We start from the raw sequence: 85,288 nt of genomic DNA on the forward strand, positions 1-85,288 counted from the left end.
ACCTCCAAGTCACCAGCGAGGCCACCACAGCCAAGCTGGTTGCGCTTGCGCGCAACGCGCCATGCCTGGCGCACGTGTAAAAAAGCCTCGATACCTTGCAGTACCGAGGCCACACGCGTGCGTACGAATGATCTATTTCTTCAGCGAGTCATACGCCTCCAGCGTACGCAACGAATAGATGTAAGCAGCGCCGGCGTTGAGCGAGATTGCGGTCGCTAATGCCGCCGCCACTTCTTCACGACGTGCTCCTGCTTTGATCGCCGCGTCCGCGTGGGCAGCGATGCAACCATCACAGCGGGTGGTGACAGCTACCGCGATCGAAATCAACTCCCGGGTTTTGGCATCCAGCACATCGTTCTCCGCGCAGGCCTCTCCAAGAGCGAGGTAAGCCTTCACCATTTTAGGGTTGCTCTTTCCAAGCCCGCCGAAGGCCTTCTGGATGGTAGGTAGCATTTCGGACCAGTTGTTGAACATCGCATGACTCCTGAGGAAGTTGGTGTAGTGTTTCGACAGGCTTAGTTTTCCCTCCCTGAGAGATGTCAGTTTGTCCGATCCGCTCAATTTTTTATGCGAAGCGCTCAAATGAATTCTATCGATAAGCTCATCAGCCTGGCTAACGTCCGAGGCAGCCTGGATTTGCGGTGTCAGTTTCAGGGCGATTGGGCACGGGATCACGAGCAAGAAATATTAGGCAAAGCGCCCTATCACATTGTGTTGGAGGGAGAGTGTCGGGTTGAGTTTCCGGACGGGCAACGCCTGCCCATGCGAGCAGGGGATATTTTGCTTCTGCCTCGTGGTGCACCGCACGTCATGCGTAGCATTGGAAAAACGGCTGAGTCCAGCACACCAAGGCTGATTTCCAATGCGCCCCTGCCGCTCTATCGGATTGGAGATGTTAGTGCTGATCTAGACATGCTTTGCGGAGGCTTTCACTACAATCGAACGTCGATGTTATTCGCGGCGCTCCCCGAACACCTTGTGATTCCAAGTGCTGCCCTCCCTAAAAGTGCCCCCCTGCCGGCGCTTGTCGAAATGTTGCGAGGTGAAGCAGATAGCGATCAGGTGGGCGCACATTACTTGCTCGATGCTTTGTCCCAAGCGCTGTTCACATTGATCCTGCGTGCACACATTGCGAGCCACGGTCAGCACACCGGCACCTTGGCATTGCTGTCTGATAAACGGCTGGGCCGCGCTTGGCAGTCCATGCTGGCTGATCCTGCGCACGAGTGGACCGTTGACGGTCTCGCTGAAACCGCCAGCATGTCTCGCGCAACGTTTATGCGAGCCTTCGTACGGGTGGCTGGAGTTTCGCCTTGGGTATTATTGACCCAAGTCCGCATGGAGTTAGCGTTCAACCTGCTAAGCCATTCCCATTTGGGGCTGAGCGACATTGCCGCCCAAGTCGGGTATCAATCCCAAGCGGCTTTCAGCAAAAAATTCAAGGAAATATACGGTGAAGCACCTGGGAGAGTGAGGCGCGGAATGACTACCGCGTAGCCGGATGTTCTTTTCCTGCTCTCTCACAAGCGACCCGGTCCGCCTCGGCGTTAGCGCCAAAATCCATAGCTAATTTATCAATCAGACCGCGGACTGAAGGTAGCAGCCCTCTTCGGGACGGGAAGACCGCATGGATGAGCCCGCTACGCAGCACAAACTCAGGTAGTACCTCCACCAATAGCCCATCATGTATGGCGTGCCGCACCATGATTTCGGGTAGTTGTACGACCCCTACCCCTTGTATTGCAGCGCGGTGTAACGCATCAAGATCCGAGGTGACAAATCTGGGCGCGTGAACCACCTCGATTCGATATTCTTTCGTGCCTAAAAAGGTCCACCTGTGCTCACGGTTTGGTGGACCTAGATCCATGCTAGGCAAGCTCGCCAAGTCATTTGGGGTTTCGAGCTTCAACCCTTCTATCAAGGAAGGCCGCGCAACCAGCTTTTGGTGGCTATCGCCTAGTACTCGCATCACAAGGTTGTCGTCTTCCAATGGCGGGAAACGCACTCTCAGCGCGATGTCATACCCCTCACCCAGCACATCAACCCTGCGATTTGTGCTGTCTATGTGCACCTGGACTTTGGGGTGCAGCACCATGAATTCCGCAATAATGTCGCTCACACCCATGGCGCCTAACGCAGGTGGACAACTGATACGCACGATTCCTTGAGGTTCGGAGCGTGAATGCTCGACCACTTGCTCCGCCGCGTCAGCCTCTACGAGCATCGCTACACAATGACGGTAGTAGTCTTGGCCGATCTCTGTGACCGTAAACTTTCTGGTTGACCGCTGGATCAGGCGTACACCAAGCCGCTCCTCCAGAGATGCGATACGCCGGCTTAGCTTCGATTTGGGGATGTCGAGTTTTTTACTCGCGCTGGTGAATCCGTTGTGGTCGACAACCTGGACGAAGAAATACAAATCATTGAAGTCGTACACGGAGTCATTCGCCCGGTGGCTGGGTTCAGAACGCATTATCGCAGGTGATGGTGGGAGTTCCCATTGCTGAGTACCTTGCGGCTTTCCAGCCCTGACCTCTTGCCCTTCTTAGCGTGATAGCCGCTTTGTCAAAAGGAGCGTACGCTTTTGACGATTGCCAGCATGAAAATCGAAATTTCTAATTTGGATCAATCAGTTACGGCATTTATAGTTTTGCCGCTGGTGCAGTTGTTGCCTGACTGGTCATTACTTGGGGGCTGGCTGCAGGCGGTACGCACCTGGATCGATCATCTGGTTGAGTCATTCACCGCCCGCGGGGAGCGCCTGTTATGAGCACTGCACGAATGAGCGAAGCCGCTGTGGCGCAGTTTTGCCTGGCATTGCCGGGTGCCAGGGAAGACTACAAATGGGGTGGCGTGCGGGTTTTTTCGATCGCGGGAAACAAGATGTTTGCGCTGCAGGGACTTCGCGGTAACTCCCTGGCGTTCAAGGTCGACAAAGACCTGTTCCTGGGGCACTGCGACCGCCCTGGCATCCATCCGGCGCCTTATCTGGCTCGGGCCCAATGGATCATCCTGGAGGTGCCTTACCCTCTGGGCGCTGAAGAGCTGCAGGGTTTATTGCAGCGTTCCCACCAGTTGGTGGCGAGCAAGCTGCCCAAACGGACCCAGGTGGGACTGCTGCTCTAGAACAGGGCGAATAGATGGGCGCCGAGGAACAGTTGGTCGATCCAGAACACCTGGTGCAACAGCACGATGGCCCAAAACAGGACCTGATAGGAAACCTTGCGGGTCTTGTGCCGGAACACTTGCTGCGCCACCAAAGCGCCAGGCCAGCCACCGGCCAGTTCCACGGCGTGCAGGACATTCTCCGGGGTACGCCAGCGCTCGGTACGGGCCTTGCGCTTGTCGCTCCAATAAAGGAAGAACGCCAGCACGCTGACGATGCCGTAGGCCGACAGGGGAATCAACGATATCCCCTGCAACCACATCAACATCGAGCCGGCCAACGGCAGCGCACACACCAAGGCGAACACCAGCGACTTGAGTCGTGGATTCTGAATCCTTGCGGGGCGCGCGCTGCGGTCGATCATGGCTTGGCCGCGGTCCAGTCGACCCAGCCGAACTGCCAGGTCGCCAGGATCAGCAGGCCGAAGGCGATGCGGTACCAGGCAAACACGGCATAGCTGTGGTTGGCGATGAACTTGAGCAACCCGCGTACCGCAATCATCGCGAAGATAAACGCCGTGACGAAGCCGACGGCAAATACCGGGAAATCCGCCGGGACGAACAGATCACGGTATTTATAGCCCGAATACACTGCGGCACCGACCATGGTCGGCATGGCCAGGAAGAACGAAAATTCGGTAGCCGTCTTGCGTGACAGGCCGAACAGCAGGCCACCGATGATGGTCGAGCCCGAGCGCGAAGTGCCAGGAATCATCGCCAGGCACTGGGCAAAGCCGACTTTCAAGGCATCTTTCCAGGTGATTTCGTCCACGGTCTCGGCATGCACTTCATGCTCGCGGCGCTCGGCCCACAACATGATGATGCCGCCGATGACCAAGGCGGACGCCACGGTGACTGCGTTGAACAGGTAATGATGGATCAGGTCGGCGAAAATCACCCCCAATACCACCGCCGGCATGAACGCGATCAACAGGTTGACGGTAAAGCGTCGAGCGCTGGGCTGGGTCGGCAAGCCGATGACCACGTCGAGAATCTTGCGGCGAAATTCCCACACCACCGCCAGGATCGCTCCGAGCTGGATGATGATATTGAACGCCATGGCCCGCTCACCACCGAAGTGGAGCAGGTCCGCGACGATAATCTGGTGTCCGGTACTGGAAATGGGCAGAAACTCCGTCAGCCCTTCTACAACGCCTAGTATCAATGCCTGAAAGGCGGTCCAAAGATCCATCAATCCCCCAAGAAGCGATGCGCGCCGGCATGCCCCGTTAATATTTTCAATGCATTTACTGCGGTCAGTCTGGCTGTAGCGCCGCGTGCTGGAACCTCTGGTTAAACCACGACTTGGCGTGGAAAGCTCATGCCGGATTCAGGTTTTCGCGCGCGGGGCCGAAATCCTATCAGACAAGTCCGTTTTACGCTGCCGAGTATTGGGCTTGACTGCAAACCCGTGCCTGCCCTCCGGGGTGAAAATGCTGGCGATCCTATATGACAAGAACAAGAAACCGGAGTAACCGCCTTATGAACAGCTTGCGCACCATGTCGATCAGTCGCCGCCTGTGGCTCATCCTGATTGTGGCCGTCATGATGCTGATGACGCTGGGCGGATTGATGCTCAAGCAGATCCACACAGACCTGTATCAGGCCAAGGCGCAGAAGACCCGGCACGTGGTGCAGACCGCCAGCGGTGTCCTCAACTATTACCATGGCCTGGAGACTACCGGCGTGCTGACCCGCGAAGCGGCGCAGAAGCAGGCGCTGACCGCGGTTCGTGGCCTGCGGTACGACCAGGACGATTACTTCTGGATCAACGACCTGGTACCGGTCATGGTCATGCACCCGGCCAATCCGAAACTCGATGGCCAGAACCTGTCGGCGATCCGCGATCCGGACGGCTTTGCCCTGTTCAACGAGATGGTCGCGGTGGCCAAGAGCAAGGGCGCCGGCATGGTCAACTATCGCTGGCCAAAGCCTGGTGCCAGCGCGCCGGTCGAGAAAACCTCCTACGTCAAGCTGTTCGAGCCGTGGGGCTGGGTAATCGGCTCGGGCGTCTACATAGATGACATGCAAGACGAGTTCTACGCCCAGGTGTGGAAAGCCTCATTGGTGGGCCTGGTGATTGCAGCGATCATGGCCTTGCTCGTGATCCTCATTGCCCGCAGCATTGTGCGTCCCCTGCAGGAAACAGTGAACGCCATGGCCAATATCGCCAGCGGCGAGAGCGACCTGACACGCAGCCTCGATACCCATGGCCGCGATGAAGTGACGCAACTGGCCCAACATTTCAACGCGTTCACAGCCAAATTGCGCATGGTGATCGGCCAATTGCAGGTCTCGGCCAGCGACCTCGGTGAATCGTCCAGCGCCTTGGGCAATGACGCAGCCCAGGCTCAACAACGCAGCCAGCAGCAGTCCCAACAAATGGAACTGGTGGCGACAGCGATCAACGAGGTCACGTACGGGGTGCAGGACGTGGCCAGGAATGCCGAGCATGCCGCCAGTGAAATGCGCGATGCCGAGTCGCAGGCGCAGCAGGGCCAGGTCAACATCGATGGCAGTTTGCAGCAGATCGACAAATTGTCCGGCACCATCGAACAGGCGGTGCAAGTGATCCGCACACTGGCCGCCGAGAGTACGCAGATCGGCACGGTGCTCGAAGTGATCCGTTCGATTGCCGAGCAGACCAATCTGCTGGCCCTCAATGCCGCCATTGAAGCCGCCAGGGCCGGCGAACAGGGCCGCGGTTTTGCGGTAGTGGCCGATGAAGTCAGGCTGCTGGCTCAGCGCACGCAGAAATCCACGGCCGAGATCCAGTCGATGATCGAGCGCTTGCAGAATCATTCGGAAGCGGCGGTCAAGGTCATCGGCGACAGCAGCCGCGCTTCGCAACTGACCATCGAACAGGCAGGGCTGGCCGGCGCGAGCTTGAGTGCCATAGGCCAGGCTTTGCGCAACCTCAACGGCCTCAACGCCTCCATTGCCAGCGCCACCCTGCAGCAGGCGCATGTGGTGGAAGACATTAACCAGAACGTGACCCAGGCGGCAGGCCTGTCCCACAGTACGGCGTTGGCGGCCGAGCAATCGAGCGTAGCCAGTGTGCGGTTGAAGGGGCTGAGTGAGCAGTTGAACGGGTTGCTCAAGCAGTTTCGCGTTTAGCGATTGTAGGAGCGAGCTTGCTCGCGATGGGCGTTAACGTTAACGCGTGCTTGCTGATTAAACGCGGCGCTCTCAGGTCCATCGCGAGCAAGCTCGCTCCTACAGGAGTCTTGCTGGCTCGACAATCTTCTACGTCAGTGTCGAGCCGAAGTTTTTACATCCGCACCCATCCGGTACAATCCGCTCCCCTCCCCACTCTCAAGGAACCTCCATGTCCGGGTTAGAACTGTTTGCCGCCGCCCTCGGTGTGATCGCCGTCTGGTTGACGGTCAAACAGAATCCCTGGTGCTGGCCGATTGGCCTGGTCATGGTATTGCTTTATAGCTGGGTATTTTTCGAGGTGAAGCTCTACTCGGACATGCTGCTTCAGGTGATCTACGCGGCGTTGCAATTGTACGGCTGGTGGCAATGGACGCGTGGAGGTGATGAACGGCTGGGGCGGCAGGTCAGCCAGCTGGCGGTGGCGCCGATTACCTTGAGTCTGTCCCTGGGCGCCATTGGCAGCCTCGCTCTCGGCGCGGCCATGGCGCACTGGACCGACGCCGCGCAACCCTGGCTGGATGCCGCGCTCACCGGTTTCAGCCTGGTGGCCCAGGTGTGGATGGCACAGAAACGCGTGCAATGCTGGCCGCTGTGGATCTTTCTGGACGTGATTTTCGTCGGGCTGTTCGTCTATAAAGGCATGTACCTGACGGCCGGACTTTACGCGCTGTTTACCCTGATCGCGATCCAGGGCTGGCGTGAATGGCGCACAGACCTGGCCTTGCGAACATGAAGGTGCTGGTGCTCACAGGTCCGGAATCCAGCGGCAAAAGCTGGCTTTCCCACGAGATCCAGGCGCATTTTGGTGGGCTGCTGGTCGGCGAGTACGTTCGGCATTTTATCGACAGTGAAGCGCGCGACACCTGCTACCAAGACATCGAGACCATAGCCCACGGCCAACTGGCCTGGGAGGACGAGGCTCGAGCAAAGCAACCGTCACTGTTGATTCTCGACACCCACCTCTTGAGCAACATCCTGTGGAGCAACACATTGTTCGGCGCGTGTCCGGCCTGGATCGAGCAGGCCTTGCTGGCACGCCACTATGACCTGCATGTGCTGCTCAGCCCCGAAGTCGTGGCCTGGCACGATGACGGGCAGCGTTGCCAACCGCAACTGGCGCAACGCCAGGCATTCTTCCAGGCCACCCATCAGTGGCTGGAGCTGCACCACCAGCCTTTCCAGGTCCTGCAAGGAGACTGGCAGCAGCGCAGGGATGCAGCGTTCGAGGCCGTGGCCCGCTTGCTCTTCTCTGCTGAAAGTGTCCATTCCTGAAACACATTGTGCTGCGTAAACCCATGAGCTAAAGCGGCTCAGCGTTCTGCAGGCAAAACTGTTAAGTCACTGAAACAACCTGCCAATACCGCCGGTAGCGAGCACTGCTGCCTGAATGGCGGGGAATATCCCCCAACTTTGTCTCAGTGGCGTTACACCCTTCGACTATTCAGTTCTGAATTTTCATCCAACTAGCTGTTTTTTAAAGAAAATCTAAAAGCGGCACGCCTTCTGCTCTCTCCCTCGCAACGCTGATAAGGGCCAGCGTTCACTAACAGAAGGAATTGCCGCCGTGGGGAAATTTGATAAACGCATCTATGGCCTGTTGGTGATCGGATGCGCACTCGCAATCAGCGCCTCCCTGCCTGCACATGCCGACAATGGCATCATTACGATCAAACGTGATGTGCAAACACGCAACGCGGTCGTTCCTCCGCTGATCCCCGATCCGAATCCCACCACAGTCAACGCCAATCCCTCGCAACAAATTCTCAAACAGACGAATGAGTTGAGCGACGGCGATTTCGCCAACGTTGCCAGTGGTGCAAGCATCTCGCGCATGGTGACCCAGAACACCAACAACCTGGGTGCCAACACGTCCAACCAGACCCAACTGTCGAACCAGCCCGCCGGGCGTTCGGGCAACTCGGGCGGTGGCATTGCCAACATGGTCAATTCGAGTATGACCAAAGGCCTGGGCACTCTGAACATCATAACGGGAGGCCGTTAGGATGAATCGCACACTGCTGGTCATCGCCATGTTTTGCAGTGCATCGACCTTTGCCCAATCTCCAGTGACCAACAACGCTGAGATCGATAATTCGGGCATGCAGTACCAGGGCAACCTCACGGTCAACCAGGCGGCCGGTGATCAACAGCAACAGGTCAACGCCCGGGCCATCGCCATTGGCCATGGAGCCACTGCGACCACGCAAATTCGCCAACGGCTGGGTAGCAGTGGCGACCCGGCAATGGATGCCAGTTCCAGCATCCAGGGCAACTCTTTCAGTCGCGGCAACGGCGCAGTGGGTGTCAACCAGAGCTCCGGTGCCAGCAACCAACAGGCGAACGCACTGCGCATCAGCGTCAGTGACCAGCCGCAAAGTATCGACGACAGCGTCCTCATGCAACAGAACGTGGCGCTGCTCAACAACTCCGATCCAACTGACTCTGCACCAGGCTATCGCCAGGTCACTACCAGTGACCAGGCCTTCACCGGTAGCCGCGGGGTAATTCAGTTGAATCAGAGTGCCGGGGTGGGAAATCGAATGGGAAACACCCTGAGCATACGGGTCGCGGATTGACCCAAACAGGTAATAACAACACTTAACCTAAAATAAGTACGGAGAATCACCATGAAACCTTCGATGGCAATAAAGCCTCTGGTTTTCGCAATTGCTGCGGTCATGGCTGTTGCTGTACAAGCTGGGCAATACGATAACAACGGCCACGACAATGGCCATAACAATGGTCATAACAATGGCCATAATGGCAACAATGGTAACGGCAACGGAGGCCCAAGAACTCCTCCTCCAACCATGATCCCTGTCTTTGCTACTGCCAATGCCATCGACAACCAACGCAGCACCGGCAACAGCATCCGCAATGAAGGGACCGTGAACGAAGCTGAAATGACCAGCTCCGCTACCGGCACCAGCGGCAACGTCGGCGTCAACGTGGCTGCTGGTAACGGCAACCAGCAAGACAACGCGGCCGCAATCGCCAACGCTGCATCGGACTCCAGTCTGGATAACAGCTTCGTGTTCGGCACTGCTTCCGCGAGCTCCACCGTCAACCAGTTCAGCAACAACAACACGGTCAACAACTTCGGCAGCACCTCTTCGGCCGTGATGACCGGTTCGGGTAATGGCGGCAGCGGTAACATGGGTATCAACATTGCTGGTGGCGACCTTAACCAGCAGAAAAACACCATGGCCATTGCTAATGCAAACGCTCCACTGGGCAACGCTACCGCGACTGCTTCCGCCACTCAAAACGGTCCTGGCCTGACAGTGAACAACAACGCTGATCGGACTTATCGCCTGGATACCATCACCGTCACCAATTCGGCCAGCGGCAGTGCTTCTCAAGGCTATGCGTCCGTTGCCAGTGGCAGTCAGAGCGCTTCTTCGAGCTTTGAACTGGCCGGCGCCCAGGCTTCTGCAGCCAGCGGCTCAAGCAGCTGGAATGCCAGTGGCTCTCACAGCAGCGATTCGAGCGGTTCTTCGAATGCTTCTCTGACTGCCACACTAAGCGCCACTCTGGACGCCGCTGCTGAAACGGCCAGGGAATATACCCGTGACTATGGTCGTCATGAGCAAAGTGGCAGCGAGTCTAACAGTTCATCGCTTAACGCTTCGCTCGACGCATCGCTGGACGTCAGCGTAGACAAGTCGTACACCAAATCGCACGACTCTTCGTTCGAAAAATCGTATGACAAGGCCTACGAAAAAGCCCAGGCCTCTGCATACGAAAAATCGGGCAGCAAATCGTCCGAATCTGCGTATGACAAATCCAAAGGCTATGCTGAAAGCAGTGCATTTGACTTGAGTACTACCTACTCCTATCAAGTGCTGACTCCAACTGGCTGGGCCAACCCTGTAACCAACACCGCAACCCTCAGTGGTTCGGTCAACGGCGGCAGCGGCAACCTGGGCGTCAACGTGGCTGCGGGTGTGGGCAACCAACAAAGCAACTCGCTGGCGATTTCCAACCAGTCGTTCTAATCGTTGTCTGTGGAGGCCCCCTTACGGGGGCCTTTTTCAGCGCACCCAGAAGGCGTCCAACCATGCGCATCATCGCCTTGGCATTTTTGCTTGGCATGGCCGGTATGACCGAGGCGGCACAAATGCCGCTGTCCGTGATCCTGCCCGGCGGAGCGGTGGTGTACAAGCCGATCCAGAGCATTCGCGAGCGCAAGTTTGCCGACCTGGTACAACAGAAAACCGACTTCAGTTGCGGCGCAGCTGCGCTGGCGACCGTCTTGCGCCAGGCCTACTGGCTGGACGTGAACGAAGAACAGATCATCGAAGGCATGCTCGCCCAATCCGACCAGGATCTGGTCCGGGTCCAGGGCTTTTCCATGCTGGACATGAAGCGTTACGTAGAAAGTATCGGCATGCGCGCCCGTGGCTACCGTGTAGCACCGGAGACGTTAAGCGAAGTGAAAATCCCGGTAGTGGTTCTGCTGGACATTCGTGGCTACAAACACTTTGTAGTCATGCAAAGAGTTCACGACGGCTGGGTATACATCGGAGATCCGGTACTGGGTCATAAACGATTCAAGGTCGAAGACTTTGTCAAAGGCTGGAACGGCATCATCTTTGCCGTTATCGGTCAGGGCTACGACAAAAACAACGCCTTGCTCGACCCTCCCGTACCACTCACTGCCAAAAACCGTATCAATGCATTCAGCCCGGTGCGAGACGCAGACCTGATGGATTTCGGGTTCATAAAAAGCGACTTCTTCTAATAACAAGGGAGCATGAAGCTCCGGGAGCATCCAATGAACACTCCAACCTGGCTGGCCGTCGTTTGCCTGGCTGCCAGCCTGCCAACCCAGGCACAGACGTTCAAACCCATTGAACTGAAGGATCAGGAGCTGGCGAGCCTGCGAGGCCGCTATGTCATGCCCGGAAGGATCATCAGCTTCGGGGTTGCCATGACCAGCACCTGGGAAAATGCCAAAGGAGAATTGATCGGGGTCACCTCCTCGATGCAGATCCAGAAATCAACGATCAAGCCACAGTTCTATGTGTCGATGATCGATGAAAAAACCCCGGGTGCCAGCAATTCGCAAGGCACCACCAACTCTGCTGCGGGCACAGGCGAGCAAACCGTTGCGGCAACGGGTTCAGGCACCGGCACCGTAACCGGCGGCAGCGGCCTCAACACCACCGAAGGTGTCACTCAAGTCGTGCGTGCGGCCGGTGACAACAACACCGCCTACAACAATGTCGACATCAACGTTACCAAGGCGAACGAGGCGCCAGTCATGCAACCCCAGGGCCAGGCACTGGCCGCAGGCACCACGCTGGTGGGCAGTAATGGCGCGGGTTCCCTGAGCGTTTCCTCATCCGGCACAGGTGTGCAACTCAACATCGTGGCCAACAACAATCAAGGCAGTACGATCCAACGCCTGGCCCAGGGTGGGCTGACGCAGAACACGACTTTGCTGGGAAGTAGCAACCAGGTGCGCAACCTCACATCGTTCAATGTGGTGCTGCGTGACAGTGCGACTACAGGCGGGTCATTGACCGGTAATCTGGACCAGCTTAAAGGTCTTCGCACTGCCGGATTCTGATCTACGCTCAGTCTCATCAGAAGTAGTCAGAAGGGACGGCTAACCCATGCACCGATCGTTAACGCTCAGAGCAATCGTCTGTTTGAGTAGCCTGGCTCCGGTCACACTGCTGTATGCAGCGACAGACCCCCAGGTTGAAGCACTAAAACAAGAACTCATGGAGTTGAAGCAGCGTTACCAAGCTCAACAGAACGCGTTGATGGTACTCGAGCAACGGGTTCGCCAAGTCGAAGAAACCCCGACGGCGCCGCCGCCCAGACGCCTGACCAAATCCCCGGCCGACCCGACCAGGAATGGTCAGGCAGTGGCTGCAGGCGCTCCGGGAACCGCCGGCAGTTCCTATGGCCAGTCGCTCAAGGAAGACGCGGAACCAGCGCCCAGCGTTTCCAACCTGTATGACGAAGCCAGTGGCTTCTTCGGTGGCGGAAAGTTCAGCGTCGAAACCGGCCTGACCTACACCCACTACGACACTCGCGCATTGACGCTCAATGGCTTCCTGGCGCTGGACTCGATCTTTCTCGGCAACATCAACCTGGACCGTATCAAGGCGGATAACTGGACACTGGACTTGACGGCTCGCTACAACCTGGCGCAACGCTGGCAGTTCGATATTAACGTTCCCGTGGTTTATCGAGAGTCGACTTACTCCTCCGGCGGCGCTGGTGGTGCAGGCCCGGTGACGTCGGATGCAACCGTCACCCGCGACCCGACCATTGGCGATGTAAACGTTGGCGTGGCTTACAAATTCCTGGACGAGTCGGTCAACCTCCCCGACGCGGTTGTCACGCTGCGGGTCAAGGCACCCACCGGCAAGGACCCCTACGGCATCAAACTGGTCAGCGACCCCACCAACGATAACCTCTCGGTACCCGAGGACCTGCCAACCGGTAACGGTGTGTGGGCGATCACCCCGGGTATCTCGCTGGTCAAGACGTTTGACCCGGCCGTACTGTTCGGCAGCCTGGCGTACACCTACAACATGCAGGACTCTTTCAGCGACATCAGTCCTCAGGTTGGCTCCAAGGTCAGCGGCGATGTGAAGCTGGGGGACTCCTGGCAGGTGGGCGCGGGTATTGCGTTCGCCTTGAACGAGAAGATGAGTATGTCGTTCTCGTTCACCGACCAGTTCGCTCGCAAAAGCAAGATCAAGCCCGATGGCGGTGATTGGCAGTCCATTAGCAACAGTGATTACAACGCGGCCAACTTCAACATCGGCATGACCCTGGCGGCCACCGACAAGCTGACGATCGTGCCCAACCTGGCTATTGGCCTGACTGACGATTCGCCGGACTTTTCATTCAGCCTGAAATTCCCTTACTACTTCTGAGGTACATAAGACAAAAGATCGCAGTCTCGTTGCATTCGACAGTTCCTACAGAGATTTTCAATTCAATGTAGGAGCTGCCGAGTGCAACGAGGCTGCGATCTTTTGCATTCCTGGATCTAACGAATCTGATGCTTGTGCAACAACCGATAAAATGTCGGCCTCGAGATACCCAGCACCTTCGCTGCAATGCTCAGATTGTCACTGTGACGGTTGAGCACATCGCACAACGCCTGGCGCTCAGCCCGGGTTTTGTAATCCTCCAGCGTGCCCATTGGCGCAACCACGGTATGGTGGCTGATCAGCCCCAGGTCGCGGGCTTCGATCTGCCGACCTTCGGCCAGCACCAGGCCGCGACGAACCCGGTTGGCCAATTCGCGCACATTGCCCGGCCAATCATGCTTGCCCATCGCGATCAGCGCGTCATCGCTGAAGCTGCGTGGCCTGCGGCCGGTTTCATGGCTGTAGAAGTGGGAGAAATGATTGGCCAGCATGGACAAGTCGCCATGCCGTTCACGCAATGGCGCGGTGACGACTTGCAGCACGTTGAGGCGGTAGTACAAATCCTCACGGAAGCGTTTCTTCTCGATCGCCGCTTCCAGGTCGACGTGGGTCGCCGCCAGAACTCGCACATCTACCGGTATCGGCTGGCTGCCGCCAACATGTTCGATATGTTTTTCCTGCAGGAAGCGCAGCAGATTGGCTTGCAGCTCCAGCGGCAGGTCACCAATCTCATCGAGGAACAGTGTGCCGCCGTTCGCCGCTTCGATCCGGCCGACTTTGCGTTGGTGGGCGCCGGTGAAGGCACCCTTCTCGTGGCCAAACAGCTCGGACTGGATCAAGTGTTCGGGAATCGCGCCGCAGTTGATGGCCACGAAGGGTTTGTTGTGCCGCTGGGATTGCCGGTGCAGGGTGCGGGCCACCAGCTCTTTGCCCGTGCCGCTTTCACCGCGGATGAGTACCGGGGACTCGGTAGGTGCCAGCTTGCTCAACAGCCGGCGAAGCTCGCGGATCGGCTTGCTGTCGCCGAGCAGCTCATGTTCTGGCTGGTCAATGTGCACGGTGCCTTTACCGCGCAAACGCGCCATTCCGAACGCGCGCCCCAGGGTTACCTGAACTCTTGAAACATCAAACGGCAGGGTGTGGAAGTCGAAAAACCATTCGCAGACAAAGTCGCCGACATTCTGCAGCCGCAGGACTTCCTGGTTAAGCACGGCGATCCATTCGGTGCCACTGCGGCTAATCAGTTCCTTGACCGCCTCGGGGCGTTCCAGATGAAAGGGTTGTAATCGCAACAGGCCGACATCACAGGTCTTGTCGGCGGCATTTTCCAGTGTGCAGCTTTCGACATCCCAGCCCACAGCTCGCAATCCTGGCAGTAAACGATGGCAATCGTCGCAAGGATCAACCACTAATAGACGTCGTTGGGCAGGCGCTTCGTTCATGACTGTTCCTTGGCGCCAAATTCGATTAAATATTAGTAAAAACAGTCATTTGGCGGACCTGGCTGTAACATTAGCAAGAAATTGACAGTTGCTTGTACCGATTGACTATAAGGCGCTCGCCTAAACAGTTATAAGAGACTACTTGGTTAGTTACCTAATGAACTTCAACCTTTCATTCAGCTTTCAAAACAGCACCGAACAGCGAGTTCTTGCAAGAAAGGTGAAATTTCTTCGATTCCAGTGTGACCCGAGGCCGGGTTGAGGACATCAGTACAAGTACCAGCCGCACGGGAAGCCCGACCGTCGGCCGATCACTTGATTGGGCATATAGAGAGAGAACCCCAATGAACGCCCCGCTCCGTATCAACGAAGCTCTTTTGATTGCAGACCGCGCATTCCAGCCTTTCCAGTGTGTGGCCTGGTCTCTACAAGATGGCAACGGTGAACTCAGCCTGACAGTGATCGACCGCACCAAATGCAGCATTGGTCGCAAACAGATTCCAAGCAGTGCCTATACCGATCCGGCACAACTTGAGCGTGTGCTTAAACAGGCCCGCGAAGAACTCAGCCGTGACGGTTACAACCTTGAATCATGGTCGATGCCACACTGATAGCAGCGCGGATTACCTGGCAGTAATCCGCGCCCTTCCGAGTCTTTCAGTCCGCTGTTCAGTACTGCGAAGGTACTAATTACTTGGCAGGCTTGCCACTGGTTCAAAAAGACACTCTTCTGGCACACTGCGACCCTCCGCCTGTTATTTCTCCCAGTTGTACGGTTGGCCATTCAGGGTTTGAATATCTTCCTTATAGGTCGCCAGGCCAACTTCTGGACGACGACTCGCAAGGAGATGCGTGCATGTCAAGCCAGGTTGCCTTTGCCTCCCCCGCAACACTCAGCCAAGCCGGTCGCCTCGACCCCTCATTTGCCGCCCGCGGAACCACCCAGGTGTATTTCGCCGGCAGCCTCTGCAGCATGACCCATGACGTCGCCATTGATGCCTGCGGGCGCATCCTCGTCGCGGCCAAAGTCGGAATGGCCGAGGGCAGTCGCTTTGGCCTGGCACGCCTCCTGGCCGATGGGTCTGCGGACCTGTCTTTCGGTGATCAAGGCAGCGTCATCGGCCAGTTCGAGAATGGTTTCGAGGCCATGGCCGGCAAACTCGCGGTGCTGCCCAACGGCAACATCCTGCTGGCCGGGCTGCACTATCTCAACGGCCATCGCACGCTCCCGGCCCTGGCGTTGTTTGACCACTGTGGCCAACCGGTCCAGGGCTTCGGCGAGAATGGCCGCTGCGTGGTGCGCTTGCCCGGCAATCTTTCCGTGGGTGTGCGTGATGCCTGGCTTCCACCGGGCGTTCCGGGTGCCGAAGCCTGCGATCTACGGGTGCAGGAGGACGGCAGGATCCTGCTATTGGCCAATCATCATTTCGAACTGGCCGATCATGTCGGCCTGCTCATCTGCCTGAACCGTGACGGCTCACTGGACAGCTCGTTCAATGGCCGCGGATTTGTGATGGTCCGGCACTTGCTGATGAACACCTGGCTCAGCAGTCTCTTGCTGCAAGCAGATGGTCGAATCCTGGTGGGTGGGTCGATCAACTTTCCCGCCGAAGGATTGCTCGCCCGTTACCACGCCAACGGGCAACTGGACACCAGCTTCGCAGTCGACGGTTTCATGAGTTTCGATGGTGCCGGCCGCAGCACTCACGTCAGCCATATCGTCCAGCAGTACAACGAGGACCTGCTGTGCGTAGGCAGCAGCCGGGACCCCATGCATTGCCTGTCCCTGCGGTTGCACAACAACGGGCGTCCCGACAGTCATTGCCATGGCGGTCAGCCGCGACTGCTGGAGATCGGCCGCAGTGGCTGTCAATGGACAGCGGCCCTGGCCTTGCCCGACGGCTGCACCCTGGCCGCTGGTGCGACGCTTGGAGGCTGTGAGGCTGACTTCATACTGGCCCGGTATCTGCCGGATGGGCAACTGGATCACCAGTTCGGTGATGGCCTCGGCTGGGTCCGCACCCGGCTGAGTCGCAGCCTGGACACAGCGACTTCACTGACTGCACAAACAGATGGCGCGATTGTCGTTGGGGGTTATTCGCTCGACGGCAATTACCGGGCGATTGTGGCGCGCTACCTGGGGTGAATGGCGCGCGGAGACTTTTCCTGCACTTGATATTCCGCTGGTCTTACGGCAAGTTGCGCGCTTCTTAAAACAAGGAGCAGCCGATGTCCGGTTCAATGGCCCAGGCGTTCGCGCACAATTTTCTCGGGCACTCTCCCCGCTGGTACAAGGCGAGCATCGTCGGCTTTCTGATTCTCAACGCTGTGGTGTTGTGGACGGTCGGCCCTGTGGTGGCGGGCTGGTTGCTGGTCCTGGAGTTCATTTTTACCCTGGCCATGGCGCTTAAATGCTATCCGCTGATGCCGGGGGGGCTGCTGCTGATTGAAGCGCTGCTGCTGAAGATGACCACACCCCAGGCGTTGTATGACGAACTGGTGCACAACTTTCCGGTAATCCTGCTGCTGATGTTCATGGTGGCAGGTATCTACTTCATGAAAGACTTGCTGCTGTTCCTGTTCTCCCGGCTGCTGCTCGGCGTGCGGTCCAAGGCATTGCTGGCGCTGCTGTTCTGCTTTTTATCGGCGTTTCTGTCGGCCTTTCTAGACGCCCTGACCGTGACCGCCGTGATCATCAGCGCAGCGGTGGGCTTTTATTCGGTGTACCACCGCGTGGCCTCGGGCCATGACCCGCGCCTGGACAGCGCTTTCTCAGACGACCGTCATCTGCCGCAACTGCATCACGATGACCTCGAGCAATTTCGCGCCTTCTTGCGCAGCCTGTTGATGCACGGTGCCGTCGGTACAGCACTGGGCGGTGTTTGCACCTTGGTGGGCGAGCCGCAAAACTTGCTGATTGGCCACGAGATGGGTTGGCACTTCGCCGAGTTCTTCCTCAAAGTGGCCCCGGTTTCCTTGCCGGTGCTGGTCGCGGGCCTGGTGACCTGCGTGTTGCTGGAAAAGCTGCGCTGGTTCGGCTACGGCACGCTGTTGCCGGACAACGTGCGCGCCGTACTGGCCAACTATGCCGCAGAAGATAACGCCGAGCGCACTTCTCGCCAGCGTGCTGCACTGGTCGTCCAGGGCCTGGCGGCGCTGATCCTGATAGGCTGCCTGGCCTTCCATGTGGCCGAGGTGGGGTTGATCGGGTTGATGGTGATTGTGCTGATCACGGCATTCACCGGCATTACCGACGAACATCGCATTGGTAATGCCTTCAAGGACGCCATGCCCTTCACCGCGCTGCTGGTGGTGTTCTTTGCAGTGGTTGCGGTGATCCACGATCAGCAGTTGTTCACGCCGTTGATTCAGTGGGTGCTGGCCCTCCCCGCAGAGCAGCAACCGGGCATGTTGTTCATTGCCAACGGCCTGTTGTCGGCCATCAGCGACAACGTGTTTGTCGCAACCATTTACATCACCGAGGTCAAGCAGGCGTTTGTGTCCGGCCATATGAGCCGTGAGCACTTCGAGGCCCTGGCGATTGCGATCAACACCGGCACCAACCTGCCGAGCGTGGCGACGCCTAATGGCCAGGCGGCATTCCTGTTTCTGCTGACCTCGGCAATCGCGCCGCTGATTCGCCTGTCGTATGGGCGGATGGTGTGGATGGCATTGCCGTACACCGTTGTGATGGGCGTGCTCGGGTGGTATGCGGTCAGCTATTGGTTGTAACCACAGAAACCTGTGCGGCCACGCCACCCCTGCGAGAGTAAGGCTTACTCGAGATGAGGCCGTGAATCTGGCATCAATGGCGCCTGACAGGGCGTCATCGCGAGCAAGCTTTGCTCCTACAGTGCGGCGCGGTGTGGGTGGTTGAGGATGTACTGCTCAATCGCCTGCGCAGCGCCGTCTTCGGTGTTGGCACCAGTGACGACGTCCGCCTGGCGCTTCACCGCCTCTTCCGCCTGCCCCATCGCGATCGACAAACCGGCCTGGTGAAACATCGCCGGGTCGTTGCCGCCATCGCCCAGCGCCGCCGTGTGCTCCAGGGGCACGCCAAGAAACTCGGCCAGTGTCGCCAGTGCCGCGCCCTTGTTGGCCTGCATGGCCGTGACGTCCAGGTAAACCGGTTGCGAACGCGAGACCTGCGCCTGCTCTTGCACCTTGGGCAATAACAGCGCTTCGAGCTCAATCAACAGATCGGTGTTGTTGCTGGTCGCGACGATCTTGTCGATGCGTTCCAGATAGGGTTCGAAGCTGTCGACCACGACGGGCGGGTAACCCAGCCCATGCTGCTCCCTGGGCACCATCGGCCCGTCGGGATCCTTGAGCAGCCAGTCACCACCGCTGAACACCCAGACTTCAACGTCGCTGCGATCGGCAAACAACGCCAATGCCGTCAACGCTGCGGTAGCTGGCAAATAATGGGCAACCAGAATACTCCCGTCAGGATTAACCAGGGTGCCACCGTTGAATGCCGCCGTTGGCAGGTCAACGCCCAGGGCTTCGATCTGCTGCAACATGGCTTTGGGCGGACGCCCGGTGGCCAGGCTGAACAGCACCCCCGCCTCACGCAGTGAGCGAACGGCCTCGATGGTGCGCCGGCTGAGACTGTGGTCGGGCAGCAACAAGGTACCGTCCATGTCGCTGAGCAAAAAGCGGATCGGCGCTCGGGTCAATTCACTCATCCGAGGCTGTGCCAGACGCGACCGTCGCGAGTCAGCAGATCTGCGCCCGCCTGCGGGCCGTCTTCACCGGCGGCATAGCCCTCAACGCTGGCATCTTGCTGCCAGGCGTCGAGGAAGGGTTGCACGGCGCGCCAGCCGTTCTCGATGTTGTCCGCGCGCTGGAACAGCGTCTGGTCGCCGGTCAGGCAGTCGTAGATCAAGGTCTCATAGCCGGTGGACGGCTGCATTTCAAAGTAGTCCTTGTAGGCAAAACCCAGCTCGATATTGGCCATCTTCAGCGCCGGGCCAGGACGTTTGGCCAGCAAGTCAAACCACATGCCTTCGTTGGGCTGGATCTGGATGCGCAGATACGTTGGCTGCAGTTCATCCACTTCGGTATCGCGAAATTGCGCATAGGGGGCCGGCTTGAAGCAGATGACGATTTCCGTGTCGCGCACGCTCATGCGCTTGCCGGTGCGCAAATAGAACGGCACCCCGACCCAGCGCCAGTTGTCGATCATCACCTTGAGCGCGACGTAGGTTTCGGTGGTGCTGTCGGGCGCAACGTTGCCTTCCTGGCGATAACCAGGCAATGCCTTGCCGTCGACTTCGCCGCTGGTGTACTGGCCTCGCACCGAGTTGGCGCGGGCCTCTTCCACCGACCAGGGGCGGATCGCGCCGACGACCTTGGCCTTCTCGCCGCGTACCGCGTCGGCACCAAAAGCGGCCGGCGGCTCCATGGCGACCATCGCCAGTAACTGGAACAGGTGGTTGGGCACCATGTCGCGCAACGCGCCGGTGTGCTCGTAAAAGCTGCCCCGGGTTTCCACGCCGACGGTCTCGGCGGCAGTGATCTGCACATGGTCGATGTAGTGGTTGTTCCAGAACGCTTCGAACAGGCTGTTGGAAAACCGGCTGATCAGAATGTTCTGTACGGTTTCCTTGCCCAGGTAGTGATCGATCCGGTAGATCTGATTTTCCGACATCACCTTGAGCAGGCACGCGTTCAAGGCCTCTGCGGTTTGCAGGTCGGAGCCAAAAGGCTTTTCGATCACGACGCGGCGAAACGCTTCGGGGGTTTCTTCGAGCAGCTTCGCCGCGCCCAGTCGACGCACCACTTCGCTGAAGAAACGTGGCGCGGTGGCCAGGTAGAACACCGCATTGCCGGTGCCGCTGGCGGCGATTTTCGCCGCCAGGGCTGAATAGGTGCTGTCGTCCAGGAAGTCGCCCTGGACGTAGCTGATGCCTTTGGCGAGTGTGGCCCACAACGCCGGGTCAAGGGCGTCATCGCCCTTGCCGACTTTGCTCATCGCTTGCGCCCGAATGAAATCCTCGAGCTTCTGCGCAAAGGCTTCGTCACTGATGGCGTTGTGGTCAACGCCGATGATCCGCAATCCATCCCCCAGCAATCCATCGCGACTCAGGTTGTACAGCGCCGGCATCAGCAGCCGCTTGACCAGGTCACCATGTGCACCGAACAGGAACAGCGTGGTGGGTGGTGCTGGTTCAGCCTTGGATTTATTGCGGATCAGGCCAGTCATTTTTTCGAAGTCTCCACATGGCCGCCGAAGCCGAACCGCTGGGCCGAGAGAATCTTGTCGCCAAAGGTGCCCTGCCCGCGTGAACGGTAGCGAGAGAACAGCGAGTTCGACAGCACGGGAACCGGTACCGACTGTTCCATGGCCGCCTCGATGGTCCAGCGACCTTCACCGCTGTCAGCTACGGAACCCGAGTAACCGTCGAGTTTCGGATCGCTGGCCAAGGCGTCTGCGGTCAGGTCGAGCAACCAGGACGAGACCACGCTGCCACGACGCCAGACTTCGGCGATGTCGGCGACGTTGAGGTCAAAACGCTGGTCTTCAGGCAGGTTTTCGCTGGCCTTGGTCTTGAGAATATCGAAGCCTTCGGCGAAGGCCTGCATCATTCCGTACTCGATGCCGTTGTGGATCATTTTCACGAAATGACCCGAGCCTGCAGGGCCGGCGTGGATGTAACCGCGCTCGGCACGGTCGTCATCGGACTTGCGGTCCTTGGTGCGCGGGATGCCACCGATGCCAGGGGCCAGGCTTTCGAACAGCGGATCCAGGCGTTTGACCACCTCGGCTTCGCCGCCGATCATCATGCAATAACCCCGCTCAAGGCCCCAGACGCCACCGGAGGTGCCCACATCGATGTAGTGCAGACCTTTTTCCGACAAGCTCTTGGCCCGGCGAATGTCGTCCTTATAGAAGGTGTTGCCGCCGTCGATGATGGTGTCACCGGCTTCGAGCAAGGTGCTCAGGGTGTCGATGGTGTCTTCGGTCGGCGCGCCGGCCGGCAGCATGACCCAGACGGCACGTGGCTTGGCCAGGCCAGCCACTAGGGCCGGCAGGTCGATGACGCCCTTGGCGCCTTCTGCGGCCAGGGTGTCGACAAAAGCGGTATTGCGGTCGTAGACAACGGTGGAATGCCCGTTGAGCATCAGGCGCCGCGCAATATTACCGCCCATGCGGCCCAGTCCAATAATCCCGAGTTGCATGTGCTGATGCTCCTTACTGCAAATAATGTGTGTCAAAGGTTATAGCCCAACGCGACCTGTTCAGCTTAGTCAGACAGGTCGCCATGAAGTTTCCGTGCATTGTGCCCGATCCAGACTGATAACGTCGGGAATCGTCGCGAAGACACACCGACCACGAAAAATAAAAAAGTTCCCTTCGCAGGCAAAAGAAATCAAAATTGCAGCCGATAGTTAATCAGCGCCCGACGTCGGGGGCAGGTTCACAGTTGAAACACCATTTGCGAGGTGAGCAATGGGCACAGTACAAGCAGCACGACCAGCACAAACTCTCTACGTCACGATCCGTCGTGATGAACTGGGCCGGCTCAGAGAAGAGAACGACCTGCTGAAGCAGCAGCTTGCGCAATTGCGCCAGCTCAACCAAGGCCACCAGCCACAGGCCCTGCCAGTAACCCACCGCGCCTGACCGCCCTGCAGGAGCGAGCTCGCTCGCGAAAAACGAGAGGCCGCCGCGGGCCATCAGGCACCCAGCGTCATCGTTCACGCCCATGGCGAGCAAGCTCGCTCCTGCAACTCACAAACTTTTCACACCCGTTCATTGATACTCCTGCGCCATTGTGGCCGCTCGGTAGGCGTGCCGCGCCCGTTCGTCCACCAGTGTCCACTGGCGGCGGTCGACGATTATCTAGGCTGGAGCGCTGAATGGCTTTGTTCAAACGCAGCAACACGACTGCGAAAGGGTTCGACTGGGCCGGGCTTGCCTGGCTGTTTGTGTTCTTCTGGTACTTTTCCGGCATCACCCAACTGCTGATCCAGCTGACCGGCACCTCGGGTTTCACCGGCTTCCGCCAAGCCTTCATCATGAGTGCGATCTGGCTCGCGCCCATGCTGCTCTTTCCCCGACAGACCCGTGTGCTTGCCGCCTGTATCGGTGTGGTGCTGTGGGCCTGCTCGATGGCCAGCCTGGGCTACTTCTTCATCTATCAGCAGGAGTTTTCCCAGAGCGTCATCTTCATCATGTTCGAATCGAACATCTCTGAAGCTGGCGAGTACATGACCCAGTATTTCGCCTGGTGGATGGTCGCGGCCTTTCTTGCCCACACGCTGTTTGCCTACTTCCTCTGGACCCGCTTGCGTCCGGTGTACCTGCCTCGCGGGCGGGCCTTCCTGGCAGCAACGGCCATCCTGGTGGCAGTGATCGGTTATCCGCTGGTCAAGCAGACCCTGCGTACCGGCAGCCTGGCAGAAGGCTTCGAGAAATTCGAAACCCGCATCGAACCTGCCGTGCCATGGCAGATGGCCGTGGCTTACCACCGCTACCTCGACACCCTCGCCGGCATGCAGGACATGCTGCACAGCGCGAGCAAGATCGCTCCGCTGAAAAACCTTACCGACTCCGCAGCCAATCAGCCTGCGACCCTGGTACTGGTGATCGGCGAATCGACCAACCGCCAGCGCATGAGCCTGTATGGCTACCCGCGCAATACCACCCCTGAGCTGGACAAGCTCAAGGACCAGTTATCGGTCTTTGACAACGTCATCACCCCGCGCCCCTACACCATTGAAGCGCTGCAGCAGGTGCTGACATTCGCCGACGAAGATAACCCGGCGTTGTATCTGTCGACTCCGTCGCTGGTCAGCATGATGAAACAGGCCGGCTACAAGACCTTCTGGATCACCAACCAGCAGACCATGACCAAGCGCAACACCATGTTGACGACCTTCTCCGAGCAAGCCGACGAGCAGGTGTACCTCAACAACAACCGTAACCAGAACGCCGCCCAGTACGACGGCGATGTCATCGCGCCGTTCAACAAGGCCCTGGCCGACGCGGCACCGCGCAAGCTGATCGTGGTGCACCTGCTGGGCACGCACATGAGTTACCAGTACCGTTACCCCTCGACCTTCGACAAGTTCAAGGATCGCCAGGGTGTACCGGCTGGCGTACGTGACGATCAATTGCCGACCTACAACAGCTACGACAATGCGGTCCTGTATAACGACTTCGTGGTCTCGAGCCTGATCAAGGATTACGCGAAAACGGACCCCAATGGCTTCCTGATGTACCTGTCCGACCATGGAGAAGACGTCTTCGACTCGCCGGGCCATAGCACCTTGGGCCGCAACGAAAACAAGCCAACCGCGCCGATGTACACCATTCCTTTCATGGCCTGGGCCTCGCCGAAATGGCGTGAATCACATGACTGGAACTTCGCTGGCGATCTGAGCCGCCCCTACAGCAGCTCGCACCTGATCCACACCTGGGCGGACATGGCGGGGCTGAATTTCGATGAGCTCGATCGCAGCAAGAGCCTGGTCAGCGACAGCTTCAAGCCGCGCCCATTGCTGATCGGCAATCCCTACGAAAAACAGCAGCGGCCGTTGATCGACTTCAGCCTGATGAAACCCAAACCCGTGGAAGTCGTGCAGCATTAAGGCTGCCAGGCACCCCACAGCAAACACTATAATTATTGTTTACCACTAAATATTCGCCGCCCTCCTTCGTCTTTGAGCAAACGGAATTTTTCCCTCAACGACAAGGAGTCGGCTGCGATGTTCGCGCCTATTACCCGTTCCATGACTTTAACCCTGGGCCTGTGCAGCGTTGCACTGAGCCCGGACCTGCTCGCCGACAGCGAAATTGAAAAGGCTCCGGTCGCCGGCGCCCTCGAGCTGACCGCCACCAGTATCACCGCCCAGGGCTTGGGCAATAACACCGAAAACACCCAGTCCTACACCACCGGCGCCATGAGCAGCGCCACGCGCCTGAACCTGTCGATCAAGGAAACCCCACAGTCGGTTTCAGTGGTCACGCGCCAGCAAATGGACGACTTCAAACTCACTTCGCTGTCCGAAGCCATGCGCCAGACCACCGGCATTGTGGTGCAACACAACGACTCCGACAGGGTCAACTATTCCTCGCGCGGCTACTCGATCAACAACTTCCAGGTTGACGGGATGCTCAACACCTTCAGTTACATGAAGTCCGACTCCGACACCATCATCTACGACCGCATCGAAGTCGTGCGCGGCGCCACCGGCCTGACGACGGGCGCCGGGGATCCGTCCGCGACCATCAACATGGTGCGCAAACGCCCGACTGCGCAATGGGAGGCCAAGACCGGTGTCAGCGCCGGCAGCTACGACAATTACTACACCTACCTGGACGTTGGCGGGCCATTGGCCTTCGATGGGCGCCTGCGCGGCCGCAGCGTGCTGGCATACCGTGACAGCGACTCGTTCCGCGACAAATACCAGCAGCAACGGGAAGTCGGCTACGGCGTGCTCGAAGCCGATCTGACCGATGCCACCACCCTGGCGGTGGGTTACGACTACCAGAACAAACACGTACAGGGCACTTCGTGGGGCACCGTACCTTACTGGAATGCCGACGGCAGCAAGGCCAACCTTGGCCGTTCGACCAACATGGCCACGTCCTGGAGTTCCTGGCCGATCAAGGACCAGACCGCCTTCGCCAACCTGGACCATCAATTGGGTGCAGGCTGGCACCTCAAGGCCGCCTACACCCACCGCGAGAGTGACACCGACGGCAAGATCTACTACGCCGGAGGCGGCTTCCCCGAGCCCGATCGCAGCGGCATGGTGGCCAACGTCAGTCACATGATCGGCACCCAGAAGATGAAAGCCTACGACTTCAACGTGTCCGGTCCCTACTCGCTGCTGGGACGCGAACATGAACTGATGATTGGTTATGGCCAAGCGCAGCGCAGCGATAGAAACCCTTACACCGACGGTCCGATGGCTGATGACTACGCGATCGTGCCGGACTGGAAGTACATGGGCGATATCGGCAAATTCTCCGACACGGTGACCAGCCTCACCGGGTCCACCAGCAGCACCGAGCAGAAAGCCGGTTACCTGGCCACACGCCTGAGCCTGACCGATGAGTTACACGCCGTACTTGGCAGCCGCTATGGCAGCTGGAAATCGTCGAGCACCACCAATAGTTACGACGCCAATCAGGTGTTGAGCGCAGTGGACGATACCAGCCAGAAACACAACGACATGTGGACGCCTTACGCCGGGTTGCTCTACGACATCACACCCGAGTACACCGCCTACGTCAGCTACACCGACATCTTCAAGCCGCAAACCAATCGCGACGCCAACCGCAAGTACCTCGAACCGGTGGTGGGCAGCAACTATGAATTGGGACTCAAGGGCAGCCTGCTTCAGGAGCGCCTCAACCTGGCTACGGCGCTGTTCTGGAGTGATCAGGACAACGTCGCCGAGCTCGACGATTCGGTGCCACCGGATCCGGTCACCGGAGAGGAGTTCTACAAGGCCAATGGCAAGGGCACCAAGGTCCGGGGTTTCGAAGCCGAACTGTCCGGCGAGGTGATGGCCGACTGGAACATGACCGCCGGTTACACCTATACCCACTCGGTCAACGGCGAAAAGAACCGCACCAACACCACCGCGCCCCTGAACATGTTCCGCCTGTCCACGGCCTATCGGCTTCCAGGCAACTGGCATGCGCTGACGGTGGGCGGCGCGCTTAACTGGCAAAGCGAGATCTACCGCGCCGCGAGTCGCCCGGTGGGGCGCAACGCTGCAGGCAATATCATCACCCAGCGCACCAACATCAGCCAGGACGCCTACCGCCTGGTCAACCTGATGTCGCGCTACGAGTTCGACCAGCACCTGTCGGCGTCGCTCAACGTGAACAACCTGCTCGACAAGAAGTACTACGAGAATGTCGGCTTCTATAACGGCAACTACTGGGGCGACCCGCGTACCGTGACCCTGAGCCTCGATTGGAAGATTTAAAAGCTGTTAATTCTCAATTAACGGAATCGGCGGATAATGCCCTTTCAACATTGCTTCATGGAAGAAAGGGCACCCGAAACCTGTAGTGGGAGGCACACCATGAAATCTACAACCCTGATCCTCGCCAGTTTGATGATGCTGGGCACGACAGCCGCCTGGGCGGAAGGCGGCGCTGAACGCATGCGCTATTACTACGAGACCTTGCGATTGAGTCAGCAGGCGAATCAGCAACAGCCAGCGCCGCAAGTGCGGGTTCCGGACGATCAGACCGCACAAATGACGGAGCACTACAAACCATAACGAGCTCAAGGCTGTGGCGAGGGAGCCTGCTCCCCCGCCTCGCCTGGTTCAGGTCTTACAGCGCCTTGGTCCAGAACAGCATGCGACCGTGGGCCGGATCGAACATCCCGGCGGCAAATCCGAATTTTCCATAGGACGCCTGGGCAATGGCGTTACCCTCCAGAACCTCCAGGGTGATCTTGCAGCAGCCACGCTGGCGGGCGATGTCCTCAACCTTTTGCAGCATCTTCTGACTCAACCCCAAACCGCGAAATTTCTTCACGACGGCGACGTCGTGCACATTGACCAGCGGCTTGCAGGCAAACGTCGAAAAACCCTCAAAGCAATTGACCAGACCGGCCGGCTCGCCGTTGACGAAAGCCAGGACGCTGAAGGCGTGTGGCCGCTTCGCCAGTTCGCCCGCAAGGTTTTCCAATACATCGACCGGCAGCGAATGTCCGCCTCCCATCGGGTCTTCTGCATAGTGGTTCAATACCAGGCTGATGGCCTCGGCATGCAGGGCATTGGTGTAGCTGGCCTGAAGTACCAGAATTTCTGCGGATTCCATTTCCATCCTCGATCACACGTGAAGTAACTGCCGCTGAATCTATCAAGCGCGATCACAAATCAACAGCAATGCAGCCCATTTTGCGCCCAAAGCATTGAATACCAGCCTGCCGATCAATGCCCCCAGATCAATCCCTCGGTCCATCCCAGCTCGGCAAAATCCTCAGCCCGTAAGCCCGCCTCCCCCACGCAAAAAAACTCGTCCAGCTGCGGCGGCTGCACCGAGGTTGAGCTGAGCATTGCATGGACCTGCCCGCGATGGTGAATCTGATGTTCGAACAAGTGCGAGAGCATGCGCAATCGGCAGTCATGCTGCGGCGTGTCACGGGCAATGGTCACGATCTTGCCCAGATCGCTATCGCGCATCTGCTCGCAATAAGCGATCAGCCGCCGGTCCACCAGCGCCTGCTCGCGCTGCAGATCGGCAGCCGTGGTACAGGCCTCATCCAGGCTGAAGAACACCTGGCAATCGGGATGCGGATCGTCACCGCGCAACTCGCGCTCCAGCGCGTCCACGTAGAACCAGTCGCAGGTCAGGATGTGATTCAAGGTGGCTGTGAGACTGGGGAAGAAGCTGACCCGTGGTGCCGCCAATTCCACAGGGGCCAAACGCCCCCATGCTTTGGCGAGCCGATGATTGGCCCAGGCGTTCTGATAAGCCATGGTCAGCAGATGATGCGACAGCGTGTGAGACATGGGTTCGCCTCCCGGTTGTCAGACCTCGGCAAAACGTTGCAGCTGCATTTCCTGCAAGCGACTGAGGGTGCGGCGGAACGGAAATTCCAGATATCCCTCAGTGTAAAGCTCGGCCATGGATACCTGGGCCTCAAGGTAGAGCGGCACCTTGCGATCGTAACATTCGTCGACCAGCGCGATGAATCGACGCACGCCGTCATCATGCACCGACAACTGAGGTAACTCGCGATCACCAGCGGCCACTCGCTCGACCCCGTCTTCAGTGCCCCGGGCAATGCGTCCGGTACGCTTTTGCGCGCTGAGGTTCGGCACTTCACTCAACAGGATAGCCTTGAAAGTGTCGCACAGGACCATGAAGTCCATCGCGGCGAAGGGTTGCTCGCACAGGTCGGCGTAACGGCACCAGAGCACGCTTTTGCTGGCCTGTACCACCGGCAGCGAGCGGTGACCGACCGCGATCGGCTCGCTGGAGACCGACTGGCCGAGGGTCAATGTCCGGAACACCTCGTGCAAGGCACTGGGCTGCCCGGGCTCTGCAACCCAGTAGCGCTGCAACCCGGCGCCCGGATGCAGGCGATGGTCTTCAGCGCCGTCCACTGCAATGACCTGCATGTGCTGTTTGATCGCCTCGATGGCGGGCACGAACCGGTCGCGGTTGAAACCGTCGGCATACAGTTGGTCAGGGGGCAGATTGGAAGTGCACACCACAACCACGCCCTGCTCGAACATCACCTGGAACAACCGCCCGAGGATGATCGCATCGCCAATGTCATTGACGAACAGCTCATCGAAGCACAGCACCCGAACTTCTTCGGCGAGTTCCCGGGCCAGGCTTTTAAGCGGGTCTGCGGTACCGGTCAGCTGAAATGACCGCTGGTGCACCCAGCCCATGAAATGATGGAAATGCTGGCGCCGGGCAGGGACTCGCAGGCTTTGATAGAACTGATCCATCAGCCAGGTCTTGCCTCGCCCAACGGGGCCCCACAGATAGACACCGGTCACGCCCGGACGCCCCTCGTGCAGGGCCTCGTAGCATTTCTGCAGGGCCCACACGGCATGTTCCTGGGCTTCGTCCTGGACGAAACCTTTCTGTTCGATGGCCTGCTGCCAGGCGCTTAACGGCGAGTCGATGGTCATGCGCGGCAGTATGCCATGAGCGCTTGGGCGCTAGCCGTCAGCCAGTGGAAAAATACCTTGACGGTTAATATTACGTACGTAATATTAATCGAATATCGCACAACATTCATGTCTAGCCGCACTGCTCGCTCCAGGAGTCACCGCCATGCACTACAAAGTATTCGGCCGTAAAACCGGCTTGCGCGTTTCGGAGCTGGCCCTGGGGGCCGGCAATTTTGGCACGGGCTGGGGTCACGGCGCGGAGCGCGACGAGGCCCTGCGCATTTTCGACGGCTACCTGGAAGCCGGCGGCAACTTCATCGATACCGCCAATGGCTATCAGGCCGGGCAGTCTGAGAGCATGCTCAGCGAGTTCATCGCGCCGGAGCGGGATCGGCTTGTCATCGCCAGCAAATACACCTTGGGTACCACTCCGGCAGACGGCATTTCACACACGGGTAACAATCGCAAGAATATGGTCCGGGCTGTCGAGGAGAGCCTGACCCGCCTCAAAACCGATCGTCTTGACCTGTTCTGGGCGCACATGAGCGACGGCGTCACGCCAATGGAGGAGATTCTGCGAGGTTTTGACGACCTGGTGCGTGCCGGCAAGATTCACTACGCGGGGCTGTCGAATTTCCCGGCGTGGCGCATTGCCCGGGCCGATCTGCTGGCCGAGGTTCGCGGGTTTGCGACGATTGTCGCACTCCAGGTCGAATACAGCCTGGCCGAACGCAGCGCCGAACGTGAGCAGCTGCCAATGGCCGAGGCCCTGGGCCTCGCCGCGACCTTGTGGTCGCCCCTGGGTGGCGGGTTCCTGACGGGCAAGTACCGCAATAGCGACGGGGATAACCGCGCAGCCAAGTTGGGAATGCTGATCCACGCGGAAAAAGGCGCCCGCGAGACCGCCCTGCTCGATACGCTGCTCGCCGTAGCCGGGGAACTGGCTGCCAGCCCGACCCATGTGGCGATCGCATGGCTGCGGGAAAAAGCCCGGCAGTCGACGACCACGTTGATTCCGATCCTGGGTTCGCGTACCCGTGAACAGCTGGACTCGACCCTGGGGGCGCTGGCGGTGGAATTGGATGCCGGGCAAATGGCGCGGCTGGATGAAGTGAGCGACGTGCCCAAGGGCGTGCCGCATGAAACCCTGGCGGGCTCCTTTTCGCGCTTCAGCGGCGACCGGATCCTGGACCTGCCGAAGATTCCGGTCGCCTGACCGAACCACTGCTTGACCGGCTTGCTCGCGAAGCGCTGGTGAACGCACTATCGCCATCGCGGGCAAGCCTTGCTCCTGCAGGGTATTGCTTCAACGGTCGACCTTGTGTCTGGCCGCATACAGGCAAAGCATTTCCATCGCCAAAGTCGCTGCTGCCAGGGAAGTGATCTCGGCGCTGTCGTAGGCCGGAGCAACTTCCACCACGTCCATGCCCACCAGATTGATGCCGCGCAAACCACCCAGGATTTCCAGCGCCTGTACCGTGCTCAAGCCTCCACATACGGGGGTTCCGGTGCCGGGGGCGAATGCCGGATCCAGGCAGTCGATATCGAACGTCAGGTACACCGGATTATCCCCCACCCGGGCGCGGATGGCCTCGACGATCGACTCGCAGCCGCGTCGATGCACCTGGCGTGCATCGAGTATCGCAAAGCCCATGGCATCGTCATTGGTCGTGCGCAAGCCGATCTGCACCGAGCGCGACGGTTCCACCAGGCCCTCGCGTGCGGCGTGCCAGAACATCGTGCCATGGTCGACCCGCTTGCCCGCCTCGTCCGGCCAGGTATCGCTGTGGGCGTCGAAATGGATCAGCGACAGCGGGCCATGTTTACGCGCATGGGCCTTGAGCAGTGGATAGGTGACGAAATGATCGCCACCAAAGGTCAGCATCGCGCTGCCGGCCGCAAGGATATGTTCCGCGTGGGCCTCGATGCTGTGGGGTATCGAGTGCGGCGCGCCATAGTCGAATGTGCAATCACCGAAATCGACCACCGCCAGGTGGTCGAACGGATCGAACGTCCACGGCCAGTGGCGCTCCCAGGCGATCCCGGCCGACGCTGCACGAATGCCCCGTGGACCGAAACGCGCACCGGGACGGTTGCTGGTTGCGGTATCGAACGGCACGCCGCTGACTGCCACGTCGACTCCGCACAGGTCGCGGCTGTAGCGACGACGCATGAAACTGGTGATGCCGGCGTAGGTGCTTTCCGCAGCAGTACCGTAGAGGCTGTCGCGGGTCATGGCTTGATCGTTCAGCATTGGGGCGTCCATCGCATATTCCTTGGTTTGACATCTACGGAGTGACGCCACAATGCGCGGTCGGATACATTGGCAAAATACCAACTTTGTTATCCTGGCATTATCACGGAGTAATGTTTGATGCTTGGCCAACTTCACGACCTGGACCTGCAGCTTCTGCGTTTGTTTGTACGCGTGGTCGAGTGCGGTGGTTTCAGTGCCGCCCAAGGCGAACTTGGCTTGAGCCAGTCGAGCATCAGTCAGCAGATGGCCAAGCTTGAAACCCGGCTCGGCTACCGGTTATGCATTCGTGGCAAAGGCGGATTTAACGTCACGCCCAAGGGCGCGGAACTGCTCGGCGCAATCCGCACCCTGTTCGAGTCCATCGAAACCTTCCGCCATCAATCCAATGGCGTGGCCGGGCGCTTGATAGGTGAAGTGCGAGTCGGGTTGTCCGAAGCGCTCGATCAATCGGTGCTGCAACGGGTGGCCGAGGCGATACGGCGCTTTCGCCAGCGCGACGAGTCGGTGCGCATCGAACTGATCAGCGCGATGCCCGGCGAAATGGAAAGGCTGCTGTTGCAACAACGCCTGGATCTAGCCATCGGCTATTTCTCCCTGGCGCAGCACGCGTTTGACTACCGTGAACTGTTCAGGGAGAGCCAGCAGCTGTACTGCGCCCCGGGCCACCCACTCTTCAGCACCGACGCGCCGCTCGACCAAACGCTGCAGGCCAGTGATCGCGTAGACCACCCCTACCGCTTCCTGCGCCGCGATGACCCCTTTCAAGGGACCCCTTGTTCGGCGCGGTCGGAGCAAGTGGAAGGCACGCTCGCGTTCATTCTGTCGGGCCGGCATATCGGTTATCTACCCTGCCACTACGCCCGAAGCTGGGAGGAAAAAGGCTTGTTACGCGCGGTACAGCATGATGGAACCCGTTTCGAAGTGGCATTCCAGCTCGCCCGCCATCGCGCCCAGTCGCCAGGGGATGCGCAAAAGGCGTTCGAAGAGGATCTGCTGGCAGCTTTCAAGCCCGGCACTTGAGGTTCCTGGCAGCGCCGCAGCAGGATTTCTGTAACCCTTGATTACTGTTTTCCCAGCTTTCTGGCATCCTGCGCCTCCATTTTCTGACCCGGCCCGCCTTTTGGCACGCATATCACCATGACCGCCTCCGAAAAAGCCTCTGCTGCGTGCAACAACGATCTGATCTACGGCCTCAACGATCGCCCTCATCTCACCGCCACCGTCTTCGCCGCCTTGCAGCACGTTCTGGCGAGTTTTGTCGGCATCATCACCCCCACCCTGATCATGGGCAGCGCCTTGGGCCTGCAAAGCGAAGTGCCCTACCTGATCAGCATGGCGCTGTTCGTTTCCGGGCTCGGCACGTTCGTCCAGGCGCGACGCTTCGGGCCGATCGGTTCCGGGTTGTTGTGCCTGCAAGGCACCAGTTTCTCGTTCATCAGCGTGATTCTCAGCGCCGGTTTCATGGTCAAGGCCCGTGGCGGCGGCACCGATGAGATCCTTTCGACGATCTTCGGCGTGTGCTTTTTTGCCGCCTTCATCGAAGTGGTTTTGAGCCAGTTCATCGGCAAACTGCGGATGCTGATCACCCCGGTGGTCACCGGCACCATCATCACGCTCATGGGGCTGTCGCTGATCAAGGTGGCGATGACCGATATCGCTGGCGGCTTCGGCGCCACCGACCTGGGCGGTGCCCATCACCTGGCGCTCGCCGCTCTGGTGCTGGGCACCATCATCGTGCTGAACCGGGTCGACGTGCCATTCCTGCGTCTGGGGGCCATCGTCATCGGCCTGACCCTTGGCTATTTCGTGGCCTGGATGATGGGTGACGTCAGTTTCTCGAACATGCCCGACGTGCCCCTGATGAGCGTGCCGGTGCCGTTCAAATATGGTTTCAATTTCGATTGGGTCGCGTTCGTCCCAGTGGCGGTGATCTTCCTCGTGTCGCCGCTGGAAGCGGCCGGTGACCTCACGGCCAACTCGATGATTTCCCGGCAACCGGTCAAAGGCCCGGTGTACATCCGGCGAATCAAGTCCGGCCTGCTTGCCGATGGCCTCAACTCGGCCATGGCCGCGGTGTTCAACAGCATGCCCATGGTGACCTTCGCCCAGAACAACGGGGTGATTCAGCTCACTGGCGTGGCCAGCCGCTATGTCGCGTTTTTCATTGCCGGCCTCCTGGTAGTGCTCGGATTGTTCCCGATGATCGGCGCGGTGTTGCAGTTAATGCCCAAGCCAGTGCTCGGCGGCGCTGAGTTGGTGATGTTCGGAACCGTGGCGGTGGCCGGTATCAAGATCCTCGCCGAGGCTGGCCTGCACCGGCGCAATATGTTGATCGTGGCGATTTCCCTGGGCATGGGCCTGGGCGTCGCGGCCGTCCCCGAAGTGTTGCGCGAGCTGCCCATGGCGCTGCACAACATCTTCGAATCGCCGATCACTGTCGGCGCGTTGTGCGCTATCGTGCTGAACATCTTCCTGCCGGAAGAATTCATCGAGCTGGAAGAAGACGATTTCGACCCGGAAGCCTCGATCCTCCAGGTCATGGAAAACCCCGATGTTGCGGCCAAGGGTGAACCGGTAACCGTTGCGGCGGTCGCACAGTTGAACCGCTGACACGGCTTGAGGGCTGCGTCGGCAGCGGTTCAGCCCTTTACTTGAAGAGAGCCTGTCATGCGCAGTATCCACGCCGTTATCCTGTCCTTGCTGATGCTCTCCCTGAGCGCCTGCGCGCTCTTTCCCAATCGCGACCCGGTCAACATCAACGTGGTCGGCATCGAGCCCCTGCAGGGCCAGGACATGGAGGTACGGTTTGCGCTGAAGATCCGTGTGCAGAACCCCAATGAGACCCCCATTGATTACAACGGCGTGGCCCTGGACCTCGAGGTCAACGGCCAGCCGCTCGCCTCGGGAGTCAGCGATCAGTCGGGCTCGATCCCGCGCTTTTCGGAAACCGTGCTGACGGTTCCGGTCAGCGTTTCGGCGTTCTCGGTGTTGCGCCAGACCCTGGGACTGAGCCAGACGCAGACCCTCAACAACCTGCCGTACGTACTACGTGGAAAACTCGCCGCAGGCTTGTTCGGCACCATGCGGTTCGTCGATAGTGGCAAGCTCAGTTTGCCGGGGACGACATCCGGCACCTGGTAACGTTGACTCAGGAGCTCGATCAACATGGATGCCGCACCCACCTTCACCTGATCATCCACCGACAGCTCAAACACACCGTGGCGAAGATCGCGGTGTGGAGAAACATGATTCCAACGATCAGAAGTCATCAATATCGACTATACAGTTTCTACCCTTGGATTTTGCGTGGTAGAGCGCGGCATCTGCGCAGACCAGCAACTGCTTGAGAGTGGATCGCGATTCACTCATCGAGGCACAACCAATACTGACAGTGATTTTTATTTCCCCACCGGCGGAGCTTACACTGGATGCTTCAATGCTGCTCCTGAGTCGCTCCGCAACAACTGAAGCCTCGAGGCCATTGCTCTTAGGCAACATAACCGCAAATTCTTCGCCCCCAAACCTGGCGATAGTATCTCCGGGCCGAAGAACGCCCTCAGCAATTTTAACGATAGACTTGAGAACCTCGTCACCCATGGGATGCCCCCAACTATCATTCACTTGTTTGAAGTGATCGGCGTCCAGCATGATGATCGATATTGATTGGCCGTATCGATTTGCCCGAGCAAACTCTTTCTCTGCCAAATTGAAAAAATGAGCGCGATTAACTGCGCCCGTGAGATGGTCTTTGGTGAGTAAATTGGCCAGGTTATCACTCGACACCTTCCGCTCGGTGATATCTCGGCACACAACGGTATAGCCAGAAAACTCGTCATCCTCTTCGCGCAGAACGGCGATCATGGTTTGAGCAAAAAACGTGTGTCCTGATTTGTGTTGGCAAAGATAGTCTCGTGAATGCCAACCTTCTTCGCGCGCGAATGTGAGATGCTCATCAAAGACATCAACATCCACGTCTGGCAAGTTACAGAATCGGCGCAACGTCTCTCCGATAGCCTCGGATTCCGCGTAACCTGTTAAACGCTCTGCCGAAGGGCTCCAGCTATTAATGACTCCCTGTTTAGTCAAACCGAGCACTGCGAAATCATTTACTATGGTATAGATCGCATCCAGCCATGAGTCGGTCTGCCTTAGTCGCCTTTCAGTCGCCACCTGGCAAGAGATATCAGTCAAAACCGTTATCAGAACCTCGTTATTGATCTTCACAATTGTACACGTCAGAACAATACCCCCTTCCGATGCAGGCGACACGTGAATTCTGTGACCTACACATATTGACCCGCACGACTCTCGAAAACTTGTTACCAGGTTACGTAACTCCGGCGCCACGGAAGAAAGCGTTTCAAACAGATTTTCTAGTCCAGTGAGCTTGACCAATGGCATCAACAATTGTGTTGCCATGGGATTAAGCATATCAATGACACCACTGGGATTGGTCCTTACCAATCCGACAGGTGATAGATACATGAATGAGAGTAATGCTTCGTATTCTGACTCGATTGAGTCAGCCCCCGGCTCAATACTATTCATTTTTTTGCCCACTCAATCAGTAGGAAGCGGGTGCTGTTATCCATTTTTTTGAGTAGTCTCATTCGAACGGGGATTGGCCGCATTCTAAGTGCCAGAACGTAAGAAATGATCACGTCCAGTTCAGGTTCATTCTCAAATCTTTGAGCGACCATGGCGTTATTCAAGCATGGAGCAATTTCCAAGAATAAATTTTTACCTAAGACACGTTCCTGGCGCAGGGCCGCGCTTGACGCCTCAAAAGCATTGTAAATCACTACTTTTGCAGCGTCATCAAAGCCAATAATCCCGAAGTTCAGAGTATCCAGTTCATCAGGCGCGTCTAATAATGATCCAATTGAAGCCTCTTCAAACGTCAGATTCATTTCCTACTCACTCGCAAAATTAAATATTAATTTTAAAACGCCTCGGGCGTCCAGCACTTCCTACACAACTGCGTAGCAATAGCGCCCTCCCCTTTGGCATTTAATGAGAACATTTCTCTGACGGCAGATTATTCTTATAAAAAGTGAACACCTCATAAATCAATACTACCCGCCTCTACCACCGCTCAGCATCTAAAGCGCCCCCACCAACCCGCCCTCGCGCACCTCCACAATTGGCTGAAAAGCGAAAGAAAATTCCAGATCCAGTTCTCGAGTGTTTTTGCAACCTTGGCATCCATCTGACAAAGTTGATAAGCCAGGAAAAAATTTCACGTGGGGCTCCAAACATCAACTACCATTTTCATCACAGCTGATCTAACAAACTTTGAGCAGTTGAATAAATACGAGATTAACTTTCGAGAAGGCAAGGACTGCCCAGGAGATTTGATTGTAGCAGTTTATTTGCATAACGGCTCTCCCCTACTGATAACTACACGATTTTCACTCCTGAAAACAATATAACGAAATCAAAAACGTTTATAACTTAGACACTTACCCTTATTTCACGCCGATAAACCTATGTATTTATGGAAACGTCACGCGTGGAATCACGACGCTTCAGTCGTTTGTGGAGTGTCACTGAACGGCGCAGCACTGCGCAGGCGACAAGGCTGCGCCAGTCGCAAGGTATTGCGCCCCAACCCCTTAGCCTCATAAAGCGCCGCATCCGCCCAGGCAAGCAGGCTGGCGGTGGTATCACCGTCTTCTGGCATCACACAGCAAACACCGATACTGATGCGCACCGGAATGCTTGCGTCACCGAACTGCGCTGGTGTCTCGGCCAAAGAGGCACGCAGTTTATCAAGCACAGCAACGGCGCCTTCGGGGCTCGTACCAGGCAGCAGCACCAGGAATTCTTCGCCTCCATAACGACCAATACTGTCGGAATGACGAAGACGCTCGGTCAGATGGTTAACGCAGTGACAAATCACTTCATCACCCGCCAGATGACCATGGACGTCATTGATCTGTTTGAAGTGGTCTATATCGACCATGGCCACAGCAAGATAAGCATTCTCTCGGCGTGAACGTTCCAGGTCTTTGGAAAACTGCTCAAGGATAGCTCGACGATTGAGAATGCCTGTCAGAACGTCCCGCAGCGCCATCTGCTGGAGTAATGACTCACTGCGCTCCTTGGACAGCAGCACAAGCCCGAGAGAGATCATCATCGCGGTGAAAGTACCGATACTGACCGAGATAGTCTGCTTGAGGTTGCTGACATCGTAGCGCATCTCGGCAGCCCCCCCGCCGAGCACAGCCACCACCCGCATGCCCAGGCCAATCAGGCTGATACTCGCCCCAATGATCAACAGCATCCGTGCACGGCCCTGAGCGGGAATGTAGCGGCGAGTCCAGTAGATGATCAATGCGCACTGCACCATCAACACCCCAGTGGCAGCGAGCATTCTCGGCTCCAGGGTTTCGATCAGGCTTGCCATCAACGTCAGCATCAGTACAGCCGGCGCGAAAACCCGCCACCAAGCCACTGGCAACTCGATAATCCGGAACAAGCTGGCACCATAGAAGGCCAGCGCCACCGCGAGTAATGTATTGGCGGCACCATAGGTCAACCATAATGGAGCATGACCGTAGAAGGTGTAGCCAACGTAGGCCAAGGCATGGGCCAATAAACCAAAGCCAATGGTGAGCAGACCGTCACGCTGGTTGAACTGGCCGACCAGAATCAGACAAAACGCCATGATCGTCGCGACTAACGCGACACAGGCAAAAAGCGTGGGGGTATGGGCAATCATGGAGTCTCACAAGGCGCCGCTGGAAATAGCTCTGATCGTGAGTTTAGCTGAGATGGCCGACTGCCAGTATGTGTTTGTCGGACGACGGTGGTCAGCGAGGACGGGCCAGATGTCGCCGAGGGAGGCTCATCTGGCGAAAAGTCTTCGAGCACACATTTCCCAACCCCATCCATCAAGACAAGCTGCATGAAACATTCTTAATACACGAATGAGATTTATTACCATAGCCTTGGCCCTTGTTCGCAGTCCCCGGTTATTGCTACTGGACGAGCCGACTTCTGCGCTGGATCTGGCCAATCAGTTACAGATACTTGATGCTGTCAGCAGCTATACACGCAAACATAACATCGTCACGCTGGCGATTTTCCACGACATGAATTTGGCCAGTCGCTATGCCGACGACACAATGATGCTGCACCAGGGCCATGTGCATTGCAGCGGTTCGACAGGCGCCACGTTGACACCGGAAAACCTTGCGCACGTCTATGGCGTCGATTGCCGCGCATTGAGTGTCGACGCTGGGACATTCACCGCGGTCTATCCAGTATCTGTACTTACGCCTGAACAACGAGCAGCCCATTAAATATCAGATTACAGTTTGCTAGCCAAAGACCCCGCGCAGCATGGAGGGTGCGAGTGATGTCTTCAAACAACAATCACTCGGCCAGCCAAAACGCTAACGTTTCGACACCCAGCGAGCGCCCCTTTAGCGTGCGCGCAGCATGACGGCAGCCCGTACTCGGCGAGAGCCAAACGTGCTCATGCGCATAAACTCCTCGTGACTCACTGGCAGGTGCTGGCAATCGATGATCTGACGGTGGCGGCTGTGATCCACATCCGGATCGTGCAGATACACAAACTCGTCGTCGCAACCTGTTATCAGTACCCAATGAGGGGCCTTCAACCGGGTGAACCGGTAGTTACTGATCAGTACCACGGGTTTGAATCCAGCCACAATTGCTGCGCGGATATCAAAATTGGAAGCCTGCTCCTGTATGACACCCGCGTGCGCCAAATCCTCAGCGAAGCTGTCTTCTACCAGCTTCATGATGGCCTTTTTTTCCGGACTGCGTACGCCCTCCAGAAACAGCGAGCCAAGTTGGCTAACCACCAGACGCACCTCAAAACCGCGCCGACAGGCAGCTAAAGCCAAGCCCTGAGGACTGCAGCCACCGTGTCCTGCGGTCATGAAGATGGTAGTCGCCTCGCGCCAGAGCTGAATTTCCTCCTTGCGGCTCATTGGCCGGCTCGTCTCGATGGCAGCCATAGCCATCAGCAGACAGGCCGCGCCGCATGTGAATTCGGTGGTCTGTTGATAATAGGGTACTTGACGTGTCGGCGACGGAGCTTGATGGAGGATTCGCTTCTCGTAACGCAGCGCTTCGGCATGATCTTCGTAGTAGTCTTCGACGACTGCGAAGCGCTGGTATCCATTGGCCTCATACAGGCTGATGGCCGCGGGATTATCGGCTCTGACCTCCAAACGCAACCATGCGCAGTTCCGGGAAAGCGCACGCGTTTGTGCCTCTTCCAGCAGACTCTGGCCGAGGCCATGGCCTCGCCATGCCTGACTGACAGCGATTGAATAAAGGCGTGCGAGTGATGTGCCACGATGAAAGAGCAACAGGGCATATCCCGCCAGTTCTTCCTGGCATTCGGCGACAATCAAACAACTATTGGCACGGCTGACCATCCAATGAAAATTGCGCTGGCTCAACCGATCAAGCGTAAAACACTCCTGTTCCAACGCGACCAATTCGTCGATATCGTCCGTCGCTGCAACGCGAAAGTTAAAAAGCATGGTGGCACCGTAATGTTTGAGTAACGAACCGGGACAGACCCGGATGTCCGTGATTTATTGAAGCGGCGTGTTCTTCAATAGGGATCGATTACTCATGTCAGCGGTGCAAACCAACGTGAACGAAGTATTGGACAAATCGGAACGTTCCACAATATCTCTCGTCGAGGAGCCTCCCAGCACGGGGCGTTCAGGCAGCCAGTTGCTGATCCTCGTCGAACGCAAGGAAGACTGGGCCAGCTACCTCCCCAGTGAAAGCCTGATGCTTGCCCAGGATTACCTTGAGCACAGCGACGACCTCCCCGGTCGCACGCAGGTGATCAACCTCTGCCGCAACTACAAGTACCTGGGCCAAGGCTACTACTGCTCTTTGCTTGCCGAAGCGCGCGGGCACAAGGTGTTCCCATCGGTGCGCATCATCAGCGAGCTGTCGCGCAAGGCGCTGTACGGGGTGGGTCTGGATGATCTTGAGCGCACCCTGGAGCGGGCGCTGGCCAACCATCCTTATGGCAATACCGAAGCCTTTACCCTGTCATTGTATTTTGGCAAAGCCACCATTGAGTCACTGCAAGAGATCGGCCGTCAGCTCTTTGAGGCGTTCCCCTGCCCTATTTTGCTGGTGGAATTTCGCCGTGGTGAGACGTGGCAGATTGCCGGAATCAAACCCGGTGCATTGCACAAACTGCGTGATGAGCAACAGCATGCTTTTGCCAACGCGTTGGATGCCTTCAATCGGCGCACATGGCGACAACCGGCGTCCAAGCGTATGGCTCGATACGACCTGGCAATATTGCAAGATCCCGCAGAGGCGCTGCCACCTTCCAATTCATTGGCGCTGGAGCGATTTGTTGAAACCGGCAAACAGCTTGGTATCGATGTCGAACTTATCGAGAAAAAAGACTATGCGCGCCTGGCAGAATTCGACGCGTTGTTCATTCGCGAGACTACCCGCGTAGACGACCACACCTACCGTTTTGCCAAAAGAGCCGAGAGTGAAGGTCTGGTGGTCATCGATGATCCATCTTCCATCCTTCGTTGCACCAACAAGGTGTACCTGACTGACCTGCTCAAGCGACGCGGCCTGGGAATGCCAGCGACGGAAATCCTCTACAAGGATCGACCTCAGGAACTGGAGCAGGCAGGCCGTCGGTTGGGCTTTCCTCTTGTACTGAAAATTCCCGACGGCTGCTTCTCGCGGGGTGTCATCAAAGTCGCCGATGCGCAGGCGCTGTCGTCGGCAGCACAGGAATTGTTCGAGCATTCGGTGCTGCTGCTCGCTCAGGAATACTGCTACACGGAGTATGACTGGCGCGTAGGCGTGCTTAACGGCGAAGCCCTTTATGCCTGTCAATACTTCATGTCCAAGGGGCATTGACAAATCTACAACCACAAAGCCGTGCCTGGTGAAATAAACGGCATGTGCAAGGCCGTCCCGATCGAGCAAGCGCCGCCAGAGGTTGTGCAACTTGCAGTCGACACCGCACGGCTGATCGGCAATGGCCTTTACGGCGTCGACCTTAAACAAGCCGGTGACCGGGTGTTGGTGATTGAAGTCAACGACAACCCTAACCTGGATGCGGGAACCGAAGACGCCGTATTAGGCGATGAGCTGTATCGGCGGGTGCTTCAAGCATTTATCCAGAGGCTGGAACTCAAACATCGCGGCCAGGCGTGGTAAGCGATGATCGAAGCCTACAGCATTCAGGAAGGTAACCTGTGCCAGGCGCCCGACGATCAAGCCAGTGTCTGGCTGTGCGTCGCACCGGATGCCGGCGAGCAGTTGCTGCTCCGGGAACGATTGGGGATCGGCGCCCAGGCGCTGGAGTCATCCCTGGATCCGGACGAAGTAGCGCGCATCGAGATCAAGCCAGACCATCTGTTCCTGATCTGGAAGCGACCGGAGAGCTTCGATGGCCGAGCGTTCAATGTGTCGTCGTTCGGAGTGGTGTTGAGCGAGCAGAGGTTGGTGGTGATCTGCGCGAGCAACTCACTTCTAGCAGGTTTGGAGAGCGACTCAGCGCTGAGCGGCCCTCTGGATGTGCTGATGGCGCTGCTGGCTGAAAGCGTGCATCACTATTTGGGCCACTTGCGTGTTGTCAAGCAGATGGCCCGCGAGGTGCAGCAACAAGTCAGCCGCACAATGGATAACCAGCAACTGGTGCAGATGTACAACTTGAGCGAAAGCCTTGTGTACTACGTGAACGCCATTCAGAGCAATGGCGCAGTACTCGCCCTGCTTCGAAGCCATGGCCAGCGCCACGGGTTCGGCCCAAGTCAACTGGACTCGCTCAACGATCTGATTATCGAGAACGAGCAGAGCTACCAACAGGCAAAGATCCACGCCAAGGTGTTTGCGAATCTGATAGAGGCACGTGGCAATCTGGCGAACAATGGCATGAACCTGGCGCTGCGCAACCTGACCCTGATAAACGTGGTTTTCCTGCCACTCAACCTGATCGCAAGCATTGGCGGCATGTCGGAGTTCAGCATGATGACCGCCGCCATACCTTGGTGGGTGTCATTCCCCTGTTTGGTTGTTGGCATGGCTGCGATAGGCGGCGGCATGGCCGCGGCACTGCGGCGAGTGGCTTGATGATCCGCGCTTGAAGTTGGACCGAGCAGGACTGTGCAGCCCGCCGCGCGCAGCGCTACTGCTGCTCTTGTGATCTCTACTTTGAACGATGCCCGGCGGGCGGGCGGATCATTTTCACGGCAAACGAATGACCATGATTGTCAGTTGGTTTTTTTAGGCTTATCTTGTACAGAACCTATACAAGATAGACATCAATGTACAATAAGGAGCATTGGCCACTGACGCTGTACTTTGACGGTACATGCCCGCTGTGCGCGCGTGAAATCAAGATCCTGCGCCGACACGCCGCAGGGAGTCGACTGATGTTTGTAGACATCAGCAGTGATGCCTTCGACGCCAGGACACTCGGGTTTACGCTCGAGCAAATGCAGTCCTCGCTGCATGCCCGTTTTGCCGATGGCCGCTGGGTAACCGGACTGGATGCCACTCTATGGAGTTGGCGAGCCGCCGGCCTGGGGTTCTGGGCAACGCCACTGACATGGCGTGCAGTCCGGCCGCTGCTCGCCGCAGGCTATCGCCTCTTCTGCCGCTTACGCCCCCATTTGGCCTGGTTGCCTCATCCAGAGGGTCGCCGTCGATGTGTCGACAGCTCTTGCACAGTGCCGGAATCAAAACCCGTACCTGGCGAGCATCTCACCTGCAAAACTAAGCAGCCCTAGGATGCCTCGCTCAGGTACGGTCTGAGGAAGAACCTGAGCGACAGGTGACAGGGCGAAGCTCGTGTTCCTGAGTCAGATCTTACGCAGCCCAAACGCCCCTAAAGCCAAGGATGGCCGTCACATGAACCGCAGCATGGCTGCGAGGAATAGAAATGAACCCATCATTAGCCGACCACTACCGCGAAATTCTTGTCAGCGTAGGCGAGAACCCTGAGCGTGAAGGATTGCTGGACACGCCCAAACGCGCAGCCAAGGCGATGCAATACCTGTGCAACGGCTACACGATGAGCCTGGAAGAAGTGATCAACGGTGCACTGTTCGAATCGCTAAATGATGAAATGGTCATCGTGCGTGATATCGAACTGTATTCATTGTGTGAGCATCACATGCTGCCCTTCATCGGCAAGGCTCACGTCGCATACATCCCCACCGGAAGAGTACTGGGGCTGTCGAAGGTCGCACGGGTGGTTGATATGTTTGCCCGCCGCTTACAGATTCAGGAAAACCTCACAAAACAAATCGCCGACGCCATTCAGCACATCACCGATGCCGCCGGCGTGGCTGTGGTCATAGAGGCCAAGCACATGTGCATGATGATGCGAGGCGTGGAGAAGCAAAACTCGGTGATGACCTCATCAGTGATGCTGGGCGCCTTTCGCGAGTCGTCCGCTACGCGCCACGAGTTCCTGCAACTGATCGGGCGACCAGCTTGACACCAAAGGTCGCGCCTGTCCGCGCATACCTTTCTCGCTGGCGGCGCCTTGGTCAGTCATAGGAATGCTGTCGAATTGTGTCGAAAGCATTTTGAAACCCCAAGTTGTCCTAAAATGATGTGACATTCACTGGGGCTCAGAAAATGATCAATGCAGAACTGCTTCAACTGATGGTTGAAGCATCCAACGATGGCATCGTGGTAGCAGAGCAGGAAGGCGACGAGAACATACTGATCTACGCCAACCCCGCCTTCCAGCGCCTGACGGGCTACGGTGTTGACGACATCCTTTACCAGGACTGTCGCTTTCTGCAGGGTAATGACCGCGACCAAAGCGGCCTGGCAACAATCCGGGAGGCGATAAAGAACTTTCACCCCTGCCGGCAAATCATTCGCAACTATCGCAAGGATGGCAGCGCTTTCTGGAACGAACTGTCGATTACCCCTGTGTTTAACGACGCAGATCAACTGACGTACTTCATCGGTATCCAGAAGGACGTCAGCGTTGAGGTTGAGGCTCGCGAGCGAGTCCGTGAACTTGAAAGTGAAGTCGCACGATTAAAGGAACAATTGGCGCAATTGCGACGCTAAGCCTGACTGCGTCTACTGAGTTAATGCCCGCCGCTCCTTTCAAGACCAATGAGGTTTCAAGTCAATGAATTACCATTGGTGATGCACATGAGAGGCGATTTTCGATTCATACAGGTCACGAACCGCTTGCATCGACTCGTCAGAAATCGGCGATAAGTCACTCGAATCACTATTGGCTTTGGCTTGCTGTGGATTCTTGGCCCCCGGGATGACAGTCGTCACCCCGGACTCCATCAAAATCCAGCGCAATGCAAACTGCGCCATTGTCACGCCCTGCGGCACTAAGGGCCGAAGTCGCTCGACGGCTTCCAGCGCTACATCAAACGGTACGCCGGCGAAGGTTTCGCCTTTATCGAACGCCTCCCCATTTCGATTGAACAAGCGATGATCATCCGCAGCGAAAGTAGTAGCGTTCGTCATTTTCCCACTTAGCAAACCGGAAGCCAAAGGCACGCGAACGATAACCCCAACTCCACGTTTTTTAGCCTCTTGCATGAAAAGAGAAGCGGGCCGCTGACGGAAGATGTTGTAGATCATCTGAACCGAAACGACACCAGGGTATTCGATAGCCTTCAAAGCCTCTTCGACCTTTTCCACCGAAACGCCGTAGTGACGTATTTTCCCTGCGGTAATCATGTCCTCCATTACCTGAAAGACATCGGGTTGATAGTAAATTTCGGTAGGTGGGCAATGAAGTTGAACAAGGTCGAGACAATCTGTTTGCAGGTTTCGCAGGGAGCGGTCTACGAAATCGTTCAGATTCGCTCGCGTGTAGCCTTCAGCCACATGAGGATTTAACCTCCTCCCAGCTTTCGTCGCGATAAAGGGCCGATCCCCGCCTCGCTCTTTCATCACATCTGCAATGATGCGCTCCGATCTTCCGTCACCGTAGACGTCCGCGGTATCGATGAACGTCGTGCCTTGGTCCAATGCCCCGTGAAGTGCCGCTTTGGCATCGGACTCGGAAACCTCACCCCAGGCTCCACCGATGGCCCATGCACCAAATCCAATTTCGGAGACTTTTCTGCCCGTGCGTCCAATGACTCGGTGATGCATATCTGCTTCCTCTTCTCTTAGCCCTGCATGACGCCACTGGCGGATATTCCCAATCACGCGGTCGTGTGGCGATGCCATCGGGTCGTTGACGGGGTGCTGATAATCGCACAGGCTAAACTGAAATCAGTTCATCCAGTCAGTGAAGCCGAATCATCTATGACTCAGAAAAATCGCATCGATTTCGCAGACCTGAAAGTTTTCCTGTCCATCGTCCGATGGGGAAGTTTCAAATCAGCAGCTAAAGAATTGGGCCTGACTCCTTCGGCTTTGAGCCATGCCATACGGCGGCTCGAAGACCGCTTGGGCGCAAAGTTACTGAACAGGACAAGTCGTGCCGTATCGCCCACTTTTTTGGGGCTGGATTTAGCGGAGCGTCTGGAAGATGGCTTCAACAAGATCGGCGCCGCGCTTGAAACGTTTGAAGCGCCAGGCGTTGGCAATCTTGGTGAGATTCGTCTCAATGTATTTGCAGATGCTGCCGATCTGCTGATCGCACCAGCACTCCCTGAATTCGTCCGACGCTGTCCAGGCGTGCGTCTTACGGTAGTGGTCGATAACAGGCCCATTGATATTGTGGCCGAGGGATACGACGCGGGTATACGCTACGGTCATCATGTTCCGAAAGACATGGTCGCATTACCGTTGAGCGGGCCTCAGCGCTGGGTTTTGGTGGCCTCGCCAGGCTATGTCGAGCAACACGGAGCGCCGATGACCATAGAAGATCTGGAGCATCACACCTGTCTTCAACTACTTTTGGGAGATAACTCGAGCTTTCGCTGGGAGCTGCAGGTTGAGGGTGAGCGCAGGAAAATTCGTGTTCCAGGATTGGTGACCATCAATGATACAGCCACAACTATCTCTGCCGCTAAAGCGGGCGTGGGCATCGCCTATGTGCTTGAAGCACGAATAACACCGGAATTAAAGTCTGAAACACTGAGATTGATACTTCCACAGCACGCATCCGCGGAAGATCCATTCCATATATATTACGGTAGTCGTAGATACAATCACCCAGCACTACATACAATGATCAACATTATAAGAGAACAGCAATCCCTTCCAAACCTGTTGTAGGCAATTTTTCACATGCCTGCAGCGTGCTGAGTTCTTCTCAGATCGAATTCACAAAATCATTTTTAATCGAAGCTGGAACGCTAGCCAATCGGACTGATTTTTATCCGATCTATCAACCACCGCCCGGCTGGGCCGGGCAAGGTGCTGGTCGAGCTGGGCGACAGCATCGTTGCGCAGCCCCTCGAACAGGCCTTGAGCGCGGACATTGTGATTCTGGCCATCCCTTTCAGCGCTCATCGGGACATCGGTCGGAAGATGGCGTGCTGGAACGATAAAATCGTCATCGATGCGATGAATACTTATGGAGTGCCTCTCAAGGAACTCGGTGATCGAGCATCAACCGACGTTAGGGCTAGGCGGCCCGCTCATTCTTCAAAATATCGTCAAATATCAATAATCGGACAGCTGAATTCTGTGTGCGGTGGACAAGCAAGCGTTGATCTTGCACGTCAGCTGAGTTGGCAGGCAAAGACAGTTGCATGACGAAAGGGCATCAGCCCCCTGAGTAATCGAAGGTCGTGGTATTGCGCCTGGCCAAGAGTCGGAGGCGAATTGCCTTTCATTTGCTCTGGCAGAGCGACTCGGCTTGATAGCAGATACTCCGCCGGCACGGAAGCTTGCGTTATGTCACAGGCGCTGCCGAATCAGCGCTTACGCCGGTCAGCTCGTCGATCAGCAAAACCATAGGTGCCGTGTACTCTACATCCGGCCGAGTGACGATTTCATAGGGCTCGCTAGTCGATTGGATGGTCAGCGCCAGCTTGACCAACATACCGTGATCCAGTGCCATCTGAGCAACATCATTCGGCATGACGGCAACCAGGTTCGGATCTTTCAGTAACAGGGACAACGTAGTAAATGTCGAAGAGGTTTCGATAGCGTAGAGCGGAAAACTCAATCCCAACTGGCGAAACTCACGCTCTAACGTCAAGCGCATGGGCATATTGACCGGGAACACTACCCAGCGACTGTCCATCAGGTCGGCGAGCCTCAGCGCCGCTGCTCCTGCAAGTCGGTGCCGCGGATTGGCCACCACTACCAGTGGTTCCTGTGCGCGGAAGCGGGTTTGATAAGCGGTCGGCCGTGGGCTTACGCTGGTTCGACAGATTGCTACATCCAATCGCCCCTGGTCCAACAAGCTCAACAAGCGCGAACTGGTGTCTTCAACAATGGCAATAGACAGCTCCGGCTGTTTATCGCGCAGGCGCGCGAGGCTGTCCACCAATGCCGGCACGGCGCCCATGATGGTGCCCACCGCAAGGCGTCCGCCGTGCCCTTTGAGAATTCCGACCATTTCTTCACGAAGGTGCTCGAGGTCGGTGTGAATCAGGCGCGCATAACGAATCACACAGCGCCCCAGGTCGTTGGCCTCCAAACCCTTGCTCGTGCGCTCGAAGAGGCTTGAGCCGAAGATTGTCTCAATTTCCTGCAATGCCTTGGTTGCGCCCGGTTGGGACAACGCCATGATCTCGGAAGCCTTGCGAACCGAGCCATGCTCGTCGAGGGCGATCAACAGCCGCAGTTGCTTGAGCCGCAGGCGAGAGACGATGGATGAAAAGGACGGAAGCATGGGTATACCTGAAAGTTATCGCTTGGGTCGTAACTCTCATTAGGCAGCAAGAGCCTGGAAATTTAAAGTGGCTTTAACGATAACAACAAGCCGAGACCCAACCATGCGTTTAATCCAGTTTGAAGACACTGCAGGCCAGCGTCGTGTCGGCGTTGTAGAGGGCGACTCGATTCAGGTGGTCAACGGCACATGCAGTACACGCGCCCTTGCCCTGGCCGCCATTGCCAATGGCCGCAGCCTGCTGCAGGAAGTACAGGCCGTTGGCACCGCACTCGGTGCCGAGAGTTACATCGAGCTGCTGGAAGCCTGCCGAGTCCTGCCACCACTCGACCATGAAGACCCGGCCCACTGCCTGATCAGCGGCACTGGCCTAACCCACCTGGGGAGCGCTTCGACTCGGGACAAGATGCACCAGCAAAAACTCGACGATCAGGCCGCGCTAACCGACACCGCCCGGATGTTCCAGTGGGGAATCGACGGCGGTCGTCCCGCAGCGGGTACAGTGGGAGCTCAACCAGAATGGTTCTACAAGGGTGATGGTTCGATTGTGGTACGTCCGAACCAGGCTTTCCAGTCGCCGGGGTTCGCAGAAGATGCCGGCGAAGAACCCGAGCTGACCGGTCTGTACGTGATCGGCGAAGACGGCAAGCCGTACCGCGTGGGCTTCGCCTTGGGCAACGAGTTCTCTGACCATGTCATGGAACGTCGCAATTACCTGTATCTGGCACACTCCAAGCTGCGCAACTGCTCCTATGGGCCAGAGCTTCGCGTCGGTGAACTGCCCCGGCACCTGGCAGGTACCAGCCGCATCTGGCGCGACGGCCAAGTACTGTGGGAGAAAGAGTTCCTCAGTGGCGAAGACAATATGTGCCACAGCCTGGAGAATCTTGAGTACCACCATTTCAAGTACACCCAGTTCTTGCGCCCTGGCGATGTGCATGTGCACTTCTTCGGCACTGCCACCCTCTCTGTCGCAGACAATATCAAGACTCAACCGGGCGATCGTTTCGAAGTCAGCATGAGCGAGTTCGGAGCACCGCTGTGCAATACCATCGAAGTCGCCGCAGCAGCGTTCAACATTGGAGAAATACAATCGCTGTGACGGGTTAGGCCCTTAACAGGGCCATTAGAAATGGATGCATTTCATAATAAACATAAGAGTGAGATGAACATGACCACTGGCAATGTACAGGTCGTCACTGCTACTGCATCGGCTGCCGCCGCAAACGCCCGTCCAACCACTGTGCGTTGGAGGATTTTCCTGCTCCTGCTGTTGCTCTCGGCCATCAATTACATCGACCGGGCTTCGCTGTCAGTTGCACTGCCACTGATTTCTGCTGATTTCAACATGACGCCGGCACTGGAAGGTTTGATGCTGAGTGCGTTCTTCTGGTCGTACGCGCTGATGCAGATTCCTGGCGGCATGCTGCTCGACCGTTTTCAGACCCGCAACATCGTTGGCATTGCCACCGTTGGCTGGGGCCTCTTTCAGGCCTTGGCCGGCGGCGCGCACAACTGGATCACTTTGCTCATCACACGGATCGGGCTGGGTGTCGCAGAGTCGCCGATCATGCCGGCCGGCGCCAAGCTCAACGGTGCCTGGCTGACGCCCAATGAACGCGGTCGCGGAGCGACGCTTGTCGATGGCGGCGCCCCTCTGGGTACTGCACTTGGGGCAATTCTCATCGCGGGGTTGATCACCTGGTTTGACTCCTGGCGAATCGCTTTCGTCATCGCGGGCGTTGGCACCATGGTCGTAGGCATATGGGCATGGTGGTACATCAGAAACCATCCAAGCGAACATCCTAAAGTGAATGCTGCAGAGCTGGCTTACATCACTGATGCCAATGAAGCGGCCAGAAAAGCCACCGGTGGGCGTAAGGCAATCCTTAAGGAACTGCTCAAGAGCCGTTCGGTGTTGGCAATGTTCGCCGGCTACGCTTGCTACAACAGCGTGTTCTACGGCCTGCTGACCTGGATGCCAAGCTACCTGCACAAAGCCCATAACCTGGACATCAAGGCCATGGGTGGCGCGACATTTCTTATCTTCATGTGTGGGTTCATTGGCGAGCTGTTTGGTGGCTGGCTGTCCGATAAGTGGAAAGCTGCAGGCGGTCAACCCAACACAGTCATGCGCAGTATGTTCGCAGGCTCCGCAGCCATTGCCGCCATCTGTATTCTGGCCGTGGCTTACAGCGGTGATGCGGTCGTTGTCATCTCGCTGCTCTGTGTCGCCTTGTTCTTCATTCGCTGGTGCGGCATGTACTGGTGCCTGCCAGCCATCCTCGGTGGCCAGTCCAAAGCGGGTGTACTGGGGGGAAGCATGAACTTCTGCGGCAATATGGTTGGCGTAATCGTGCCAATCCTGATCGGCCTGATCGTGCAATACACCGGCTCATACTTCTTGGCGCTTATCTTCTTCGTAGTGATGGCGTCCGGACTGATGCTGTTCTCCAGCCTGATTGATTATCGCGAGCGTGGATTGGCTTGACCTGCCCAGTCCGATTCATTGCGCTACCTGAAAAACAGAGGGAACCGTCATGCAACTCATAACGACAACAGGCAGTGAAACCGCTGCTAATTCCGTGATTAGACTCAACGTGCTGGACGATGTGTTGATCGCGCGGCAACCGCTCATCAAAGGCCTGGAGCTTAAAGCCGAAGGTATCCAGGTGCTTGAGCCCGTGCCCTCTGGACACAAGGTCGCGGCGCGTCATATCGGCGTGGGCCAACCGGTACGACGCTACGGGCAGATTATCGGCTTCGCGAGCCAACCCATCGAGGCGGGGCAACACGTGCATGTCCACAACGTGGCGATGGGCGATTTCTCTCGGGACTATGCGTTTGGCATCGATGCCAAGGGCATTCCCGCGCCCACGGCGGAAACGTTCATGGGCATCGTGCGCTCCGATGGTCGTGTGGCTACGCGCAACTACATCGGCATTCTGACGTCGGTCAATTGCTCGGCCACTGTGGCGCGGGCGATTGCTGACTATTTTCGCCGCGACATTCACCCTGAGGCACTGATTGAGTACCCCAACGTTGACGGAGTAGTCGCACTCACCCACGGTGTGGGCTGCGCAGTCGACCCGGGCGGCGAGGCACTGGCCATGCTGCGCAGGACTCTGGGGGGTTATGCCGTGCACCCGAACTTTGCCTCGGTACTCTTGATCGGCCTGGGTTGCGAGACCAACCAGATTCCCGATCTGCTGGCGGCCCAGGGTCTGACAAGCAGCGATTCGCTGCGCACTTTCACCATCCAGGGCACGGGTGGCACTTCGAAAACCATTGCCAGTGGCATCGCGCAAGTCAAGTCACTGCTCGCAGAAGCCAACAGAGTCAAACGGGAACCCGTCAGCGCCAAGCACCTGATCATCGGCCTGCAATGTGGCGGCTCCGACGGTTACTCGGGCATCACAGCCAACCCTGCGTTGGGCAATGCAGTAGATCGCCTGGTGGCGGCCGGCGGCACCGCCATTCTGTCGGAGACGCCGGAGGTATACGGCGCCGAGCACTTGTTGACTCGCCGCGCCGTGAGCCAGAAAGTCGGTGAAAAACTCATCGCACGTATTCATTGGTGGGAAGCCTACTGCAAGCGCATGGATGCCGAGCTGAACAACAATCCTTCAGCGGGCAACAAAGCCGGAGGCTTGACCACCATTCTGGAAAAATCGCTGGGTGCCGTAGCCAAGGCAGGCTCCACCGATCTTGTCGATGTCTACGAATACGCTGAAACGGTCAGGGCACACGGCCTGGTGTTCATGGACACCCCCGGCTACGACCCGATCTCTGCAACTGGCCAAGTAGCTGGCGGGGCCAACCTGATTGCCTTCACCACGGGTCGCGGTTCGGCATATGGCTGTGCGCCCTCGCCGTCTATCAAACTCGCCACCAACAGCCGTCTTTGGGAAACTCAGGAAGAAGACATGGACGTCAACTGCGGCGGGATTGCCGACGGCACCATGACCATTGAGGAGCGCGGCGAATACATCTTTCGCATGATGCTGCGCATCGCCTCGGGTGACAAAAGCAAAAGCGAACAGCATGGCTACGGCCAGAACGAGTTCGTGCCGTGGCAGATCGGTGCGATCACTTAAGACCTTTCATTCACTTCGGCACTCCGGCTCCCGTCGTCCAGCACGATGCGGAGCCGCTTGATTTAGCGGGTGTCGAGCCTCGAATTTTCTTTAATCATCCAATCAGGAAGCCTGACATGACTCAGATTCTCGGTCAGAACTACATCGGTGGTCAGCGACTCGGCGCGGGTAGTGTGCATCTGCAAAGTTTCGATGCGACAACAGGCGAAGCGCTACCAGGCCATTTCATCCAGGCCACGCAAGACGAGGTCGACGCGGCAGCCAAAGCAGCCAGCGCCGCGTACACGGTTTACCGCAATTTGCCAGCATCCCGCCGCGCTGAATTTCTGGATGCTATCGCCGACGAACTGGATGCCTTGGGCGACGATTTCGTCAGCACCGTCTGCCGTGAGACGGCGTTGCCTGCCGGGCGTATCCAGGGCGAGCGTGGCCGCACCAGCGGGCAAATGCGCCTGTTCGCCAAGGTGCTGCGTCGCGGTGACTTTTACGGCGCGCGCATTGATCGCGCCCTGCCGGATCGCACGCCCCTGCCCCGCCCTGATTTGCGCCAGTTCCGGATTGCCGTGGGCCCGGTCGCGGTGTTCGGCGCGAGCAACTTCCCGTTGGCATTTTCCACTGCCGGGGGCGACACCGCCTCTGCTTTAGCCGCTGGCTGCCCGGTAGTGTTCAAGGCCCACAGCGGCCATATGGCTACCGCCGAATGGGTCGCGGACGCCATCGTGCGTGCAGCGGAGCGCACCGGTATGCCCGCCGGTGTGTTCAACATGATCTACGGCGGGGGCGTCGGTGAGTGGTTGGTAAAGCATCCGTCGATTCAAGCCGTGGGGTTCACCGGCTCTCTCAAAGGTGGCAACGCATTGTGCAAGATGGCTGCGGAACGTCCCCAGCCGATTCCGGTGTTCGCCGAGATGTCGAGCATCAACCCGGTGATCATTCTTCCCCAGGCACTCAAGGTGCGTGGCGAAACCATCGCCAACGAACTCGCCAGCTCGGTCACCTTGGGTTGCGGGCAGTTTTGCACCAATCCCGGACTGATCATCGGCGTGCAGTCGGCAGATTTCACGGCGTTTTTACAGCACTTCACCGCGCAAATGAAAGATCAACCGGCGCAGACCATGCTCAACGTCGGAGCCCTGGCCAGCTATGGCAAGGGTCTGCAACACCTGCTCGCTCACCCGGGCGTGGAACATCTGGCGGGCAGTCCGCAACAGGGTAAACAGGCTCAACCGCAATTGTTCAAAGCCGACGTCAGCTTGCTGCTCAACGGTGACGAACTGCTCCAGGAAGAGGTATTCGGGCCGGCCACCATCGTTATTGAAGTCGCCGACCAGGCGCAACTGGTCGCGGCGCTCAATGGTCTGCGCGGGCAGTTGACGGCAACCGTCCTTGGTGAGGCTGGCGAGCTGCTGGAATACAGCTGGATGACCGAGCTGTTGCAAGAGAAGGTCGGTCGGATCCTGTTGAATGGCTATCCAACCGGGGTAGAGGTTACCGAGACCATGGTGCATGGCGGGCCGTACCCGGCTACGTCGGACGCGCGAGGGACCTCGGTGGGCACATTGGCGATTGATCGCTTCCTGCGCCCGGTTTGCTTCCAGAACTACCCCGACGCCCTCTTGCCCGAAGCCCTGCAAGACGCCAATCCGCTGGGCATCCAGCGCCTGGTCGATGGAAAACATACGGCCGTCGCGCTTGACCATTAAGTAACGCGAGTAGCAAAAAACCGTCCACTTCGGGCGGTTGTTTTCCGTCTGTAATAGCGCGCTCAAGTCCGCCATAAGGCAGCGTCTTTGTGGACGCTGCCTTAATGTGCAAGGCCCACGAGCAGCCGGCTCATTAATGGACGCAGTCAGCCTGGCATGTTCCTTATTTCACGAAAGTGACCATCACTGGCGATGGCTGCGCAATAGCAAAAAGATCGTAAAGAAATCGTAGATCGCCTTGAGTTCCGCCATAGATATTTTATCCTCCGGAACACATTTCGACGGAAGAACATTATGAGCAGCTCAGACCTGGGAATTATGATCATTTCAATTATTGGATTGTTCGGATTGGCATCTTTTGTTTTTGAGCATTTGAGCCGTAACCGCGCAATCAAAAACAACTGTCAGAAACCCTCCATCGAAAAGCGACAAAATGAAGCCCGGCCAAAGAAAAATACCCACTACTAAAAAATTGCCCTGATTTAACCACCCTACTTTAATCTTTATAAGATCTTCATTCTTTCGCTCCGCATTCTTTTAACAACTCGCCGCTTACCCAATCGTTCGTAGAGATTTTTCGATCACTGCCCCTGACAACATCAACAATACAACGCAGGCCGGTCAGCAGACTTCAAAGGGAATCGAGCTGACGGGCAAGCTGCAAGTCACTTCCAGGCTGATGGCGGAAGCTAACTTCGCCTACGTCGATGCCCAGTACGACGAGTTTACCGAGAACGTGGGCGACCAGGCGGTATCGCGCGGTGCCTGGTTTTGGCGCTGTGGTTTGTGTCGGGGTAATGTTGCTCCATGTCGGCTAGCCAACCATGCTCCAGGCGTAAATGGCTCGAGGTTCTGGGTAGAGAACAGCCTGCCTTGATCATTACCGACTTTTTGATGCCGGTCATGGACGGCCTGGAATTCGCCACAGCCGTCCGGAGCCTTCCTTGCGCTGATCAGTTGCCGATCATCCTGATGAACGGTGCTCAGGCACATATTGGAATGCACAAGTCGGATTTGGTTGATGCGGTATTGGCGAAGCCATTCAACATCGACTTGATCATTGCCGAAGTCAGAAAACTCTTGGGGTCATCGTAGTCCGCAGCCGCTCTAGGCAATGAGAGTCGCCCAAGTCCACGGCGATCAGCGCTACCCCATGGCGCCGGGTTGGCTACTTGGCAGCCATCAAGCGATTGACTTCACTGCGCACCATGTTGGCAAATTCCGGGGGCGACATGGCGTCGAGCTCGGAACGGACCCACTCGGCCCATTTACCTTTGCGTTTGGCGCGCTCGCCAAACAACCGTGCGGCCTCGCCCTTGGCTTTGCCCAGGTTGCTTTGCCAGAGATCGAACAGACGGGATTTTTCATCTTCGAGCGCGGCGCGCTCGGAAAGGGGTTTGTCGGCCAGATTGAAGCTCATGGGGTTTACCTGCTGTGTAAATTGGCGACATCTTACACCCTGGTAGGAAATGTCCTGCGCTGGATTTTCTAAAGGACCACATTTTCGCGCTAAATCCCTGCAACTTTTCCTGCCGCTCTACACTCCATTGTTCACTGTCCATCCATCAGCAAGGAGTACTTCAATGGCCCGGAAAACTGCCGCGCAAATCGCCGAAGATCAAATCAAGGATCAAGCGTTCAGCGAGTTGCAAGCGTTGATCGAAGAGTCGGACAAACTGCTCAAGAGCAGCGCATCACTGGTCGGTGAGGAGGCAGAAACCCTTCGCGGACAGGTCGCCCAAAAACTCCAGCAAGCCATGGACTCGGTCAGCAGCGTGCGCGATCGGACCAAGCCTGCCGTAGAAGCCACCGAGACCTACATCGGGGGCCATCCGTGGCAGACCGTGGCGATCTCCGCAGGTTTCGGCCTGGTGGTGGGACTGCTGCTCGGTCGCCGCTAATTCAAGCGCAACCTCCGAAGCGGCTGGCGTTGCCAGCTGCTTCGGCGTTTCAGCCTAAGGCAGTTCTAGTCCCCCGCAAGCGCCCGCAGATTGTCCAATGTCTGCGCATCCAGCTCGATACCTCCAGCCGCTGACTTGGTCCGTTGTTGATGACGGCGGTCCCCCGGCAAGCGTTTAAGCCCTGCACCATGCATCTGCCGCACCAGTTCCTGGCTGCGCTCGGCAAAACTCTGCCCGGCGGCCTTGCTCGGGTCGATCACAATCAGCAACTGTCCGGTCCACGGGGTCTTGGCTCCGGGGTGGTTGGACCAGTCGAACTCGAAAGAAAAATTACCACCTGTCAACGCTGCCGCCAGCAACTCCACCATCATCGACAGTGCTGAGCCCTTGTGCCCGCCAAACGGCAGCAAAGCGCCGCCCTCAAGGATGGCCTTTGGGTCCTGGGTCGGCTGGCCAAGGCTGTCGACGCCCATGCCCGCTGGCAGACGCTCGCCCTTGCGCGCGGCGATCTGCACGTCACCATGGGCAATCGCGCTGGTGGCCAGATCAAAGACGATGGGATCGCCGTCGGCGCGTGGCGCGGCGAAGGCAATCGGATTAGTGCCAAACAGCGGCCGGTCGGCACCGTGCGGCACCACGCAGGTCATGCTGTTGACCACGCTCAAAGCCACCAGCCCTTCGTAGGCAAAGGGTTCAACATCGGGCCACAACGCGGCGAAGTGATGGGAGTTGCGGATTGCCAGCACTGCGATGCCTGCACTGCGAGCCTTCTCCACCAGCAAAGCGCGCGCTGCCGCCAGTGCAGGCTGGGCAAACCCGTTGCCGGCATCGACCCGGACGAAGCCTGAGGCCACGTCTTCTACCAGCGGGATGGCCTGGCCGCTGACCCAGCCACTTTGCAGGGTCGATACATACCCGGGAATCCGGAACACGCCATGGCTGTGCGCTCCGTCCCGTTCGGCGCCCGCGCAGTTGAGGGCCAGGGTGCGGGCGACTTCAGCGCTGGTGCCATGGCGCAGGAAGATCTTTTCCAGTAACTGGGTCAATTCATCAAAAGACAGATTTTGCGAAGCCGTAGGCGTGGCAAGTTCGTGTGGCGCGGACATCTGAAGCTCCAGATTAATTATTGGAGGGGGCAACAGCGTGTAATGACAAACAAACCGATTAAACAAAGCGAGCTGCACGGCCTGTCAATCTTTCGACCGGGCGGCGTTCAACCGGATTAATGTAACCGACCCGGCGGGGAATTTGGCGATAACTATTTACCAGGCGGCCCTTTGAACGGCAGGTTTAAATGAAAAACATTGCTGTTTGATGGGTAATTGCCATGACGGTGTTCTCGCCGACTTCCTGCAAAGGTTAGAATGCACGAAATCAGGATGAGTCAATGACCGACACCCCCCTTCCGCAAGCCGAATATGACGCCATTACCGATGCCGCGGCGCACTGGTGCATGCGTCTGCATGCCATCGACTGCACCGCGCAAGAGCGCCTGGCGTTTGAGCAGTGGCTGGATGCTCATCCGCTGCACGCGTTTGAGTACGAAGCGATGCTGGAGATATGGGAAGTCGCTGGCGACCTGCCGCGTCCGGCCACCGAAGGTGCGGCTGCCCTCCCCTTCAAGCCTGCCTCCCCTTGGCGAACCTTCGGTATTGCAGCAGCGGTCTGTGCGGTGGCGCTACCGTTGGCCGCCTACAGTGGCTGGAACCTCGGTTGGCTGCCCAATGCCTACGAGCACATTGAAGCGGGCGATACGGTGCGCCATGTGACCCTCAGTGATGGCAGCGAAGTCGAGCTGAACCTGGGCAGTAACCTGACTTTCACCAACTACAAGGATCAGCGCCGCGTTACCTTGAACAAGGGTGAGGCCTTTTTCAAAGTCAGCCACGACACGAGCCACCCGTTCATCGTGAAGGCAGCTGACGGGCGGATTCGGGTCACCGGGACTCAATTCAATGTCTGGATGTATGAGGATCAGGTACGGGTCAACCTGGTCGAGGGTTCGGTGCTGGTCAGCAGTAACGATGACCTTCCAGGTGATGGCCTGCGCCTGGGTCCTGCCATGCAGGCCAGCTATGGTCGCGGAGACTACACTGCGCGCATCAGCCAGACCTACGACAACGACAACTCGCTGGCCTGGCGCAGCGGCAAGCTGGTGCTCGATGACCTGACGCTGAGCAACGCCCTGCCCTTGATAAACCGCTATCTAAGCAAACCCCTGGCGGTCGCCGACCACAACACCGGTGCGCTGCGGATCGGCGGAATCTACAACATCAAGGAGCTCAATTCTTTGGTGGCCTCGCTGCCCAAGGTGCTGCCGGTGTACGTGACCCGCAACAAGGACGGTAACCCGGTGCTCAACGCCATGCCGCAACAGGCCCCAAAAATCTGATACTTGCCCCCTGCCGGAGCGACCAGGCTCGCGATTAGGCTGTCGGGTTCGGCATCATTGCTGCCTGTGAGTCCGCTATCGCGAGCAGGCTCGCTCCCACGTAGTGTTTCCCAAAGGCTCATGTGCAAAGACTCGCTCTCACAGGGTCGCGCCTACCGGCCATCCCCCTCACTGATCCGCTCGACCCGATACTGCGGATCTGCCTCGATCTGCTGTTGGGTAAACGGCAAGACGCTGAGCTTCTTCCGGGAAAACGCCTCGCTCTGATCCCGCGAATGCTTTGACTGGGGATCGCTGGACAGCGAAAACGCCAGCAGTCCCTGGGCGTGTGGCCCCTTTTCATCGAAGGTCACCACCTGCAGGTAACTGGTGCCGCTGACCACCTCGAGCCGGCCGTCACTCCTGGGCACGCTCTGTATCGCGTTGTACACACCCAAGGTGCCTGGCCCGCCATGGATCGGCGTCTGCTGCCCGCCACTGCTGGCCACCTGAATGTCGCCCCAGCGACTGTGCTCGTTCAAGCCCATTTTGGCCGTCTGCTCCAACGACGCCAACATCGCTCCACGAATCGTTTCGGCAACCTGCGGCTCATCCACCCGCAGCCCCCGCGGCGTGTGCTGCGGGTCTTGTGGATCGAAACCCACACGCCATGCATCAGGCGACTCCTGCAGCGCCTGCATCAGGTTCTGGAAGTGCACAAATCCGATACCACTGTCCAGATTCGCCCTGCGGTCCCAGACTTTGAGGCTACTGCATACCGCGGCGAGTTGCTGCTCATCAGCCCCTTGGCCTGAAGCGCATAGCTGCAGCATATCCGGCATCACCAGGCCGGCGAGGTAGACCTCATCATCCAGCACCATGCGTTGCAGGTCGGCGGCGCCAATACGCCCCTGTGCCAAGGCCTGCAGGCGCTCCAGCGCGAAGCGCGAACGCAGCCCCAGCGGCTGCTCCTGCTGGCTGATCAACGGGGAGAATCCAGTCAGCGGTTGCGCCGGGTTGACCATCCACGCCGAGTCGTTGGCGTGCTGCACGAAGTCCTTGCGCAGCAGTTGCGGTAAGTCGGCAGCGGCATAAATACCGGGTTGCACAGCCTGGGGATCGATGTCCCACGCGCATTCGCTGCGAGAACCATCGAGCACGATCATCTGCAGGCCGGCGCGCGGGTCGCTGCACGCCGCCAGTTTCGCGGCATTCACGTTGGGCACGACCGAAAGGTTCATGTAGAGCGTCTGGCCCTGATCATCGGCGGCCAGGGTGTTGACCCAGGGGATACCCTGGATCTTGTGCACTGACGCTTGCAACTGGCCAAGGCTGGTTGCGCGGTTCATCGAGTACCACTGCTGTAACACCCGATCGTTTTCCAGATTGGCATCGCGCAGGCTGTAGGCGAACTGCGAATCCCAGTCCAGCTTGCCGGGCCATTGCACCACGGGGCCGAATCGCGAGCTGTAGACTTCGCGTGTCATCGGCTGCACCTGACCGTCCGCAGTTTTTGCCTTTACCGTCACGGTCTGCCGGGTCATCGGCAGCGAGTTGCCATCCAGCAAATAGCGGGTCGGGTCCTTGGGATCGAGCTGCAGGCGGTACAAGGTAAAGTGTTTGGACGAATCCACCGTGTGGGTCCAGGCCAGGTGCTGGTTGAAACCGATGTTGATCATCGGCAGCCCAGGCAACGCGGCGCCCATCACGTCCAGCTGGCCGGGAATGGTCAGGTGCATCTGGTAGAAGCGCATGCCGCCGACCCAGGGAAAGTGCGGGTTGGCCAGCAACATCCCGCGCCCGTTGAAGGAACGCTCGCTACCCACGGCCACGGCGTTACTGCCGCGATCCAGGGCAAAACGCTGCAGGCGCGTGGACGCCACCTGGAATGAAGCCGGCGGGCCGACCTGTGCAGCGCCTGCCTGGGGCGGCGAGGCACCCGCCAGTGCTTCGGCAAACTGACCAACCCCTCCCTCGACTAGCAAGCGCCGGGTCAGCTTGACCAGATCCTGCGTGGTGATGTCGCGCACCCATTCGCCCTGGCACTGCGGGGGCAGGCCCTTGGCCCGGGTTTCTTTCAGGGAGCGGTTGAAGCCTGCCACATAACCTTCCACCAGCTCGCGCACGGGGAGCGTTTGCGCCTGCCAGAATGCGGCAACCGCCTGGGGCGTGTTGAGCCAGGTGAAAAACACGTCGCTGACCTGGTTCTCCCGCTCTTCCACGGTCAACTGGGTCGGGCCGAAGTAGCGCGAGCGCTCGCCATTGACCGTGACAATCTCGTTCGCCAGCAAGCACAGATTATCTTGCGCATAGGCATAACCGATGCCGTAGCCCAGGCCGCGCTCGTTGTCGGCGCGAATGTGCGGTACGCCAAAACTGGTGCGCCGGATATCTGCGGTGGCCTCGTTCGGCTGCGCGCTTGCCGCAACGTTCACCGCTGCCAATACACCCGCAAGGCTCAATCGGGTCAACTGCCGGGAAATAATCACGCTCGCTCCTGATCGAAAATGCCAGTCATTGACTGTACGTACGCGACTGGCCTTCCCCCAAGAACGAAAATCCCGGGCAAAAATTTAGCGCCTGCAACCCCGTCTTCAAGGCCGCTCACACCTTGCCGACATGGCGTCGACAAAATTTCTACATTTGAGCCTTCATGATTTGGCCATCTCATCCGTCTTATTAAATGAGAGCACCCATCATTTACCGGACAAAGCTCGGAAAAGGAGTTTTTGCATGTACAACTCGCAACTGCCAACGGACGGTAGCATTGCGCCAATGGGAACATCCATTGGTGCCGGCGTTTTCGATCAACGTACCGATCGCCATGGCAACGAACGCATCAGGGTCCTGCTCAAGAGCTTCGGCCTGCGCACCAGCCTGATCCGCCTCAAAGTCATCGACGCCCTGTTGAGCGCCGCCGAACAGGAGCGTTCCCTGGGCGTGCGCGGGGTGCACAGCCAACTGCTGGACCTGGATATCCCCCTGTCCTTTCTCAGCGTGCGCGAAGTGTTGAAACGCTTGTGCAGCGAAGGGGTTATCAACCTCAACCCGGACAAGAGCTACAGCCTCAATCCCCAGGCATTCGCCGCATTGCACGGCGAATAAGCATCCGGTGTGCGCCGTTCAGGGCTTGACCTTGCGACGCATCACGCCGTTGATCACCACCACCAGCACCGCCACGCCAATGGCGATGTACTGGAAGGTTTTTTCGCCGATGACGCCGGTGTTCTGCAGATAAGACAAGCCAAACATGATCGCCAGCACTACCAGCGAGATCAAAATCGAATACTTCAAACGTTGTGACTGGGTCATGGGTAATTCCTGAACGTGAAAATATAGCCGCCTGCCTGTCGGGGTACAGGCGGGTCATCATGTTACAGGACTCGATTCCAGCCGGCACCGATGGTTTGCGGTGCAGTTGCACCCCAGGTTTTGCCTCAGGATGGATCCGCCTTGATCCTTCCTGCGCATTTTGTAGCACTTGGAAACACTCATTGAAGGCCTGGCCGTCGAAAAAGGTCAAAATGCATGTTCCCGGCCGCAATTCGAGACGAGACTCCCCATGCGAACCCACCTGCGACTGGCTGCCTTGAGCGCCTTGTTCATTTCTTCCCTGGCCCAGGCCGCCGACCTCATCCCAATCGAGGTCCATCGTGACGCCAACTGCGGCTGCTGCAAAAAGTGGATCAGCCACCTGGAAGCCAATGGTTTCAAGGTCGAGGACCATGTTGAAGCCGACATGAGCGCGTTCAAACAGAAACACGGCGTGCCGCCACGCCTGGCGTCCTGCCACACCGGGCTCATCAATGGCAAATTTGTCGAGGGCCACGTGCCGGCCGATCAGGTGCTGGCCTTGAGCAAGCGCGACGATTTGCTGGGCGTGGCCGCCCCCGGCATGCCCATGGGTTCGCCCGGAATGGAAATGGACGGCATGAGCGACGCCTATCAGGTGATCGGCCTGAACAAGGCTGGCGCTGACGTGGTGGTGGCGGACTATCCGGCCAAGTGATTGTCGGCGCCTACCTGGGGCTTTTCCTCGCCGCGTTCGGCGCCGCCACCTTGCTGCCGTTGCAATCGGAAGCCCTGCTGGTGAGTTTGCTGCTCAGCGGCAAGTACTGGCTTTGGGTGCTGCTGGCGGTCGCGACCCTGGGCAACGTCCTGGGGTCATTGGTGAACTGGTGGCTGGGGCGCGGTATCGAGCGCTTTCGTGATCGTCGCTGGTTTCCGGTGAGCCCCCGACACCTGGAAAAAGCCCGGGTGCACTACCAGCGTTATGGCCATTGGTCGCTGCTGCTCAGTTGGCTGCCGATTATCGGCGACCCGCTGACCCTGGTGGCTGGCGTAATGCGTGAGCCATTGGGCCGATTCCTGCTGATTGTCACTTTCGCCAAGGGCGCGCGTTACGGTGTAGTGGCCGTGGCGACCCTGGGCTTGGCCGGTTGAACGATCGGCCCCGCGTATTGCCTGTTTAATGTTGCCCTAATGAGGCCGTCCCAGGATCGGTCGATTACCAAGGAGTTCACCCATGTCCCTCGCCTTTTCCCGCTGGCTGCCCGGCCTGCTGTTGAGCGCTGCGCTGCCGGCTCTTGCCTACGCCGAAGGTCCGGAATATGGCCCGCAATTGCAGGGCTTCGAGTACCCCTACACGGTGAAGCATTTTGCCTTTGAGTCCCAAGGTGAATCCCTGCAGATGGGCTACATGGACGTCGCCGCCGAAGGCAAGGCCAACGGCCGCAGCGTGGTGCTGATGCATGGCAAGAACTTCTGCGGCGCGACTTGGGACACCTCGATCAAGGCGCTGAGCAAAGCCGGGTACCGGGTCATCGCACCAGACCAGATTGGCTTCTGCACCTCAAGCAAGCCAGCACATTATCAGTACAGCTTCCAGCAACTGGCGACCAATACCCAGCAACTGCTCAAGGCCCTGGGCATCCAGAAGGCGACCCTGCTGGGGCATTCCACCGGCGGCATGCTCGCCACCCGCTACGCGCTGCAATACCCCGAACAGGTCGATCAACTGGCCATGGTGAACCCCATTGGCCTTGAAGACTGGAAAGCCCTCGGCGTGCCCTATCGCACCGTGGACCAATGGTATGAGCGTGAGCTGAAAGTAACCGCACAAGGCATTCGCGACTACGAGCGCAGCACCTACTATGACGGGCGCTGGAAGCCTGAATACGACCGTTGGGTCGACATGTATGCAGGCCTGGCCAAAGGGCCGGGCAAGACCCAGGTGGCGTGGAATTCGGCGCTGATCTACGACATGATCTTCACCCAGCCGGTGTACTACGAATTCAAGGACCTTAAGGTGCCCACCCTGTTGCTGATAGGCACGTCCGATACCACGGCCATCGGCAAGGACATCGCACCGCCGCAGGTCAAGGCGAAAATCGGCCATTACGAAGTGCTGGGCAAAGAAGTGGCCAAACTGATTCCACAGTCGACCCTGGTGGAATTCCCCGGCATGGGCCATGCACCGCAAATGGAAGAGCCGGAAAAATTTCATCAGGCCTTGCTCGCCTGGTTAAGCAAGACCAACTCCGTTCCTTGATGAGGTAAGGCCAATGGCTGTGCAGATTGCGGTGCTCGATGACTGGCAGGACGTGGCGCGCGACGTGGTGGACTGGACAGCACTGGACGCCATTGGCCTGGTGAGTTTCCTTCACGACTTCCCGGCCGATAACGCCACCCTCGCTCAGCGCCTGCAGGCCTTCCAGGTGATCTGCGTGATGCGTGAGCGCACGCGCTTCGATGAAGACCTGCTGCGCCGCCTGCCCAACCTCAAGCTGCTGGTGACCGGGGGCATGCGCAATGCGGCCCTGGACCTCAAGGCCGCGGCAGCCCTGGGAATTCAGGTCTGCGGCAGCGACAGTTACAAGCACGCCGCACCGGAGTTGACCTGGGCGTTGATCATGGCGGCCACGCGCAATCTGCTCGCCGAAGCCAACGCCCTGCGGGCCGGCCACTGGCAGCAAGGCCTGGGGGGCGATCTGCACGGCAAGACCTTGGGCATTCTGGGCCTCGGCAGCATCGGCCAGAAAGTCGCCGGTTTCGGCCAGGCCTTCGGCATGCGGGTGATCGCCTGGAGCGAAAACCTGACCCCCGAGCGAGCGGCGGCCGTCGGCGTGACTCATGTCAGCAAGCAGCAGTTGTTCGAGCAGGCCGACGTACTGTCGGTGCATCTGGTACTCAGCGAGCGCAGCCGTGGGCTGGTGGACGCCGAGGCGCTGGGGTGGATGCAGCCCCACTCGCTGCTGGTCAATACCGCACGCGGACCGATCGTGGACGAGGCGGCGCTGATCAAGGCGTTGCAAAAACAGCAATTGGGCGGCGCGGCCCTGGATGTGTTCGAACAAGAACCCTTGCCAGCCCATCACCCGTTCCGAACACTCGACACTGTGTTGGCAACACCGCATGTGGGCTACGTGAGCCAGCAGAACTATCAGCTGTTCTTTTCGCAGATGATTGAAGACATCCAGGCCTGGGCAACGGGAGCACCGATCCGCCTGCTGACCTGATCAGCAGTCAGGCAGGACACCATCATTTGAGCTTTGCTTACAGGGAGCGCTGCAAAGAAATGAACATTTGCCGGCGCGGCGATGTTCTATAAGTATCACCCCTGAGGATTGGCTCATGAATACTCGTCTTGCCTGGTGCTCCCCCCTGCTGCTGGCCGCTGCGCTATCCAGCTCCCTTGCCTTCGCCAACGCTGACGAAGACGAGGAGCCGGCCAAGCCCAATTGTCCCAAAGGCCAGGTCTGGGACAGCAAGCAGCAAAAATGCCTGATGCAGGACAGCAGCCTGCTGCCTGACGCCGACCGCACCACTTACGCCTATCGCCTGGCCAAGGATGGTCGCTACGAAGAAGCCCTGGCGCTGCTCGACACGCTGAAACAACCCAACACCGCCAAGGCACTGAACTATCGCGGGTACGCCACGCGCAAACTGGGGCGCACCGACGAAGGCATCGGCTATTACCTGCAGTCGGTCAAACTTGACCCGCAGTATGCACAGGTCCGCGAATACCTCGGCGAAGCCTATGTGATCAAGGGCCGACTGGACCTGGCACAGGAACAGTTGCAGCAGATCAAGTCCATCTGCGGCGACACCCGCTGCGAGGCCTATCAGGATCTGGCCGAGGCGATCAACGCCTCATCGAAAACCTGAAACGGCAGCGACGCCGCAGGCTGAATCAGCACCAGGCCCTGGCCCTTGGCGGGGCCGTTCGTCCATCTCATGCTACGTTCGGCAACCACAACCTGAACCGGGCGCCGCCCAGGGGCGAAGCCTCCACCGTAAGTGTGCCGCTTTGGGCCTCCAGGGCTCGACGGCTGATGGCCAGGCCCAGCCCAAAGCCTCCGGTGGCGCGATCGCGGCTGCGATCAAGCCGGTAGAAGGGTTCGAAAATTCGCTCACGTTCGTCGTCAGGGATTCCGATCCCGTCGTCATCCACCCAGATCTCGCAACCGTGCGCCAGCACCTGCACGCTGACCTGGATACGTTTCTCGCAATAGCGCATGGCATTGCGCAATAGGTTCTGCAGCGCCCGCGCGGTGAGGCGTGGGTCGAGGCTGAAGCGCTCAAGCTGGCCATGCAGCCACACGTCGATGACGATGTCCGGCGACTCCAGCTCTTCGTCGACACTGCCCAGCACGCTGTCGATGAACTCATCCAGCGAGACCTCGACTTGCTCAGGCAGACGCGCAGGATTTTGCAGGCGGCTGTAGGACAGCAACTCCAGCACCAGTTCATCCAGTTCGCGAATGTGTGCCACCAAGCCTTGCAAGCGCTCGCGAGTGGCCGCTGGCAAATCATCGGAGAGTGCCAGCGCCAGGCCGAAATCCAGGCGTGTGAGGGGCGTGCGCAGTTCGTGAGAGACGGCATTGAGCAGGTCTCGCTGCTGGTTGAGCAGGCTTTCGATGTCACTGGCCATGGTGTCAAACACGTTCGCCAGGCTGCCGATGTTGGAGCGCGGCGAAATATTCGTGCGCTCACTCAGTTGTCCTTTGCCGAAACGTTCGGCGGTACCCTTGAGGCGCTCCAGATCACGCCAGTGCGCGCGCAGCCACAGTAACAGGCAGGCGAGCATGGTCGCGCCTATCAGGAGGTTAATGCTCCAGTACAACAGGTTGACGTCCAGCGGATCCGGCGGCACCACCATCTTGACCACGGTTTGCTCGTTCAGAGGCGCCACCGCCAGGGTGCGCCAGCCCCAGTCACCGATGCGCACAACCTTCTCGCCGCGCTGCAGGCGTTGGCGCTCCGCCGGAGAGAAATCAGCGTCGTCGATGGGTGACAGTACGATGTGCAGCGGCGCGAACTCCTTGTCCATCTGTTCGGCCAGGCCAGGCCACTGCTCCTGCGGCACGCCATGAAACTGCTTGACGATCAGGCTTTGCAGGCCGCGGGAATAGTCGAGGTTGTAGCTGACAAAGCGCTCGTGAAACAGCTTGATCACCAGGTCCGGTACCAGGTAAATCGCCGCGCTGTAGGAGACGATCGTGACCAGGTACAGGCGGAACAGGATTCTGAACATGGCTTCAGCATTCCCACTCGGAGCGGCTGAACAGGTAGCCCTTGCCCCACACCGTCTTGATCTTGCGCGCCTCGGCGGCGGTGTCGTCGAACTTGCGCCGCAGCTTGGAAATCGCCACGTCCACCGAACGGTCGGTGCCGTTGAACTCGATGCCACGCAGACGTTGCAAGATCTGGTCGCGGCTCAACACTTCGCCCGCGTGCCGGGCCAGTACCACCAGCAGGTTGTACTCGCCGCTGGACAGCTCCACGAGTTGCCCACGCCAGGTCACGGTGCGCTCGGACAGGTCGATGCACAGGTTGCCCATGAGGATCCGGTCGTTGGCGGTCTGCGGCTCGCCCAGGCTGCTGCGGCGCAACAGCGTGCGCACCCGGGCCAGCAGCACCCGGGGCTCGCAGGGCTTGGTGACATAATCGTCGGCGCCCATTTCCAGGCCCAGGACCTGGTCGTGGCTGTCGTCCCGGGCGGTGAGCATCAGGATCGGCAAGGTCGCCGAGTCGGCGCGCAGCAGGCGGCAGACCTGCAAGCCATCGAGCCCCGGCAGCATCAGGTCAAGGATCACCAGATCCGGCGGATTGAGCCGCGCGCGCTCGCGCACATGATCACCACGGCTGATCACGCTGACGGAGTAGCCATTACGTTCCAGATAGCTGGCAATCAGCTCGGCGAGCGCGGTGTCGTCTTCGACCAGGAGGATGTTGGGCATGGGGTGTTTCCAGAAAGTGCGATGGCGACTGTGAAATTGCGATCGCGGGCAAGCCTTGCTCTCAGAGATTCTCGTTGGACACAAATCCTGTGTACACCACAGATCCACTGCGGGAGCGGGCTTGCTCGCGAAAGCGGCATGACAGACGCAATAGGAATCAAGGCCTGCAGGATATACGCCATCACCCACTCCTGAGTAAAACCCTTACACAATTTCACACTGCACGTACAAAGCTTCACCGCTACTCTCGCCCCCTCCCCGTAGGATGCCGGGGGGTCACTATTGGGGTAATACATGTCAAAGAAACTGCTCGCCAGGCTCAGTCTGATTGCACTTGCGCTGACGCTGTGCGCCTGTGACAAGTCGTCGATCGCCGAAGAGACGGCGCCACTGGCTACCGTGCGCATTGAAACCATCGAGGCGCGGCCACTGTCGATTACCAGCGAACTGAGCGGGCGGATTGCCGCGCCGCGCATGGCCGAAGTCCGCGCCCGGGTCCCTGGCGTGGTGTTGCAACGGACCTTTCGCGAAGGCAGCGACGTCAAGCAGGGGGACGTACTGTTTCGTATCGACCCGGCGCCGTTCAAGGCTGACCTCGATAGCGCCGAGGCTGCGCTGCGCAAGGCCGAGGCCAACGCGTTCCAGGCGCGCTTGCAGGAGCAGCGCTACGCCCAGCTGGTGGATGGCAACGCTATCAGCGGCCAGGATTACGACAACGCCCGGGCCGCCGTGCGACAAACTGCTGCCGACGTCGCCGGCAACAAGGCCGCGGTCGAGCGCGCCCGCCTCAACCTCGGCTACGCCACAGTCACTGCACCGATTTCCGGTCGCATCGGCCGCGCCCTGGTCACGGAAGGCGCCCTGGTGGGGCAGAACGAAACCACGCCCCTGGCATTGATCCAGCAGCTCAACCCGATCCATGCCGACCTGACGCAATCGACCCGCGAGCTCAACGACCTGCGCCGCGCGTTTCGCTCCGGTCAGTTGCAGCAGGTAGGTCAGGGCCAGGCCAAGGCTACGCTGATCCAGGACGACGGCAGCCTCTACCCGCTGCCGGGCAAGCTTCTGTTCACCGATATCACGGTGGACCCGGGCACCGGCCAGATCACCCTGCGCAGCGAATTCCCCAACCCGGATCTCGATTTGTTGCCCGGTAGTTTCGTGCGGGTGCGCCTGGAACAGGCCATCGACCAGCAGGGCATCAGCGTGCCGCAGCGGGCCATCCAGCGCGACAGCGCCGGCGTGGCCCAGGTGTTGTTGCTCGATGGCGAACAGCGCGTCGGCCAGCAGCCGGTTGAACTGGGGGCCGTGCAGAACGATCGCTGGATCGTCACCGGTGGCCTGAAGCCGGGCGACCGCATCGTCATCGAAGGCCTGCAGCACGCCCGTACCGGTGAGAAAGTCCAGATCGACGACACCCCTCTTCCACTTGCCCAGGTTTCTGGCCAGTAAGCAGGACGCTTTTTTATGCCGCAGTTCTTTATCGATCGCCCGATTTTTGCCTGGGTAGTCGCCCTGTTCATTCTGCTGGCGGGCGCCCTGGCCATCCCGCAGTTGCCGGTGGCGCAGTACCCCGATGTCGCGCCGCCGCAGGTGGAAATCTATGCCGTTTACCCCGGAGCATCGGCGCAGACCATCGACGAGAGCGTGGTCAGCCTGATCGAGGAAGAGCTCAACGGCGCTGACAATCTGCTGTATTTCGAGTCCCAGAGCAACTTGGGCAGTGCGACGATCAAGGCCACTTTCCAGCCCGGCACCAACCCGGAGCTGGCCCAGGTCGACGTGCAGAACCGCTTGAAAGTGGTCGAGTCGCGACTGCCCCAGGCAGTGAACCAGCAGGGTTTGCAGGTAGAAAAAGTGTCCTCCGGCTTTTTGCTGTTGATCACCCTGACCTCCAGCGACGGCAAGCTCGACCAGACTGCGCTCAGCGATTACCTGGCGCGCAACGTGATGAACGAAATCAAGCGCCTGGACGGCGTCGGCAAGGCGCAGTTATACGGTTCCGAGCGAGCCATGCGTATCTGGATCGACCCACAGAAGCTGATCGGTTTCAACCTGACCCCAGCTGACGTCAACGCTGCCATCGTTGCACAGAATGCCCAGGTCTCGGCCGGCAGCATTGGCGACTTGCCAACCCGCAGCACCCAGGAAATCACTGCGACCATTCTGGTCAAAGGCCAGCTCTCGACCCCGGAAGAATTCGCCGACATCGTGCTCAAGGCCAATCCCGACGGCTCCACCGTGCGCATCGGTGATGTCGCCCGGGTGGAAATCGGCAGCCAGGAATACCAGTTCGGCACCCGCCTGAACGGCAAGCCGTCGACCGCCGTCAGCGTGCAGCTGGCGCCGAGCGCCAACGCCCTGAAAACCGCGACCCTGGTGCGGGCCAAGATGGATGAGCTGGCGCGGTATTTCCCGGCAGGCGTTGAATACAAGATCCCTTACGACACCTCACCCTTCGTCAAGGTCTCGATCACCAAGGTCGTCTACACCCTGGTCGAAGCCATGGTGCTGGTGTTTGCGGTGATGTTCCTGTTCCTGCAGAACATTCGCTACACGCTGATCCCGACCCTGGTAGTGCCGGTCGCACTGATGGGTACCTTCGCCACCATGTTGGCTTTGGGCTTCTCGATCAACGTGCTAACCATGTTCGGCATGGTGCTGGCCATCGGCATACTGGTGGATGACGCCATCGTAGTGGTGGAGAACGTCGAGCGCATTATGGTCACCGAGGGCCTGTCGCCCAAGGAAGCGACGCGCAAGGCGATGCAGCAGATCACCGGGGCGATCATCGGCATCACCCTGGTGCTGGTGGCCGTGTTCATTCCGATGGCGTTCATGCAGGGCTCGGTCGGGGTGATCTACCGGCAGTTCTCCCTGTCGATGGCCACCTCGATCCTGTTCTCGGCGTTCCTCGCCCTGACCTTGACCCCGGCCCTGTGCGCGACCTTGCTCAAGCCGATCGCCAAGGGTGAGCATCATGAAAAGCGCGGTTTCTTCGGCTGGTTCAATCGACGTTTCGAGCAACTGACCGAACGTTATCAAGCCTGGGTCGCTTACGCGCTCAAACGTACGGGGCGCTATCTGCTGATCTACGGCGTGCTGCTGATCGCCCTGGGTATTTGCTTCGTACGCCTGCCCTCCTCGTTCCTCCCGGTGGAGGACCAGGGCTACACCATCACCGACGTACAACTGCCGCCGGGTGCGAGCAAGAACCGTACAGTCGCAGTGGTCGAGCAGATCGAAGCGCATAACGCCAAGGAGCCGGGAGTGGGCGACAGTACGGTGATCCTCGGCTTCAGTTTTTCGGGCAGCGGGCAGAACGCGGCGCTGGCATTCACCACGTTGAAAGACTGGTCCGAACGCGGCAGCGACGATTCGGCGAGCTCGATTGCCGACCGGGCCAACATCGCCCTGAGCCAGATCAAGGACGCCGTGGCGTTCTCGGTGCTGCCCCCACCGGTGGATGGCCTGGGCACTTCCAGTGGTTTCGAGTTCCGCCTGCAGGATCGTGGCGGCCTCGGTCATGCCACGCTGATGCAGGCACGCACCGAGTTGCTGGAGGCAGCAGAGAAAAGCCCAATCCTGATGAACGTGCGCGAAAGCGCCCTGGCCGAGGCACCGCAGGTTCAATTGATCGTCGACCGCAAGCAGGCCAACGCCCTGGGCGTGTCGTTCGCCGAAATCGGCAATGTATTGTCCACCGCCGTGGGCTCCAGCTACGTCAACGATTTCCCCAATCAGGGGCGCATGCAACGGGTGGTGGTCCAGGCCGAAGGCGATCAGCGCAGCCAGGTGGCGGACCTGTTGCAAATGCACGTGCGCAACAACGCCGGAAAAATGGTGCCGCTGTCGGCCTTCGTCGAGGCCAAATGGACACAGGGCCCGGCGCAACTGACCCGTTACAACGGCTACCCGGCGATCAGCATTTCCGGTGAACCCAAGCCGGGGCACAGCACCGGCGAAGCCATGGCCGAGATCGAGCGCCTGGTCGCGCTGGGACCTGCGGGTTTGGGCCAGGAATGGACCGGCTTGTCGCTGCAGGAACGGCTGTCCGGAAGCCAGGCGCCGATCCTTTTAGGATTGTCCTTGCTGATCGTGTTCCTGTGCCTGGCGGCCTTGTACGAGAGCTGGTCGATCCCGACTTCAGTGCTCCTGGTCGTACCGCTCGGCGTGCTGGGCGCGGTACTGGCCGTGACGTTGCGCGGAATGCCTAACGACGTGTTTTTCAAGGTCGGGTTGATCACCATCATCGGCCTGTCGGCGAAGAACGCGATCCTGATCATCGAGTTCGCCAAGAGCCTGTATGACGAAGGTCACGACCTGATCGAGGCGACCCTGCAAGCCGCACGCCTGAGATTGCGGCCGATCGTGATGACGTCCCTGGCGTTCATCCTCGGCGTCGTGCCGTTGGCCATCGCCACCGGCGCCAGCTCGGCCAGCCAGCAAGCGATCGGCACCGGAGTCATCGGCGGCATGATCACCGCGACCCTGGCGGTGTTGTTTGTGCCGGTGTTTTTTGTGGTGGTGATGAAGCTGGTGCGCAAGCGCCATAAGGACCTATAGCCGCCCCCCGTTGTAGGAGCGAGCTTGCTCGCGATGAACGCAAGAACGCTGCTGGGTGTCAGGCTCCCAGCGTCATCGTTAACGACCATCGCGAGCAAGCTCGCTCCTGCAACAGGACCGCGCTATGGTGCACTGACGTCCTGTTACAGTGAGCCGCTATGCCCTTCCTCGCCCGCACCCACCCGCGCCTGTCCGCCGCCGCCACCCTTGGCATTGCGGTGGGCATCCTGGCTCCCGCCGATTCGATCATCAGCAAAATTCTCTTTGGCTGGAATGCCGGGGTCTGGACTTACCTGGTGCTGATGCTCTGGCTCACCGCTCGCGCCAAAGCGCCTGACGTAAAGCGCATCGCTGAAGTCGAAGACGAAAACGCCGGTCTGGTGCTGCTCGTGGTGTGCATCGCCGCCATCGCCAGCCTGGCCACCATCGCCTTCGAACTGGCTGGCAGCAAGCAACTGGACACCACGACCAGACTGCTGCACTACGGCTTCACTGCGCTGACCGTGATTGGCTCATGGCTGCTGATCGGCGTGATATTCAGCGTGCATTACGCGCGCCTGTTCTACACCTGGCGCGGCAAGGACCCGGCACTGCGATTCGCCGAGGGCCTGACCACGCCCAACTATTGGGATTTCCTGTACTTCTCGTTCACCATCGGCGTGGCGGTGCAGACCGCCGATGTGGGTGTCGCCACCCGCGATATGCGCAAGATCGTGCTGGCGCAGTCGTTGGTCGGATTTGTATTTAATACGGCGATATTGGGCTTTTCGATCAATATCGCGGCGGGATTGTTTGGGTAAAAGGCGACGAACATTTTGCCCGGGGCTTGACGCAGGGCATATTCCTGGTGTTTCCTGAAACCGGTTTCAGCGCCAAGCGCCAGCCTTATAAATCCAATAACAAGGTTTCAACCCGTGAACGACTTTTCCGCCGCCCAGCGCAGCCGCGTGACCATGCTTGATGTCGCTGAACACGCCAGGGTTTCCAAGGCCAGTGTGTCGCGATTCATTGGCGAAGACCGCGGCTTGCTCTCCGATGCCATTGCGTTGCGCATCGAGCAGTCGATTGCCGAGCTGGGCTACCGCCCAAACCAGATGGCCCGTGGCTTGAAGCGCGGACGCACGCGCCTCATTGGCATGCTGGTGGCCGACATCCGCAACCCTTATTCGATTGCCGTGATGCACGGGGTGGAAACCGCCTGCCGTCAGCACGGCTACAGCCTGGTGGTGTGCAATACCGATCGCGATGACGAACAGGAGCGCCAACACCTGGCCCTGTTACGTTCGTACAACATCGAAGGCTTGATCGTTAACACCCTGGGCCATCACCGCGACGAATTGCACGAACTGCATCGGGAAATGCCCCTGGTGCTGGTGGATCGCAAGGTCGAGCACCTGGAGAGCGACATGGTCGGGCTGGATAACTCGCAGGCGGTCGAGATGGCCATCGAGCACCTCGAAGCTCAGGGCTATCGAGATGTACTGTTGGTGACCGAGCCATATGACGGCACCAGTTCGCGTATCGAGCGCGTCAGCAGTTTCAAATCGCAGGTCGCCCAGCGGCCTTCACTGCGAGGCGCAATTATCGAAACCGGCAGCCAACTCACGGCTCATCTCAAGGCTTTCCTGGACGCTCCTGGCCCCGGCCCGAAAGCGCTCTTCTGCGCCAACGGCATTGCGGCACTGGCCAGCACCCACGCACTGCGGGAACTGCAATGCGATCTGTTTGCGAATGTGGGCTTGATTGCCCTGGACGACCTGGATTGGTACCCGCTGGTGGGCAGTGGCATTACCGCCCTTGCGCAGCCGACCGCGCAAATTGGAGCAAGTGCATTCGAGTGCCTGCTCAAGCGACTGCGTGGGCAGGCTGGGCCGGTTCGAACGCTGGATTTTTCGGCGCAGTTGATCGTGCGGGGCTCGACGCTCGGGAGTTCCGGGTGATGGGGCCTGCAGCAACACCCACCAGAAACTATTTTTTTGAATAAAAATGAAACCGGTTTCAGAGGTAAATAACAATGAAAAAATCACCCGTCTCCATCAGCCTTTCCAGCTACGGCGCCGAGCTGGTACGCCAGCGCGGCCAAGGCAGTTTCATCGAAATCCTCGCCGCCGCCGGTGCTTCCCACATCGAATGGCGTGAGGAATTGTTGACCCACGAACACGCCACGCAGCTGGCCCAAGCCACCTCCAACCATGGCCTGGAAAGCATCTACTCCTCACCCGTGGAGCTATGGCTGGCGGGCCGTTCAAACCCTAATCCCGCGTTGACTGCAGCCCTGCACAGCGCCCAGGCCTTCGGCGCCAAATGGCTGAAAGTCTCGCTGGGTTATTTTACTGATAACAATGACCTGCAAGGTCTGGCCCGTACCCTGGGCGACTGCGGCGTGCAACTGCTGGTAGAAAACGACCAGACCCTGCACGGAGGCCGCATCGAACCCTTTCAGCGCTTTTTCGGCGAAGTGGAGCAACACCAACTGCCCATCAGAATGACCTTCGATATCGGCAACTGGCACTGGCAGGACCAGTGCGCCGCAAGCGCCGCTCGAATGCTCGGTCGTCACGTCGGCTATGTGCACTGCAAGGCCGTGACGCGCCGGGCCGATGGCAAACTGATTGCCACCCCGCCCGCCCCGGCGGATCTGCAGCAATGGGAACAACTGCTGCGCCACATGCCCCAGGGCGTCATTCGGGCGGTGGAGTATCCACTCCAGGGCGACGACCTCGCGCAACTCACCGGCGAACACGTCGCCGCCCTCGCCCGCCTGGGTCAATCGCGACTGGAGAGCGCTCATGTCTGAGATCGATATCCTGTCGTTTGGCGAGACCATGGCGATGTTTGTCGCCGAAGAGCCCGGCGACCTGGCCAGCATCACCCGGTTCCACAAGCGCATCGCCGGGGCTGACAGCAACGTCGCCATCGGCCTGTCGCGGCTTGGATTCAAAGTGGCCTGGCTGAGCAGGGTCGGTGCCGATTCACTTGGCAGGTTCGTGATCGACACGCTTGAAAAGGAAGGACTGGACTGCCGTCATGTCGACATTGATGTCGCGCACCCGACCGGATTCCAGCTCAAGTCACGCACCGAGGACGGCAGCGATCCGGTAGTGGAGTATTTCCGCCGTGGTTCGGCCGCCAGTCACCTGTCCCCGCAGTCAATTGTCCCCCAATTGCTGAACGCCCGGCACCTGCACGCCACCGGTATTCCTGCGGCCCTGTCAGCAAGCGCACGGCAACTGTCGCTGGAATTGATGACACGCATGCGCGATGCAGGACGCAGCGTATCGTTCGACCCCAATCTGCGGCCGAGCCTGTGGGCCAGCACGCAACAGATGGTCACCGAAACCAACCGCCTGGCTGCCCTCGCCCATTGGGTGCTGCCAGGATTGAGCGAAGGCCGGTTGCTGACCGGCTTCGAAGACCCTGCCGATATCGCTGCTTTTTACCTCGACCAGGGCGTAGAGGCTGTGGCGATCAAGCTGGGCCCGCACGGTGCCTATTACCGAACTCATCAGGATCAGGGTTTTGTCGCCGGCGTGCCGGTGCAGGCAGTGGTCGACACGGTGGGTGCCGGTGATGGCTTTGCCGTGGGCATGATCAGCGCCTTGCTGGAAAACCACAGCTTTGCCGAGGCCGTGAAGCGGGCCAACTGGGTTGGCAGCCGGGCGGTGCAGAGTCGGGGGGATATGGAGGGGTTGCCTACCCGGGCCGAGATGAGCGCTGAGTTAGAGGCCGCCGTCGCGAGCGGGCTCGCTCCCGCACTGGATAGGGTTCCAAGCCAAATGCCCTGGGGGAGCGAGCCTGCTCGCGATAAGGCCTGACCATTCACTGAAGATTCCGAATTCGTTACCTGCTGCGACAAAAACAACAAGCTCAGGAGCACCACCATGAAAACCGCAACCCTCGCCACCCGCCGCTGGTGGTACATCATGCCCATCGTGTTCATCACCTACAGCCTGGCGTATCTGGATCGCGCCAATTACGGCTTCGCCGCCGCCTCGGGCATGGCCGCCGACCTGATGATTACCCCGGGCCTGTCCTCCCTGCTCGGCGCCCTGTTCTTCCTCGGCTACTTTTTCTTCCAGGTGCCGGGGGCGATCTATGCGCAGAAACACAGCGTGAAGAAACTGATTTTCGTCAGCCTGATCCTCTGGGGCAGCCTGGCGACCCTGACCGGAATCGTCTCCAATGCCTATTGGTTGATCGTCATCCGCTTCATGCTCGGCGTGGTCGAGGCCGCGGTGATGCCGGCGATGCTGATCTATCTGTGCCACTGGTTCACCCGCGCCGAACGCTCGCGGGCCAACACCTTCCTGATCCTCGGCAACCCGGTGACCATGCTGTGGATGTCGGTGGTCTCAGGCTATCTGGTACAGCACTACAGCTGGCGCTGGATGTTCATCATCGAGGGCTTGCCTGCGGTGCTGTGGGCCTTCATCTGGTGGCGCCTGGCCGACGATCGTCCGGCCCAGGCCAAATGGCTCAGTGACCAGGAAAAACACGACCTGGAAAGCGCCTTGGCTGCCGAGCAAGTCGGCATCAAGGCGGTGAAAAACTATGCCGAAGCCTTTCGCTCGCCAAGGGTGATAATCCTCGCGTTGCAGTTCTTCTGCTGGAGCATCGGCGTCTATGGCTTCGTATTGTGGCTGCCGTCGATACTCAAGGCCGGTGCACAAATGGACATGATTGAAGCGGGTTGGCTGTCGGCGCTGCCCTACCTGGCCGCCGTCATCGGCATGTTGCTGGTGTCCTGGGCGTCGGACAAACTGCAAAAACGCAAACGCTTCGTCTGGCCACCACTGCTGATCGCCTCGAATTCTTCTGGACCCAAGCTAACAGTTAGTCGTGATTTTATCCATACAATTCAATAGCTTAATTCTTCTAACTATTTTGCATTCATTTTGCGCAAGTTCACGTGATTAAGCGGTCGTCCACTCATGCGGCAAACTCGGGCATTTTTCCTCCCCAGTGCGTCTGCCAATGGCGAGGATGTCTTTCAATAGATACACAGTTCAGGTCGTAAGTGCTGGATGGATTCAAATCGTGGCTGCCGCGCATTTGCCGCTGCGCAGCAACTTGCTGAATAGCTGCTCTAGAACACCAAAGGCCCCACAATCGCACCTGATTATGGGGTATGCGCCCCTCCTCCGAACTGTTCATGACACCTACGAAGGCCCGCGCTCAACGGGAAGTTGTGTGACGCGCTAACTGTAACGACCTGCATTTGAAAACGCGCCGACCTGCAATCAAGGCGTTTTCCGACCAGGATTAACTGCGACTGTCCGGCCCGGCCAGCATTAGCTGCAAATGACGGGGTTTATAGGTAGATGATCAAAGGCTGCATCAGCTCCTATATGGGCACGCGTAGAATCCAGAAAAGTCGCACGTTGAGGCCCAAGCAACCACTGCCTACCCTGCTTCGAGCAAACGCGTGGGGCCTACAGCTTTGAGGCCCACTACGCTATGTGCGGGCTCGGTCTCGCCCAAAGGGTTCGGTCAACTGACCAAGGTAACCTTTGGGATAGTCCCTCTCACGCAAGCCGACATTGGCGTCGACCTGCTTTCCTGTACTGTCGTAGAACGTCCCAAATAGCCGATCCCACACCATCAGAAATTCGCCGAAGTTCACCAGGGCATCTTCGAAGTCGCGCTTGTGGTGCCAGCGATGAATCTTGGCGACCCCGAGCACATACCGCAACCCATCCCACCCGGTAGTCCAGGTTCGAGTGCTGAAAGGCCAGATGCGCGGTCAGGATACCGAACCAGGTGGCAACCACTGCCGAAGGCGCGCCGAATGCAAACAGCACCACCAATCCCGGTCCCGCCATGAGTGCGGCATGTAGGGGATGCCGGCGCTCACCGTTCATCCAGTACAAGCGCTCGGCACTGTGGTGAATCATATGAAAACGCCATAGCCAGGGTACGTGGTGGCTGATCCGGTGCATGGCGTACAGGCTCAGATCGAGCACGGCGGCAACCAGCAGCAGCTGCAGCCACAGCGGGCTTTCAACTGGAAAGACACGAACGGAAGCTGGTACCGCATCGCCCAGCCTAGCCAAGTTTTCGGCGGTGAACTGGATGACGGAAAGATTCACTAGCATATGCACCAGGTCGGTCAGGGTGTCCTGGTGATCCTCCAGCCAGCCCTGGCGGAAAGGTTGGATGCGTTCCAGCGCCGCCACAGCCAAAAGACCGACTGCGGCAACCAAGGGTGTGCTGGGCCAATACGGCACACCGGCGTACAAGGCCCTGACCATGAAGGCAGCGCTGCCACCAAACACGAGCGGGTAACTCAACCAGCGCAGGGCAAATTGAAGGGAAGTGGACATCGCTCAGCTCCTGTGTAGAGAGCCTTCATGGTATGTGGAGAGGACGTCGTTCGACTTGAACGAAAGAGCTATGACGCCTGGAGCCCTACCTCAGCTAGGGCAGAGGACGGATCGATGCCCAGCAGCATTCTGAATGTCCGGGAGAAATGCGCCGAATCGGAAAAGCCCGCCGCATGCGCGGCTTCGGTCAACCGGCCCCCTTGAGCCATATGTTGAAGGGCTTGGGTGAGGCGCAGCCATTTGACGTAACTGCGCAATGGCACACCTGTTTGCTCCACGAACCAATGGGAAAAGCGTGTCGGGGATAGATGCACCAACGCAGCCATTACCTCACGCCCCATTTGGCCTTCGCGCAGCGTTGCGGTGACTTTGGTCAGGCGCGGATCGCGGATTGGCGGATCGGGAAGCCGCAACAGCTGACGTACCTGTGCCTGCAACTGGACAGCTGCATGCCCCGACGTACTCAACGCCTCGACTATCGCAACAACGTCGGCAGGGAGTATCTCCATCAGCCTCGCGGCTCCGCTCATCCGCAAGGCACGTACCTCATCGGACAGCACATCCAGGTAGATCGAGAGGACATGCCCTGCACACAGCCGGTGCTTCAAGCCTGCCGGAGTGAGGATGCCAGGCCCACCGAATCAAGGCGTTGTTCAGTAACACACTCGACCCGACTCGGGCCGTCGAATTACGCGACAAGATGCTGGCAGCGGGCTTGCCGGTCTGAGCCCTGTCATTTGCAGCTAATGCTGGCTGGCGACGATGGAATGCAGGTCGGGGCGTTCTCAAATACAGGTCGTTACAGCTAGAGAGCCTATAATGATGATCAGGCTCGCGAAAACCTAGCTTCGCCGAGCAAACACGAGGAGATGAAGATGGTAGATGTCGCAAATACACGTCCGGAGGGCCAGGGACATGGGCTGCTTTGTCCTGCCTGCAGGGTCGATCTGGTCATGAGCGAGCGCCAGGGCATCGAGATCGACTATTGTCCGAAATGCCGTGGCGTTTGGCTGGATCGAGGCGAGCTCGACAAGATCATCGAGCGCAGCGCCGACGCTGGCCCCGCTCAAACCCAAACCTACGCACCGAAGCCCGCACCGCAACAGGGGCAGCCTAGTCCGTCCCAAGGCTACTACGATGACGGTCATGGTTCGGGGCACGGAGGACACCGTCGCAAGCGATCATTCCTGTCAGATCTCTTCGACTGAGATCTTTGCTTCGGGACCGCTGCGGCGCCCTTCCACTGATTACTGAGGATCAAACATGGGCGCAGGGCATTCACACGCGGTGGCAGTTCCGCCCGGAACCGCAGCGGGACGGCATAAGAGCAGACTCGTAGGGGCGCTCGCCCTCACCACGACGTTCATGGTGGTTGAGGTGATCGGCGGCCTGTGGACGGGCAGCCTTGCGCTCCTCGCGGATGCGGCGCACATGCTGACCGACGCTGGCGGCCTTGCCCTGGCGCTGATCGCCGTCCGTTTTGCGGAACGCCCGGCGACGCCGCAGAAAACCTACGGTTTTGCTCGCATGGAGGTACTGTCGGCGCTTACGAATGCCGTCGTGCTCCTTCTACTGACCGTTTATATCTTCTACGAGGCCTATCAGCGTTTCCTGAACCCGCCGGAAATTCTAGCTGGACCGATGCTTGCCGTGGCGGTGGTCGGGCTTGTGGTCAACTTGATCAGCATGAGGCTCCTGTCCGCCGGGTCGTCGGAAAGCCTCAATGTAAAGGGAGCCTATTTCGAGGTGCTCAGCGACATGCTGGGCTCGCTCGGCGTCATCGTCGCCGCAGGCGTCATCATGCTCACCGGCTGGACGCTGGCCGATCCGATCATCGGCGCTGGCATCGGGCTTTTTATCATTCCGCGCACGTGGATATTGTTGAAGCAGGCAATCCACATCCTGATGGAAGGCACGCCGCCCCAAGTCAATATAGCGCTGCTGGAGCGAAAGTTGCTGGACATTTCCGGCGTGACAGCCGTCCACGATCTTCATGTCTGGACGATAACCTCCGGCATCGACGCCATGAGCTGCCACCTGGTCGTGGCCGACATGGCCCAGGCGCGGATGACGCTTATCAGCGCAAATGAGGCGATGAAGACCGGTTTCGGCCTGACACATGCGACGATCCAGATCGAGGATCAGAACCTGCGTGAGGCTGAGTGCGAATTAAGGCTATAGTGCTAGCAGGGGAAGGCGACTGGACAACCGGCCGGACGAACGCGACGGCGATGGTTGGCGCTGCGGGTGGACGTGCTTGAAGAACGGGCCGGTTTCCCTGGAAATCTTGCCCCGGCGAAAAACGGAGACCGAGATGGGAAAACATGGCCACCATGACCGCGGGTATCGCGATAGTTACTATCGGAGAAACGATCGCGATCCGAAGATGACGGGGGAGCCGGTCGATTATGATGCGCGTCCGAGCCTGCCGAGAAAACTGCCGATGGCTGTCGTTCTTGTCGGCCTCGTTCTGTGGTCGCTTCTCGCCTGGGTCGGTTATGCCCTGGTTGATCCCGTCCTCGGCTGGGTGGCGGCCAATGCCGGCCTCCTGGTGGACGGCGGGAAGGGCCTCGCGACCGGAGCCGGCAAGGAGGTTGGCAGTGTCGTCGATAATCTCAACGTTAGCGGCTTTTTGGGACAAGCCATCGCCTTGCTCCGAGTCATCGTGAAGCCGGCGATTATTGTTCTCTGGGTGATCGGTACCCTTGTCCTCATTGCCGCGCCCGTGATTCTGCCGAGGGTCGGCCGGCTGCTTGGTGGGCGCCGGCACTGATCGCGTCTGCCAACTTCTGCAACCATGACAGCGGCTCGAACCGCATCACCGACTCATTGAGCACCCCGTCGGTCTTTAGGATCTGCTTCAGGGGCGGCATTCTTGAGTGGGGCGAGATAGCGCAAGGTCACATAGGTGACCGCGCTTAGGATCACGGCGATAGCCCATCATGTGTTGAATTGCATCCAAAAATACCCACTTTCAGGGGTAATTTGGCACCAGCCGGTTCATGTTTTTAGCGCTGCAGACGTCTTGGTCAACAAATCCGGCAAGTTGGCCAGGCCCTGCGCACAGGGGCGTACCAGCAGATCGGCGAATTTCTGATGGTGTGGGATCGGCTATTTGGGACGTTCTACGACAGTACAGGAAAGCAGGTCGACGCCAATGTCGGCTTGCGTGAGAGGGACTATCCCAAAGGTTACCTTGGTCAGTTGACCGAACCCTTTGGGCGAGACCGAGCCCGCACATAGCGTAGTGGGCCTCAAAGCTGTAGGCCCCACGCGTTTGCTCGAAGCAGGGTAGGCAGTGGTTGCTTGGGCCTCAACGTGCGACTTTTCTGGATTCTACGCGTGCCCATATAGGAGCTGATGCAGCCTTTGATCATCTACCTATAAACCCCGTCATTTGCAGCTAATGCTGGCCGGGCCGGACAGTCGCAGTTAATCCTGGTCGGAAAACGCCTTGATTGCAGGTCGGCGCGTTTTCAAATGCAGGTCGTTAAACGTAGTAGGGCAATGCTACGAAGTGTCCTATGCGCGCGGTGTTGGCAAAGTGAAGGGGGAGCTATCGCAGGAGGAAGGCGCCAAGCTTCAGAACAGGAAGGTCAACAAAATCTGATGAACGCCGGCCGCTAGAGAGGCCGGTGCGACCATAGAAAAAGGCCGGGATTATTCCTGGTCTTTTTTTAGTCGCTAAATGAACGAGAGCTAGCCCGATGAACGATCAAACCAAGCCTAATGCCACTGAAAACGGCCACGAAGCAATGCACAAGTTAGCCCAATCGGTTCCGGACCGGGCAAGCACGGATTTGCACGGCCCCGATTTCGCGACGCTGACCGAGCTTGAATTAAATCTCTTCCGCGCCCTGCGTGCTGAAGGCCAAAAATTTGGCCTGATCGTGAGCGTTGAGGTTATGGACGACAGTGAGGACATTCAGAGCTAGCGACCGCATCCCCGTCGCAGCAGTCCGACAGGGTGATTTTAGATTTTTGTCGCAGCCCCCCCTTATTTTGGTATTTTTACTGGGTGATGCTCAGATGTTTGTGCGAGCTTTAATGGTGTCAACGCTTTGGCTTGGCAGGTACTGAACAGATCTAGCTCTTGGCGATATGCTGAAGTTTGAATACCCATCAACCCTAATACAGAATGGAATAAGTTGTCATGGGACAGCGATACACCACGTTGTTCCTTCAAACATTGAGGATTGAGGTTTTGACGCGACTGCATGTCTTTGGAGATCCAGAGTATCATGGGGATACTAGTCTGCTCGCTGGGAGCCATGGCATAAGGAAGTCCGTGCAAGTAAAGCCCATTCTCTCCGAGGGACTCACCGTGATCAGAGACATAAAGCATCGCTGTATCAAAACGTTCAGCGTTACGCTTTAGCAGGTCGATCGTTTGCCCAAGTACGTAGTCCGTATAACCAAGACTGTTATCATAGGCACTGACAATGCTTTCGCGCGTACAACGTTCAAGTTGGTTATTGTCGCAAACGGGCCCGAATCGTTCGAACGCTGGTGGATAGCGCTTGAAATAGGATGGGCCGTGACTGCCTTTCATGTGTAGCACCACGATTGAATCCCGCTGCTGTTGATCCAAGTATGCTTGTAAATCTTGCAATAAAATTTCATCGTAACACTCGTCGGCTCTGCATAATCCCAGCGTTTTCTGATTGTTCAATTTTTCATTTGGTACTCGGTCGCAAATACCTTTGCAACCTGAGTTATTGTCTCTCCAAATTACCGATACACCGGCCCGCTGCAATACGTCTAATAGTCCTTCTCTACGCAGCGCCATACCGTCTTTGTATCCTTCTTTACCCACGTCCAGGAACATGCAGGGTAAAGAAACGGCCGTAGCTGTTCCACATGAGCTGACATTGGTAAAACTTAAGACACCACGACTGGCTAATTCCGGATTGGTATCCCGGGTATAGCCATTGAGGGAGAAATTCGCGGACCTAGCGGTTTCACCCACCATCAGTACCGTTAGCCGTGGTTTGCGTACATCAACAGTAGCTTCTTCACGGCGGGCATCAGCACCAATGATTTTTAATTCGGTGGGAACTGCTAGCTGGCGACGCGTATACCCATGGATTGCCGAAACCACATTCGACGGAACCAACATCAATCGGAGTTCGCGATGGTTACGCATCAGCGATGCATAGGATTGATAAAGCGTAAATACGATGATCGCCAAGCAGGTTAGCGCGACCGCCATACCCATCAATCGATGAGCAAGTGCGCGGGACCACGATCGTTGGATCAAACGGACTCGAGTGATAATCAGCAACGGAATAACACCAAAGCCCAGCATCCACAGCAGTAGTTCCCAGTTCAGTAGGTCCATGGCCTCGGAACTGTCCGTTTGCATCACATTCGTTAGCATGCTGTAATCAATTACTATGCCATAGCTATTCATAAAGTAACTCGTTGCTGCCGCAACCAGCAGCACGATAGCTAGCACAGGTTTTATCAAGTGCCCCCAAGCCATCACGCTGAGCAATATGTATAGCCAAATCAACACAAACCAAGGCAGGCTAAGCACGAATATGGTGTTTCCGTCCTGTAGGCCTCCCACGCCTTGCCATACAGCTCGCCAAAATGGCCAGTTACTCAACAATAGAAGCCAAGTTGAAACTGCAAGGATTAACTGGTTACTACCGAGTGTGATTTCCCAACTGCGAATGGGTACTTTGTTATTCATGGGTACTCCGGAATATCTCGACGTATCCAGGCGCGAACTGCCACCGGAGTGTCACTATGTTTTAGGTAAGAAAAAATCGCCAAGGGCGCGGTGCAACTCGTGGATGCACCAGTGACCCTGAACGTTCTGGTCAGCTAGTTGGCGATCCGCGACTAGCCAAACCGCCAGACACCCCAAACTAATGAAAATCTTTTTCATGAGGCAATCCCCCAGTAGTCGTTGAGCTTTTTTCGCAGCACCAACAACGCGGCTGTTTCAGCGAGCGCCTTGTCTTTGCGGCGCAGTTCGCGCTCAAGTTCCTGGATGCGTTTCTTGTCCTTGCGGGCTTGCTCGCGGTCGTCTTTTTGCTGGGCCTTTTCCGATTTCTGGCCGGTGATGAAGGCTTGTCGCCAGGCCGTGATTTGCTCGGGGTAAAGGCCTTTGCGGCGGCAATACTCGCCCAGCTCGATCTCGGACAAACCGGACGCTTCAAGGACGACAGCAAACTTGGTTTCGGCTGACCAGCTCTGAGTCGATTGCTTGTTTTCGGACACTGCATTTCCTTCAGAACTGAGCTGCTTGCGCCAGTTGGACAAAGACATTTCGCTGACCCCTTCGCGCCGGGAGACCTCGGCCATCGACAGGTTCAGCGGGGGAAGCAGCATCTTGAGTAATGCGGCTCTGCGTTCAGGTGAATAATACGGCACGACCAGTCTCTTTCCGCCCCCGATGTGCTTTTTTAGGAAAATTCGGAGAGGCGACAACTATCCTGACACCGGGGGATTTACGCCCCCAAAACGCGCAGCTTGTTTGTTCACTAATAAATATTTGATGGTCTAAAAAACTGCGAGCATCGATTTCAGGCGGCTGGATTCGATCAGAAGTCGACACGTCCGCAGGATCCTATGACGCGTAGATTTTTTGCACGCTCAATGTACTGCTGAGAAGTTATCAGAATGGTGACTGAAGAATTACAAATTTGTTATAAGCCCCTCAGCCGCGGACAATTCGTCTAAGGAAGGTCTGAAGTACCCACCGATTTTTCATGCCCTCGTTACTTGAGGTTCAAAAAAACATGCGTCGGTCGAAA

At 58.2% G+C, this 85,288-nt stretch carries 78 protein-coding genes and 8 pseudogenes; 57 read left to right on the top strand and 29 right to left on the bottom strand.

Features of this window, described 5'->3' with window-relative positions; translation table 11 throughout:
• Nucleotides 1-132: 132 nt before the first annotated feature.
• Nucleotides 133-474, bottom strand: a complete 342-nt coding sequence (locus AAEZ09_RS23915) for a carboxymuconolactone decarboxylase family protein (protein ID WP_350601044.1) — start codon at nt 472-474, stop codon at nt 133-135.
• Nucleotides 475-582: 108 nt separating this feature from the next.
• Here AAEZ09_RS23915 and AAEZ09_RS23920 point away from each other — a divergent pair, with 108 nt between their 5' ends.
• Nucleotides 583-1,497 carry an AraC family transcriptional regulator gene (locus AAEZ09_RS23920; RefSeq protein ID WP_350601045.1) on the top strand — a complete coding sequence of 305 codons (915 nt, stop codon included), beginning with the start codon at nt 583-585 and terminating at the stop codon, nt 1,495-1,497.
• On the opposite strand, the gene AAEZ09_RS23925 is transcribed toward AAEZ09_RS23920, so the two are convergent.
• Entirely contained in the window at nt 1,487-2,437 is a 951-nt protein-coding gene (locus tag AAEZ09_RS23925) for a LysR substrate-binding domain-containing protein (RefSeq protein ID WP_045061172.1), read from the bottom strand. The two genes, AAEZ09_RS23920 and AAEZ09_RS23925, sit on opposite strands and share 11 nt — an antisense overlap.
• A 219-nt stretch (nt 2,438-2,656) precedes the next feature.
• Between AAEZ09_RS23925 and AAEZ09_RS23930 the strand changes: the two are divergent.
• Nucleotides 2,657-2,770, top strand: a pseudogene (locus AAEZ09_RS23930) (LysR family transcriptional regulator); the annotation flags it as partial.
• Nucleotides 2,767-3,126, top strand: a complete 360-nt coding sequence (locus tag AAEZ09_RS23935; protein ID WP_045061135.1) for an MmcQ/YjbR family DNA-binding protein — start codon at nt 2,767-2,769, stop codon at nt 3,124-3,126. The pseudogene AAEZ09_RS23930 and the gene AAEZ09_RS23935, both read left to right, overlap by 4 nt.
• On the opposite strand, the gene AAEZ09_RS23940 is transcribed toward AAEZ09_RS23935, so the two are convergent.
• Entirely contained in the window at nt 3,123-3,530 is a 408-nt protein-coding gene (locus AAEZ09_RS23940; protein WP_205893902.1) for a DUF1294 domain-containing protein, read from the bottom strand. The genes AAEZ09_RS23935 and AAEZ09_RS23940 overlap by 4 nt on opposite strands.
• Nucleotides 3,527-4,357, bottom strand: coding sequence for an undecaprenyl-diphosphate phosphatase (locus tag AAEZ09_RS23945; protein ID WP_045061133.1), 831 nt, complete (start codon nt 4,355-4,357; stop codon nt 3,527-3,529). Before AAEZ09_RS23945 ends, AAEZ09_RS23940 begins: the two co-directional genes overlap by 4 nt.
• Before the next feature lie 380 nt (nt 4,358-4,737).
• Here AAEZ09_RS23945 and AAEZ09_RS29570 point away from each other — a divergent pair.
• The 10 genes and pseudogenes from AAEZ09_RS29570 to fapF all read left to right on the top strand — a co-directional run.
• Nucleotides 4,738-5,424 (top strand): annotated as a pseudogene (locus AAEZ09_RS29570) (cache domain-containing protein); the annotation flags it as partial.
• Between the two features lie 123 nt (nt 5,425-5,547).
• Nucleotides 5,548-6,282, top strand: a complete 735-nt coding sequence (locus tag AAEZ09_RS29575) for a methyl-accepting chemotaxis protein (protein WP_502947594.1) — start codon at nt 5,548-5,550, stop codon at nt 6,280-6,282.
• A gap of 211 nt (nt 6,283-6,493) precedes the next feature.
• The gene (gene pnuC, locus AAEZ09_RS23955; RefSeq protein WP_350601047.1) at nt 6,494-7,057 is read left to right on the top strand and encodes a nicotinamide riboside transporter PnuC; all 564 of its coding nucleotides are present in this window, start codon (nt 6,494-6,496) and stop codon (nt 7,055-7,057) included.
• Complete coding sequence (locus AAEZ09_RS23960) at nt 7,054-7,596, top strand: AAA family ATPase (RefSeq protein WP_350601102.1); 543 nt, start codon at nt 7,054-7,056, stop codon at nt 7,594-7,596. The genes pnuC and AAEZ09_RS23960 overlap by 4 nt, the downstream gene beginning before the upstream one ends.
• Before the next feature lie 292 nt (nt 7,597-7,888).
• On the top strand, nt 7,889-8,326 hold the full coding sequence (fapA, locus tag AAEZ09_RS23965; RefSeq protein WP_045061129.1) for a functional amyloid chaperone FapA: 438 nt from the start codon (nt 7,889-7,891) through the stop codon (nt 8,324-8,326).
• A 1-nt stretch (nt 8,327) separates the two neighbouring features.
• Nucleotides 8,328-8,900 (top strand): fibril amyloid subunit FapB, encoded by a 573-nt coding sequence (gene fapB, locus AAEZ09_RS23970; RefSeq protein ID WP_045061128.1) that lies wholly within the window; start codon nt 8,328-8,330, stop codon nt 8,898-8,900.
• 51 nt (nt 8,901-8,951) lie between these two features.
• Entirely contained in the window at nt 8,952-10,322 is a 1,371-nt protein-coding gene (gene fapC / locus AAEZ09_RS23975) for an amyloid-like fimbrin subunit FapC (RefSeq protein ID WP_350601048.1), read from the top strand.
• Nucleotides 10,323-10,384: 62 nt separating this feature from the next.
• Nucleotides 10,385-11,068 carry a fibril amyloid maturation endopeptidase FapD gene (gene fapD / locus AAEZ09_RS23980; protein WP_045061126.1) on the top strand — a complete coding sequence of 228 codons (684 nt, stop codon included), beginning with the start codon at nt 10,385-10,387 and terminating at the stop codon, nt 11,066-11,068.
• A gap of 33 nt (nt 11,069-11,101) precedes the next feature.
• Nucleotides 11,102-11,899: a fibril amyloid subunit FapE gene (gene fapE / locus AAEZ09_RS23985; RefSeq protein ID WP_350601050.1), complete on the top strand. Its 798-nt coding sequence runs from the start codon at nt 11,102-11,104 to the stop codon at nt 11,897-11,899.
• Between the two features lie 46 nt (nt 11,900-11,945).
• Complete coding sequence (gene fapF, locus AAEZ09_RS23990; RefSeq protein ID WP_350601051.1) at nt 11,946-13,226, top strand: fibril amyloid transporter FapF; 1,281 nt, start codon at nt 11,946-11,948, stop codon at nt 13,224-13,226.
• Between the two features lie 116 nt (nt 13,227-13,342).
• On the opposite strand, the gene AAEZ09_RS23995 is transcribed toward fapF, so the two are convergent.
• Nucleotides 13,343-14,668 carry a sigma-54 dependent transcriptional regulator gene (locus AAEZ09_RS23995; RefSeq protein WP_045061123.1) on the bottom strand — a complete coding sequence of 442 codons (1,326 nt, stop codon included), beginning with the start codon at nt 14,666-14,668 and terminating at the stop codon, nt 13,343-13,345.
• A gap of 344 nt (nt 14,669-15,012) precedes the next feature.
• Between AAEZ09_RS23995 and AAEZ09_RS24000 the strand changes: the two genes are divergently transcribed.
• The 3 genes from AAEZ09_RS24000 to nhaB all read left to right on the top strand — a co-directional run bounded on the left by AAEZ09_RS24000 (nt 15,013) and on the right by nhaB (nt 18,400).
• Nucleotides 15,013-15,279, top strand: a complete 267-nt coding sequence (locus AAEZ09_RS24000; protein ID WP_045061122.1) for a hypothetical protein — start codon at nt 15,013-15,015, stop codon at nt 15,277-15,279.
• 245 nt (nt 15,280-15,524) lie between these two features.
• Nucleotides 15,525-16,814: an NHL repeat-containing protein gene (locus AAEZ09_RS24005; RefSeq protein WP_350601053.1), complete on the top strand. Its 1,290-nt coding sequence runs from the start codon at nt 15,525-15,527 to the stop codon at nt 16,812-16,814.
• An 83-nt stretch (nt 16,815-16,897) separates the two neighbouring features.
• Nucleotides 16,898-18,400 carry a sodium/proton antiporter NhaB gene (gene nhaB / locus AAEZ09_RS24010; RefSeq protein ID WP_205893898.1) on the top strand — a complete coding sequence of 501 codons (1,503 nt, stop codon included), beginning with the start codon at nt 16,898-16,900 and terminating at the stop codon, nt 18,398-18,400.
• A 116-nt stretch (nt 18,401-18,516) separates the two neighbouring features.
• Here the strand turns inward: nhaB and AAEZ09_RS24015 are convergent, their stop codons facing one another.
• The 3 genes from AAEZ09_RS24015 to gnd are packed head-to-tail and all read right to left on the bottom strand — an operon-like array spanning nt 18,517 to nt 21,853.
• Entirely contained in the window at nt 18,517-19,356 is an 840-nt protein-coding gene (locus AAEZ09_RS24015; RefSeq protein ID WP_350601055.1) for an HAD family hydrolase, read from the bottom strand.
• Nucleotides 19,353-20,876: a glucose-6-phosphate dehydrogenase gene (gene zwf / locus AAEZ09_RS24020; RefSeq protein WP_045061118.1), complete on the bottom strand. Its 1,524-nt coding sequence runs from the start codon at nt 20,874-20,876 to the stop codon at nt 19,353-19,355. Before zwf ends, AAEZ09_RS24015 begins: the two co-directional genes overlap by 4 nt.
• On the bottom strand, nt 20,873-21,853 hold the full coding sequence (gene gnd, locus AAEZ09_RS24025) for a phosphogluconate dehydrogenase (NAD(+)-dependent, decarboxylating) (protein ID WP_350601056.1): 981 nt from the start codon (nt 21,851-21,853) through the stop codon (nt 20,873-20,875). The genes zwf and gnd overlap by 4 nt, the downstream gene beginning before the upstream one ends.
• 271 nt (nt 21,854-22,124) lie before the next feature.
• Between gnd and AAEZ09_RS24030 the strand changes: the two genes are divergently transcribed.
• From AAEZ09_RS24030 to AAEZ09_RS24045, 4 genes are all read left to right on the top strand, one after another.
• A complete protein-coding gene (locus tag AAEZ09_RS24030; RefSeq protein ID WP_205893896.1) occupies nt 22,125-22,298 on the top strand; it encodes a DUF6026 family protein in 174 nt (57 codons plus the stop codon).
• Between the two features lie 236 nt (nt 22,299-22,534).
• Nucleotides 22,535-24,268, top strand: coding sequence for a phosphoethanolamine transferase CptA (locus tag AAEZ09_RS24035; protein WP_350601058.1), 1,734 nt, complete (start codon nt 22,535-22,537; stop codon nt 24,266-24,268).
• Nucleotides 24,269-24,385: 117 nt separating this feature from the next.
• Nucleotides 24,386-26,623, top strand: a complete 2,238-nt coding sequence (locus tag AAEZ09_RS24040) for a TonB-dependent siderophore receptor (protein WP_350601060.1) — start codon at nt 24,386-24,388, stop codon at nt 26,621-26,623.
• A 99-nt stretch (nt 26,624-26,722) separates the two neighbouring features.
• The gene (locus tag AAEZ09_RS24045; protein ID WP_045061113.1) at nt 26,723-26,923 is read left to right on the top strand and encodes a hypothetical protein; all 201 of its coding nucleotides are present in this window, start codon (nt 26,723-26,725) and stop codon (nt 26,921-26,923) included.
• 55 nt (nt 26,924-26,978) lie between these two features.
• On the opposite strand, the gene AAEZ09_RS24050 is transcribed toward AAEZ09_RS24045, so the two are convergent.
• The 3 genes from AAEZ09_RS24050 to zapE form a co-directional block, all read right to left on the bottom strand.
• Complete coding sequence (locus AAEZ09_RS24050; RefSeq protein WP_045061112.1) at nt 26,979-27,470, bottom strand: GNAT family N-acetyltransferase; 492 nt, start codon at nt 27,468-27,470, stop codon at nt 26,979-26,981.
• Nucleotides 27,471-27,583: 113 nt separating this feature from the next.
• Nucleotides 27,584-28,165 (bottom strand): DinB family protein, encoded by a 582-nt coding sequence (locus AAEZ09_RS24055; RefSeq protein WP_350601062.1) that lies wholly within the window; start codon nt 28,163-28,165, stop codon nt 27,584-27,586.
• Nucleotides 28,166-28,183: 18 nt separating this feature from the next.
• Complete coding sequence (gene zapE, locus AAEZ09_RS24060) at nt 28,184-29,302, bottom strand: cell division protein ZapE (protein ID WP_350601063.1); 1,119 nt, start codon at nt 29,300-29,302, stop codon at nt 28,184-28,186.
• Nucleotides 29,303-29,447: 145 nt separating this feature from the next.
• On the opposite strand from zapE, the gene AAEZ09_RS24065 reads away from it, so the two are divergent.
• Nucleotides 29,448-30,500, top strand: a complete 1,053-nt coding sequence (locus AAEZ09_RS24065) for an aldo/keto reductase (RefSeq protein ID WP_350601065.1) — start codon at nt 29,448-29,450, stop codon at nt 30,498-30,500.
• Between the two features lie 90 nt (nt 30,501-30,590).
• On the opposite strand, the gene speB is transcribed toward AAEZ09_RS24065, so the two are convergent.
• The gene (speB, locus tag AAEZ09_RS24070; RefSeq protein WP_350601066.1) at nt 30,591-31,550 is read right to left on the bottom strand and encodes an agmatinase; all 960 of its coding nucleotides are present in this window, start codon (nt 31,548-31,550) and stop codon (nt 30,591-30,593) included.
• A 108-nt stretch (nt 31,551-31,658) separates the two neighbouring features.
• Here speB and AAEZ09_RS24075 point away from each other — a divergent pair, with 108 nt between their 5' ends.
• The 3 genes from AAEZ09_RS24075 to AAEZ09_RS24085 all read left to right on the top strand — a co-directional run bounded on the left by AAEZ09_RS24075 (nt 31,659) and on the right by AAEZ09_RS24085 (nt 34,682).
• Nucleotides 31,659-32,561 carry a LysR family transcriptional regulator gene (locus AAEZ09_RS24075; RefSeq protein WP_350601068.1) on the top strand — a complete coding sequence of 301 codons (903 nt, stop codon included), beginning with the start codon at nt 31,659-31,661 and terminating at the stop codon, nt 32,559-32,561.
• A gap of 117 nt (nt 32,562-32,678) precedes the next feature.
• Nucleotides 32,679-34,151, top strand: coding sequence for a nucleobase:cation symporter-2 family protein (locus AAEZ09_RS24080; RefSeq protein WP_350601069.1), 1,473 nt, complete (start codon nt 32,679-32,681; stop codon nt 34,149-34,151).
• A 57-nt stretch (nt 34,152-34,208) separates the two neighbouring features.
• Complete coding sequence (locus AAEZ09_RS24085; protein ID WP_045061105.1) at nt 34,209-34,682, top strand: LEA/WHy family protein; 474 nt, start codon at nt 34,209-34,211, stop codon at nt 34,680-34,682.
• Nucleotides 34,683-34,799: 117 nt separating this feature from the next.
• On the opposite strand, the gene AAEZ09_RS24090 is transcribed toward AAEZ09_RS24085, so the two are convergent.
• The 3 genes from AAEZ09_RS24090 to AAEZ09_RS24100 form a co-directional block, all read right to left on the bottom strand.
• On the bottom strand, nt 34,800-36,089 hold the full coding sequence (locus tag AAEZ09_RS24090) for a sensor domain-containing diguanylate cyclase (RefSeq protein ID WP_205893682.1): 1,290 nt from the start codon (nt 36,087-36,089) through the stop codon (nt 34,800-34,802).
• Nucleotides 36,086-36,451: a PAS domain-containing protein gene (locus AAEZ09_RS24095; RefSeq protein WP_350601071.1), complete on the bottom strand. Its 366-nt coding sequence runs from the start codon at nt 36,449-36,451 to the stop codon at nt 36,086-36,088. Before AAEZ09_RS24095 ends, AAEZ09_RS24090 begins: the two co-directional genes overlap by 4 nt.
• Before the next feature lie 608 nt (nt 36,452-37,059).
• On the bottom strand, nt 37,060-38,265 hold the full coding sequence (locus tag AAEZ09_RS24100) for a GGDEF domain-containing protein (protein WP_350601072.1): 1,206 nt from the start codon (nt 38,263-38,265) through the stop codon (nt 37,060-37,062).
• A 208-nt stretch (nt 38,266-38,473) separates the two neighbouring features.
• Between AAEZ09_RS24100 and AAEZ09_RS24105 the strand changes: the two genes are divergently transcribed.
• A complete protein-coding gene (locus AAEZ09_RS24105) occupies nt 38,474-38,848 on the top strand; it encodes an ATP-binding cassette domain-containing protein (RefSeq protein WP_350601074.1) in 375 nt (124 codons plus the stop codon).
• Between the two features lie 123 nt (nt 38,849-38,971).
• On the opposite strand, the gene AAEZ09_RS24110 is transcribed toward AAEZ09_RS24105, so the two are convergent.
• Nucleotides 38,972-40,066 (bottom strand): GNAT family N-acetyltransferase/peptidase C39 family protein, encoded by a 1,095-nt coding sequence (locus AAEZ09_RS24110; protein ID WP_350601075.1) that lies wholly within the window; start codon nt 40,064-40,066, stop codon nt 38,972-38,974.
• Between the two features lie 94 nt (nt 40,067-40,160).
• Between AAEZ09_RS24110 and AAEZ09_RS24115 the strand changes: the two are divergent.
• The 5 genes and pseudogenes from AAEZ09_RS24115 (at nt 40,161) to AAEZ09_RS24135 (ending at nt 44,618) form a co-directional block, all read left to right on the top strand.
• Nucleotides 40,161-41,741 (top strand): annotated as a pseudogene (locus AAEZ09_RS24115) (RimK family ATP-grasp domain-containing protein).
• A gap of 3 nt (nt 41,742-41,744) precedes the next feature.
• Complete coding sequence (locus tag AAEZ09_RS24120; RefSeq protein WP_205893679.1) at nt 41,745-42,656, top strand: magnesium transporter CorA family protein; 912 nt, start codon at nt 41,745-41,747, stop codon at nt 42,654-42,656.
• A 194-nt stretch (nt 42,657-42,850) separates the two neighbouring features.
• On the top strand, nt 42,851-43,315 hold the full coding sequence (locus tag AAEZ09_RS24125; RefSeq protein ID WP_350601077.1) for a thiol-disulfide oxidoreductase DCC family protein: 465 nt from the start codon (nt 42,851-42,853) through the stop codon (nt 43,313-43,315).
• 152 nt (nt 43,316-43,467) lie between these two features.
• Nucleotides 43,468-44,028 (top strand): GTP cyclohydrolase I FolE, encoded by a 561-nt coding sequence (gene folE / locus AAEZ09_RS24130; RefSeq protein WP_045058346.1) that lies wholly within the window; start codon nt 43,468-43,470, stop codon nt 44,026-44,028.
• Nucleotides 44,029-44,171: 143 nt separating this feature from the next.
• Complete coding sequence (locus AAEZ09_RS24135) at nt 44,172-44,618, top strand: PAS sensor domain-containing protein (protein WP_045058345.1); 447 nt, start codon at nt 44,172-44,174, stop codon at nt 44,616-44,618.
• Between the two features lie 69 nt (nt 44,619-44,687).
• Here AAEZ09_RS24135 and AAEZ09_RS24140 read toward each other — a convergent pair whose 3' ends face one another.
• On the bottom strand, nt 44,688-45,674 hold the full coding sequence (locus AAEZ09_RS24140) for an aldo/keto reductase (protein ID WP_350601079.1): 987 nt from the start codon (nt 45,672-45,674) through the stop codon (nt 44,688-44,690).
• A gap of 156 nt (nt 45,675-45,830) precedes the next feature.
• On the opposite strand from AAEZ09_RS24140, the gene AAEZ09_RS24145 reads away from it, so the two are divergent.
• Nucleotides 45,831-46,748 carry a LysR family transcriptional regulator gene (locus AAEZ09_RS24145; protein WP_350601080.1) on the top strand — a complete coding sequence of 306 codons (918 nt, stop codon included), beginning with the start codon at nt 45,831-45,833 and terminating at the stop codon, nt 46,746-46,748.
• Nucleotides 46,749-46,796: 48 nt separating this feature from the next.
• Here the strand turns inward: AAEZ09_RS24145 and AAEZ09_RS24150 are convergent, their stop codons facing one another.
• A complete protein-coding gene (locus tag AAEZ09_RS24150; RefSeq protein WP_350601105.1) occupies nt 46,797-46,985 on the bottom strand; it encodes a hypothetical protein in 189 nt (62 codons plus the stop codon).
• Between AAEZ09_RS24150 and AAEZ09_RS24155 the strand changes: the two genes are divergently transcribed.
• On the top strand, nt 46,956-47,231 hold the full coding sequence (locus AAEZ09_RS24155; RefSeq protein WP_350601103.1) for a hypothetical protein: 276 nt from the start codon (nt 46,956-46,958) through the stop codon (nt 47,229-47,231). The two genes, AAEZ09_RS24150 and AAEZ09_RS24155, sit on opposite strands and share 30 nt — an antisense overlap.
• Nucleotides 47,232-47,370: 139 nt before the next feature.
• On the opposite strand, the gene AAEZ09_RS24160 is transcribed toward AAEZ09_RS24155, so the two are convergent.
• Entirely contained in the window at nt 47,371-48,318 is a 948-nt protein-coding gene (locus AAEZ09_RS24160) for a LysR family transcriptional regulator (RefSeq protein WP_350601082.1), read from the bottom strand.
• Between the two features lie 103 nt (nt 48,319-48,421).
• Between AAEZ09_RS24160 and araD1 the strand changes: the two genes are divergently transcribed.
• The 6 genes and pseudogenes from araD1 to AAEZ09_RS24190 form a co-directional block, all read left to right on the top strand.
• Nucleotides 48,422-49,420 (top strand): AraD1 family protein, encoded by a 999-nt coding sequence (gene araD1, locus AAEZ09_RS24165; RefSeq protein WP_350601084.1) that lies wholly within the window; start codon nt 48,422-48,424, stop codon nt 49,418-49,420.
• 69 nt (nt 49,421-49,489) lie between these two features.
• Nucleotides 49,490-50,809 (top strand): MFS transporter, encoded by a 1,320-nt coding sequence (locus AAEZ09_RS24170; RefSeq protein ID WP_350601085.1) that lies wholly within the window; start codon nt 49,490-49,492, stop codon nt 50,807-50,809.
• A 49-nt stretch (nt 50,810-50,858) separates the two neighbouring features.
• Entirely contained in the window at nt 50,859-52,415 is a 1,557-nt protein-coding gene (locus AAEZ09_RS24175; RefSeq protein ID WP_350601087.1) for a UxaA family hydrolase, read from the top strand.
• A gap of 116 nt (nt 52,416-52,531) precedes the next feature.
• On the top strand, nt 52,532-54,118 hold the full coding sequence (locus AAEZ09_RS24180; protein WP_350601088.1) for an aldehyde dehydrogenase (NADP(+)): 1,587 nt from the start codon (nt 52,532-52,534) through the stop codon (nt 54,116-54,118).
• A 544-nt stretch (nt 54,119-54,662) separates the two neighbouring features.
• Nucleotides 54,663-54,878 (top strand): annotated as a pseudogene (locus tag AAEZ09_RS24185) (TonB-dependent siderophore receptor); the annotation flags it as partial.
• 74 nt (nt 54,879-54,952) lie between these two features.
• A pseudogene (locus tag AAEZ09_RS24190) lies at nt 54,953-55,213 on the top strand (response regulator); the annotation flags it as partial.
• 73 nt (nt 55,214-55,286) lie between these two features.
• Here the strand turns inward: AAEZ09_RS24190 and AAEZ09_RS24195 are convergent.
• Entirely contained in the window at nt 55,287-55,538 is a 252-nt protein-coding gene (locus tag AAEZ09_RS24195) for a hypothetical protein (RefSeq protein ID WP_045058343.1), read from the bottom strand.
• 163 nt (nt 55,539-55,701) lie between these two features.
• Here AAEZ09_RS24195 and AAEZ09_RS24200 point away from each other — a divergent pair, with 163 nt between their 5' ends.
• On the top strand, nt 55,702-56,019 hold the full coding sequence (locus tag AAEZ09_RS24200) for an ElaB/YgaM/YqjD family protein (protein WP_045058342.1): 318 nt from the start codon (nt 55,702-55,704) through the stop codon (nt 56,017-56,019).
• A 65-nt stretch (nt 56,020-56,084) separates the two neighbouring features.
• On the opposite strand, the gene AAEZ09_RS24205 is transcribed toward AAEZ09_RS24200, so the two are convergent.
• Nucleotides 56,085-57,125: an Ldh family oxidoreductase gene (locus AAEZ09_RS24205; protein WP_350601090.1), complete on the bottom strand. Its 1,041-nt coding sequence runs from the start codon at nt 57,123-57,125 to the stop codon at nt 56,085-56,087.
• 281 nt (nt 57,126-57,406) lie between these two features.
• On the opposite strand from AAEZ09_RS24205, the gene AAEZ09_RS24210 reads away from it, so the two are divergent.
• Nucleotides 57,407-58,411, top strand: a complete 1,005-nt coding sequence (locus AAEZ09_RS24210) for a FecR family protein (RefSeq protein WP_350601091.1) — start codon at nt 57,407-57,409, stop codon at nt 58,409-58,411.
• Nucleotides 58,412-58,563: 152 nt separating this feature from the next.
• Here the strand turns inward: AAEZ09_RS24210 and pvdQ are convergent, their stop codons facing one another.
• Nucleotides 58,564-60,879: a bifunctional acylase PvdQ gene (pvdQ, locus tag AAEZ09_RS24215; RefSeq protein WP_350601092.1), complete on the bottom strand. Its 2,316-nt coding sequence runs from the start codon at nt 60,877-60,879 to the stop codon at nt 58,564-58,566.
• Nucleotides 60,880-61,123: 244 nt separating this feature from the next.
• Between pvdQ and AAEZ09_RS24220 the strand changes: the two genes are divergently transcribed.
• Nucleotides 61,124-61,495, top strand: a complete 372-nt coding sequence (locus AAEZ09_RS24220) for a fe2+ zn2+ uptake regulation protein (protein WP_045058338.1) — start codon at nt 61,124-61,126, stop codon at nt 61,493-61,495.
• An 18-nt stretch (nt 61,496-61,513) separates the two neighbouring features.
• Here AAEZ09_RS24220 and AAEZ09_RS24225 read toward each other — a convergent pair whose 3' ends face one another.
• Complete coding sequence (locus AAEZ09_RS24225) at nt 61,514-61,702, bottom strand: hypothetical protein (RefSeq protein ID WP_045058337.1); 189 nt, start codon at nt 61,700-61,702, stop codon at nt 61,514-61,516.
• Between the two features lie 250 nt (nt 61,703-61,952).
• Here AAEZ09_RS24225 and AAEZ09_RS24230 point away from each other — a divergent pair, with 250 nt between their 5' ends.
• The 5 genes from AAEZ09_RS24230 (at nt 61,953) to AAEZ09_RS24250 (ending at nt 65,557) form a co-directional block, all read left to right on the top strand.
• Nucleotides 61,953-62,399 (top strand): DUF411 domain-containing protein, encoded by a 447-nt coding sequence (locus AAEZ09_RS24230; protein ID WP_045058336.1) that lies wholly within the window; start codon nt 61,953-61,955, stop codon nt 62,397-62,399.
• Entirely contained in the window at nt 62,399-62,833 is a 435-nt protein-coding gene (locus tag AAEZ09_RS24235; RefSeq protein ID WP_045058352.1) for a YqaA family protein, read from the top strand. The genes AAEZ09_RS24230 and AAEZ09_RS24235 overlap by 1 nt, the downstream gene beginning before the upstream one ends.
• A gap of 82 nt (nt 62,834-62,915) precedes the next feature.
• Nucleotides 62,916-63,941 carry an alpha/beta fold hydrolase gene (locus AAEZ09_RS24240; protein ID WP_350601094.1) on the top strand — a complete coding sequence of 342 codons (1,026 nt, stop codon included), beginning with the start codon at nt 62,916-62,918 and terminating at the stop codon, nt 63,939-63,941.
• A 13-nt stretch (nt 63,942-63,954) separates the two neighbouring features.
• Nucleotides 63,955-64,908, top strand: coding sequence for a D-2-hydroxyacid dehydrogenase family protein (locus AAEZ09_RS24245; RefSeq protein ID WP_045058334.1), 954 nt, complete (start codon nt 63,955-63,957; stop codon nt 64,906-64,908).
• A gap of 115 nt (nt 64,909-65,023) precedes the next feature.
• On the top strand, nt 65,024-65,557 hold the full coding sequence (locus AAEZ09_RS24250) for a tetratricopeptide repeat protein (RefSeq protein WP_205893665.1): 534 nt from the start codon (nt 65,024-65,026) through the stop codon (nt 65,555-65,557).
• A 67-nt stretch (nt 65,558-65,624) separates the two neighbouring features.
• Here the strand turns inward: AAEZ09_RS24250 and AAEZ09_RS24255 are convergent, their stop codons facing one another.
• Complete coding sequence (locus AAEZ09_RS24255; RefSeq protein ID WP_045058332.1) at nt 65,625-66,926, bottom strand: ATP-binding protein; 1,302 nt, start codon at nt 66,924-66,926, stop codon at nt 65,625-65,627.
• A gap of 4 nt (nt 66,927-66,930) precedes the next feature.
• The gene (locus AAEZ09_RS24260; RefSeq protein ID WP_045058331.1) at nt 66,931-67,632 is read right to left on the bottom strand and encodes a response regulator; all 702 of its coding nucleotides are present in this window, start codon (nt 67,630-67,632) and stop codon (nt 66,931-66,933) included.
• Nucleotides 67,633-67,926: 294 nt separating this feature from the next.
• Here AAEZ09_RS24260 and AAEZ09_RS24265 point away from each other — a divergent pair, with 294 nt between their 5' ends.
• The 7 genes and pseudogenes from AAEZ09_RS24265 to AAEZ09_RS24295 form a co-directional block, all read left to right on the top strand.
• Nucleotides 67,927-69,084: an efflux RND transporter periplasmic adaptor subunit gene (locus AAEZ09_RS24265; protein WP_205893663.1), complete on the top strand. Its 1,158-nt coding sequence runs from the start codon at nt 67,927-67,929 to the stop codon at nt 69,082-69,084.
• 15 nt (nt 69,085-69,099) lie between these two features.
• Nucleotides 69,100-72,198 carry a multidrug efflux RND transporter permease subunit gene (locus AAEZ09_RS24270; protein ID WP_350601096.1) on the top strand — a complete coding sequence of 1,033 codons (3,099 nt, stop codon included), beginning with the start codon at nt 69,100-69,102 and terminating at the stop codon, nt 72,196-72,198.
• Between the two features lie 158 nt (nt 72,199-72,356).
• Complete coding sequence (locus AAEZ09_RS24275; protein WP_045058328.1) at nt 72,357-72,998, top strand: DUF1345 domain-containing protein; 642 nt, start codon at nt 72,357-72,359, stop codon at nt 72,996-72,998.
• A gap of 114 nt (nt 72,999-73,112) precedes the next feature.
• Nucleotides 73,113-74,138: a LacI family DNA-binding transcriptional regulator gene (locus AAEZ09_RS24280; RefSeq protein ID WP_350601097.1), complete on the top strand. Its 1,026-nt coding sequence runs from the start codon at nt 73,113-73,115 to the stop codon at nt 74,136-74,138.
• 74 nt (nt 74,139-74,212) lie between these two features.
• Nucleotides 74,213-74,995, top strand: a complete 783-nt coding sequence (locus tag AAEZ09_RS24285) for a sugar phosphate isomerase/epimerase family protein (protein WP_350601099.1) — start codon at nt 74,213-74,215, stop codon at nt 74,993-74,995.
• Complete coding sequence (locus tag AAEZ09_RS24290; RefSeq protein WP_350601100.1) at nt 74,988-76,013, top strand: sugar kinase; 1,026 nt, start codon at nt 74,988-74,990, stop codon at nt 76,011-76,013. Before AAEZ09_RS24285 ends, AAEZ09_RS24290 begins: the two co-directional genes overlap by 8 nt.
• 66 nt (nt 76,014-76,079) lie before the next feature.
• A pseudogene (locus tag AAEZ09_RS24295) lies at nt 76,080-77,006 on the top strand (MFS transporter); the annotation flags it as partial.
• 647 nt (nt 77,007-77,653) lie between these two features.
• On the opposite strand, the pseudogene AAEZ09_RS24300 reads toward AAEZ09_RS24295, so the two are convergent.
• Nucleotides 77,654-78,521: pseudogene (locus AAEZ09_RS24300) on the bottom strand (sterol desaturase family protein).
• Between the two features lie 68 nt (nt 78,522-78,589).
• Complete coding sequence (locus AAEZ09_RS24305; RefSeq protein WP_231990919.1) at nt 78,590-79,030, bottom strand: helix-turn-helix transcriptional regulator; 441 nt, start codon at nt 79,028-79,030, stop codon at nt 78,590-78,592.
• Between the two features lie 366 nt (nt 79,031-79,396).
• Between AAEZ09_RS24305 and AAEZ09_RS24315 the strand changes: the two genes are divergently transcribed.
• The 4 genes from AAEZ09_RS24315 (at nt 79,397) to AAEZ09_RS24330 (ending at nt 82,456) form a co-directional block, all read left to right on the top strand.
• On the top strand, nt 79,397-79,729 hold the full coding sequence (locus AAEZ09_RS24315; protein WP_077750425.1) for a TFIIB-type zinc ribbon-containing protein: 333 nt from the start codon (nt 79,397-79,399) through the stop codon (nt 79,727-79,729).
• 55 nt (nt 79,730-79,784) lie between these two features.
• Complete coding sequence (locus tag AAEZ09_RS24320) at nt 79,785-80,702, top strand: cation diffusion facilitator family transporter (protein WP_077750424.1); 918 nt, start codon at nt 79,785-79,787, stop codon at nt 80,700-80,702.
• A 76-nt stretch (nt 80,703-80,778) separates the two neighbouring features.
• Nucleotides 80,779-81,294, top strand: a complete 516-nt coding sequence (locus AAEZ09_RS24325; RefSeq protein WP_197678977.1) for a hypothetical protein — start codon at nt 80,779-80,781, stop codon at nt 81,292-81,294.
• Between the two features lie 934 nt (nt 81,295-82,228).
• The gene (locus AAEZ09_RS24330; RefSeq protein ID WP_077750423.1) at nt 82,229-82,456 is read left to right on the top strand and encodes a hypothetical protein; all 228 of its coding nucleotides are present in this window, start codon (nt 82,229-82,231) and stop codon (nt 82,454-82,456) included.
• A gap of 62 nt (nt 82,457-82,518) precedes the next feature.
• Here AAEZ09_RS24330 and AAEZ09_RS24335 read toward each other — a convergent pair whose 3' ends face one another.
• Together AAEZ09_RS24335 and AAEZ09_RS24340 are read right to left on the bottom strand one after the other, a co-directional pair.
• Nucleotides 82,519-84,219, bottom strand: coding sequence for a phosphoethanolamine transferase (locus AAEZ09_RS24335; RefSeq protein ID WP_077750422.1), 1,701 nt, complete (start codon nt 84,217-84,219; stop codon nt 82,519-82,521).
• Between the two features lie 204 nt (nt 84,220-84,423).
• Nucleotides 84,424-84,905: pseudogene (locus AAEZ09_RS24340) on the bottom strand (transposase); the annotation flags it as partial.
• Between the last annotated feature and the right edge of the window lie 383 nt (nt 84,906-85,288).

Origin of the sequence: Pseudomonas sp. 65/3-MNA-CIBAN-0223, from assembly GCF_040310425.1 — a bacterium.
In the GTDB taxonomy this organism is placed as follows: Bacteria; Pseudomonadota; Gammaproteobacteria; order Pseudomonadales; family Pseudomonadaceae; genus Aquipseudomonas; species Aquipseudomonas gregormendelii.

What these genes read in the sequence shown, in the direction of transcription:
- AAEZ09_RS23915 (WP_350601044.1), bottom strand. Translation starts at nt 474, where the DNA reads ATGTTCAACAACTGGTCCGAAATGCTACCTACCATCCAGAAGGCCTTC.
- AAEZ09_RS23920 (WP_350601045.1), top strand. Translation starts at nt 583, where the DNA reads ATGAATTCTATCGATAAGCTCATCAGCCTGGCTAACGTCCGAGGCAGC.
- AAEZ09_RS23935 (WP_045061135.1), top strand. Translation starts at nt 2,767, where the DNA reads ATGAGCACTGCACGAATGAGCGAAGCCGCTGTGGCGCAGTTTTGCCTG.
- AAEZ09_RS23940 (WP_205893902.1), bottom strand. Translation starts at nt 3,530, where the DNA reads ATGATCGACCGCAGCGCGCGCCCCGCAAGGATTCAGAATCCACGACTC.
- AAEZ09_RS23945 (WP_045061133.1), bottom strand. Translation starts at nt 4,357, where the DNA reads ATGGATCTTTGGACCGCCTTTCAGGCATTGATACTAGGCGTTGTAGAA.
- AAEZ09_RS29575 (WP_502947594.1), top strand. Translation starts at nt 5,548, where the DNA reads ATGGAACTGGTGGCGACAGCGATCAACGAGGTCACGTACGGGGTGCAG.
- pnuC (WP_350601047.1), top strand. Translation starts at nt 6,494, where the DNA reads ATGTCCGGGTTAGAACTGTTTGCCGCCGCCCTCGGTGTGATCGCCGTC.
- AAEZ09_RS23960 (WP_350601102.1), top strand. Translation starts at nt 7,054, where the DNA reads ATGAAGGTGCTGGTGCTCACAGGTCCGGAATCCAGCGGCAAAAGCTGG.
- fapB (WP_045061128.1), top strand. Translation starts at nt 8,328, where the DNA reads ATGAATCGCACACTGCTGGTCATCGCCATGTTTTGCAGTGCATCGACC.
- fapC (WP_350601048.1), top strand. Translation starts at nt 8,952, where the DNA reads ATGAAACCTTCGATGGCAATAAAGCCTCTGGTTTTCGCAATTGCTGCG.
- fapD (WP_045061126.1), top strand. Translation starts at nt 10,385, where the DNA reads ATGCGCATCATCGCCTTGGCATTTTTGCTTGGCATGGCCGGTATGACC.
- fapE (WP_350601050.1), top strand. Translation starts at nt 11,102, where the DNA reads ATGAACACTCCAACCTGGCTGGCCGTCGTTTGCCTGGCTGCCAGCCTG.
- fapF (WP_350601051.1), top strand. Translation starts at nt 11,946, where the DNA reads ATGCACCGATCGTTAACGCTCAGAGCAATCGTCTGTTTGAGTAGCCTG.
- AAEZ09_RS23995 (WP_045061123.1), bottom strand. Translation starts at nt 14,668, where the DNA reads ATGAACGAAGCGCCTGCCCAACGACGTCTATTAGTGGTTGATCCTTGC.
- AAEZ09_RS24000 (WP_045061122.1), top strand. Translation starts at nt 15,013, where the DNA reads ATGAACGCCCCGCTCCGTATCAACGAAGCTCTTTTGATTGCAGACCGC.
- AAEZ09_RS24005 (WP_350601053.1), top strand. Translation starts at nt 15,525, where the DNA reads ATGTCAAGCCAGGTTGCCTTTGCCTCCCCCGCAACACTCAGCCAAGCC.
- nhaB (WP_205893898.1), top strand. Translation starts at nt 16,898, where the DNA reads ATGTCCGGTTCAATGGCCCAGGCGTTCGCGCACAATTTTCTCGGGCAC.
- AAEZ09_RS24015 (WP_350601055.1), bottom strand. Translation starts at nt 19,356, where the DNA reads ATGAGTGAATTGACCCGAGCGCCGATCCGCTTTTTGCTCAGCGACATG.
- zwf (WP_045061118.1), bottom strand. Translation starts at nt 20,876, where the DNA reads ATGACTGGCCTGATCCGCAATAAATCCAAGGCTGAACCAGCACCACCC.
- gnd (WP_350601056.1), bottom strand. Translation starts at nt 21,853, where the DNA reads ATGCAACTCGGGATTATTGGACTGGGCCGCATGGGCGGTAATATTGCG.
- AAEZ09_RS24030 (WP_205893896.1), top strand. Translation starts at nt 22,125, where the DNA reads ATGGGCACAGTACAAGCAGCACGACCAGCACAAACTCTCTACGTCACG.
- AAEZ09_RS24035 (WP_350601058.1), top strand. Translation starts at nt 22,535, where the DNA reads ATGGCTTTGTTCAAACGCAGCAACACGACTGCGAAAGGGTTCGACTGG.
- AAEZ09_RS24040 (WP_350601060.1), top strand. Translation starts at nt 24,386, where the DNA reads ATGTTCGCGCCTATTACCCGTTCCATGACTTTAACCCTGGGCCTGTGC.
- AAEZ09_RS24045 (WP_045061113.1), top strand. Translation starts at nt 26,723, where the DNA reads ATGAAATCTACAACCCTGATCCTCGCCAGTTTGATGATGCTGGGCACG.
- AAEZ09_RS24050 (WP_045061112.1), bottom strand. Translation starts at nt 27,470, where the DNA reads ATGGAATCCGCAGAAATTCTGGTACTTCAGGCCAGCTACACCAATGCC.
- AAEZ09_RS24055 (WP_350601062.1), bottom strand. Translation starts at nt 28,165, where the DNA reads ATGTCTCACACGCTGTCGCATCATCTGCTGACCATGGCTTATCAGAAC.
- zapE (WP_350601063.1), bottom strand. Translation starts at nt 29,302, where the DNA reads ATGACCATCGACTCGCCGTTAAGCGCCTGGCAGCAGGCCATCGAACAG.
- AAEZ09_RS24065 (WP_350601065.1), top strand. Translation starts at nt 29,448, where the DNA reads ATGCACTACAAAGTATTCGGCCGTAAAACCGGCTTGCGCGTTTCGGAG.
- speB (WP_350601066.1), bottom strand. Translation starts at nt 31,550, where the DNA reads ATGGACGCCCCAATGCTGAACGATCAAGCCATGACCCGCGACAGCCTC.
- AAEZ09_RS24075 (WP_350601068.1), top strand. Translation starts at nt 31,659, where the DNA reads ATGCTTGGCCAACTTCACGACCTGGACCTGCAGCTTCTGCGTTTGTTT.
- AAEZ09_RS24080 (WP_350601069.1), top strand. Translation starts at nt 32,679, where the DNA reads ATGACCGCCTCCGAAAAAGCCTCTGCTGCGTGCAACAACGATCTGATC.
- AAEZ09_RS24085 (WP_045061105.1), top strand. Translation starts at nt 34,209, where the DNA reads ATGCGCAGTATCCACGCCGTTATCCTGTCCTTGCTGATGCTCTCCCTG.
- AAEZ09_RS24090 (WP_205893682.1), bottom strand. Translation starts at nt 36,089, where the DNA reads ATGAATAGTATTGAGCCGGGGGCTGACTCAATCGAGTCAGAATACGAA.
- AAEZ09_RS24095 (WP_350601071.1), bottom strand. Translation starts at nt 36,451, where the DNA reads ATGAATCTGACGTTTGAAGAGGCTTCAATTGGATCATTATTAGACGCG.
- AAEZ09_RS24100 (WP_350601072.1), bottom strand. Translation starts at nt 38,265, where the DNA reads ATGATTGCCCATACCCCCACGCTTTTTGCCTGTGTCGCGTTAGTCGCG.
- AAEZ09_RS24105 (WP_350601074.1), top strand. Translation starts at nt 38,474, where the DNA reads ATGAGATTTATTACCATAGCCTTGGCCCTTGTTCGCAGTCCCCGGTTA.
- AAEZ09_RS24110 (WP_350601075.1), bottom strand. Translation starts at nt 40,066, where the DNA reads ATGCTTTTTAACTTTCGCGTTGCAGCGACGGACGATATCGACGAATTG.
- AAEZ09_RS24120 (WP_205893679.1), top strand. Translation starts at nt 41,745, where the DNA reads ATGATCGAAGCCTACAGCATTCAGGAAGGTAACCTGTGCCAGGCGCCC.
- AAEZ09_RS24125 (WP_350601077.1), top strand. Translation starts at nt 42,851, where the DNA reads ATGTACAATAAGGAGCATTGGCCACTGACGCTGTACTTTGACGGTACA.
- folE (WP_045058346.1), top strand. Translation starts at nt 43,468, where the DNA reads ATGAACCCATCATTAGCCGACCACTACCGCGAAATTCTTGTCAGCGTA.
- AAEZ09_RS24135 (WP_045058345.1), top strand. Translation starts at nt 44,172, where the DNA reads ATGATCAATGCAGAACTGCTTCAACTGATGGTTGAAGCATCCAACGAT.
- AAEZ09_RS24140 (WP_350601079.1), bottom strand. Translation starts at nt 45,674, where the DNA reads ATGCATCACCGAGTCATTGGACGCACGGGCAGAAAAGTCTCCGAAATT.
- AAEZ09_RS24145 (WP_350601080.1), top strand. Translation starts at nt 45,831, where the DNA reads ATGACTCAGAAAAATCGCATCGATTTCGCAGACCTGAAAGTTTTCCTG.
- AAEZ09_RS24150 (WP_350601105.1), bottom strand. Translation starts at nt 46,985, where the DNA reads ATGAGCGCTGAAAGGGATGGCCAGAATCACAATGTCCGCGCTCAAGGC.
- AAEZ09_RS24160 (WP_350601082.1), bottom strand. Translation starts at nt 48,318, where the DNA reads ATGCTTCCGTCCTTTTCATCCATCGTCTCTCGCCTGCGGCTCAAGCAA.
- araD1 (WP_350601084.1), top strand. Translation starts at nt 48,422, where the DNA reads ATGCGTTTAATCCAGTTTGAAGACACTGCAGGCCAGCGTCGTGTCGGC.
- AAEZ09_RS24170 (WP_350601085.1), top strand. Translation starts at nt 49,490, where the DNA reads ATGACCACTGGCAATGTACAGGTCGTCACTGCTACTGCATCGGCTGCC.
- AAEZ09_RS24175 (WP_350601087.1), top strand. Translation starts at nt 50,859, where the DNA reads ATGCAACTCATAACGACAACAGGCAGTGAAACCGCTGCTAATTCCGTG.
- AAEZ09_RS24180 (WP_350601088.1), top strand. Translation starts at nt 52,532, where the DNA reads ATGACTCAGATTCTCGGTCAGAACTACATCGGTGGTCAGCGACTCGGC.
- AAEZ09_RS24195 (WP_045058343.1), bottom strand. Translation starts at nt 55,538, where the DNA reads ATGAGCTTCAATCTGGCCGACAAACCCCTTTCCGAGCGCGCCGCGCTC.
- AAEZ09_RS24200 (WP_045058342.1), top strand. Translation starts at nt 55,702, where the DNA reads ATGGCCCGGAAAACTGCCGCGCAAATCGCCGAAGATCAAATCAAGGAT.
- AAEZ09_RS24205 (WP_350601090.1), bottom strand. Translation starts at nt 57,125, where the DNA reads ATGTCCGCGCCACACGAACTTGCCACGCCTACGGCTTCGCAAAATCTG.
- AAEZ09_RS24210 (WP_350601091.1), top strand. Translation starts at nt 57,407, where the DNA reads ATGACCGACACCCCCCTTCCGCAAGCCGAATATGACGCCATTACCGAT.
- AAEZ09_RS24220 (WP_045058338.1), top strand. Translation starts at nt 61,124, where the DNA reads ATGTACAACTCGCAACTGCCAACGGACGGTAGCATTGCGCCAATGGGA.
- AAEZ09_RS24225 (WP_045058337.1), bottom strand. Translation starts at nt 61,702, where the DNA reads ATGACCCAGTCACAACGTTTGAAGTATTCGATTTTGATCTCGCTGGTA.
- AAEZ09_RS24230 (WP_045058336.1), top strand. Translation starts at nt 61,953, where the DNA reads ATGCGAACCCACCTGCGACTGGCTGCCTTGAGCGCCTTGTTCATTTCT.
- AAEZ09_RS24240 (WP_350601094.1), top strand. Translation starts at nt 62,916, where the DNA reads ATGTCCCTCGCCTTTTCCCGCTGGCTGCCCGGCCTGCTGTTGAGCGCT.
- AAEZ09_RS24245 (WP_045058334.1), top strand. Translation starts at nt 63,955, where the DNA reads ATGGCTGTGCAGATTGCGGTGCTCGATGACTGGCAGGACGTGGCGCGC.
- AAEZ09_RS24250 (WP_205893665.1), top strand. Translation starts at nt 65,024, where the DNA reads ATGAATACTCGTCTTGCCTGGTGCTCCCCCCTGCTGCTGGCCGCTGCG.
- AAEZ09_RS24255 (WP_045058332.1), bottom strand. Translation starts at nt 66,926, where the DNA reads ATGTTCAGAATCCTGTTCCGCCTGTACCTGGTCACGATCGTCTCCTAC.
- AAEZ09_RS24260 (WP_045058331.1), bottom strand. Translation starts at nt 67,632, where the DNA reads ATGCCCAACATCCTCCTGGTCGAAGACGACACCGCGCTCGCCGAGCTG.
- AAEZ09_RS24265 (WP_205893663.1), top strand. Translation starts at nt 67,927, where the DNA reads ATGTCAAAGAAACTGCTCGCCAGGCTCAGTCTGATTGCACTTGCGCTG.
- AAEZ09_RS24270 (WP_350601096.1), top strand. Translation starts at nt 69,100, where the DNA reads ATGCCGCAGTTCTTTATCGATCGCCCGATTTTTGCCTGGGTAGTCGCC.
- AAEZ09_RS24275 (WP_045058328.1), top strand. Translation starts at nt 72,357, where the DNA reads ATGCCCTTCCTCGCCCGCACCCACCCGCGCCTGTCCGCCGCCGCCACC.
- AAEZ09_RS24285 (WP_350601099.1), top strand. Translation starts at nt 74,213, where the DNA reads ATGAAAAAATCACCCGTCTCCATCAGCCTTTCCAGCTACGGCGCCGAG.
- AAEZ09_RS24290 (WP_350601100.1), top strand. Translation starts at nt 74,988, where the DNA reads ATGTCTGAGATCGATATCCTGTCGTTTGGCGAGACCATGGCGATGTTT.
- AAEZ09_RS24305 (WP_231990919.1), bottom strand. Translation starts at nt 79,030, where the DNA reads ATGGAGATACTCCCTGCCGACGTTGTTGCGATAGTCGAGGCGTTGAGT.
- AAEZ09_RS24315 (WP_077750425.1), top strand. Translation starts at nt 79,397, where the DNA reads ATGGTAGATGTCGCAAATACACGTCCGGAGGGCCAGGGACATGGGCTG.
- AAEZ09_RS24320 (WP_077750424.1), top strand. Translation starts at nt 79,785, where the DNA reads ATGGGCGCAGGGCATTCACACGCGGTGGCAGTTCCGCCCGGAACCGCA.
- AAEZ09_RS24330 (WP_077750423.1), top strand. Translation starts at nt 82,229, where the DNA reads ATGAACGATCAAACCAAGCCTAATGCCACTGAAAACGGCCACGAAGCA.
- AAEZ09_RS24335 (WP_077750422.1), bottom strand. Translation starts at nt 84,219, where the DNA reads ATGAATAACAAAGTACCCATTCGCAGTTGGGAAATCACACTCGGTAGT.